Raw genomic sequence first — 115,015 nt, forward strand, 5'->3', positions numbered from 1 at the left:
TTGCCTTCGGCTTCCTTCAGATTCGCGGTCGCCCGCGACACCCTTGCCGTTCGGCTAACTCTTCCCCTTGTCGGGCGAGTAGAGGACTTTCACCTCCAAGTAGGTGCGCCCTGCCGGGCGCACCCAAAAAAAACGCCGGGCGAACCCGGCGTCTGAACGAGGAATCGTTCGGCTGATGCGGCTTGCGCGGATCAGGCCGCTTCGCGGACCGGGTGCAGGTCGGCGGTGACGTCGTCCGGGCTCGGATTCTTGAGCTCGGCGGTCAGGCGTTCCTGGTCCAGCTCGCCTTCCCACTTCGACACGACGATCGAGGCGACGCCGTTGCCGATGATGTTGGTGAGGGCGCGGCATTCGCTCATGAACTTGTCGATGCCGAGGATCAGGGTCATGCCGGCCACCGGGATCGTCGGCACGACGGCCAGGGTCGCGGCCAGCGTGATGAAGCCGGCGCCGGTGATGCCCGATGCGCCCTTCGAGGTCAGCATCGCGACGAACAGGATCGTGAGCTGCTGCGTCAGCGTCAGGTCGGTGTTCGTGGCCTGGGCGACGAACAGTGCGGCCATCGTCATGTAGATGTTGGTGCCGTCCAGGTTGAACGAGTAGCCGGTCGGCACGACGAGGCCCACGACGGATTTCGGGCAACCCATCTTTTCCAGCTTGCGCATCAGGGCCGGCAGGGCGCTTTCCGACGAGCTCGTGCCCAGCACGATCAGCAGTTCTTCCTTGATGTAGGCGAGGTAGCGGAAGATCGAGAAGCCGGTCAGGCGGCCGATGACGCCCAGGACGATCACGACGAACAGCGCGCAGGTCAGGTAGAACGAGCCGACGAGCGAAGCCAGCGGGATCAGCGCCTTGACACCGTATTTGCCGATGGTGAAGGCCATGGCGCCGAAGGCACCGATCGGGGCGGCCTTCATGATGATGTTGACGACGCCGAAGATGGCGTGCGACAGGTCGTCGATGAAGCGGGTCAGCGGGCGGCCGCGTTCACCCAGCATCGACAGCGCGAAGCCGAACAGGATGGCCACGAACAGGACCTGCAGGATTTCCCCCTTGGCGAACGCATCCACGAACGTGTGCGGAATGATGTTCATGAGGAAGTCGACGGTCGACAGCGACTTGGTCTTCTCGGTGTACTGGGCGATCGCGTGGGTGTCCAGCGTGGCCGCGTCGACGTTGAAGCCGGCGCCGGGCTTGATGACGTTGGCGACGATCAGGCCGATGGCCAGCGCGAAGGTCGAGACGACCTCGAAGTAGAGCAGGGCCTTGCCGCCGACGCGGCCGACCTTTTTCATGTCCTGCATGCCGGCGATACCGGCGACGACGGTGCAGAAGATCACCGGGGCGATGATCATCTTGATCAGTTTGACGAAGCCGTCTCCCAAAGGCTTCATCGCGGTTGCGATGCCCGGATCGTAGATGCCCAGCAGGACGCCCACGATAAGCGCAAACAATACCTGGACATAAAGTACTTTATAGAATGGTTTTTTCATGGCTAGGCTTCATACGTTATTGGAAACACGGTCATCATCACGCAAAATATCTGCACCGGCTATTGTGGAAAACCGCAACGCCGAGACAGATATCCGGTCTTGTGCTCCCGCCTGCGCGGGGGTGACGGATCGGTGGTCGCTCCGTGCGCCACGCAACGGTCGTCCCCGCAGAGGCGGGGATCCAATCTGCGGGCGCATCGGTAACACGAGCAGTACCTGGGCGCGCTGACTAACCCGGACGTGACCGCTTACTGGTTCCGGTACACGGTCCCACCTTCATGAGAGCTTGTTTACGATCCGCATCAAGTTCATAATTTGAGGATGAAGAGAAAGCAATACGCGAGCGATATCAGCCGAGAGAAATTTGAAGAGATCGAGCCGCTGCTGCATAGCGTGAGGCTGCGGACGAAGCCGACGACGGTGGATCTGTACGACGTATTCTGCGCAGTCCTGTATCTGCTGCGCACTGGTTGCCAGTGGAGATTTCTGCCGAGCGAATTTCCCAAGTGGCAAACGGTTTATGCCTATTTCTCCAAGTGGAGCCAGCCCGACCAGCACGGTGTGAGCGTGTTGTAGCAGGCATTAAAAAAAATCAGGTTGGCGCGGCCCGCGAGAAACTGGGGCGCAACGCCAAGCCAACGCCGTTGATCGTGGACGCAGAGCGTGAAGAACACGGACACGGCTGGCAACAAGGGCTATGACGCGGGCAAGAGGATATCGGGCATCAAGCGCCACATCGCTGTGGATACGCAGGGGCTGCCGCATGCCATCGCCGTGACGACGGACGGGGTGACGGACCGCAAAGGGGCGCTGCAAGTGAAGTGCAAAGCGTGCTGGCCGACAGCGGCTATGTGGGCGAACCCTTTGCCCAAGGCGTACGGGAGACCTTGGGCGAGGCGGTTACGGTGCGGATCGCCAAGCATAGCGAGTTGCACAAGTTCGCTGTGATACCCAAGCGCTGGGTGGTCGAACGCAGCTTTGCTTGGCTGGAGAAAAACCGCCGCTTGTGGAAAAACTGCGAACGCTGGCACAACACCAGCTTGCAGTTCGTCCATCTGGTCTTCCTGGCGATGCTGCTCAGAAGAGCATAAACACGTTCTCAGCACAATGCCCAGGATGGTCCGTTGCCGTTTCAGGACCCGCTTGAGCCGGCGAAACTGTTTGGCGTGGGCGTAGCCGCCCGCCTTGCGTCGCAGTTCCTTCCCTTCCTTGGCAAAGGTCTGCTTCAGCGCGATCCCCGCCGACTTGGCCGCCCGCACTACCTTGTCGCGGGCAATCTCCAGCAGGCGGCTGTCCACCGGGTGGGCGATCGCTTTCTCCTGTACCGTCGTATCGACGATCACCCGCTCGCATTCGGCCGGGCGCACAGCCTTCATTTCCACCGCCGCGTCGATGGTCGCCTTCAGCAATTCCTCGACACCCGCCTCCCCGATGGCCTTGCGGAACCGGCCGACCTGGGTGGCGTCGCAGGGTGGCTTCGGCGCGTAGAACTCCAGCCCGCTGAAGTATTGCCTCACCACGTTCTCCGACCAGCGCATCACCACTTCGTTATCGCTGAGATTGAACGCTGCTTCAGGTACAGCAGCGCCGCCATCAGCCGGATCGGCAACCGCGGCCTGCCCGCCGCGCTCACGCCGGCACCGCCAATGGATGCCGCAGGTCGATCATCTGGTCCAGTCGGGTTCGGAAAAAGTCATCGGTTGCCATCGGCTTGGGCTCGATTTCTCTCAGGTTTCGATAGGCAATATTTTAATTTCTCAAGGATTTCAGCGCATCACGAACCGGCCGTTCTCCTGCAACTGCAAGCCTTACGGCCATTTTGCAGGGCCGACTACGTGACGACGTCGTACATCCAGGATTCGGCGTTCTTCAAGCCGGACGCGCCGGCGGCGTTGCCGACGCAGTTGTGGAAGGTCGTGCTTGCCGGCGCATCATAGCTGAAGCCGCCCGCGTCCACGCAGCCTGGGCAGCTCACTTCGCCCACCATGTTTTCTCGCCGTGCGGGTTCCGATGATCAGGTCGAAGATCGGCAAGACGTCGTCAACGCCCCATCACCGGTTCCCTTCGTTCATACGACTGCGTGAAAAAACATATTGGCGAATGACCCACGTTGATATTCGCGTGAACATCGATCAAATGATCATCGGTGCGTGATATATCCAGGGCCATCGTGATATTGTCCTGGAGAGGCGAATTCGGATCATAAACCCAAAGCGTCAGGTACTGCCGCCGCAATTGATACGCATACACGCAGACTTGGTGTCCCAGTGAGGTGAAGTTCGGGATATATCCAATGACCAGCCCAATTGGACACGGGTGGCCGCTGTTAATCAAATTACGAATGTCGGGCCAGGAGACTCTCGCCATTCTCCAGCTACGGCCATCTCCAAGTGTCGGATCGTCCGTGTCGGGATAAACTGGATCGGCATATTTTACAAAGTCGGCCACGTCGCCGGCATTCAGGCTTTGCGCGAGGCGTCGAACGATATAGTCGAACAGAGGATCGCCTTCGCCAGTGGGATTGTTCGTCTGGGCAGGCGCCAGCTGCCTGGCTTCGAAATAGTCTCGCGAGGCAAACGACATCCCGCCACACAGACCCCACGAGGCATTACCGACGGCTATATCGGCAAACGGATCCGGCAACGTAATCGAAGTGATGTGGATGCTTGGCCAATGGTTCGGAAAGGCGAAACCATGCGTCGACGGCAAATACCCGGGAACGGCAACGCGCTCGTCGGAAATCAGGAAATAGTTGACCTCACAATTATTTCCCTTTCCACCCGTGAAGTAGAGGCCAACCGGGCCTTCGACCCCCTGCTCATAAAAATTGGTCCCTGCAAACGGGTTATCCCAATGCAGGTAGACGCTGTTTTGACTCCATGCCGCAGACCAGGTCGCGTTATCAAATCCGAGCACAAACAGATCCATGTGGTCGCCATCCCGTGCAAGGGCCGTCACATGTTGCGCGCCGCGATCAAACACGGTTTTCGGATCAATCTGAAACCACGGCCGCCAGCCCCCTGCATCCGCCTCCCACCAGCACGACCAGATCGCATTGTCGAACCCGACGACGAACAGGTCAACGTGATGGTCGTTGCGGGCGATCGCCGATACCTGTTGCGTCGTGTGGTCGAAGACCGTCTCCGGATGAAGCTGGAACCATGGCCTCCAGCTCTGCGCATCGGGTTCCCACCAGCTCGACCAGACCACATTATCAAACCCGATGACGAACAGGTCCACGTGATGGTCGTTGCGGGCGATTGCCGATACCTGTTGCGTCGTGTGGTCGAAGACCGTTTCCGGATGAATCTGGAACCATGGCCGCCAGCTCTGCGCATCGGGTTCCCACCAGCTCGACCAGATGGCGTTATCGAAGCCGACGACGAACAGGTCCACGTGATGATCGTTGCGGGCGATTGCCGTCACCTGTTGCGTCGTGTGGTCGAACACCGTCTTCGGATGGATCTGGAACCACGGCCTCCAACTTTGCTCGTCCGGCTCCCACCAGCTCGACCAGATGACGTTGTCGAACCCGACGACGAACAGGTCCACGTGATGGTCGTTGCGGGCGATCGCCGATACCTGTTGCGTCGTGTGGTCGAAGACCGTTTCCGGATGAATCTGGAACCATGGCCGCCAGCTCTGTGCATCGGGTTCCCACCAGCTCGACCAGATGGCGTTATCGAAGCCGACGACGAACAGGTCCACGTGATGATCGTTGCGGGCGATTGCCGTCACCTGTTGCGTCGTGTGGTCGAAGACCGTCTCCGGATGGATCTGGAACCACGGCCTCCAACCTTGCTCGTCCGGTTCCCACCAGCTCGACCAGACAGCATTGTCGAAGCCGATAACAAAGAGGTCGATATGATGGTTGTTTCGCGCAATCGCGGCGACCTTTTGTGTCGTGTGGTCGAACACCGTCTCGGGTCGAACCTGAAACCACGAACTCCATGCGCTATCCATGTTGTACCACACCCGCCCCTCCGTCCCGGTCGCCATGCCTGCACTCTCCGACTGCCATGAGACATTTACCCCAGGCGGAATAATGTCAGGCGGCGAAAATGTCCACTCGCCATGGCTTAATTCATCACGCTGCTTGACGAGCGTCAGGCCCGTTTGATTGGAAAACGTAATATGAGTCGACCGCGCAGCCATCTCACTTCCTTTCAATTTTATCGACGCCAGTCGGCTCGCAAAGCCGTCATTTTGCATCGCACATTGCGCGACCCTTTGGGCAACGTGAACGCCGAATGAGAAATGGGGCCTGCAAACATGACTCAGCCAATGACTTGGATATCCCGACATGCGCGCGGTTGCTCCTGGTCGTCACATCCTTGATCCATGTCAGCCACGCGGTTAAGGTGTCGAACGAAATGCATTGGCCCCTTGAGCAGGTTTGTCTATTCGCTCAGCGTCTCCTTCACGTCCCCAGGGTTGTTCACTTCCATTGGGGTAACGCCTGATCTTGGATTTTCATATTGACCTGAACCTGTCGACGTCGTTACTGTCATAACAAGATATCAATCAGGAAAAACTTCATGCAGCTATATAGCCATTTGAGTGCCATCGACGACCCGCGCAGGCGTGAAGGACGTCGTTTCGAGCTGGCCTATCTCCTTCTTTCCACTTTACTGGCCATCATTTCCGGTGCGAACTCGTATAGGTGCATGCCATCGCCGTGACGACGGCCGAGGTGACGGACCGTAAAGAGGCGTTGCAGGCAATGCGGCGTTGCGAAGGCGGTCTGGATGAAGTGCAAAGCGTGCTGGCCGACAGCGGCCTAGGTGGGCGAACCCTTTGCCCAAGGCGTACGGGAAACCTTGGGTGAGATGGTGACGGTGCGGATTGCCAAGCGTAGCGAGTTGCACAAGTTCGCTGTGATACCCAAGCGCTGGGTGGTCGAATGCAGCTTTGCTTGGCTGGAGAAAAAACGCCGCTTGTGGAAAAACTGCGAACGCTGGCTCAACACCAGCTTGTAGTTCGTCCATCTGGCCTTCCTGGCGATGCTGCTCAGAAGATCATAAACACGTTCTGACGAATCTGACCTTGCGCAGCGCCGCGATATCGTCGGTCGGATCTCCGTCCACGGCCACGACGTCCGCTACCATGCCGGCGCGGATCGCGCCCAGGTTCTTGCTGTCGAGGATGTCCGTCGCGACGATCGTGGCGGCGCGCAGCGCCTCGGTCAGGGTCATGCCCAGGCGCACCATCCACTCCAGGTTGCGCTCGTTCGTGCCTCGCTGGCGCCGTACTCGTGCACGATGGTGTCGACGTCGGCCGGGACGGACAGGGTGGCGGCCGGTCCGACACCCTGGATGCGGCCCTGCGCCACGAGCACGCTCCAGCCCGCGCGCGGGCGCCGTCGCCGGTCCAGACCCTGGCGGGCGTGAGCAGCACTGGCCGCTGTCCGGCGGCGCCGGCCGGCACGGCCAACAGGGTGAAGGCGGCGCAAGCGAGTGACCTGGCCCAGCGCTTCATCGGTCTTCCTTGTCGTTATCGTCGGGAAGACTTCATCATGGCGTCAGCCGTCGAGATCCTGGATCGCCTGTGCGATGCCGGTCTCGACATCGTGGAGAAAGGCCGCGCCCTTGGGCGACAGGGCGATGCCGGGCACGGCCAGTTCGACGAGGCAGGCGAGGGCCTGGCGGAACCATTCCATGTCCGTGCCCATCAGCGGCAGCGCATGGGCGTCGACGAGGTAGTGCACGGCGCGCGAGAGCAGCGCCGTGTCGCGCCCGGCGTTGCCGACGAGCAGCGCGAAGTCGGCCGCTTCGCGCTCGAAGCGGTCGGCCAGGGTTTCGAGGATGTCGCGCGACACGGCCGGCTGGCTGGACGCCAGCACGACATGGGCGAGCTCCACGCAGGCGTCGTGCAGGCCCGGAATCTCGAAGGGCTCGTCCATCGGCACGGCCGGATTACTGGGCAACCCAGCCGCCATCCATGTTCCACGCGACGCCGCGCACCTGGTTCGCGGCGGGGCTGCAGAAGAACACGGCCAGCGCGCCCAGCTCTTCCGGCGTGACGAATTCGCCCGACGGCTGCTTTTCCAGCAGCAGCTCTTTCTTGGCCTGCTCGTTGCTGATGCCTTCGCGCGCGGCGCGGTCGTCGACCTGCTTCTGCACGAGCGGAGTCAGCACCCAGCCGGGGCAGATGGCGTTGCACGTGATGCCGGTCTGGGCCGTTTCCAGCGCCGTCGACTTGGTGAGGCCGACGAGGCCGTGCTTGGCGGCGACGTACGCGGATTTCTGCGCCGACGCGACGAGACCGTGGGCCGACGCGAGGTTGATGATGCGGCCCCAGTTCTTCTGCTTCATGGCAGGCAGCGCGAGGCGCGTCGTGTGGAACGCGGAGCTGAGGTTGATGGCGATAATCGCATCCCATTTCTCGACGGGAAAATCTTCGATGTTCGCGACGTACTGGATGCCGGCATTGTTGACGAGGATGTCGACGCCGCCGAATTTGTCCGCGGCAAAGGTCATCATGGCGGCGATCTGGTCCGGCTTCGACATATCGGCATTGTGGTAAGCGGTCTGCACGCCGAATTCCTGGCCGATGTCGGTGTACAGCTTTTCGATCTGCTGCGCGTCGCCGAAGCCGTTGAAGACGATGTTGGCGCCTTGCTCGGCCAGCGCGCGGGCGATGCCGAGGCCGATGCCCGAGGTCGAGCCGGTGACGAGTGCAGTCTTGCCGCTTAACATGGTGGATTTCATTCGTTCCTCTTTCTCGTGGACAGTTTCTATGAGAGCCGGGTGAACCCGGGCCAGACTTGGTAGAATTGTAATCGCACCAACGGGTAAAATGTTGGCGCCCGCCCGGACCCTTGATGGAAACCGGCGGATGCATGGTGATCGTCGGAACTTTGAACATGAGCGAACCGAAGCTGAAATCCGTGCTGTGCAGTTCGCCCGCCGGCCTGCACCGCATGGCGTACAAGGAGTGGGGCGACCCCGCCAACACGAACGTGCTCGTCTGCGTGCACGGCGTCACGCGCGTGGGCGACGATTTCGACGCGCTGGCGCGGGCCCTGTCCGACCGCTACCGCGTCGTGTGCCCGGACGTCGTCGGGCGCGGCAGGTCCGGCCGGCTGCGCGATCCGGCGCTGTACGTGATCCCGCAATACGTGGCCGACATGGTGACCCTCGTCGCCCGCGTCACGGCCGGCGCCGAGGACGAAAGCGTGCACTGGTTCGGGACGTCGATGGGCGGCCTGATCGGCATCGGCCTCGCGTCGCTGCCGGGCAGCCCGATCCGCCGCCTGGTGCTGAACGACATCGGGCCCGTGCTGGACCCGGTCGCGATGGCGCGCATCGGCGACTACATCGGCCAGGACATCCGTTTCAAGACGTTCGAGGAAGGCGCCGCGTACGTGCGGCTGGTGTCCACGCCGTTCGGCCCGCACAGCGACGCCGAATGGGACAAGCTGGCGCGCGACGTGCTCGTGCGGCAGCCGGACGGCCGGTGGGCGCTCCACTACGACCTGGGCCTGGCCGCGCCGTTCAAGGCGCTCACGCCGCAGCAGGTGGCGCAGGACGAGGCCCGGCTGTGGGCCGCGTACGACGCGATCCGCTGCCCGACGCTGCTCGTGCGCGGCGAACACTCCGACCTGCTGTCGCGCGCGACGGCCGAGGAGATGACCGGGCGGGGGCCGAAGCCGAAGCTGGTGGAGATCGCGGGCGTGGGCCACGCGCCCACCTTTGTGCGGGCGGACCAGATCGCGATTGCACGGGAATTTTTGACCGGCTGATGCAAGCCGGAGGTGTTCGGCTCCACGGCCGGGCGAAGCGGCCGCAAGGCCTGGTTTTACGATAAATAAGCGACTTAGAGAAAAGCATGGAAATCAAACGACTGCACGTAGGCAAACGACTGTCCGAAGTCAGCATCCACAACGGTACGGTGTACCTGGCCGGCCAGATCGCCAGCGACACGAAGCAGGACATCCTGGGCCAGACGCGCGAAGTGCTGGGCCACATCGACCGCCTGCTGGCGGAAGCGGGCAGCGACAAGAGCCGCATCCTGTCGACCCAGATCTACATCACCGACATGGCGAACTTCCCGGCGATGAACACCGTGTGGGAAGCGTGGGTCGTGCCGGGCCAGACGCCGCCGCGCGCCACCGTCGAAGCGAAGCTGGCCGATCCGGCCTGCCTGGTCGAAGTCGTCGTCGTGGCCGCCCAGGCGTAAGCACGCGCGATGGTATCGATTGTCGCGCTCGGCGACGCCACCACCCAGCTGGTCCACGGTCTCGGCCCTGATGACTGCGCGCGTGTAAAAGCCGCGCTGGACTTCGCGGCCGAGGCCTATCGCGAACGCACGTCCGGCACCGGCCAGAGCGCGTTCGAGTTCTCGCTGGGGGTGGCCGGCACGCTCGCGCTGCTGTCCAGCGATGCGGAAACGCGCATCGCCGGCCTGCTGTTCGAGCTGGTCATCGTGGAGCCGGGCGTGGCCGAGGCGCTCGAGGAGCGCTTCGGCAAGGAAGTGGCGGACATGGTGCGCGGCGTGCACCAGCTGATCCGCCTGCGCGACCTGACGGCGGCCCAGGCCCCCGTCGGGCGCGGCAAGAATGCGGCCCAGGAAGCCATGGCGCAGGTCGAGACGCTGCGCAAGATGCTGCTGGCGATGGCCACCGACATGCGCGTCGTGCTGATCCGCCTCGCGTCGTGCGTGACCACCTTGCGCTACTTCGCGGAGCAGAAGCGCTTCGACGACGTCACGCGCAACTACGGCCGTGAAGTGCTGGACCTGTACGCGCCGCTCGCCAACCGCCTCGGCATCTTCCAGCTGAAATGGGAACTGGAAGACCTGTCGTTCCGGATGATGGAACCGGACACCTATAAACGCATCGCCAAGATGCTGGAAGAGAAGCGCATGCTGCGCGAGAGCTTCGTGGCGTCGTCGATCGAGCGCCTGCAGAAGGAGCTCGCGGCGGCCGGCATCAAGGCGGAAGTGTTCGGGCGGCCGAAGCACATCTACAGCATCTGGAAGAAGATGCGCGGCAAGGAGCTCGATTTCTCCGAGCTGTACGACGTGCGCGCGTTCCGCGTGATCGTCGACGACATCAAGACCTGCTACACGGTGCTGGGCGTCGTCCACAACATCTGGACGCCGATCCCGAAGGAATTCGACGACTACATCTCACGCCCGAAGGCGAACGGCTACCAGTCGCTGCACACGGTCGTGACGGCCGAGGACGGGCGGCCGCTGGAAGTGCAGATCCGCACGCAGGAGATGCACAACTTCGCCGAGTACGGCGTGGCCGCGCACTGGCGCTACAAGGAAGAAGGCGGCTCGAATTTCAAGAGCCAGGAATACGACGAGAAGATCGCGTGGCTGCGCCAGCTGCTGGCGTGGAAGACCGAGGTCGCGAGCGCCGTCACGGGCCAGGAAGAGCTGCAGCGCGAATGGGTCGAGAAGCTGAAGTCGACCACGCTGGACGACCGCATCTTCGTGCTGACGCCGCAGGCGCGCGTGCTCGAGCTGCCGGTCGGCGCGACGCCGATCGACTTCGCCTACCACCTGCACAGCGAGGTCGGACACCGCTGCCGCGGCGCCAAGGTCGACGGCGTGATGGTGCCGCTGAACACGCCGCTGAAGAACGGCCAGACGTGCGAGGTCATCACGGCCAAGGGCCCGGCCGGCAGCCAGGGGCCGTCGCGCGACTGGCTCAGTCCCGGCTACACGGTCAGCAGCCGCACGCGCTCGAAGATCCGCGCCTGGTTCCACGCGCTGGAACTGGCGGAGACGCTGGCGCACGGCCGCGCCCTCGTCGAGAAATCGCTGCAGCGCGAAGGCAAGACCGCGGTCAACCTGGACGCGCTGGCGCACAAGCTGGGGTTCGCGAAGGTCGACGACCTGTTCATCGCCGTCGGCAAGGAAAAATTCAGCCTGCGCCACGTCGAGGCGGCGCTGCACGACACGGGCGCGCCGGCGGCCCCGGTCGCGGACGAGGCGGTCGTCAACAAGAGCCGCGCCTCGAGCGTCGAGCAGGGCGCCAAGTCGGGCGTGCTGGTCGTCGGCACGGAAGGGCTGATGACGCAGCTGGCGCGCTGCTGCAAGCCGGCGCCGCCGGATCCGATCGTGGGCTTCGTCACGCGCGGCAAGGGCGTGTCGATCCACCGCGCCAGCTGCAAGAACTTCGCCGAGATGGCGTCCCGCAACCCCGAGCGCGTGCTCGAGACGGAATGGGGCACGACGGGGCTGGAGACGGTGTTCCCGGTCGATATCTTCATCCTCGCGAGCGACCGCCAGGGACTGCTGCGCGACATCTCGGAAGTGCTGGCCATCTCGAAGATCAACGTGATCGGCGTGAACACGCAGAGCAGCAAGGGACTCGCGAAGATGGTGTTCACGGCGGAGATCGGCTCGACGGGCCAGTTGCAGAAGGCGCTCGCCGCCATCGCCGAAGTGAAGGGCGTGCAGGAAGCGCGGCGCACGTGACGGCCGCGTCGCGCCGGCGCCGGGTGGGTTGACCGCGCCCCGAACACGGTATCATGTCATCATGCCAATCACCTCCCTCCTGTACGTCAAACCGCGCCTGTGGGGCCACCTGGCCGCGCGCTACGCCGCCAGCTGGTGGGCCATGCTGCACCTGGGCGCGGTGGCGCTCGTGATGGCGCTGTCGCCGTCCACGTACCACCGCGCCAACCGCCTCGCCACGTCGCGCTACATCCATGCGAGCACCTGGCAGGTGCTGCCCTGGTTCACCACCCTGACCGCGCTCGTGAGCCTCGTCATCATCCGCATCGTGCTCGTCACGGCGCAGAGCTACGGCCTGTCGCGCTATGCGCTGGAGATGGTCGTGCGGGTGCTCGTGCTCGAACTGCTGCCCCTGTCGGCCGCGATGTTCGCCGCGCTGCGGGCCGGCATGGCGTTCGACGCCGCCGCGATGGGCCTCGCGCGCAGCGGCGTCCCGGCCGGGCCGGCGACGGCCGAGACCCTGCACCGCCTGCGCCGCGACCTCGTGCCGCAGGTGATCGCCAACGCGTTTTCCGTGCTGAGCCTCGCGATGGTCTCCAGCAGCATCGTGCTCGTGCTGGCGTACCTGAACGTGTACGGCCTGTCGCCGTGGGGCCTGCCGGACTACACGCGCACCGTGGGCCGCGTGTTCGATCCGACGGTCACCCTCGGCTTCGTGTTCAAGACGGTGCTGTTCGGGCTCGCGGTGGCCGTGATCCCCAGTGCCGCCATCCTGGAACTGCTGCGCCGCCCGCGCGTGCTGCGCACGAACGTGCAGCCGGGCGCGCTGCGGCTGCTGTTCGTGCTGCTGCTGATCGAGGCCAGTTCGCTGGCCGTCAAATACATCTGAAAAATGACCGACAAAGACATCCCCTCCGACGAACCGAAGCACGTGGAAGCGAAGGCCCTGATCCTGCTCGTCCTGATCGGCGCGCTGGTCGTCTCCTTCTTCCTGTACGTGATGTATGCGCGCGGCATGTTCGAGAAGACGCAGCAGCTGGTGCTCGTGGCCGACGATTCCGAGGGCGTGATCCCGGGCATGGACATGACCTTCGCCGGCTTCCCGATCGGGCGCGTGCGCAAGGTCCGGCTGGGCCAGGACGGCAAGGTCGACATCATCGTCGACATCGCGCAGGACGACGCCAAGTGGCTGCGCACGACCAGCGTGTTCACGCTCGAGCGCAGCGTCGTCGGCGAGACGCGGCTGCGCGCGTTTACCGGCGTCCTGACGGACCCGCCGCTGCCCGACCACGCCCAGCGCCCCGTGCTGCGCGGCGATGCGGCGGCCGAGATCCCGCGCCTGCTGGCGACGGCGCGCACGCTGCTGGAAAACCTCGAGGCCATGACGCGTTCCGATTCCCACATCGGCAACGCGCTGGCCAACGTCGACACGCTGTCGGGCCGCCTGACGGGCCGCTACGGCGTGCTGGGCACGGCGCTGGGCGGCGACGCCGAGGCGGAAAAACTCCTGCAGACCCTGCACCGCGTGGACACGCTGCTGGCCAAGACGGACCAGCGCGTGTTCGGCAAGAACGGCGTGATGGACGACGCGCAGGGGGCGATCCGCGAACTGAACGGCCTCCTGGCCGATGCGCGCGGCACGCTGCAGAAGGCCGACGCCGTGCTGGCCGAGGCGCAGGCCGTCGGCAAGAACGCGCACGCCGCCACCGAGGACCTGGGCCGCCTGCGCGGCGAAGTCGACGCGAGCCTGCGCAAGGTGAACCGCCTCGTCGACGAAATCAACCGCAAATGGCCGTTCAAGCACGACACGGAGATCAAGCTGCCATGATTCGCACGCCCCTCATCCTCATCGCCGTGATCGCGGCCCTGGCGGGCTGCGCCAGCCACCCGCAGCCGCCCGCGTGGGAAGGCGACGCGAAGAGTTCCCTCGACGGCTACACGGACGATTTCCTGCGCGGCGACTCGGCCGCCGCCGACGCCGAGTTCGCGCGCGCGCGCCGCGCGAGCGCCAGCACGGGACGGTTCGACGTCGTCGCCCAGGCGGAACTGGTGCGCTGCGGCGTGCGGGCCGCGGCGCTCGATTACGATTGCGCGGGCTTCGCGGCGCTGGCCGCCGACGCCACGCCCGCCCAGCGCGCCTACGCGGCCTACCTGGACGGCCGCTGGCAGGGCCTGGACGCGGCCTTGCTGCCGGAGCAGCACCGCGGCGTCGTCGCGAGCGGCGCGCTGGCCGGCGTCGCCGATCCGTTGGCGCGGCTCGTCGCGGCCGGCGCATTGCTGAAGGCGGGGCGGATCACGCCGGCGGACATCGCCGCGGCCGTCGACACGGCGTCCGCACAGGGCTGGCGCCGCCCGCTGCTGGCGTGGCTGGGGGTGCAGGAACAGCGTGCCCGCGCGGCCGGCGATGCGGCCGCGGTGGCGCGCATCCGCCGCCGCATCGCGCTGGCTGGACAGGGCTGACTTATTTGACGCGAACTTATTTGACGCGAACTACACGCGCCGCGCTGTTGTTGCCTTCCACCTGGAGGTAATAGGCGCCGAGCGCGCCCCGTTCGATGCGCACGGGCGGATCGGCGCGGTCCGGCAGCACGGCCTCGTCGTCGTCCACTACGCGCCAGACCTGGCCGTTGGCGAGCGTGACCTGCGTGCCGTGGCGCCAGCCGTCCAGGCGGCCGCGCACGGTGCTGCGGATCGCCTGCGGCTCGTCGTCGACCTTCTTCTCGACCCGCTGGATGCCGAAGCGCTGCTCGGCCGGCGGCGCCGGGCGTGCGCCTGCGACCGGCATCGCCTCGTAGCAGGCGAGGCGGCTGGCGGCGTCGGGCAGGGCGCGGCAGCGCAGCACGATGGCGTCGTCGACGGCCCAGGCGGCGCCGGTGGCGAACAGCAGGAGCGGGAGCAGGGCGAGTGTCTTCATGCGCCCCATTATATCGACAGTGGAACGCGGCAGTTCCGCCGCCTATGCGCTGGTCCCCGGCGCCGCTTCCAGGTGCCGCCTGGGCGGCCGCAGCGCCGGCGGCAACTGGTTGTGGATGCGCACGGCCGCGCGCGCGGCCTGGCCCGTCGCCACGGCGATTTGGTGCAGGCCGACGACGACGTCGCCGATCGCGTACAGGCCCGGCACCGTCGTCTGCTGGTGCTCGTCGACGACGAGTTCGTCGCATTGCGCCGTGCGCGCGCCCAGCTTCGCGGCGAGGCCGGACCGGGCATTCTCGCCCAGCATCGGGTAGAACACGTCGGCGTCGTGCGCCCGCCCGTCTTGCGTGTGCAGCACGGGCTTCATCGACGCATCGAGGGTCACGGACTGCAGCGGCGACGCGACGCAGCGCACGCCGGCCGCGTCCAGACGGCGGCGGTCTTCCATGGTCAGCGGCGAGGGCGCGGCGCGCTCGAACAGCGTCACGTCCGCGCTGAACGTGCGCATGAACAGCGCGTGGCCGACGGGATTCACGTCGGCGGTGGCGACGGCGATGCGCTTGTCGATGACGTCGAAGCCGTCGCACACGGGGCACAGGCGCACGGACCCGAACGCGACGGCCTCGCGCCAGTTCTCGATGGGCAGGCCGGCGTCGGCGGCGCCCGTCGCCATCAGCACCGTGTGGGCGCGCAAGGTGACGATGCCGCCGTCGCCGTCGCTTTCGGGCGCGTAGTCGGCGACGAACAGGCCGTCCTCGATGCGCAGGTCGGTGATCTCCCCGGGCATCACGCAGCCGCCGTAGCGGGTGAGTTGCGTCGTGAGATTGCCGAGCAGGATGTGGCCCGGCACGCCCTCCGGGAAGCCGGGATAGTTGTGCGAGACGGGGATCAGGCGCAGGCGGCTGTTGCCCTTGTCGACGAGGGCGACGTCGCGCGTGAAGCGGCGCAGGTAAATGGCGGCGGTGAGGCCGCCCGGGCCGCCGCCGACGATCAGCGTGTCGTGGACGTGGCCTGCGGCGGCGTCGGTTGTCGGGATGGGCATGGCCCGATTATCCGCAGGACGGCGGCGGCTGGGCTATCGGCGTGTGGCTCGAGGTTGGGTCGGAACCGGCTTACACCGCGTCGGATCATTGGTGTGTCTCGGGCTGCAGCGTGACGTGGTCGATGCCGTGCTTGTCGAGCAGCATCGCCTTGACGGCGCGCAGCACGTCGGGCCACGCGTTCAGGTCGTCGATCTCGAGGTGGCCGATCAGCGCGGGCTCGCCGGGCGACATGTCCCACACGTGCAGGTCGTGCACGGAGCGCACGCCCGCGATGGCCCCGAGGTCGGCGCCGATCTGCAGGTAGTCGATGTGGTGCGGCACGCCTTCCATCAGGAAGTGGTAGGACTCGCGCAGGACGCTCGCCGTCGACTTGAGGATCAGCAGGGACACGAAGATCGACAGGATCGGGTCGATGCGCACCCAGCCCGTGAAGTGGATGACGGCGCCGGCCGCGATGGCGGCGATGGAGCCGAGCAGGTCGCCCAGCACGTTGACGAGGGCGGCGCGGGTATTGATGCTCTGTTCGTCGCGCGACAGCACCCACGCGACGGCGATGTTGATGCAGGCGCCGATGGCGGCGACGATCAGCACGGTCTTGCCGCCCACGTGCTCCGGGTGCGCGAGACGGGTGGCGGCCTCGTAGACGATCCAGCCGACGAGCAGCAGCATGGCCAGGCTGTTGACGAACGCGGCGAGCGCCTCCGCGCGCACGAAGCCGAACGAGTGGCGCGCGGACGGCGGCCGGCGCGCGATGACCTGGGCCAGCAGCGCGAGGCCGAGTGCAGCGGCGTCCGTCACCATATGGCCGGCGTCCGAGATCAGCGCGAGCGAATTCGACAGGAAGCCGCTGACGGCCTCGACCAGCGCATACAGCAAGGTCAGCCCGAGCGCGACGGCCAGCGCCTTCTGGCTGCGGCCTTCGATCGTGTGGACGTGGCGGGCGTCGCCGTCGAGGTGGGCGTGGAGGTGGGCGGAAGAGCCTGCTTGGTCGGACATGGAATGTTGGATAAGAATAAAACAGGCAAGAGTATACCCGTAGGGCGGGGTGATTGATGCCGGGGCGTCGATCCCGCGCCCACCTTGCGAATATTCGCCCGACTCCTTATAATGGCGGGCATACGGGCGGTTAGTTCAGCTGGTTAGAATACTTGGTCGACATCCAAGGGGTCGCAGATTCGAATTCTGCACCGCCCACCAGAACACAAAAGGATATGCCCGAGCGGCTGCAAGGCCGATCGGGCATATCCGTCAGTAAGAGCGAGAAAGGCATCAACGGTTATGACACCGCGAACTACAACCGGGTTGTGGGGGAATCGCTAGACGCGGTATGGTGTCCTTTTGTCTTTTGCAATAGCTCGACGACACTGAAAAAACGCGCCTGGTGCGCGTTTTTTTTCGTCCAAAGAAATATTTCAGACTCATCAATCGCAACGGGCGCATGGCGCCGATGGAGCTCACAATGTTGAATGTTCGACTCCCGGACGGCTCGAGCCGTCAATTCGAAGGTCCGGTGACGGTCGCCCAGGTGGCGTCCAGCATCGCCCCGAGCCTCGCCAAGGCCGCGCTGGCCGGCAAGGTCGACGGCAAGGTCGTCGACACGTCGTTCCTGATCGAGAACGATGCCGATCTCGCCATCGTCACGGACAAGGATCCGGAAGGCCTGGACGTCATCCGCCACTCGACCGCCCACCTGCTCGCGTATGCCGTCAAGGAATTGTTCCCGGAAGCCCAGGTCACCATCGGCCCCGTGATCGAGAACGGTTTCTACTACGACTTCTCGTACAAGCGCCCGTTCACCCCGGACGACCTGCAAGCCATCGAGAAGAAGATGGCCGAACTGGCCAAGAAGGACGAGCCGGTCGTCCGCTCGGTGTTGCCGCGCGACGAAGCCGTCGCCTACTTCAAGTCGATCGGCGAGGACTACAAGGCCGAGATCATCGCGTCGATCCCGGCGAACGAGGACGTGTCGCTGTACGCCGAGGGCAAGTTCACCGACCTGTGCCGCGGCCCGCACGTGCCGTCGACCGGCAAGCTGAAGGTCTTCAAGCTGATGAAGCTCGCCGGCGCGTACTGGCGCGGCGATTCGAAGAACGAAATGCTTCAGCGCATCTACGGCACCGCGTGGACGAAGAAAGAAGACCAGGAGCAATACCTGCACATGCTGGAAGAGGCCGAGAAGCGCGATCACCGCAAGCTGGGCAAGCAGCTGGACTTCTTCCACTTCCAGGACGAGGCGCCGGGCCTGATCTTCTGGCATCCGAAGGGCTGGACCATCTGGCAGCAGGTCGAGCAGTACATGCGCAAGACTTACCAGACGACCGGCTACAACGAAGTCAAGGCGCCGCAGATCATCGACGTCAGCCTGTGGCAGAAGACGGGGCACTGGGACAATTATCGTGAAAACATGTTCACGACCGAGTCGGAAAACCGCACCTATGCGCTCAAGCCGATGAACTGCCCGGGCCACGTGCAGATCTACAACGCGGGCCTGCGTTCGTACCGCGACCTGCCGCTGCGCTACGGCGAGTTCGGCCAGTGCCACCGCAACGAATCGTCGGGCGCGCTGCACGGCCTGATGCGCGTGCGCGGCTTCACCCAGGACGACGGCCACGTGTTCTGCACGGAAGAGCAGATCGCGCCCGAGGTCGTCGCCTTCCACGCCCAGGCGATGAAGGTGTACGAGGACTTCGGCTTCCAGAACATCGACGTCAAGATCGCGCTGAGGCCAAGCAACCGCATCGGTTCCGACGAGGTGTGGGACCAGGCCGAAGAAGCGCTGCGTTCCGCGCTGCGCGGCTGCGGCGTGACCTGGACGGAGCTGCCGGGCGAGGGCGCGTTCTACGGTCCGAAGATCGAATACCACCTGAAGGACAGCCTCGGCCGTCCGTGGCAGGTCGGCACGATGCAGGTCGACTTCTCGATGCCGGGCCGTCTCGGCGCCGAATATGTCGCGGAAGACAATTCGCGCAAGGTGCCCGTGATGCTGCACCGCGCGATCGTCGGCTCGATGGAGCGCTTCATCGGCATCCTGATCGAGAACTATGCGGGCGCGTTGCCACTGTGGCTGGCGCCGGTCCAGGTTGCCATCCTGAATATCTCGGATGCGCAGGCCGATTACGTCAAACAGGTCGAAGCGAAGCTGAAGGCGGCCGGCTTGCGCGTTCACGCTGATTTGCGGAACGAGAAGATTACCTATAAAATTCGGGAGCATTCCGTCCAAAAACTGCCGTACATTCTAGTTGTCGGCGATAAAGAGCGGGATGCCAACACCGTGGCCGTTCGCGCCCGCGGCAATGTCGACCTCGGCGTCATGTCGGTCGACGCGCTGCTGGAACGCCTCCAAGGCGAGGTAGCATCCAAGGCGAAGTAATCAAGCATGCGCCTTGAGACGGCCCGATCCATCTTACTTTCAAAGGAAACAACATAGCTACTGACAAGTCGTCACATCGCATCAATGGCGAAATCAACTATCCCGAAATGCGTCTGAACGGGATAGACAACGAGCCGCTGGGCATTGTGAGCCTGGCCGAGGCGTTTCGTCTGGCCGAAGAAGCGAACGTGGATCTGGTGGAAATCGCGCCGAACGCGGTTCCCCCGGTCTGCCGCCTGATGGACTATGGCAAGTTCAAGTATTCGGAGCAGAAGAAGGCGCACGAAGCGAAGCTGAAGCAGAAGATCATCCAGGTCAAGGAAATCAAATTCCGTCCGGGTACGGATGAGGGGGACTACAGCATCAAGCTGCGTAACCTGATCAAGTTCCTGGAAGAGGGCGACAAGACCAAGATCACGCTGCGCTTCCGCGGCCGCGAGATGGCCCACCAGGATATCGGCGCACGCATGCTGGAGCGTCTGCGCGGCGATCTCGAGCCGTATGGCCAGGTCGAGCAGTTCCCGAAACTGGAAGGCCGCCAGATGATCATGGTGGTCGCGCCCAAGAAGAAGAAATAATTCTTCGCCTGCTACACGCGGGTTCGATCTCGCAGTGACGGTCAAGCCGGGCCAGGCCCGGACCCCGGGTTTGCCCGTGGTCCGGGCCTGGCCTATTCCATTTTTTGAGTTATCGGCGACGCATGGTGGGCACGGGGTGCCCACCCTACGGCAAACTCAATCTAGGGTGGACTCCCCGAGTCCACCAAACGCCTGAAACTGTGCTAGAATCTGCGGTTCCCATGTTCGCAAGAACAGGGATGCAACACTGTAGTGGACCCGCCTCCGCTGCAGAGACAAGTGAAAGCAGGCATCCAAGAGCAGCGTTGCTGCCACCTGCAATCCTGTCACATATGAGGCTGCCTGTAAGAGGGCAGAAGACTATGCCGAAAATGAAAACCAAAAGCTCCGCGAAAAAGCGTTTTCGCGTGCGCCCGGGTGGTACCGTCAAATCGGGTATGGCGTTCAAGCGTCACATCCTGACCAAGAAAACCACCAAGAACAAGCGCCAGCTGCGTGGCACCCGTAACATCAATGCGTCCGACGTCCAAAGCGTCTACCGTATGATGCCGTCGGCCGTTTAATCTCACATCAAACTAAGGAGCTACTATGCCTCGAGTAAAACGTGGGGTTACTGCACGTGCCCGTCACAAGAAGGTTCTTGAGCTTGCCAAAGGCTACCGTGGCCGCCGCAGCAAGGTATTCCGTATTGCCAAGCAAGCCGTCATGCGCGCTGGCCAGTACGCATACCGCGACCGCCGCAACAAGAAGCGCGTTTTCCGCGCCCTGTGGATCACCCGTATCAACGCGGCTTCGCGTTCGCACGGCATGACCTACAGCGCATTCATGAACGGCCTGAAAAAAGCCGCGATTGAACTGGACCGTAAAGTCCTGGCCGACATGGCTGTCAACGACAAGCCGGCTTTTGCCGCTATCGTGAACACCGTCAAGGCAAAGCTGGCTGCTTAATCAGACAGCGAACGCAAGACCAGCATCGCGCCGCCGCAGGGTGGCCGATGCGCAAAGGACGGGGCAAAGGTTTCACGACCGATGCCCTGTTTTTGTTTCTGGCGCCTCCCGCCATCAATAGGAAAAAAATACGCATGGATTCCGCAAACGTCGCGCTGGAACAACTCGTCGTCTCGGCGCAAACCGATTTCGGTGCCGCACAGGACGCTGCCGCGCTGGAAAACGCAAAAGCGAAATACCTGGGCAAGACCGGCCAGGTGACCGAACTGATGAAGGGCCTCGGCAAGCTCGACCCCGAACAGCGCAAGGCGCAGGGCGCCCTGATCAATGCCGCCAAAGAAAAAATCGAACAGGCGTTGACGGCCCGTCGCGAGGATCTCGCCAACGCGCTGTTGCTGGCGCGCCTGAATCTTGAATCGATCGACGTGACCCTGCCGGGCCGCGGCCGTTCCAAAGGCGGTATCCACCCCGTCATGCGGACCTGGGAACGGGTCGAACAGATCTTCCGCTCGATCGGTTTCGACGTGGCCGACGGCCCCGAGATCGAAACGGACTGGACCAATTTCACCGCGCTGAACAGCCCGGAAAACCACCCGGCGCGCTCGATGCAGGACACGTTCTACATCGAAGGCAACGACACCACCGGCAAGCCGCTGCTGCTGCGCACCCACACGAGCCCGATGCAGGTGCGCTATGCCCGCAGCCACACGCCGCCGATCAAGGTCATCGCGCCGGGCCGCACGTATCGCGTCGACAGCGACGCCACGCACTCGCCGATGTTCCACCAGGTCGAAGGCCTGTGGATCGGCGAAGACATCAGCTTTGCCGACCTGAAGGGCGTGTACCTGAATTTCGTGAAGGCGTTCTTCGAGACGGACGACCTGCAGGTCCGCTTCCGCCCGTCGTATTTCCCGTTCACGGAACCGTCGGCCGAGATCGACATCGCGTTCGGCTCCGGTCCGCTGAAGGGGCGCTGGCTGGAAGTGTCGGGCGCCGGCCAGGTGCACCCGACGGTCGTCCGCAATTTCGGACTGGATCCGGAAAAATTCATCGGCTTCGCGTTCGGTTCGGGCCTGGAGCGCCTGACCATGCTGCGCTACGGGATCAACGATCTGCGCCTGTTCTACGAAGGCGACCTCCGTTTCCTGAAACAATTTAATTAAGCCGCAACCGTCCGAACAAGAAGGCAAACGAATATGCAATTCTCTGAAAACTGGCTCCGTTCCATGGTCGATCCGAAGATGAATTCGGACGAACTCGCGCACCTGCTCACGATGTCCGGCCTCGAAGTGGAAGAGGTCGAGCCGGTCGCGCCGCCGTTCTCGAACGTCGTCGTGGCGGAAGTGAAGGAAGTGGCCAAGCACCCGAACGCGGACCGCCTGAACGTGTGCCAGGTCGACGTCGGCACCGGCACCCTGCTGAACATCGTCTGCGGCGCGCCGAACGTGCGCGCGGGCATGAAGGCCATCTGCGCCAAGGCCGGCGCGGTGCTGCCGCCGGGCGCGGACGGCAAGCCGTTCGAGATCAAGGTCGGCAAGCTGCGCGGCGTCGAATCGCAGGGCATGATGTGCTCGGCGAAGGAACTGAAGATCTCGGAAGAGAGCAGCGGCCTGATGGAACTGCCGGAAGACGCGCCCGTCGGCCAGAACATCCGCGACTATCTCGGCTTGAACGACCTGAAATTCACGATCAAGCTGACGCCGAACAAGGCCGACTGCCTGTCCGTGCTGGGCGTCGCCCGCGAAGTGTCGGCGCTGACCGGCGTGCCGCTGTCGCTGCCCGTATTCCGTCCGGCGGCCGTGAACACGGACGAAGTGCTGCCCGTCAAAATCTCCGCGACGGACCTGTGCGGCCGCTTTACCGGCCGCGTCATCCGCGGCCTGAACGCGAAGGCCGCGACGCCGGAATGGATGAAGCGCCGCCTCGAGCGCAGCGGCCAACGTTCCGTGTCGGCCCTCGTCGACATCTCGAACTACGTGATGCTGGAAGTGGGCCGTCCGTCGCACGTGTTTGACCTGGACAAGATCCACGGCGGCATGGACGTGCGCTGGGGCCGCAAGGGCGAATCGCTGAAGCTCTTGAACGGCAACACGGTCGAGGTGGACGAGTGGGTCGGTGTCATCGCCGACGAGAAAGAACTCGAGTCGCTGGCCGGCATCATGGGCGGCGATGCGACGGCCGTCTCGCTCGACACGACGAACATCTACCTGGAAGCCGCGTTCTGGTGGCCGAACGCCATCCAGGGCCGCGCCCGCCGCTACAATTTCTCGACGGATGCCGCGCACCGCTTCGAGCGGGGCGTCGACTACGCGACGACGGTCGAGCACGTCGAGCGCCTCACGTCGCTGATCGTCGAGATCTGCGGCACCGCGGAAACGAAAGTCGGCCCGATCGACGACCAGGCCCCGAACCTGCCGCAACGTAAACCCGTCACCCTGCGCACGGCGCGCGCCGCGAAAGTCATCGGCGTGCCGGTGACCGACGAGATGGTGGCAGACATCTTCACGCGCCTGCACCTGCCGTTCGAACGCGAGGCCGGCCTGTTCCACGTGACGGCGCCGTCGTACCGCTTCGACATCGAGATCGAGGAAGACCTGATCGAGGAAGTGGCGCGCGTGTACGGCTTCGAGAACATCCCCACGTTGCCGCCCGTCGCGCCGTCCGCGATGCTGATCGAGCCGGAAGACACCCGTTCGCTGTTCGCCATCCGCCACCAGCTGGCCGACCTGGGCTACCAGGAAGTGGTGAACATGAGTTTCGTCGAGCAGCCGTGGGAAGCGGATTTCGCGAACAACGCCGATCCGATCCGCCTGCAGAACCCGATCGCCAGCCAGCTGAGCGTGATGCGCTCCACGCTGATCGGCAGCCTCGTCGCCAACGTGCGCTACAACCTGAACCGCAAGGCGGGCCGCGTGCGTGTGTTCGAAGTGGGCGCCGTGTTCCTGCGCAATCCGGAAGTCCAGGACGGTCCGCTGACCGTCGCCGGTTTCGACCAGCCCAAGCGCGTCGCCGCCATCGCCTACGGTCCGGCCGCGGACGAGCAGTGGGGCTTGCCGACCCGCGCCGTCGACTACTTCGACGTCAAGGGCGACCTGGAAGCGCTGTTCGCGCCCCGCGCCGTCCGGTTCAGCAAGACGGCGCACCCGGCGCTGCACCCGGGCCGCTCGGCATTGGTGCAAGTGGACGGCAAGGTCGTCGGCGTCATCGGCGAACTGCATCCGCGCTGGCTGCAGAAGTACGACCTGCCGCAGGCGCCCGTGCTGTTCGAGGTGGATGCGGACGCGCTGCGCGCGCGCGCGGTGCCCGCTTACACCGAGATTTCCAAGTTCCCGGGCGCCACGCGCGACCTCGCGCTGGTCGTCAAACAGGACGTGCCGGCCCAGGCGCTGATCGACGCTTTCCACGCGGAACTGGCGTCGAACCCGCTCGGCAAACTCGTGCAAGCCGTTGTTTTATTTGATGAATACCGCGGCAAAGGATTGGAACAAGATGAAAAAAGTCTTGCTTTCCGCTTTGGCTTGCAAGATACTCAATCGACGCTGCAGGACGACGCGGTCGAGGCCATCATGGCCGCGCTCGCATCCGCTGCACAACAAAAACACGGCGCAAAACTGCGCGGTTGATAACTAAAAGGCCACAAGGCCTCAAGGGGTATCGAGAAACCGTAGCGAGCGGCCGCAGTGGTGGTCGAGAAGCGCAGCCGTACTTGGGTACGGCGAGCATCGCAGACCGCCACTGCAACGCGCAGCAGGTTTATCGAGCCCCCACCACATCCAGAACTTGAAGGTGGCTTAAATTAACAATAATGACGTGGATTCCGCCGTGCTCCAGGAAGCGCTGGCCGCCGACTTGCATCGCGCGATGCAGGTGGCCCGGGTACGGAAGGAAGCGGAAAAGGAGTTGCCGACCCTGACCAAGGCGGAGCTGGCCGAACTGCTGTTCGAGCAGGTCGGCCTGAACAAGCGCGAAGCCAAGGACATGGTCGAGACGTTCTTCGACGAAATCCGCAATGCGCTCGAGCGCGGCGAGGCGGTCAAGCTGTCCGGCTTCGGCAACTTCCAGTTGCGCGACAAGCCCCAGCGCCCCGGCCGTAATCCGAAAACCGGGGAGGAAATCCCCATCACGGCGCGCCGCGTCGTGACGTTCCACGCCAGCCAGAAACTCAAGGGTATGGTCGAAGAGGCCAATCCGGGCAGCCCGCGCAGCCCCGGCAACCCTTCGCTGGCGCGGGCCGCTTGATAAAGCCGTAACGGCATGTGAGCAATGAACGACCGACCGAACAAGATGGAACCGACCGTGCTGCCGCCGATCCCGGCCAAGCGCTATTTCACGATTGGCGAAGTCAGCGAATTGTGCGGGGTCAAGCCGCATGTGCTCCGTTACTGGGAACAGGAATTTACCCAACTTAAACCGGTCAAACGCCGTGGAAACCGCCGCTATTACCAGCACCACGAAGTGCTGCTGATCCGGCGCATCCGCGAACTGCTGTACGAGCAGGGTTTCACCATCAGCGGTGCCCGCAACCGCCTGGATGGGCGGAGCCAGCACGACGCCGAAGCGTTGCCGGAACCTCCACCGCCGGCCGTGCCGACCATCGCCCCGGAGCTGCTGCGTGCCGAGCTGCACGCGATTCTCGCCCTGCTCAAGAACGGGTCGTCGGCAGCCTGACGGGCTCGCAAAACGCGTAGCCGTCAACGCAGCCAGCTCAGGCGTGCGCTCCTGTTGTTCTGCCCCCCGGAGGTGCTAAAATGTCACTTGCGGTTTGCTGACTCAAACGCATGACCTGACCGGAGGCGTGAGGTGTCAGCCTCGGCTCTTTCCTGTATCGGGAAAACTTAAGGGAAGACAATGATACGCGTTGCCATTTGTGACGATCACCAGATAGTTCGAGCAGGTTTCAAACAGATTTTCTCGTCGTCGGGCGAGTTCGAAGTCGTTGCCGAAGGCGCGACCGGACGTGAAGCCCTCGACATCGCACGCCGCGAGATCTGCGACGTGCTGCTGCTGGACATCGCCATGCCCGACCAGAGCGGCATCGATATCCTGCGCACGATCCGCCAGGGCCAGCCCAATCTGCCGGTCCTGATCCTGTCCGGCTATCCGGCCCAGCAGTATGCGCTGAATCTCTTCAAAATGGGTGCCAATGGCTACCTGAACAAGGAATGCGACGCGGACGAACTCAAGACGGCCGTCCGTACCGTGTACCAGGGCCGCCGCTACGTCAGCTCGCAGGTCGGCGAGTTGCTGGCCCAGAGTTTCGATCGCGATCCGAACACCGCGCTGCACACGGAATTGTCGGACCGCGAATTCCAGGTGTTCCTGCGCCTGGCGAAGGGGGCGACCGTGTCCGACATCGGCAATGCCCTGTCGCTGTCGATCAAAACGGTCTCGACTTACCGTACTCGCATCATGGAAAAGATGGGGCTGCAGTCGAACAGCGACCTGACGTATTACGCCATGAAAAACAACCTGCTCGACTGAGCGGGGCAGGTTCATCAGGCCGTCGCGCACCGTGCGCGGCTGCCCGATGAGCCTGCAACATATGTAGCAATTCTGTCATTTGCTATGTAGAATTGTTAATTGCGCGTCGTCACGCCGCCACATTTCCTCGTCCGCAAGCCGAATCGAACTCCATGGCAACTTTTCCCAGTCTATAATGACTCGGACAGGCCAAGCTGCGCGAAAGGAACGACCGAGGATGTATTTCACCACCGACCCCAAGTTCAGGCCGGTTCGCAGCCTTCCGTTGTACCAGACCCTGCTGTGTGTCGTGTGCGTCCTGATCCTGGTCCTCAACGGCGTGAGCCTGGTTCGCAACCTGGATGGGCTGAAGACTGCCAACGCGCGCCAGGCGCAGGCCGATCGGGTGACGGCCAAGCTGCAATACCTGAACCTGCTCGTGACCGATGCGGAAAGCGGTCTGCGCGGCTATTACCTGTCCGGCTCGGACACCTATCTCGGCCCGCTGCGCACGGCCGAGCGTGAGCTGAACGGGCAGTTCGACGCGCTCAAGACGCTGCTGGCCGACAATCCCTCGCAATTGAAGAACCTGGGCCAGCTGCAAAACCTCGTCATTCGCCGCATCAACCTGATGAACCAGGGCCTGGACGTGTATCGCCACGGCGGCCTCGCCGATATCGTCGCCATCTCGCAAGCCCAGGAAGACAAGACCCACATGGACGAGATCCGCCTGCAGGTCGTGATCATGACGGGCGAGCAGAACGAATTGCTGGCGGCGGGAAGCCGGGCGTTCTACGACCGCTACAAGCTGGCCGCGCTGCGCGGGCTCGGCATCAACATGGCGGCGCTCGTCGTGCTCGTGCTGTTCTATAACCTGATCCGGCGCGGCTTCCGCGCCCGCCTCGACGCCGAGCGCGCGCTGCAGCAGACCAATGACCACCTCGAATCGCTCGTGGCGGAGCGCACGGAACAGCTTTCCGTCCTGTCGCGTCACCTGATCCGCGTCTCGGAAGAAGAAAAGGCGAAACTGGCGCGCGAACTGCACGACGAGATGGGCGCGAACCTGACGGCCATCGGCATGCACCTGGCGACCGTCGGCGACCGCCTGAAGGCGACGCACCCCGAGCAGGCCGACACCCTGGCCCGTGCCCGGGTCGTGCTGATCGAAACCGTGGAACTGAAGCGCCGCATCGTCGAGGACTTGCGCCCGAGCCTGCTCGACAACCTGGGCCTGTCGGCGGCGCTGCAGAGCTATTGCTTCGATTTCGGCCGCACGACGGGCGTCGATTGCGAGGCCCTGATCGAAGGCGACGTCGACGGCGCCGGCCCCACGCAGGCGATCGCATTGTTCCGCATCGCGCAGGAATCGCTGAACAATGTCGCCAAGTATGCGCAGGCGCGCCACGTCGTCGTGCACCTCGCTCGCGAAGGCGAGGCGTTCACCCTGGAAGTCAGCGACGACGGCGTCGGCATTCCGCCGGACGCGATGCGCCGGCCGAAGTCGCATGGCTTGCTGGGGATGCGCGAACGTGCGCTGCTGCTGGGAGGGACGCTGCGGGTGGATCGCGGCGTGAACGGGATCGGAACCACTGTCCACGCCTGCGTTCCGGTGGTGGTGCCGGGGGCCGAGGCCGGTGGGCCCGCGTCGAGCGGTACCCTGGATATTGCGGCGCTGTCGGTGCGCGGGGCCGAGGCGTCCTCAGGCGATACCGGAGCGGAACAAGCCGACGTGGCGGTCCATCGATTACATCAACAATTGCGCGCTGCCCAGGCCGAATCGCCGGTGGCGGCGGGCCGGGATACCGCGACGCTCATGCGCGCGATACATCCGACAGCAAACGGTCGTACTCGCTTTTAGCGACCTTGTAGCACTCGCCCGCATAGTCTTCCAGGCCCTGGCGGTTCAGCACGGTGATATTGCCGCGGCGGTACTGGATCAGGCCTTCGTCCTGCAGCTTGCCGGCGGCGGCCGTGATGCTTTCGCGGCGCACGCCCAGCATGATCGAGATGAGTTCCTGGGTCACTTTCAGTTCATTGCTCGGCGAACGGTCCAGGCGGTCCAGCAGCCAGCGGCACAGCTTTTGCTCGATCGAGCTGTGGCGGCCGCCGACGGCGTTCTGGGCCATCTGGGCGAACAGCGCATTGGTGTAGCGCATCAGCAGCTGCGGCAGGGCGCCGCCCTTGTTGAAGGCGTCGCGCAGGTACTGGGTTTTCAGGCGGTAGCCGTAGCCGGCGCTCTGGACGACGGCGCTGCAGGTGGCGCGCTCGCCCATGAACAGCGACACGCCGACGGCGCCTTCATGGCCCACCACGGCGATTTCCGTCGTGGCGCCGTCTTCCATGACGTAGAGCAGGGAAACGATGGCGGTCGTCGGGAAGTAGACGTATTCCAGCTTGCTGCCGTATTCGAACAGTTCCTTGCCGAAGGGCAGTGGAACGAGTTCCAGGTGCTCGAACAGGGATTCCAGGTCTTGGCGCGGCAGGGCCGCGAGCAACTCGTTTTGTTGGGTGCCGCTGTAGCTGACGACCGGCCGGGCGGCCAGTTTGATTTCTTCACTGGTCGAGGGGATCTGATTCACCGATTGCGCTTTCTTCTGGGCGGCGCTACCGAGTTGGGCGTTATTCATATTGTCCTCGTTATCTCTGACATACATCACTGGGGCGTTTGCTTGGATGGGTTTCCTCATCGCGATGTGTGTACATTAATGCCATAGTCTCTTGCCGAACATAAGACTAGCTGTCGCCCCCATGTAGGCTCCATGCATGATGTTTTGTCAGTCCAGTCCTACTAGAGAGAAACTTTCGGTCGGGGCTATTTTTTGTCAATACGACAATGGCTTGGCGGCACTAAAACGTTTGAATGCCCAGCCGTATCGGCGCATTTCGCCACATCCATGCGCCCGACGAAGCCCCCGGGCTTGCCTTTCCTTAACGCCGACGCCCGAATGCTCCTACACCGCGCGCCTCCGGTGCGACGGGAATTGATTCACACAAGGTACGCTCAACCCGGTAAAATCGAGAGTTTTGCAAGCGCCCCAGGGCGAGACCATGTCCAACGAAACCGACGCAATCATCACCGACACCCAGAGTGCCGCCGACGCTCCCTCCGCGAGCAAGCCGGCCGCCACGATCGCGCGCGAAGTCGCGCGCCGCCGCACCTTCGGCATCATTTCCCACCCCGACGCCGGCAAGACGACGTTGACCGAAAAACTGCTGCTGTTCTCGGGCGCGATCCAGCTGGCCGGCACCGTCAAGGGCCGCAAGAGCGGCCGCCATGCGACGTCGGACTGGATGGACATCGAAAAGCAGCGCGGCATTTCGGTGGCGTCGTCAGTGATGCAGTTCGAGTTCCGCGACCACGTCATCAACCTGCTCGACACCCCGGGCCACCAGGACTTTTCGGAAGACACCTACCGCGTGCTGACGGCCGTCGACTCGGCGCTGATGGTGATCGACGCGGCCAAGGGCGTGGAAGAGCAGACCATCAAGCTGCTCGACGTCTGCCGCATGCGCGACACGCCGATCGTCACCTTCATGAACAAGCTCGACCGCGAAACCCGCGACCCGCTCGAGCTGCTCGACGAAGTGGAATCCGTGCTCAAGATCGAGTGCGCGCCGGTGACCTGGCCGATCGGCATGGGCAAGAACTTCCGCGGCGTGTACCACCTGCTGAACGACGAAGTCATGCTGTTCAAGGCCGGCGAAGAGAAGGCCGACGGCGCCTACGAGATCATCAAGGGCATAGCCAATCCCCGCCTGACCGAGATGTTCCCGCTCGAGATGGAACAGCTCAAGATGGAAGTGGAGCTGGTGCATGGCGCGTCGCATCCGTTCGACCTGGAACGCTTCCTGTCGGGCGTGCAGACGCCCGTGTTCTTCGGTTCCGCCATCAACAACTTCGGCGTGCGCGAGATCCTGTCGGCGCTGATCGACTGGGCCCCGGCCCCGCGCGCGCGCGACGCCACGGTGCGCGCCGTGCATCCGGACGAGCAGCCGTTCTCCGGCTTCGTCTTCAAGATCCAGGCCAATATGGACCCGGCGCACCGCGATCGCATCGCGTTCCTGCGCGTGTGCTCGGGCCGGTTCGAGAAGGGCATGAAGGTCAAGCACCTGCGCCTCGGCCGCGACGTGAAGCTGTCGTCCGTCGTGACGTTCATGGCGTCCAGCCGCGAGCAGGTCGAGGAGGCCTACGCGGGCGACATCATCGGCCTGCCGAACCACGGCAACATGCAGATCGGCGACAGCTTCTCGGAAGGCGAGATGCTGACGTTCACGGGCATCCCGTACTTCGCGCCGGAACTGTTCCGCACGGTGCGCATCCGCAATCCGCTCAAGACCAAGCAGTTGCACAAAGGCTTGCAGCAACTGGGCGAGGAGGGCGCCGTGCAGGTGTTCAAGCCGGTGATGGGCAGCGACCTGATTCTCGGCGCCGTGGGCGTGCTGCAGTTCGAGGTCGTGGCGAGCCGCCTGCTCAACGAATACGGCGTCGACGCCGTGTTCGAGAGCGCGAGCATCAGCAGCGCGCGCTGGGTGTCCAGCGACGACAAGAAGTCCCTGTCCGACTTCGAGACGCAGCTGGCGCACAACGTCGCCTACGATGCGGCCGGCAACATGGCGTATCTCGCGACGTCGGGCGTCAACCTGCGGCTCACGCAGGAGCGCTGGCCCAAGCTGCAGTTCCATGCGACGCGCGAGCACGCGGCCAAGCTCGATTAACGCCGCGGCATGCGTGGTGGGCACGTTTCATTTGAGGCCCCCGGCCTCAAATGCCCACCAGCCGCACGCGTTCACACCTGCGGCTTGACGACCAGCGCCTCCGCGATACTCCCCACGTAGCACACGACGAACACGATCTCCGCCAGGGTCACGCTGACCGGCGTCGGCGCGCTTGCCAGCTGCGCCTCGATCGCCGCCGGATCCGCCGCCACCTTCCCGCTCAGCAGCTGGTCCGCCATCGTATTCGCTTCGCCCAGCGCGAAATTGAAGTACAGGATCCCCGCCGCGACGGCCGGCGCCAGGAACAGCAGGGCGCGCATGCGCCGCCCCAGGTAGTACTGGCCCACGCCGGGAAACACCAGGGCCGACAGCAATGCACCCACGCTTTTACGTCTCATCCAATCTCCCTACACGGTTGCAGGCTTGACCCATCACAAGGGACAGCCTCTCGGACGGCGTACATTCACTTAATGCACGCCGGAAATATGGCTCAGCCAGGAGGAGACCATGACACCCGCATTCCCCCGCGATTCGCAGCACCGGAGCCTGCGCTAGCATGCTGGCCCGTCTGCGCATCGGCCCCAAGCTGTTGCTGGCGCCCGGCGTCGTGCTGGTGCTGTTCGTGCTCCTCTCCTGCGGTGCCTATTACGCGATGGTACGCCAGAACGACTCGCTCGACAGCATCGTGCAGCGCCGCACGGCGAATATGCGGGCCGCCGCCGAGCTGTCCGCGTCGGCCCGCAGCGCGCATGCCGAGGCGTACCAGGTGCTGACCTGGATCAGCGGCAGCTTTCCCCGGTTCCGCGTCGATCCGCTCGCGCTCGACCTGCAGGCCCAGCAGGCCGCCGTCGACCTCGGGCTCACCCAGCTGGCACGCCGGACGGCCGACAATCCCGACGAGCAGCGCGACGTCGAACAGGCGCGCGCCGCGTGGGCGCAATACGTGCCCGTCGTGGGGGATGTCATCGAAATGGCCCGTATCGACCCGTCGATCGGCGCCAACGCGATGGTCAAGGCGGAGCGCGCGTTCGCCGTCGTCGCCGGGCGCCTGACGGCACTGGCGCGGCGCGAGCAGGCGCTGTCCGAGCAGGCGTCCAGCGACGCGGCCGACGATTTCCGCCTGATCGCGATCCTGATGCCGGTGGCGATCGCGTTGGCGGTCGCCGCGTCGCTGGCCATCACGATGGCGGTGCGGCGCGCGCTGCTGGCCGATATCGGCGCGATCGGCGCGGCCGCCACCGGCCTGGCCAGCGGCGACCTGACGATCCGCGCGCGCGCCTACGGCGACGATGAGATCGCCCAGACGGCGCGGCTGCTCGACGCCGGCATCCGCGGCCTGAACGGGCAGTTGCGCACCGTGCTGGACTCGGCCCGTTCGATCGGCGCGGCGTCGCGCGAGATCGCGCTGGGCCGGGCCGGCATGCCGCCGCGCGCGCACGTGCGCGAGGCGCTGGAGCGCACGACGGCGTCGATGCAGGCGCTGGCGGCGGCCCTCGGCGACAGCGCCGCCGGCGCGCGCGCGGCCGACGCGCTGGCCGCACGCGCCGGGGCTGTCGCGGAAGAGGGCAGCGGGATGGTGCACCGCGTGGCGGCAACCCTGGAGCAGGTGCGGCGCGCGGCCGTGCGCATGGAACGCATCGGCGCTGCGCTGGAAGGCACGCTGGCGCGGGCCGGCAGCGTCGCGCCGGATGCGGAGGGCGGTGCGCGCGAAGCGCGCGCGCTGGCCCGGCGCGCCTACCGCGCCGCGCGCGAGGCGCGCACGCTCGCGCGCGAAACGGTGGCGGTCATCGACGGCAGCGGCGCGAGCGTCGTCCACGCCGGCGCCACCATGGCCGGCCTGGCGGGTGCGGTGGAAGACATGGCCCGGCTCGTCGACGGCATCGGCAGCGCGAGCGGCGCGCGCGCGCGCGACCTGGCCGGCGCCGCCCAGGCGATCGTGCGCATGGACGAGCTCACGCAGCAGGGCTCGCGCATGGTGGAAGAGGCGGCGCTGGCCGCGCGCTCGCTGCAGCAGCAGGCGCTGGGACTCGCGCGCACGGTGGCGGCGTTCCGCCTCGACGAAGCCGTGCAGGTCACGCCAAACGACGCGGCCCCGCCGGGGACGCATGCGCTGCGTCCCGGCAGGGCCGGCAGGCCTTATCTCCGGCTGGCCAGCAGCCGGGGCAAGGGTGGGTCGAGGAGCAACTAAGGACCCTCGGGAAACCGTAGAACGTAGGGTGGGCGGCCCTCCGCCCACGCGGAACGCCGGGCGGCACGCAAACGTCGCGTTTTACTCGTAGTCTTCGATCGGCGCGCAGCCGCAGAACAGGTTACGGTCGCCGTACGCATTGTCCGCGCGGCCGACCGGCGGCCAGTACTTCTTCTTGCGCAGCGACGGCACCGGGAAGGCGGCCACTTCGCGCGAATAGGTGTGCTGCCAGTCGTCCGCCGTGACGACTTCCGCCGTGTGCGGCGCGCCCTTGAGCGGGTTGTCCATGCGGTCGTACTCGCCGCGCTCCACCTTCACGATCTCGGCGTGGATGCAGATCATCGCCTCGATGAAGCGGTCCAGCTCCGCCTTCGATTCCGACTCGGTCGGCTCGATCATCAGGGTGCCCGGCACCGGGAAGCTCATCGTCGGGGCGTGGAAGCCGAAGTCCATCAGGCGCTTCGCCACGTCCTCGTTGCTGATGCCGGTGGCGTCCTGCAGCGGGCGCAGGTCGATGATGCACTCGTGCGCGACGAGACCGTCGTGGCCCGTGTACAGCACCGGGTAGTGCGGCGCCAGGCGGCGCGCGATGTAGTTCGCGTTCAAGATCGCGGTTTCCGTCGCGGCGGTGAGACCTTCCGCGCCCATCATCGCGATGTACATCCACGAGATCGGCAGGATCGACGCCGAGCCGTACGCGGCCGAGCTGACGGCGCCGATGCCGGCTTCGTTACGCTGGTAGCCGGTCGATGCCTGGTTCGGCAGGAACGGCACGAGGTGCGCCGCGACCGCGACCGGACCCACGCCCGGACCGCCGCCGCCGTGCGGGATGCAGAAGGTCTTGTGCAGGTTCAGGTGGCTGACGTCGCCGCCGAACAGGCCCGGACCCGCGACGCCGACCAGCGCGTTCATGTTGGCGCCGTCGACGTAGACCTGGCCGCCGTGCGCATGCACGATCTCGCACAGTTCCTTGATGCCTTCCTCGAACACGCCGTGCGTGGACGGGTAGGTGACCATCACGCACGCCAGGTTGGCGCTGTGTTCCTCGGCCTTCTTCTTCAGGTCCACGAGGTCGACGTTGCCGTTGGCGTCGCACGCGGTCACGACGACCTTCATGCCGACCATGTTGGCGGACGCCGGGTTCGTGCCGTGCGCGGACGACGGGATCAGGCAGATGTTGCGGTGGCCTTCGCCGCGCGATTCATGGTACTTCTTGATGATCAAGAGGCCCGCGTACTCGCCTTGCGAACCGGCGTTCGGCTGCAACGACACGCCCGCATAACCCGTCACGGCGCACAGCATGGCTTCCAGCTGGGCGATCATCTCCGTGTAGCCGACCGTCTGGTCGCTCGGCGCGAACGGGTGGATGTCCGAGAATTCCGGCCACGTGACCGGGATCATCTCGGACGTCGCGTTCAGCTTCATCGTGCACGAGCCCAGCGGGATCATCGTGCGGTCGAGCGCCAGGTCCTTGTCGGCCAGTGCGCGCAGGTAGCGCAGCATCTCGTGCTCGGCGTGGTAGCGGTTGAACGTCGGGTGCGTCAGGTAGGCGCTCGTGCGGGCCAGACCGGCCGGCCAGGCGTCCTGCGCGTCCTTGTCGAGCGTGTCGAAGTCGATGGCGTCCGCCGCGCCGCCGAAGATCTTCACGAGCAGCGCGATGTCGCCGCGGCCGATCGTCTCGTCCAGCGAGATGCCCACGTGGCGCGCGTCGATGCGGCGCAGGTTCACGCCGTTGTCGTTGGCCGCGCGGTGGATGTCGTCGGCATTGTCGGCGATGACGGTCAAGGTGTCGAAATACGTGTCGTTCGCGAGCTGGAAGCCCAGGCCCTGCAGCGCGGCGGCCAGGATGCCGGTGTAGCGGTGCACGCGGCGGGCGATCTGGGCGAGGCCTTGCGGGCCGTGGTAGACGGCGTACATCGAGGCCATCACGGCCAGCAGCACCTGCGCCGTGCAGATGTTCGACGTGGCCTTCTCGCGGCGGATGTGCTGTTCGCGCGTCTGCAGCGCGAGGCGGTAGGCCGGGTTGCCCTGGGCGTCGATGGTGACGCCCGCCAGGCGGCCCGCCATGCTGCGCTTGTACTCGTCGCGCGTGGCCAGGTAGCCCGCGTGCGGGCCGCCGAAGCCCAGCGGCACCCCGAAGCGCTGGCTGTTGCCGACGACGACGTCGGCACCCCATTCGCCCGGCGGGGTGAGCACGGTCAGCGCCAGCAGGTCGGCCGCGACGACGACCATGCTGCCTCCCGCATGCAGTTTTTCCACGGCCGCGCGGTAGTCGCGCACGTCGCCGTTCACGCCCGGGTATTGCAGCAGCACGCCGAAGCAGGTTTCCGCAAGATTTTCAATGTCGGCGGCGGCGACGGTGCGCACTTCGACGCCGATCGGCTTGGCGCGGGTCTGCACGACTTCCAGCGTCTGCGGCAGCACGTCGTCGGCGACGTAGAACACTTTCGACGACGATTTGCCGACGCGCTGGATCAGGGTCATCGCTTCGGCGGCGGCCGTGCCTTCGTCCAGCATCGACGCGTTGGCGATGCCCATGCCGGTGAGGTCCGTGATGACTTGCTGGAAGTTCAGGATGGCTTCCAGGCGGCCCTGCGAGATCTCCGGCTGGTACGGCGTGTATGCCGTGTACCAGGCCGGGTTTTCGAAGATGTTGCGCAGGATGACGGGCGGCGTGTGCGTGCCGTAATAGCCCTGGCCGATCAGCGACTTCATGACCTTGTTCTGCGCCGCGATGCCTTTCAGCTTCGCGAGCGCGGCCTGCTCGGGCAGCGGCTCGAAGAACTGGCCCAGGTCCAGCTCGTCCTTGCGGCGGATGTTGGCGGGAACGACGGCGTCGATCAGCTCGGCGCGCGACGCGTAGCCGAGGACGGATAGCATGGCCGCCTGTTCGGATGCGGACGGGCCGATGTGGCGCGGGATGAAGCCATCGCGTGCTTCGAGTTGGGTCAGGCTGGTGCGGGTCATGATGGGCACAGAAAAAGTGGGTAAGGCGTGAGCTGCGGGCTGCGGGCGGCAGGAAAACGACAGGCGCGCCGCGCGGGCGCGCCTGCGCACGACGATCAGCCCTCGGTCGTCTTGCCGTAGGCAGTCGCGTCGAGCAGGTTGTTGTAGGCGGACGGATCGGACGGCTGCAGCTTGAACAGCCAGGCCGCGTAGGCGTCCGCGTTGATCGAATCCGGCGCGTCGGCCGTCGCCTGGTTCACGGCGGTGATGGTGCCCGACACGGGCGCGTAGATGTCGCTGGCGGCCTTGACGGATTCCACGACGGCGGCGTCGTCGCCGGCCGTGAAGGTCTTGCCGACCTGCGGCAGTTCGACGAACACGATGTCGCCCAGGGCGTCCTGCGCATATTCGGTGATGCCCACGGTCAGGGTGCCGTCGGCCTCCTGGCGGACCCACTCGTGGGACTCGGTGTACTTCAGGTCGGCTGGGATGTTCATGTGCGTAACTCCGTAGTGATGGATGGTGCGGTAAGTATAGTGTTGTTCGATCAGGAAGCCAGGATCTTGCCGTTACGCACGAACGGCAGCTTGACGACGGATGCCGCCAGTTTCTTGTCGCGGATTTCCACGTGGACCGTGTCGCCGACGGCGACGTCCAGCGGCACGCGCGCCAGCGCGATCGCCTGCTGCATCGACGGGCTGAACGTGCCGCTCGTGATCTCGCCGGCATTGCCGGAAGACGCGACGACCTTCTGGTGGGCGCGCAGGATGCCGCCTTTTTCGCGCAGGATCAGGCCGACGAAATTCTGCGTCTGGCCGTGCTGCTGCAGGGCGGCCTTGCCGATGAAATCGCGTTCCGAGACGAGGTCGACGGTCCAGGCGAGGCCGGCGTCCAGCGGCGATACATTGTCGTCCATGTCCTGGCCGTACAGGTTCATGCCCGCTTCCAGGCGCAGCGTGTCGCGCGCGCCGAGGCCGGCCGGTTTCACGCCGGCGGCGGCGAGGGCGTTCCACAGCGCCTCGACCTGGCCGGCCGGCACGCCGATCTCGAAGCCGTCCTCGCCCGTGTAGCCGGTGCGCGCGACCATCAGTTCGCCGAACGGGGTGTCGTGCACGATCGCGGCGTTGAACGGCTTCAGGCCTTCCGACGTGGCTTGCGTCTGCGGCACGACCTGCCACACTTTCGCGCGGGCGTTCGGGCCCTGCACGGCGACGAGCGCGATGCCGTCGGCGGAGAGGTCGGCACGGCGCGGGGTGATCGACAGGCCGCTGCCCGTCGCGTCGTTCTGCTGGCGGATCCAGGCGATGTCCTTCTCGGCCGTGCCCGCATTGACGACGAGGCGGAACCAGTCTTCGGAGAAGTAGTAGACGATCAGGTCGTCGATGACGCCGCCCTGCGGATTGAGCATGCACGAGTACAGCGCCTTGCCCGGCGCCTGCAGCTTGTCGACGTTGTTGGCGAGCAGGCCACGGAGGAAACCGCGCGCGTTCGCGCCCTTGAGGTCGACGACGCACATGTGCGACACGTCGAACATGCCGGCGTCGGCGCGCACGGCATTGTGTTCTTCGATCTGGGAGCCGTAGTTCACCGGCATGTCCCAGCCGCCGAAGTCGACCATCTTGGCCCCGAGGGCACGGTGTACGGAATTGAGCGGGGTCGCTTTGAGCGTCATGGATGGTTCCTCGGCAGAAAATGGGGTCGTGCACGCGGGTGGCCGCATGCTCTCGCACCCCTCTGTCCTCGGTACCTGAGAGATAGCGGGCGCATGTCATTCGCGCTCCGCCTGCCCCTTCGGTGGGCCAAATGGCCGCTCTCCAGAGTTGGTCCGCCGCGCTTCTCGCGCGGCAGCCCTCGACCGGTCCGGTTGCCTGAGAGTTTTTGGGTAATGCCCCTTCGGCGGCAGCCTGCGCTGCGCTCTCCCGGTCAAGACTGCGAAGTCTATGTCAGTGGTGACGGGAAGTCAATCCGGGCACCGGTGCCGGCGGCGCGGCAGAGGGCGCACACTATTGCAGTGCGGCTACATGGGCCTGCGGACGGGTTTTGTTACACTTGCCTCACGACCCTTGCGACAGAAGAGATCCCACTATGAGCGAAGATCAAGCAAAACAGAAGGAAGGGTACTTCACCCTGTCCGGCGACGTGAACAGCGACATGGTGCATCGCGTCTTCGAGGCGGTGGCGGGCATGAACGACGACGGCATCGAAACGGCCCACATCCTCGTTCAGTCGAACGGCGGCTATGTGAGCGACGGCCTGTGCCTGTACAACTTCCTGGCCAACGCGCCCGTCAACTGCATCACGTACAACGGCGGCGCCGTCGCGTCGATCGCTGTGATCCTGTTTCTGGCGGGCAAGCAGCGCTATGCGAGTGAGACGGCTCGCTTCATGATCCACAAATCGCATGCGACCGCCTCGCCGGGTTCGCGTCCGGATGCGCTGAACATCATCGTCGAAGGCTTGCGCGCCGACGACGCGCGCACGGAGTCGATCCTGCGCAAGCACGTCGAGCTGACCCCGGAGCAGTGGGGCATCCACCAGTACGGCGACCTGCACCTGAACGCGCGCGACGCCAAGGCGGCGGGCCTCATCCACGACATCGTCGACTTCGCGCCGCCCAAGGGCGCCTACCTGCGCAATATCTGACGCACCGCATAAACAGACAGAGCCTGCGGCGGTCGTCCCGCCCCAGGCTCTTTCCGTACTTCCTGTGTCGCTACCGTTCGCGGCGATGCCCGGAAATCGGCGCCGCCCGGCGTGCGCCGCGATCAGCGCTTGTTGTCGTTCTTGTGGCTCTGACGGCCAGCCTCGGCGTGCTGCTCCGGGGTGCCGCCGCGCATGCCGCTCGAGCCGCCCGAACGCGAGCCGGAGCCGGAGCCCGACTGCTTGTTGCCGTCGTTCTTGTGGCTTTGCTGGCCGGCCTTGACGTGTTGCTCGTGGGTGCCGCCCTGGTTGCCCGAGCGCGAAGAGTTTTTGTTCGAAGCCATGATCATTCCTTTCAATAATGGAGATGTCTTGCTTACCGTAAATCACTACCAAGCAGTGATGTTCGGTAGCGATTTCGGTGTTGCAATGATGCGAGCCCGGCAATTGAACGGGTATCGGATCACCTCTTGAGCTGTTGTAGGACAAGACGCATTTCGAAAGCAATAATGTTCTACTCCTCGATGGGAATCGCATATTCTTATTCGCCGGCAACCGAATTTTGCGGCGCAACATAGCGTTTTACGCCGTCAGGATCGCCCTTCAATAGCATAAGCATTTTTCCTGCCGCCGACCCGGCGGCGCCGCGTCAATACGGGAAATGGCGGCGGGTCATCGATTTCCATTGCCACTTGGAAATTATGTGCCACAATAGAGTGATACCCGTTTTCCACGACCACCATGTCCTCCAGCCACGTCCAGTCGCCGGCAATGCCCAAGGCCGCGTCGCCGCAGCAGGCGACGCTGGATGCGCTCGCCGGCATCGCGGCCGGCTACGTCAAGGAACACTTGAGCGCGATGACGGCCCGCATGGCCGCGGCGCTGGGCGACGTGGGCCAGCAGCAGGGCGACCCGAAGGACGTCTACCGGCGCGTCAAATCCGCCCGGCAGCTCAAGGACAACGCCTACGCTTTCTTCCACCTGGCGTCCGGCGCGATCGAGCTGGCGCTGCGGCGCGAACTCGACCGCTTGCTTCCGCAAGCCGCGGCCAAGCGCCCGCCCGCGGCCGCGCTGAGCCTCGTCCCGCTCGAAGAAATGGACAACCGGCTCGCACTGGGTGCACTGGCCCGGCCGTTCGACATCGCCCATGCCGACGCCCTCGCCACCTTGTCCGTGCGCCTCGGCATGCTGTGCGGACGCGGCGTGCTGCGCGCCGACAGCAACCCGTTCCGCCCCGAAGTCTTCCTCGGCGCCCTCGAAGAGACGTGGCGCGAGTTCGAGCCGGAAGCCGAGTCCCACGGCCTCATCCTGACCTTGCTGCGCCCGGACATCGTGTTCGACTTCGCGCCCCTGTTCGACGCGCTCGCCGCCGCCTTGCGCAAGGGCGGCCAGCCGGGTTCCGTCGACGCCTACCGCATCCAGAAGACGGACGACGCGGCCGCCGCGAAAGCGGCCCGTGCGGGCCAGCGCGCGGCCCTCGCCGACCAATTGCGCAAGTTGTTCGGCGACGACGGCGGCGACGATGGCGTGCCCCTGATCCCGGATCTGCCCGGCCTGCCGTCCGGCAACGGCGGCTGGCGGCCCAGTGGGGCGGCCGGGTTTGCCGGGGCGCCGGCGGCGTCCGGTCCGGCCGCCACGGCGCCCGGCGCCCAGCCGGCACCGGGATTCGCCGCGCCGGCCGGCACGCACGCACAGCCGGGCGCCGCACTCGATCCCGCCCAGGCCGGCTGGGCCGCCGCCGTGCGCGGCGCGCTGGCGCAGGCCCAGGGCGCGGCGCCGCTGCTGGACTTGCTGACGCGCATCGAGCCGACCCTGATGCAGGCGTCGCAGGCATCACAGGCGGCGCCGGAAGACGCGCCCGGCGGGCAGGCGCAGAACGTGTTCTACCTGCCGCGTCTCAAGCAGAGCTTGCCGCAGGGCAGCCTGCCGCGCGGCGACGAGCGCACGCTGGACTTGCTGTCGCGCGTGTTCGAAACCGTGCTGCTGGACGACAGCATCCCGCCGCGCACGCGCGAACTGCTGCAGTTGCTGCAAGTGCCCGTGCTCAAGGCGGCGCTGCTCGACAAGAATTTCTTCTACGAGGAAGCGCACCCGGCGCGCCGTCTCGTCGACCTGATGTCGCGCGTCGGCTGGGAGCAGCGCCAGAACGCCAACGACCCGCTGTTCCAGGCCATGCAGCGCAGCGTCGCGCGCGCGGGCGAGGCCAAGCCGGATGCGTTCGCCAGCGCCGTCGCCGAGCTGGAAGCCAGCATCGCGGCCGACGAGTCCGCGCAGGAAGCGGCGCTGGCCGCCCCCGTCGCCAGCGCCATCAAGCAGGAACAGCACGAGGTGGCCGCACGCCAGGCGCGCGACGCCGTGGCGCTGCGCGTGCGCGCCGGCGACGTCGTCGACGTCGTCAGCGGCTTCCTGGAGCAGCGCTGGACGACGGTGCTGACCTTCGCCCACACGATCGAGGATGCGCGCCCGGGCGCCGTCGGCAACGCCACCCGGGTCATGGACGACCTGATCTGGAGCGTCAAGCCCAAGGCCACGCAGGAGCAGCGCAAGGCCTTGATCGCGCGGCTGCCGCGGCTGCTCGCGACGCTGAACAAATGGCTGGACGCGATCAAGTGGCAGGATGCGGAACGCCTGCAATTCTTCGCGCGCCTGGCGGAATACCACGCGGCGATCGTGCGTGCGCCCATCGAGCTGTCGCCCGAGCGCCAGCTGGAGCTGGCCACGCTGGCGGCCCAGCAGGACGCGCTGCGCCGCGTCGAGCTGGAAAATGCGGCGGCCGAACAGGCGGCGGCGCGGGCGGCCGAGGTGTCCGCCGTCGACGGGCTGGAGCGGGGCATGTGGCTGGAATTCCGCTCGGGCGAGAGCGTGCGCAAGGTCAAGCTGGCGTGGGTGAGCCCGCTGCGCACGCTGTTCATTTTCTCCGGCGCCGGCCGGCGCGAGGCGTTCTCGCTGGCGGCCGACAAGCTGGCCGTGGCCCTGAACGACGGCGGCGCGCGGGTGCTGGCCATCGACGGCGTCGTGGGGCAGGTGCTGTCGGACGCGATGGCGCAGGGGGCCGTCAACGATTCCACGATGGCCGCCGCGATGTAGGGTGGGCGGCCCTCCGCCCACCATGCGTCGACGTGACGCATGCATTTGGTGGGCACCGGGTGTTGGTATCAAGCGGGTTCGCGGGGTATAGTCGAGCCGTCGCAACCCACCCACATTCCCTCGCATCATGCTCTGGTGGTCCCATCTCTCGGCGCTGGGCGGACTCAACGTCACGGCGCTGCTCGCCGTCGGCGTGACGGCCTGGCTCGCGGGCGGCCGCTGCTGGCGGCTCGCGCTCGTCTGGTGCCTCGTGTTCGGCGGCGCCATGCTCGTGGCGGCCGCGAGCCAGATGGCGTTCATCGGCTGGGGCGTCGGCATCCGCACGCTGTCGTTCACCGGCTTTTCCGGCCACGCGGCCCGCGCAGCCGCCGTGTTTCCGGTCGCCCTGTTCCTGCTGGTCGAGCGCCAGCCGCGGGGTGTGCGCATGGCGGCCGTCGCGGCGGGCAGCCTGCTGGCGGTCGCGGTCGCCCTGGCCCGCATCCAGATCGGCGCCCATTCCCCCAGCGAAGCCGTGTCCGGCTGCCTGCTCGGGCTGGGCGCGGCCGCGCTGTTCCTCGCGCGCGCCCGGGCCGCGCGGGACTGTTCGCCGCGGCCGTTGCTGCTGGGCTTGCTTGCCGCGACGATCCTGCTGCCGCGCGCCGATCCCGTGTATGCCCACCAGTGGCTGACGGCCGCCGCGCTGACGCTGTCCGGGCGCGACCGCGTGTACTTGCGCAACGACTGGCAGCCCGCGCAGGGGCCGTACGTACCGCCTTGCGAGCCGTCCCGTGTGCGCTTTGCCGTCCTGTGCACCTGATGCCGCGCACGCGGGCCAAATCTTGGCCGAAAAGCAAGGCACAGATGGTATGATGCAGCCTTTATCGTCTTCCCCTGGTCCGTAAGCGAACGTGCGTCTATCCTCCATCAAATTGTCGGGATTTAAGTCTTTCGTCGATCCCACCAATTTCCAGGTGCCGGGGCAACTGGTCGGCGTGGTCGGCCCGAACGGATGCGGCAAATCGAACATCATCGATGCCGTACGGTGGGTGCTGGGCGAATCGAAAGCGTCCGAGCTGCGCGGCGAGTCGATGCAGGACGTGATCTTCAACGGCTCCACCAACCGCAAGCCGGCCGGCCGGGCGTCCGTCGAACTAGTGTTCGACAACAGCGCCGGCAAGGCGGCCGGGCAGTGGAGCCAGTACGCCGAGATCGCCGTCAAGCGCACGCTCACCCGCGACGGCACGTCGACCTATTTCATCAACGGCCAGCCGGTGCGCCGGCGCGACATCCAGGACATCTTCCTCGGCACGGGCCTGGGGCCGCGCGCCTACGCCATCATCGGCCAGGGCATGATCTCGCGCATCATCGAATCGCGTCCGGAAGAGCTGCGCGTGTTCCTCGAGGAAGCGGCGGGCGTCTCCAAGTACAAGGAACGCCGCCGCGAGACGGAAAACCGGCTGTCGGACACGCGCGAAAACCTGCTGCGCGTCGAGGACATCCTGCGCGAATTGAACGCCAACCTGGAAAAGCTGGAAGCGCAGGCTGCCGTCGCCAACCGCTTCCACCAGCTGCAGGCGGACCAGGAAGAAAAGCAGAAGCTGCTGTGGCTCCTGCGCCGCAACGAGGCCAAGGCCGAGCAGGCGCGCTGGTTCCTCGAGATGGAGCAGGCGCAGACCGCGCTCGAGTCGCAGAACGCGCAGATGCGCAGCCTGGAGCTCGACCTGGAGCGCATGCGCCAGGCCCACTACGAAACGGGCGACCGCCTGCACGCGGCCCAGGGCGCGCTGTACCAGACCAATTCCGAGATCGGCAGCCTGGAGGCGCAGATCAAGTTCGTCGTCGAGTCGCGCACGCGGCTGCAGAACCAGATCGGTACCTTGACCGCCCAGCGCGAGCAATGGCTGAACCAGGCGAACGAGACGCAGGAACAGATCGAGGAAGCGGAATTCCAGCTGGAGGAACTGGCCGCGCGCGTGGAAGGCGCGCAGATCGCGGCGGAGGCGCACAACGAACGCCTGCCGGACCTGGAAGCGGCGTGGCGCGAGGCGCAGAACAAGTCGACCGAATCGCGCGCGCGCATCATGCAGATCCAGCAGCGCATCGAGCTGTCGTCCGCGCACCAGCGCAACGCGTCGAACATCCTCGCGAATCTCGCCACGCGGCGCGAGCGCCTGCAGCAGGAGCGCGGCGGACTCGACTTGCCGGACGCCGGTCACCTGGACAACCTGCGCCTGCAGCTCGAGGAAAAGCAGCTGGCGCTGGAAGAACAGAACCTGATGCTGGAAGAGGCGGCGAGCCGCCAGGAAGCCGTCGAGCACGAGCGGCGCGACGCGCATGCCCAGGTCCAGCAGGAGGCCGCGTCGAACGCCAAGCTGGAAGCGCGCTTGAGCGCGCTGCGCCAGCTGCAGGAACGCGTGCAGACGCAGGGCAAGGTCCAGCCCTGGCTGCAGAAGCACGAACTCGATACGCTGCCGCGCCTGTGGCAGAAGCTCGACATCGAGGCGGGCTGGGAGACGGCGCTGGAATCCGTGCTGCGCGAGCGCACCGGCGCGCTGGAGGTGTCGAACCTCGATTGGGCGCGCGGCTTCTTCGGCGATGCGCCGCCGGCCCGGCTCGCGCTGTACTCGCCGGCGCCGGGCAGCGCCGGCGCGCCGGATCATCACGGCCTGAAACCGTTCGCGAGCCTGCTCAAACTGAACGACCCGGGCCTGCGCGGCCTGCTGGACGACTGGCTGTTCGGCGTCTACGCGGCCGACGATCCGGGCACGGCGCTCGCCCAGCGTTCGAAACTGCCGCAGGGCGGCTGCTTCGTCACGCCGCAGGGGCACATCGTCGCCAGCAGCAGCGTGCGCTTCTACGCGGCCGACGCGGAGCAGGACGGCGTGCTCGCGCGCCAGCACGAGATCGACAATACGGCCAAGCAGCTGCGTGCGCAGGCGCTGCTGCTGGACGAGGCCCGCACCCGCGCCACGCGCGCGGACGGCGCGGTCGCCGACCTGCAGCGCCGCCTGCAGGATGGCCGGCAAAAGGTCGCGACCTTGCAGCGTGAAGTGCATGCGCTGCAGATCGACGTCGTCAAGCAGGCCGAAGTCGAGGCCCGTTTCAGCCAGCGCAGCGGCCAGATCGCGGCGGACCTCGACGAGATCGCCGCGCAGGAAGCGGAGCAGCGCCAGGCCAAGGCGGAAGCGGAAGCGCAGTTCGAGGAGCTGGACATGGAACTGGCGGAGCTGCAGGGCGCGCACGAGGATGGCCAGGTCGAGTTCCAGGAACAGGAGCGCGTGCTGGCCGAGGCGCGCCAGCGCCTGCGCGACCTCGAGCGCGCGGCGCAGGAAGCCGTGTTCGCGGAAAAGACGCAGCGCACGCGCATCGAGGAATTGCGCCGCACGATCGCGACCGCCCACCAGCAGGCGGCCCAGGTCCTGGAGAGCATCGCGGCCGGCAAGCTGGAACTGGAAGCGCTGGAATCCGGCGCCGCGGCCGAGGGCCTGCAAGCCTTGCTGGCCCGCCGCACCGAGCAGGAAAAGGCCCTGGCCGACGCCCGCCACGAACTGGACCAGCTCACCCAGCAACTGCGCGCGGCCGAGGAAGCGCGCATGCAGGCGGAGCGGGGCCTGCAGCCGCAGCGCGAGCGCATCACCGAGATGCAGCTGAAGGAACAGGCCGCGCGCCTGAACCAGGAACAGTTCGCGGAAGCGCTGTCCGCCACGGGCGCCGACGAGGCCGTGCTGGCGGACAAGCTGGACCCGGACATGAAACCGTCCTACCTGCAGGGCGAGGTGACGCGCCTGACGAACGCCATCGCGGCGCTGGGCGCCGTCAACCTGGCCGCCGTCGAGGAACTGGCGCAGGCGACGGAGAGAAAACGCTTCCTCGACGCGCAGAACAACGATCTGCAGGAGGCGATCGCCACGCTGGAAGGCGCGATCGCCCGCATCGACCGCGAATCGCGCGACCTGCTGCAGGACACGTTCGACCGCGTCAACGCCAACTTCTCGGAACTGTTCCCGATCCTGTTCGGCGGCGGCACGGCGAAGCTCGTGATGACGGGCGAGGAAATCCTCGACGCCGGCGTGCAGGTGATGGCGCAGCCGCCCGGCAAGAAGAACGCGACGATCCATTTGCTGTCCGGCGGCGAGAAGGCGCTGACGGCGACGGCGCTCGTGTTCTCGATGTTCCGCCTGAACCCGGCGCCGTTCTGCCTCCTCGACGAGGTCGACGCGCCGCTGGACGACGCGAACACCGAGCGCTTCTGCCGCATGGTCAAGCGCATGTCGGACCATACCCAATTCCTCTTCATCTCGCACAACAAGATTGCGATGGAGATGGCCAACCAACTGATCGGTGTGACGATGCAGGAGCAGGGCGTGTCGCGCATCGTGGCGGTGGACATGGAGTCCGCCGCGAATTTCGCTACTGAGGCACAAGCAGCATGACAGACTTACAAATGAGCCTGATCGCGGCCGGCGGCGTTTTCGTCGTCGGCGTCATCAGTTACAACAAGTGGCAGGAGTACAAGGCGCGCAAGAGCGTCGAGCGCGCGTTCGCGCACGATCACGACGACGTCCTGATGAAAGGCGGCGCGGCGCCCGAGCGCCCGTTCGCGCCGGACGCGGCGCGCCAGGAGCCCGTGCTGGACGATGCCCCCGACCACGACGTGCTGATCGAACCGACCATCCAGGCCGAACCGCTGCAGCATGCCGCGCCGGGCCCGGCGCCCGCCGCCGCGCCGGTGCCGGCGGCTGCGGCCGCGCTGGACCCGGCCGCCGAGCTGCCGGCCGTCAAGCCGGACACCCCGCCCGCGCAACTGGCGGAAAACCTCGTCGACCCGCTGATCGACTGCCTGATCCCGCTGAATACGGAAGGCCCGCTGCGCGGCGACCGCATCCTGCCCGCGCTGCTGAAGCTGCGCCGCGTCGGCAACAAGCCCGTGCACTTCGTGGGCCTGGCCGTGAACGGCGACTGGGAGCCGATCGTGCGCGGCGGCGTGTACACGAAGCTGCAGGCCGGCGTCCAGCTGGCCACGCGCACCACCGCGCTCAATGAAATCGAGTATTCGGAGATGGTCACGCGCCTGCGCGCCGTCGCCGACGAGATTGGCGCCGAGCCGGAAGTGCCGGACATGATCGAGGTGATGAGCGAGGCGAAGACGCTGCACCGCTTCGTCGCCGGCCACGACGCCCAGCTGGGCGTGAACCTCGCGTCGAAGGGCGCGCCGTGGGCGATGGCGACCCTCATCGGCGCGCTGGAAAACGCGGGCTTCGACGTGCGCCCGGACGGCAAGTTCGTCATGTCGGACAAGGAAGAGGGAAGCGGCACGCTGTTCACGCTGTCGACCAACGTCACCCTGGGCGCGGACACGACCTCGCGCCTGACCCTGCTGCTGGACGTGCCGTGCGTGGCGCCCGCGCGCGACGGCTTCGGCAAGATGGTCGCCTGTGCCAAGGATCTCGTGCAGCGCCTGATTGCTACCATCGTCGACGACTTCGACCAGCCGCTGACGGATGCGGCGCTGGAAGAGATCGCGGGCCAGGTGCGCGAGTTCTACCAGGAGATGGACGCGGCCGACATCGCGGCGGGTTCCACGCGCGCGCTGCGCCTGTTCAGCTGAGGCGGCGATGAGCGATTCGGACAATGCGCTCGAACGGATGGCGTGGCTGGTCAAGGAGCTGAATCACCACATCTACAACTACCACGTGCTGGACGCGCCGACGATCCCGGACGCCGAGTACGACAGGTTGTTCCGCGAACTGCAGGACCTCGAAACGAAACACCCGCAGGCCGTGTCGGTGGATTCGCCGACGTCGCGCGTGGGCGCGGCGCCGATCCCCGAATTCAAGCAGGTCACGCACGCCGTGCCGATGCTGTCGCTGAACAACGGCTTCGCCGACGAAGACATCGACAACTTCGACCGCCGCGTGCGCGAAGGCCTGGGCCACGCGCACGTGGCCTACGCGGCCGAGCTGAAATTCGACGGCCTGGCCATCAGCCTGCGTTACGAAAACGGCGTGTTCGTGCAGGCCGCCACGCGCGGCGACGGTTACACGGGCGAGGACGTCACGGCCAACATCCGCACGGTGCGCGTGATTCCGCTGCGCCTGATTGGGGACGAGGTGCCGGACGTGCTGGAAGTGCGCGGCGAAGTCCTGATGTTCAAGGACGATTTCGACCGCCTGAACCAGCGCCAGCGCGACGCCGGCCAGAAGGAATTCGCGAATCCGCGCAACGCCGCCGCGGGCAGCCTGCGCCAGCTGGACGCGCGCATCACGGCGCAGCGCCGGCTGCGCTTCTTCGCCTACGGCATCGGCCTGCTCGAAGGCGCGCCGCTGCCCGCATCGCATTCGGCCGCGCTGGACTGGCTGGACAAGCTGGGACTGCCCGTGTCGAAGGAACGCGCGGTGGTGACCGGGTGCGAAGGCATGCTGGGTTATTTCCGCGACATCGGCGCGCGCCGCAAGTCGCTGCCGTACGAGATCGACGGCGTCGTCTACAAGGTCGACCGCCTCGCGGACCAGCGCGAGCTGGGCTTCGTGTCGCGCGCGCCGCGTTTCGCGCTCGCCCATAAATTCCCGGCCGAGGAAGCGCTGACGACGGTGTCCGCCATCGACGTGCAGGTGGGCCGCACGGGCGCGATCACGCCGGTGGCGCGCCTCGTGCCGGTGTCGGTCGGCGGCGTCACCGTCACCAACGCCACCCTGCACAACGAGGACGAGGTGCGCCGCAAGGACGTGCGCGTGGGCGACACGGTCGTCGTGCGCCGCGCCGGCGACGTGATTCCCGAAGTGCTGTCGGTCGTGCTGGAACGCCGCCCGACGCCGGCGCCGCCCGTGTACGAACTGCCGAAGACCTGCCCCGTGTGCGGCTCGCACGTCGTGCGCGAGGAAGGCGAGGCGGTCGCGCGCTGCTCCGGCGGGCTGACGTGCGCCGCGCAGCGCAAGGAAGCGATCCGCCACTTCGCGGGCCGGCGCATGATGGACATCGAGGGCCTCGGCGACCGCTACATCGACAGCCTCGTCGAGTGCGACCTGATCCACGGCGTGGCGGACCTGTACCGCCTCACGCTGGACGACCTGCTCACGATGAAGCGCCTGGCCGACGAGCGCGACGGCACGACGCCGGAAACGGTCAAGCAGGGCAAGGTCGCGACGAAGTGGGCCGACAACCTGCTGGTCGCCATCGCCGCGAGCAAGCATCCGCCGCTGGAACGCCTGCTGTTCGCGCTGGGCATCCGCCACGTGGGCGAGTCGACGGCGAAGACGCTGGCCGACTGGCTCGGCACCCTGGCGCTGGTGCGCCGTGCGCCGGCCGCGCTGCTGCGCGTGCTGCCCGACATCGGCGGCACGGTGGCCGAAGCCATCGCCGACTTCTTCGCGGAAGAGAAGAACCAGCAGGCGCTCGACGCGCTGCTGGCGGCCGGCGTCGCGCCGCAGGGCGAGCATGCGCCGCGCTTTCAACTGCGCGAGAAACTCGACGACGTGGGGCTGCTGGCCGCGCTGGGCATCCCGAAACTGACGGAGCCGCGCGCACGCCAGCTGTTGGCCGACGGCCGCACGCTGGACGATCTCGCGCACCTGAAGATCTTTACCGTGTTCGGCCTGCCGGACACCGTCGCGGCCGCGCTGGAACAATGGATGGCCGAACCGGGCCACCGCGCGCAAGTGTCCGCACTGGCCGCGCTGCGGCGCGAACTGCTCGACCTGCTGCCGCAGGACGCCGCCGACGCCGCGGGACCGCTGACCGGCAAGACGTTCGTGCTGACGGGGACGTTGCCGACGATGTCGCGCGACGCGGCGGGCGCCCTGATCGAACAGGCGGGCGGCAAGGTGTCCGGTTCCGTCTCGAAGAAGACGTCGTACGTCGTCGCCGGCGCGGAGGCGGGCAGCAAGCTCGAAAAGGCCGAGGCGCTCGGCGTCACGGTGCTGGACGAGGCCGGACTGCTCGCGCTATTGAGCGGCGCACAGAATTCAACGCAATCAACAACGGAGTCAGAATGACCGCAATCAAGAAAGCCGTATTCCCGGTCGCGGGCCTCGGCAGCCGCTTCCTGCCGGCCACCAAGGCGCAGCCGAAGGAAATGCTGCCCATCGTCGACAAGCCGCTGATCCAGTACGCGGTCGAGGAGGCGGTCGCCGCCGGCATCACGGAACTCGTGTTCATCACGGGCCGCAACAAGCGCGCGATCGAAGACCATTTCGACAAGGCCTACGAGCTGGAGTCGGAACTGGAAGCGGCCGGAAAGAACGAGTTGCTGAAGCTGGTGCAGCAGGTGATCCCGAAGAACGTCAACTGCATCTACATCCGCCAGCCGGCCGCGCTGGGCCTGGGCCATGCCGTGCTGTGCGCCCGTCCCGTGATCGGCAACGAGCCGTTCGCCGTGCTGCTGGCCGACGACTTCATGGACACCGCGGACGGCCACAAGCCCGTGCTGGCGCAGATGACCGACCTGTATTCGTACGAGAAGTGCAGCGTGCTGGCCGTGCAGGACGTGCCGCGCGCGAACACGCGCCAGTACGGCATCGTCAGCGCGCGCGCCTACCGTCCGGACCTTGAGCTCGTCTCCGGCATCATCGAGAAACCGAAGCCCGAGGACGCCCCGTCCACGTTGGCCGTCGTGGGCCGGTACGTGCTGTCGGGCGCCATTTTCGAGCACCTGGAAAACCTGGGCACGGGCGCGGGCGGCGAGATCCAGCTGACCGACGGCATCGCCGCGCTGATGTCGCGCGAACGCGTGCTGGCCTACCGCTACGCCGGCACCCGCTACGACTGCGGCTCGAAACTGGGCTACCTGAAGGCCACGGCGGCCATCGGCATGAAGCACCCGGAAACGGCGGAAGGCTATCGCGAATTCCTCGCGCAGCTGTGCGCCGACCTCCCAAAATGACGATCCGCGACATCCTCAAAATGGGCGACCCGCGCCTGCTGCGCGTGGCCGAACCCGTGCGCGACTTCGACACGCCCGCGCTGCACGCGCTCGTTGCCGACATGTTCGAGACGATGCGCGCCGTCAGCGGCGCCGGCCTGGCCGCCCCGCAGATCGGCGTCAACCTGCAGCTCGTGATCTTCGGCTTCGGCAACAACCAGCGCTACCCGGACGCGCCCGCCGTGCCGGAAACGGTGCTGATCAATCCCGTCCTGACGCCCTTGTCGGACGAGATGGAAGAGGGCTTCGAGGGCTGCCTGTCCGTGCCGGGCCTGCGCGGCAGCGTGCCGCGCTACACCCGCCTGCGTTACGAGGGCGTCGACCAGTACGGCCAACCGATCCGCCGCGACGTCGACGGTTTCCATGCGCGCGTCGTGCAGCACGAGGTCGATCATCTGCTGGGCATCCTGTACCCGATGCGCATCCGCGATTTTTCCCGCTTCGGCTTCACCGACGTGATGTTCCCGAATCTCGATCCGAAGGCCGACGATTGAAGCCCGCTCATCTCATCGCCGCGTGCGCGCTGGCCCTCGCGGGCGCGTGCGCGCACGCCGACGACCTGTTCACGAAGATCGACGCCGCGCCGAAGAGCGAGTTGTGGCTCGACAGCGGCTTCGCCACCTGGCACTTCGACCGCGACAAGAACCTCAACGGCGGCAACCGCGGCATCGGGTTCGAATACCGTTTCTCGGGCACGATGGCGGCGGCGGCCGGGCGCTTCGTCAACAGCGACCGCTTCTACTCCAACTATGCGGGCGTGCTGTGGCAGCCCTATGCGCTGGGCCCCGTGCGCCTGGGCGCGGCCATCGCGGCATTCGACGGCTATCCGAAGATGCGCGACCGCGGCTGGTTCCCGGCCGTGGTGCCCACGTTCACGGTCGAGTACGAGCGCGTGGGGGTCAATGTGGGGGTGATCCCGTCGTACAAGGATCGGTTGTACGGCGGGATTTCGGTACAGTTGAAAGTCAAATTGTTTTGATCGTCACGCGTTGAATGGTGGGCGGAGGGCCGCCCACCCTACGGTTCGATGTGTCATTTTTCGGCGCGATACGGCGACTTGCCGCCGTCCGCGATGAACGTGTCGATCCGCGCCTTCAGGACCGGCAACGGTACGGACCCCAGCTGCAGCACCGTGTCGTGGAAGGCGCGGATGTCGAATTTCTCGCCGAGCGCCGCCTCGGCCTTGCGGCGTGACTCGACGATCGCCATCTCCCCCAGGTAGTACGACAGCGCCTGTCCGGGCCAGGAGATGTAGCGGTCGACCTCCGTCTCGATCTCGTGGTCGGACAGCGCCGTGTTGTCGTGCAAATAGGCCTGCGCCTGTTCCCGTGTCCAGCCCATTGCGTGGATGCCCGTGTCGACGACGAGGCGGGCGGCGCGCCAGGCCTGGTAGCTCAGCATGCCGAACGTCTCGTACGGCGTCTCGTAGATCCCCATCTCGCTGCCCAGGCGTTCGCAGTACAGCGCCCAGCCTTCGCCGTACGCCGAGATGTAGGCGCGGCGGAACGGCGGCACGTCGTGCTGTTCCAGCGCGACCGGCATCTGGAACGCGTGGCCCGGCGCCGATTCGTGCAGGGTCAGCGCGGGAAGGCTGTACAGCGCGCGCGCCGGCAGGTCGTAGGTGTTGACGAGATAGATGCCCGGACCGCCGCGCGCCGACGTGTAATAGGGCGCCTGGTCCGCCGGCACGGGCTGGATGGCGAAGCGGCGGCGCGGCAGGTAGCCGAAGTACTGGTCGGCCTTGCCGTCGAACTTCTTGGCGATCCACGCGGCCCGCATCAACAGTTCGTCCGGCGTCTTCGCATAGAACTGCGGGTCGGTGCGCAGGAAGTGGAGGAAGGCGGGCAGGTCGCCCTTGAAGCCGGCCTTCACCATCGTTTGCTGCATCTCGGCGCGGATCTTGGCCATTTCGGCGAGGCCGACCTGGTGGATCTGCTGCGCCGTCATGTCGGTCGTCGTGTACTCGACGATCTTCGACTGGTAATACGCCTTCCCGTCCGGCAGGCTCTCCGCCGCCAGGGTCGTGCGCGCTTTCGGGACGTACTCGTCGCGGAAGAACCGCAGCGCCTGCGCGTACGCCGGCTGCACGGCGCGCTCGATCAGCGCGACGCCCTGCGCGCGCAGGCGCGCCTGCTCGTCCTCGGGAATCGTCGCCGGCATCGTCTTGAACGGCGTGTACCACACCGTGTCTTCGGCATGTTTCGCGCCGGCGATGTTCACCAGCGGCGCGTCGCGGCCCGCCAGCGTGACTTGCGGCGGCGTGAAGCCGCGCGCGAGGCCGGCCCGCATATTGTCCAGTTCTTCGCCGAAGTAGCGGGGCAGGTCGCCGAGTTGCGCCAGGTAGGCGCGGTATTCGTCCGCGTTCTTCAGGGGCTTGCGCGCGACGTACATGATGTCGGACCAGAACGCGCTGTCAGCGTTGACGGGCTGCTCGTAGTCGCGGAAGCGCTGCGCTTCGACCAGGGCGGCGATCTGCGCGCGGTACACGGCATAGTCGATGCGTTCCGGCGGCGACAGGTCGGCCGCGCGGATGCCGTCCAGCCGGCGCAGCACGCCTTCCCACATCGCACGGCGCGCGGCCTGCGTGCGCGCGTCGACCTTCGGCAGCGCGTCCTGCACGCCGCGCGGTTCGTCCTCGTCCCACGCGAGCCGCTGCTTGATGCGCCATTGCCACTCGGCCCGGTAGATGGCCTGGAACCGCTTGTCGGCCTGGTTCGCCGCCCTGGCGGCGGCGGGCGCGGAAGCGGCGCAGGCCGGGGGCGCGAACGGGATCGACAGGGCGAGGGCGAGGGCAAGGGCGGCGGCAAGCGTGGTCTGCTTCATGGGGGGCCTGTGGTCGAGGTGTCGGAGCGAGGCAGGGTGTGGCCTCGCCCACGATATTACCCGGCCGACCCGGCCGCCGCCAGTCTTGCTCAGCGCTTGACCTTGCCGTACGCCTCGCCCGCGCGCCAGGTCGGCAACGCGGGCGCGTTCGCGACCGCATAGCCCAGGTTCAAGGTGAACTGCGCCTGCTGCACCATGCCGGACAGGTCCCAGGCCGGATCGTACTGGTCGCTGACCTGGTGGTAGTCGCGGGTGAAGGCGCGCATCTTCGCGGCTTGCGCCGCCTGGTCGTGCTCGAACTCGAACTCGCCGTCGCCCGAGAACACGGCCGACCCCACGTTGAACGCGGGGACGCCGGCCTTCGCGAAGCTGAAGTGGTCGGCGCGGAAGTAGGCGCCGCCCAGGTCCGGCACGGGCGCCGCGAGATGCAGGCCCATCGCCCGCGCGACCTGTTGCGACGTCGCGTACAGCGAGCTGCGCTCGGCGCCGGCCACCCCGATGTCGCGCGTGCGGCCGACGAAGTTCATGCTGTCCAGGTTCAGGTCCGCGGCCGTTTTCGCCAGCGGCCACAGGGGATGGTTCACGTAGGCGAGGCTGCCCAGCAGGCCTTGCTCTTCCGCGCACGGCCACAGGAAGATCTGTGTGCGCCTGGCCGGATGCTTGACGGCCGCCTGCGCCATCGCGAGCAGGGCGGCGGTGCCGGAGCCGTTGTCGACGGCGCCGTTCCAGATGTGGTCAGGCTTGCCGTTGTCCGGGGCGATGCCCAGGTGGTCCCAGTGTGCGGAATAGATCACGGCCTCGTCGCGCAGCTTCGGGTCGGTGCCGGGCACGATGCCCGCCACATTGTATTCGGCGATGGTGCGCACGAGGCTCTGCACGTCGGCGGTGACGGCGGCATCGAGCGGCACCGGCCTGAAGCCGCGCACCTCGGCCGCGGCGCGCAGCTTGTCGAGATCGTGCCCGCTGGCCGCGAACAAGGTGCGCGCCATGTCTTCGCTGATCCAGCCCTGCAGCGCGTTGCCTTTGCCGGCCAGGTGGAACTGCTCGTGCGAGAAGGAGTTCATCGGCACGCTCCACGGATACGAGGCCGATGCCGTCGTGTGGATCAGCAGGATGCCGGCCGCGCCCTGGCGCACGGCTTCCTCGAACTTGTATATCCAGCGGCCGTACCACGTGAGCGACTTGCCGCCGAAGCGGTCTGGCTCCGCGCTCGTGGGCTGCGGATCGTTCACCATCGCAACGAGCACCTTGCCCTTCACGTCGGTCCCCAGGAAATCGTTCCAGCGTTCGTCCGGCGCGTCGATGCCGTAGCCGACGAAGACGAGCGGCGCCGCGACGTGCGTGACGGCCGCGCCGTTGGCGTTGGCGTACACGACGTCCTGGCCGAACGTCGCGGGCAGCGTCCTGCCGCCGGCCGTGAAGGCCAGGCGGCTTTCGGGCAGGGTCTTCTCGCCGACCAGTTCGACCTTCTGGCGGTAGCCGCCGCCGGCCAGCGGCCGCAGGCCGAGCACGGCGGCCTGCGTCTCGAGGTAGCGCACGGTGAGTTCGCCGCCGCGCTGGCCCGTGCCGCGGCCTTCGAGCAGGTCGTCGGCGAGGAAGGACAGGTGGGCGCGCAGCGGCGCCTCGGCCACGGGCGGCGCGGATTGGGCGAGGGCGGCCGCGCTCGCGGCGCCCAGCAGGAACGCGGCGGCACAGCGCGCGCGGCAGGTACGGAACAGGGAAACGGACATCGCGGCGGCTCATGAGTGGTTCAAGGCCGCGATGGTACTCCCTAACGCCGCGTGTTGTCCGTATTGACACAATTTTAAAGAAATTTAACCTTCCATCACGTTATAATCACCGGACGGACGTGCCAGCCGAGGCCACGCCGCATGGCACGACAACCCCGACACAACCCCTGCATGGATAAAGACGATTACAGAGCGCCGCCGGATGCCGGCACGACGTCCGCCAGGAAGGCCGACATCGCGCATCCCGGCCATGTCGAGGCGCTCATCCGGCCCTGGTCGCGCCTGGGCCGGCAGCTGGTGCCGCTGATCGGCGAGGGCGGCTTCGTCGCGCTGTTCGGCCGTTCGGCACGCCTGCTGTCGCCGCCGCGGACGTGGCTCAGCGTCGACGCCACGCGCAGGACGAGCGCCCAGTTGCTGGCCGCGCTCGAGCAGGAGCTGGCGGGGGCCGACCCGCACGAGGCCGCCGCGGCACACGAAGAATTGATGGGCATTTTCGTGCGGCAGCTGGGGACCCTCATCGGCCCGGCCTTGACGACACGGCTGCTGGCCGACACCGGGGCGGACGGCACGCCGCAGAAGAATCGAGAGGAGCACAAGCAATGAGCGGAAAAGTAACCCTGGAGAAATTGTGCACAGGCGTGCCAGGGCTCGACGTGCTTCTCGGCGGCGGCCTGACCGAGTTTTCGTTCACGCTCATCGCCGGCGCGCCCGGCAGCGGCAAGACGACGCTCGCCCACCAGATCATGTTCGCGCTCGCGAGCCCGCAGCGGCGCGCCCTGTTCTTCACCGTGCTGGGCGAGCCGCCGCTGAAAATGCTGCGCTACCAGCAGCAGTTCTCGTTCTTCGACATGGAGAAGGTGGGGACGTCGGTCCGCTACGTCAACCTGGCCGACGACCTGCGCGCGGGCGATTTCGGCGGCGTGCTGGAACGCATCATGCGCGAAGTCGAGGACTTCGGGCCCAGCCTCGTGTTCGTCGACTCGTTCCGCTCCGTCGTGCAGACGGCGCGCAGCGGCAACGAAGGCCTGTGGGACCTGCAGCACTTCATCCAGGAACTCGGTTCGCGCATGGCCACGTGGCAGGCCACCACGTTCCTGATCGGCGAATACACGCAGGCCGACGTCGAAGCCAACCCGATCATCACGGTCGCCGACGGCATGATCGCGCTGTCGCACGATCTCGACCAGGATTCGGTGGTGCGCAAGATCCGCATCATCAAGATGCGCGGGCAGGCTCACCTGGCCGGCGCGCACCTGCTGCGCATCACGGACGACGGCATCCGCGTCTACCCGCGCCTGCTGACGCCCCTGCCGGAAGCCTACCGGACCGTCGCCTGCGAGGTGCGCCGCGTCCCGTCCGGCGTGGCCGGCCTGGATACGCTGCTGCACGGCGGCCTGCCGCAGGGCCACACGATGCTCGTGTCGGGCCCCACCGGCGTCGGCAAGACCATCCTCGGCACGCGCTTCCTGCAGGCCGGCGCCGCCCAGGGCGAGAAGGGCGTCGCCCTGTTCTTCGAAAAGCACACGGCGCGCCTGCACAACACTGAACTCGTCAAGCTCGTGCAGAGCGGCCAGGTGACCGTGCTGGAATCGCTGTCGCTGTCGCTCACGGTCGAGGAATTGCTCGACCAGTTGACGGACGCGATCGAGCGCACGGGCGCGACGCGCGTCGTGATCGACTCGCTGTCCGAGATCGGCCTGTACCTGGCGCCGGAGTTCCGCTACGACTTGCGGCTGTCCGTGTTCCGCACCTTGCAGATGCTGGCGCGGCGCGGCGTGACGGCCCTCGTCACGGTCGGCTACGAGGACAACCAGCCGAACTGGCGCTTCTCCATCGACAACCTGTGCTTCCTGGCCGACGCCGTGCTGACGATGCGCTTCGCGGAGGTGGAAGGACACGTCTGCAAGTTCATGACCGTCATCAAGGTGCGGGGCGCGAGCCACAGCAACGAGCTGCGCGAATACCGCATCACCGATGCGGGCATCGAGGTCGCGCCGCACGTGACGACCCTCGACGACCTGATGTCCGGCTACCCCACGCGGCGCGAGCCGCACAAATAAAGGACGACGATGGGAACGTACCGCCAAGAGCCGCCCGCCTCCGAACAGCGTTCCCTCGAAGTATTCGTGCCCGACGGGACGGACGAATCGCCGTCCGGCGCCTTCCTCCTGCGCCGCGTCCATGCGCTGGAGGCCGAGCTGGCGGCGGCGCAGCTGCTGGCGCGGCGCCAGGCCGAGGAACGGCTGGCGCTGGAAGCGGCGCTGGCCCAGCTGCGCGAAGCGAACGAACATCTCGTCCTCGCCACCTTCAACGCGGAATACCAGCGCGAGGATGCCGAGGCGGCCAATCGCCGCCAGAACGAATTCCTCGCGATGCTGGCGCACGAGCTGCGCAATCCCCTGTCGCCGCTGGCGATGGCTGCGTCGCTGCTGGAACGCGACGCCGACGCGGCGCCGCAGCAGCTCAAGCTGGCGCGCGTGATCGGGCGCCAGGTCGACCACATGGCGCGCCTGCTCGACGACCTGCTCGACGCGGCCCGCATCAGCAGCGGCAAGATCAAGCTGGATGTCGAAGCGCTGGCCCTGGCCGACGTGTTGCGCCACGCCGTCGAGACCGTGCAGCCGCGCATCGCGGAGCGCGGCCAGTCGCTCGACGTCGAGCTGCCGCCCGCGGGCGTGGCCGTGGACGGGGACAAGGTGCGCCTCGCCCAGGTGTTCACGAATTTGCTCGGCAACGCCTCCAAGTACACGGGCGACGGCGGACGCCTGCGGCTGGCCGCGCAGGCCGGACCCGACGCCGTCGTGGTCACGATCGCCGACAACGGCACGGGCATCGCGCCCGACGTGCTGCCGTACATCTTCGACCTGTTCACGCAGGGCCCGCGCTCGCTGGCGCGCTCGGAGGGCGGCCTCGGCGTGGGCTTGAGCGTCGTGCGCAACCTCGTCGGCATGCACCGGGGGACGGTGGAAGCGCACAGCGACGGCCCCGGCCGCGGCAGCCGCTTCACGGTGCGCCTGCCGCGCGCGACCGGGCTGCCGGCCGGGCCCGTCCAGTCGCCGCAAGCGCAGATCGTGCCGCGACGCCGCATCCTGCTCGTGGAAGACAACGCGGACGCCTGCGCCACCCTGGCCGACATCCTGGCGGCGGAAGGCCATGACGTGGAGTGCGCGCGCGACGGCCGCGAAGGACTGGCGCTGGCGCTCGGCACGCGCTGGGACGTGATCGTGTGCGACATCGGCCTGCCGGAACTCGACGGCTTCGCGCTGATGCAGGCGCTGCGCGCGCAGCAGGAAGGCGCGCGGCCGTATGCCATCGCGCTGACGGGCTACGGCCAGCCGGACGACGCCGCGCGCGGGCTCGCGGCCGGCTTCGACCGCTATCTCGTCAAACCGGTGGGCGCGGCCGCGCTGCTGGCCGTCGTCGCCACCGCGCCGCCGGCCGCCGCCGGCGTCGTCAGCGCCTGAGCAGGCGCGCCAGGCGGTCGACCGCCTGTTCGATCCGCTCGTATTTCGTCGCGTAGGAAAAGCGCACATGCCGCTGCGGCGCGGCGACGCCGAAATCGTCGCCCGGCACGATCGCGACGTGGGCGTCGCGCAGCACGGCCATGGCGAACGTGCTGCTGTCGTGGGCGTCGCGGTGGGCGACCTGCGCGATGTCGGCGTACACGTAGAACGCGCCGTCCGGCAGCACGGGCACCGCGAAGCCGAGGTCGCGCAGCGCGGGCACGAGGAAGTCGCGGCGGCGCCGGAATTCGTGGCGGCGCTCTTCGAAGACGCCGATCGCGTCCTCGTGGAACGCGGCCAGCGCCGCGTGCTGGGCGATGGCGGGCGCGCAGATGAACAGGTTCTGCGCCAGCTTTTCGACGGCCGGCACGAGCGACTCCGGCAGCACGAGCCAGCCCAGGCGCCAGCCCGTCATGCTGAAATACTTGGAGAAGCTGTTGACGGTGATGACGTCGGCGCCGAAGGACAGGGCGCTCGTCGCGCGCTCGTCCTCGGTCGCGCCGTAGTACAGGCCCTGGTAGATCTCGTCGACGATGGCAAAGCCGCCGCGCGCGCGCACGGCCGCGACGAGACCCTCGGTCTGGTCCGGCGTCATCGAGGTGCCGGTCGGGTTGGACGGCGAGGCGACGATCACGCCGCGCGTGCGCGCCGTCCAGCGCTCGGCCACCTGGGCCGCCGTCAGCTGGTAGCGCTCGTCGGGACCGGACGGCACGAGGACGGCCCGGCCGCCGAACGCGCTGACGAAGTGGCGGTTGCACGGGTAGCTGGGGTCGGGCATCAGGACCTCGTCGCCCTCGGCCACGAGCGCCGCGCAGGCCAGCAGCAGGCCGGCCGACGCGCCGGCCGTCACGACGATGCGCTGCGGGGCGATGGCAAGGCCGTAGGCGCGGGCATAGTGGGCCGAGATGGCTTCGCGCAGCGCCGGGAGGCCCAGCGATTCCGTGTACTGCGTGGCGCCGCGCTGGATGGCGTCGACGGCGGCGCGGGCGACGATGTCGGGCGCGGTGAAGTCGGGCTCGCCGACGCTCATGCTGATGACGTCCAGGCCCGCGCGCGTCATGCTCGCCGCGGCCTTGACCATTTCCATCACGCGGAAGGGTTCGATGGCGTCGACACGGCGCGCCACCTGGATTGGATTCTCTGGCATCCCGCTATCTTAGAGCGTATTCCAGTAGGCGTAAACGGGTAGGGTGGGGTGATTGATGCCGGGGGCATCAATCACGTGCCTACCATGCGTTCGCGGACCGGCTTGCGTTTGGTGGGCACAGGGGTGCCCACCCTACTGGGATAGGGGCTTAGCCGAAGCGGGGCAAGCTTGCCCGGCGCGCGTTCACGCCGCGGCGGCGGTACGGGCCAGCAGCGCGGCACAGCCGGAGGCCGGCAGCGGACGGCTGACGTAATACCCCTGGATCTCGTCGCAGTCGTATTGTTCCAGTTCGCGCAACTGCGCCACGTTCTCCACGCCTTCCGCCACGACCTTGAGGCTCAGGCTGTGCGCGAGGCGGATCACGGCCTTGGTGATGGTCGCGTCGTCCGGATCGTCCGGCAAGTCGCGCACGAACGTGCGGTCGATCTTGAGCGCGTCCAGCGGGAAGCGCTTCAGGTAGGCCAGGCTCGAATAGCCCGTGCCGAAATCGTCCACCGACAGGCGCATGCCGAGGGCCTTGATGCGCGTGAGGATCTCGACGGCCGCTTCCGGGTTCGTCATCAGCATCGACTCGGTGAGTTCGAATTCCAGCAGCGCGGGGTCGACGCCGGCGGCGCCGACGATGCGTTCGACGGCGCCGGCCAGGTCGGCCTGCTGCAGCTGGCGCGCGGACAGGTTGATCGCCACCGGCGGCACCGCCATGCCCTGCGCCTGCCACGCCTGGATCTGGCGGCACGCCTCGCCGATCGCCCATTCGCCGACGGGCAGGATCAGGCCCGTGTCTTCCAGGATCGCAATGAATTCGAGCGGCGGCACGAGGCCGCGCTGCGGATGGTTCCAGCGCAGCAGCGCTTCGAAGCCGCTGATCTCGCCCGTGGCCAGGTCGAGCTTGGGCTGGTAGTGCAGCAGGAATTCGCCGCGCTCCAGCGCCTGGCGCAGCTGGGCCTCGGTCTGCAGGCGCTGGGTCGCGTTCTCGTGCATCTCGGCGAGGTAGAACTGGTAGTTGTTGCGGCCGCCGTTCTTGGCGCCGTACATGGCCGTGTCGGCGTTCTTGAGCAGGCTTTCCGCGTCGCGGCCGTTTTCGGGGTACGTGGCGATGCCCACGCTGGCCGACACGAACAGGGGCTGGCCCGCGAGGTAGAACGGCTGCGCCAGCACCTCGACGACGCGCGCGGCGATGGCGGCCACGTCGCCGTCGTTCGCCAGCGCGGGCAGCACGAACGCGAATTCGTCGCCGCCCAGCCGCGCCACCACGTCGGCGGCGCGGGCGCAGGCCGACAGGCGCTTGGCGGCCTGCACGAGCAGCTGGTCGCCGACGCCGTGGCCCAGCATGTCGTTGACGTTCTTGAAGCGGTCCAGGTCGATGAACATGACGGCCACGCGGCCGCGCTTGCCCTCCGTGTCGCGCGCGGCCTGGGCGATGGCTTCCTCGAGGCAGGCGGCGAAGCGGCGCCGGTTCGGCAAATTCGTCAGCGGGTCGTACTGGGCCAGCCAGGTCAGGCGGTTGCGCGCCTCGTGGCGTTCGACGGCCGTGGCCACGATGTTCGCGACGCCGTGCAGGAAGTTGGCGTCGTCGCTGCCGAAGCGGCGCGCGTCGTCGGCATATACGCCGAGCACGCCGAACGTGCGCTCGCCGCACACGATCGCGGTGTCGATGCCCGTCGCGAGATTGTGCGCGGCGGCCAGCGGCGCGAACCACGCGCGCCGCGCGGCCGGTTCGCCCGCGGCGAGCGGCGCGCCCGGCACGCCGCCCAGCTGCAGGCCGGCGGCCGGTCCCAGCCAGCCGGCGCCGGCCCGCACCACCATGCCGTTCGCCGTCGCCTCGAACAGCGCGGCGCAGGGCGCCCGCAAGGCGCGCGCGGCGGCGTCGGCCGCGTCCAGGAACAGCTCTTCGAGGCCGTTCGCGGCCAGCGCCTTGCGCCCGAGTTCCGCGATCAGGGTCTGGCGCTGGGCGTTCTCGACGATCGTGCGCTCGAATTCCTTGCGCTCCGTGATGTCGATGTCGATGCAGATGTAGCGCTCGATCTTGTTCGCCGCGTCGAACATCGGCACGATGGTGCGATACCAGTGGCGCCGGCCATGGCGGCCGGAGATGACGACCTCGCCGTTCCAGACGCGGTCCGACGGGCGCCACGGCAGGCGCGCGCCGGCTGGCCGGCCGACGTCGGCCAGGGCCTGGCCCACGACTTCGGGCCGGGTGAAGCCGCTGCTCGTCACGAACAGGTCGTTGACGCCGTTGATGATGCCGGCGGCGTCGGCTTCGCACACGATCGCGGCCTGGTCCATCGCGCTCTTGTGCTGCATGAGGGAGTTCATCAGCGATTCGATGCGCTGGCCGAACTGGTCGCGCAGGCTGGCGGCGCCGCGGTTGACGGCGCGGATCGCTTCCTGGATCTCCGTCGGCGCGTCGGCCAGCAGCGCCGCTTCGTCCGTCACGCGGCCCGCCGCCGCGTCGTGCTCGAACGAGCGCAGCCGCCCCAGGTTGTCGAGCCAGCTGCGCACGAGCGTGCGCATGAGCGCCAGGCTGGCGACGAACACGACGAGCGCCACGCCGGCCGAGTCCAGCACGAGGCTCCACAACTGGGCCGCCAGCTTGCCTTCGTCGAACTTCAGGCGCACGACGCCGTAGTCCTTGCCGCCCACGGTGGCGATGCGGTTGACGTCGTACAGCTTGTCGGCGATGAGGGCCGTCAGCCATGCGGGCGCGAGGGCGCGCGTCACGCGCGGCGCGTCGACGCGGATGGTGCCGCCGGCCATGTCGATGAACTCGGCGCGCTTGAACGGCGACTGGAACAGCATCTTGCCGAGCGTGCGCTTGACCGTGTCGTAGTCGCCGATGACGACGCTGTCCTCGATCGTCTGCGTGGCCACCTCGACGAGCGTGAGCGCGGTGTCCTGCGTCTCCTCGATGTGCTGCAGGAACTGGTAGCGGTAGAACAGGCCCAGGCCGGTGCCCATCGACAGCAGCAAGGTGAGGCCGAACACGGTGAACACGCGCCCGGCGAGCGAGCGCGGCAGCAGGCGCGCGCGGCGTGGCTGGCGCGGCGTCATCGGACGGTTGCCGGCGCGTTCGCGTAGAACGTGCGGTAGGCGGCGAAGTCGGCCTCGGTGGCGGGGATGAACGCGAGCGGCGCCGGCACGTGCACGAGCTGCGCCGCGTCGGCGAGGATGCGGCGGCCTTCCGGATCCTTGTCCATGCCGAAGAAAGCCTGGGCGACGGCGCGCACCTGCGCGGGCGGCACCCGCGGCGACGCCATCAGCGCCTGGTCGTTGAACGGCGTGGAACTCCACAGCACGCGGAACGACTTGCCTTCGCGGCCGTGGTAGCTCGCCACGAGCGCGGAACTGGCGCCCGCGGCCTTGACCGCGCCGGCGAACAGCTGGGTGAAGGCGGCATCCGTGTTGCCGGTGAAGACGACGTTGACGGGGATGTTCCGCTGGTACAACTGCGTGTACGCGATCTTGTAGCCGAGCGGCGCTTCCGGGCCGGGAAAGGCGACGGCGGCGCCGGCCAGGTCCTCGATGCGCCGGATGGGCGAGTCGGCCGGCACGACGATTTGCGACTGCACGGGCGCCGCCGCGCGGCGGCCGAACACGGTCCAGCCCATCCTCGCGCGCTCGGGACTGAACAAGTGGTTCGTGAACGCGAAGTCGACTTCGCGCATGAGCACATAGCTCGTCGTGTCGGCCGACGTGCGCCCCAGTTTGAGGTTCAGCCGCACGCCGCTTTTTTCCGACACGTAGCGGATGATCGGATTCCAGAAGCCGGCCGAGACCTGCAGGTTGTACAGGTTCACCGGCGAGAAGTTGTAGGCCGGGGCGTCGGCGCGGGCGGCGCCGGCGGCGAGCAGGCCGGCCAGGACGAAGACGACGACCGGGACGGGACGGACGATGGCGGGACGGAGCATGGGTCGTGAGACGGGATGCCGGCAAGTTGGTCGAAATGTATGATGACTATAACATATTACTGATTTGCAACAATACGGATAATTTTACCAATGCACCAACGCAACAGTCGCCATCGCGAGGCCAGGCATCCGTGGAGGCCGGGCCGGCGGCCGATCAGGCGGCCGTCCGGCCTGCGGCCCGGACACGCCGCAGCGCGCCGACCAGGCCCATGCCGAGGGCGAGCGTGGCCCACTGTTCCGGTTCCGGCACGGCCGAGATCAGGTCGAGGCGGACGGCGCGGCAGTCGCCCGTGACCCCGCCGTAGCACGCGGTGGCGGCGATCTGCCGGGCGTCGTTGATGCCGTTCGCGCTCGTGATCACCCAGCCGGACTTGGGATCGACCAGCGTGTTCAGGTCGACGAGGCTTGAACCCGTCCACAGGAAGCCGTGGTAGCCGTAGTGGCTCGGGTCGATGTTCACGGCGGACGTGCCGACGATCTGGTCGAGGTTGTTGATGTCGAAGGCGATGCTGTCGTCGACGGCCATCGGGTCGAGGACGCCGAGGTCGGTGACCGTGCCGTGGTCGTACAGGAAGGCGTGCGAGGCGTGGATCATCGTCGGGCTCGGGAGGCCGCCGACGGCCAGGCCGTAGTCGTTCAGGCCGTAGATCGCGCTGTCGCCCAGGTCCGACACGCCGATCGCGTGCGCGGCGCCGCCGCTGAACGTGACGGCGTGGTACGGATATTCGGGGACGGTGAACGGTCCTTCGAAGGACGAGCCGCCGATCTTGCCCTTGTCGTTGATGGCGTAGGCGTTGCTGCCAAGGCCGCCGGGCAGGGTGCCGAGCGCCGTCATGGTGCCGCCCGCGTAGCGGAAGGCTTGCCCGAACCCTTCCGTTGCCGGGTCGCCGTTGCGGGAATCGCCCACGATCACGCCGTGGTTGTTGATGTCGAAGGCTTCGCTGCGGTCGCCGCCCAGCGTGCCGAGATCGCTCATCTTGCCGCCGTCGTAGAGGAAGGCGTGGAACTGGCCCGCGCCGTTGACCGAGCCGCCGACGATCTGGCCGAGGTCGTTGATGCCGTTCGCGTTGCTGTCCATGCCGCCCAAGGTGCCGAGGTCGGTGTACGTGCCGCCGGCATTGAGGAAGCCGTGCGTGACGCCGCCGCTGCTGATGCTGCCGACGACGTCGCCCCAGCGGTTGATGTCGCTGGCGGCGCTGCCGGTGCCGCCCAGCAAGGTGATCGAGTACAACGGGTCCGCCAGGGCCGCCGCGCCGGGCAGGGCCATGGCCGCGGACAGGATCAGTCGGGAAATGTGCGATGACGGGCGCATGCTAGCCTCCTGGATGGATTGTCGGATTCCGAGCCCAGCTTAGGCGAGAGGAGGCGACCGGCCCTGAGGCGGATCAGCAGTATGCGAGATGGGTTGCGCGTGCGCCACGCCGGCGCGGGCTCGGCGCGCCGCGGGCGGCTAAGCGCGCGCCAGCCAGGCCGCGCGCGGGAGCACGTGCAGGGCGACCTCCATGCCGTCGCACGGTTCGAGGCCCACATAGCGCATGCCGAGGCGCTCCATCACCCGTTGCGAGGCCGTGTTGTCCGGATGCCGGATCGCGCACAGGCGCGGCGCGTCCAGCACGGCGAACGCATGGTCCGCCATCGTGACGGCCGCCTCGGTCGCGTAGCCCTTGCCCCAGTGTTCGCGGCGCAGGCGCCAGCCGATCTCGTGCGGGGCGGCGCGGTCGAGCCGCAGGTGCTGGATGCCGCCGGCGCCGACCACCTCGCCGCTGTCCCGGTCGAGCAGCGCCCACCAAGAGTAGCCCCATTCCGCCCAGCGGGTGCGCACCCGGGCGATCATGGCGCGCGTCTCGTCCGGCGTTTCCGGCCGGCCGAGCAGGTAGCGCATCACGTCCGGGTCGCGGTTCATGGCGTGCAGGCCGTCGAAGTGGGCGTCGGCGAACGGTTCGTAGCGCAGGCGGCTGCTGGTCAGGACGGTCATGGCGGCCAGGTCGTCAGTTGTGCGCGTGGTGCGTGGCCGAGAGCCGGCGCATCAGCGGCAGCACGGCCAGGGCGATGGCGGTGCAGACCAGCGCGCCGACGCCCAGCTTGTTGAACAGGCTCGTATAAATCGGCAAAGTCCGCACGGGATCGGTGATGTCGCTCGGCACGCTGGCCAGGTTGGCGACGACGCCGCCCAGGTATTGCGAGATGCCGGTGGCGACGTAGTACGCGCCCATCATGAAGCCGCTCATGCGCGCCGGCACGTAGCGCGCCACCATCGCCAGGCCCAGGCCCGAAACGAGCAGCTCGCCCAGCGAATACAGGCCGTAGCCGGCCACCATCACCCACGACGACGTCTTGCCGCCGACGGCGAACGTGCCGGCCACGCCGTATGCGAAGAAGCCGAGCGCGACGGCGAGGAAGCCCAGGGCGAACTTGCCGGCGATCGACATGTCGCGGCCGCTGCGGCCGGCGGCACCGTACGCCCAGGCCAGCACCGGCGACAGCACCATGATCCAGATGGCGTTCAGCGCCTGGAACTGGGCCGGGGCCCAGTCGAACAGGTGGACGCCGAACAGCGAGAATCCCAGGTCGACGTTGCGCAGGGCGAACAGCGCCAGCGACGTCGACATCTGCTGGTAGAAGATGAAGAAGAACACGGACTGCAGGGTCAGCACGAGGGCCGCCGTCAGGCCGGCGCGCTCGCTCGGCGCGCTCTTGCGGATCAGGTGGATGAAGATGCCCAGCACGACCAGGCCCGCCAGGTAGACGAAGATGCGCGCCAGCGTCTGGTACTCGAGGATCACGGCCGACACGCCGACCATCGCGACGCCACCGGCCAGCACGGCGACGAGCTTGCCGACGTCGAGCGGGTGTTCGTCCGGCTGCGAGCCCACGTGGGCGATCGTCGCGCGCATCAACATGACGTTGAACAGGCCGACGACGAGGCCGACGCTGCAGGCGCCGAACGCGATGTGCCAGCCGAGCTCGCCACCGTACGTGGCGTTGACGTAGTCCTTGATCCAGGGCGTGGCCAGCATCGAGATCGTCGAGCCGACGTTCACGGCCATGTAGTACAGCGTGAAGGCGCTGTCGATCTTCGAATCGTCGCCTTCGTAGATCTTGCGTACCAGGTTCGCCGCGTTCGGCTTGAACAGGCCGTTGCCGACGACGACCACGCCGAGGGCGCAGAACAGGAACCAGGTGTTTTCGGTGGGCACCGCCATCAGCGCGTAGCCGACCGTGAGGACGAGGGCGCCCAGGACCATCGAGCGCTTGGTGCCGAGGACCTTGTCACCGATCCAGCCGCCGATCGCGGGCGAGACGTAGATCAGTGCCGCCGCGGCGCTCCAGACGAGGTTGGCGCGGCTGTCGTCGAAGCCGAGGCGCTGGACCATGAAGTACACGATCAGCGCCTGCATGCCGTAGTAGCCGAAGCGCTCCCACATCTCGATCAGGGCGATGGTGAGGAACGAACGGGATTGGGTGGGGAGGGGTGGGATTTCGGTTTTCATGGCACTCCAGGGGTAGGCCGGTGGCCTCGTGAGCCCGGCAAAGCGTGGATGCTACGCCAGAGCAAGGGAGAGTGCAACCAGGGAAAACCCTGACCTGACAGGGCGTATGCAATTTTTTACCTGCGCACGATTCAATCGGATCTTGCTGAATATACAATCGGAAGATTCGGAACTCATCATCGGAAGCCATGAGAGTACGTACGCATCTTGCGCTGCTGGCCGCCGTCGTCTTCCTGCCCGTGATCCTCGGATCGGCGATCGCCATCCGCCTGCTGCTCGATGCGGAACGCGAGGCCGTGCTGCGCAGCATGCAGGAATTGGCACGGGCCACGGTATTGACGATGGACCGGGAGCTGACGGCCGCGCTGGCCAGCGGCCAGGCGCTGACGACGTCGCTGAGCCTGTTCCGCGGCGATTTCGCGACGTTCTACAGCCAGGCGAAGAGCGCCAATGCCGGCAGCGGCCGCGAAACCGTGCTGCTGCGCGCGGACGGCGAGCAGGTGTTCAACACCGCCCGCCCGTACGGCGCGCCGGCCGGACAGCCTTCGGCCGCCACGCGCCTGCGGGTGCGCACGGTGCTCGAGCGCGACGTGCCGGCGGTGTCCGGCCTGATCGTCGACGACCCGTTGCGCAGCGTCGTCGTGGCGGCCCAGATTCCCTTCACGCTGGCCGACGGCCGCCGCATGCTGCTCGGCGAGCGCATCGCGGCGCGCGCCCTGAACGCCAGGCTGCCGGCGGACGTGCCGGCTTCGTGGCTGATCTCGGTGTTCGACCGCGCCGGCAGCACCATCGCGCGCCGCGAAGGCACGGCGATGGCTGCCGCGCTGGCCCGGTCGCCGTTGTCCGGCTGGACGGCCGCCGTCGGCGTGCCCGTCGCGGAACTGGAGGCGACGGCCGCGCGCGCCGTCTCGCTCACGGCCGGCACGCTGTTGTGCGCGGTGGCGCTGGCGTGCCTGGGCGCGCTGCTGTTCGCGCGCCGCCTGCTGGCCGCCACGGAATACCTCGGTGCCGCGACGGAAGGCATGGTCGACGGCTGGCTGCCGCCCCCGGCCGACCTGCGCATCACGGAACTGAACGCGCTGCAGAAGGTGCTGCACGCCGTGTCGACCCGGCTGATCCGCCTGGAAGCCGCGCGCCGGCGCCACCTGTCCGAGGCGCAGGCGGCGCGCAGCCTGGCCGAGGCGCAGAACCGGGCCAAGGACGAATTCCTCGCCATGCTGGGCCACGAACTGCGCAATCCGCTGGGCGCGATCAGTTCCGCGATCGCCCTGGTCCAGCTGGGCGCCGGCGGCCCGGCCGCCGAGCGCGCGCACCAGATCATCGGGCGCCAGAGCCGCCACCTGGCCCACCTCGTCGACGAACTGCTGGATGCGAACCGCGTGCTGAGCGGCCGCGTGACGCTGGCGCCCGTGCCGCTCGACCTTGCCGCGGCGGTGCGCGACGTCGTCCAGACCCTGCGGACGCAGGGCACGACGGCCGAGCACGAGGTCGAGCTGGACCTGGAACCGGTGTGGGTGAACTGCGACCCGACGCGGCTGCAGCAGGTGATCGGCAACCTGGTCGAGAACGCCGCCAAGTACACGCAGGCCGGCGGGTGGATCCGCGTGACGGTGCGCGCGGATGCCGGCATGGGCGAGCTGGCGGTGGCCGACAACGGCAAGGGCATCGACGCCGACCTGCTGCCGCGCATCTGGGACGTGTTCGTGCAGGGCCAGGTGCTCAGCCGCGCCAAGGGCGGTCTCGGCATCGGCCTGGCTGTCGTCAAGTCGCTCGTCGAGCAGCAGCACGGCACCGTGGCCGTCGCCAGCGGCGGGCCGCAGCAGGGCAGCACGTTCACGGTCCGGCTGCCGCTTGCCGCGGCCGCGGCCGGGCCGGCGCGTGCTGCTCGTCGAGGACAACGACGACCTGCGCGACATGACGTGCGCGCTGCTGCAGTCGCGCGGCTGCACGGTGATGACGGCGGCCGACGGCCGCGCCGCGCTCGCCCTGGCCGAGCGCCAGCGCCCGGACGTGGCCTTCGTCGACATCGACCTGCCGGACATCTCCGGCTACGAGGTGGCGCGCCAACTGGCGCGGCTGGGCGGCATCCGGCTCGTGGCCGTGACGGGCTACGGCCAGCCCGAGGACGTGCGGCGCGCGCTGGCCGCCGGCTTCGATCTGCACCTGAAGAAGCCCGTCCGCCTGGACGAACTGGAGCGTGCGCTTGGCGCGGCCGGCCAGGTGCGCTGAACCCTTTCATTTTGATTGCGATCGAAACGATAAGGCGCGAGACGGGTGTTATCGCTATCTAATTTATAGCGGCGACGTGGCGTCCAGGCCTCGCAGACAGGCCGTATTGACGCCTTCGCCACGATTTCGTGGGGTGCACGGCACGTTTTCTTTAAATATTGTTAAACGTGGCGAACACGATTGAAATTCGATTGGCGCTGATCGGATCGTCAAGTAATCTGAAGTTGTAGGGCGCAGGAAACCAACCATCAACGACCATGGCCGACTCGACACCTGACGCATCGATCGGAGTCCGCGACGACGCCGCCGTGGAAACCCTGCTGCGCGAACGCGCGGCCCACCTGCCCGTGCGCGACGGGGCGCGCGAGGCCGCCGCGCTGGCGCAACTGGCGCAGGCGCTGGCCGACGCGTCCGACGACGTCATGCAACGGCTGGCCGACGCGGCGTGCGCGCTGTGCGGGGCCGATGCCGCAGTCGTGGCCGTGCGCGACGACGGTCCGCCGGGGGCGCCGGACGGCGCGGGCACGGTGCGCTGGTGCGTCGCGTCCGGCGCGCTCGCCGGGCGGCAGGGCGGCCGCTGGCCGCTGGACGCCTGCGCGTGCGGCGCCGCCATCGAGTCCGACGGCGCCGTGTTGTTCGCCCACCCGGCCAGCAAATTCCCCTCGCTGCGCGCGGCCGGCCCGGCGCCGGCCGAATTCCTCGGCGTGCCCTGGCATATCGGCGGCGGCCCCGCCGGCGCGCTGGGCATCGTGCTGGCCGAGGGCGACGGCGCGCAGTTCGACGCCGAGGACCTGCGCCTGCTGCGCGCCTGCGCGCCGTTCGCGGCGGCCGCCCACCGGGCCGGCGGCGGCAAGGGCGCGGACGGCGTCGAGATCGAGCGCAAGGTGGAGGAGCGCCTGCGGCCCGTCCTCGAAAGCAAGGAGCACCTGGAGCGCGAGGTCGAGGAGAGCCGCGCGGCCGAGCGCCTGCTGCGCGACCACAAGGCCCTCATCGACGCCACCCTCAGCATCAGCACCGTCGGCGTGCTGTACTTCGACATCGACGGCACCGTCCGCGACGTCAATCCCGCGTTCGAGCGCATGACGGGCTATACCCGCGCCGAGCTGCGCACGATGCCGAGCTGGCGCGACATGACGCCGCCCGAGTTCTGGGACGTGTCGGCGCGCGCCCTGCGCGACCTCATCGACCATGGCGTCACGCTGCCTTACACCAAGCAGATGATGCGCAAGGACGGCACCCGCTGGTGGGGCTTGTTCGCGCCCGCGCGCATCTCGGGCGCGGGCGCGAACGCGCGCTGCGTGCTGTTCGTGATCGACGTCACCGAGAACAAGGAGACGGAGGCGCGCCTGGCCGAGAGCGAGGAGCGGTTCCGCGCGATGGTCGAGGGCTTCGCGCAGACCGTGTGGGAGACGGATGCGCACGGCCGCATCGTCGCCGGGTCGCCCAGCTGGACGACCTATACGGGTCAGTCGGAAGCGGCGTCGCTGGGCGTGGGCTGGATCGAGGCCGTGCACCCGGACGACCGCGCGTACGTGCTGCGCGAATGGCGCGCGGCCGTCGGCACGCGGCGGATCCTGAACGCGGAATTCCGCGTACAGGCGGCGTCCGGCGGCTGGCGCTGGACCAATGCGCGCGCCGCCCCGCTGTTCAACGCCGACGGGAGCGTGCGCAAATGGGTCGGCATGCACATCGACGTCGACGAGCGCCGCCGCACCCAGGCCGCGCTGGCCGAGAGCGAACGGCGCTACCGCATGCTGTTCGAGGCGATGGACGAGGGCTTCCTGCTGGCCGCGGTGCGTTTCGACGTGGAAGGCAAGGCAGTCGGCCTCGATTACGTGGAGGCGAATCCGGCTGCCGTGCGCATGGCCAACATCGCCTATGTCGGGCCGGGCCAGCTGCGCATGCATCCCGAACACGAGCCGTGCTGGCTGGAGGCCTGCGCCCAGGTCGTGCGCACGGGCGTGTCGAGCCGCTCGCAATGTTTTTCGCAGCCGCCGGCCAGCTGGTACGATTTCTTCGTCTATCCGGTGGGCGGGCGCCAGGTGCCGCGCGTGGCCATCCTGTTCCACGACATCACCGTGCGCAAGCGCGCCGAGGACGCGCTGCGCGAGAGCGAGGGCCGGTTCCGCGCGCTGGCCGACGCCTCGCCCGCGCTCGTGTACCAGTTCGACGTGGGCGGCAACGTCATCTACCTGAACCAGCGCTGCGTCGCCGCCGAGCTGGCGGCGGGGGAGGGCGCGACCGGCTGGCAGAACATCGCCCGGCCGGACGACATGGACGCCTACCTGCGCGACGTGTACGAGGGCATCCGCACGCGCGGCGCGTTCACCCAGCGCATCCGCACGCTGGTCGGGGACGGCAGCTGGCACTGGTTCGAATCGCACGCGTCGCCCTGGCATTCGGGCGACGGCGAGCACCGCGGCTACGTCGGCATCTCGCTCGACATCACGGGCGCCGTGCAGGCCGAGGAGGCCCTCAAGGCAGCCGACCGCCGCAAGGACGAATTCCTCGCGACGCTGGCCCACGAATTGCGCAATCCCCTGGCCCCGATCAGCAACGCCGTGCAGCTGATGCGCCGTCCGGACGGCCGGCGCCAGTCCGACCGCGTCGTCGAGATGGTGGGGCGCCAGGTGAAGCAGATGGCGCGTCTCGTGGACGATTTGATGGAAGTGTCGCGCATCACGCGCGGCAAGATCGACCTGAAGCTGGAGCGCGTGCCGTTCGCCGAGATCGTCCGCAGCGCCGTCGAAACGAGCCAGCCCATGATCGAGCGGGCCGGCCACCAGCTGGCCGTCGCGCTGCCGGAGCAGACCTTGTGCCTCGAAGCCGACCGGGTGCGCCTGACCCAGGTCTTTTCGAATCTGCTCAACAACGCGGCCAAGTACACGGACACGGGCGGCCGCATCTGGTTCGACGTGCGGCGCGAGGACGACCAGGCGGTGGCCACCGTGCGCGACACGGGCATCGGCATTCCGGCCGACGCGCTGCCGTGCGTGTTCGACATGTTCGCCCAGGCCCACCGCGCCGCCGGACGGGGGCAGGGCGGGCTCGGCATCGGCCTGACGATGGTGCGCAGCCTCGTCGAGATGCACCACGGCACCGTGGAGGCGCGCAGCGCCGGGCCGGGCCAGGGCAGCGAATTCATCGTGCGGCTGCCGCTCGCGCCGGAGCACGACGGGGAACAGGACGTGCCGCAACTGGGGCAGGCGCGGCCGGCCGCGCCGTTCCACGGCCAGCGCATCCTCGTCGTGGACGACAACCGCGACGCCGCCGATACGCTCGGCCTGCTGCTGGAAGCGGACGGGGCCGAGGTGCGCGTCGTGTACGACGGCCGCGCCGCGCTGGCGATGGCGGAATCGTTCCTGCCGACCAGCGTGCTGCTCGATCTCGGCATGCCCGGCATGGATGGCTACGAGGTCGCCCGCCGCCTGCGCCAGGACGACCGGTTCGCCGGCGTGCGCATCGCCGCGCTGACGGGCTGGGGGCAGGACGCCGACCGGCGCCAGACGCGCAACCGCGGGTTTTCCCATCATCTGACGAAGCCCGTCAGTATCGAGGAATTGCACCGCATTCTTGCTTGAAGGCCGTTGTAGGAGTTTGCTGAAACAATAAGTTACAAAATTGTGACATATGCGCCCTGCATTTTGCTCTCGTCTGTGCGCCAGCTAACGTCAATACTGCCGTTGCCTGGTTAGACTGAAATCAACGTCAACCGATGTTGGGAGGCAGCGATGGCGTGGATTTCACGATTCGTCAGATACCTGGGCGTCTTCAGCGACCCCCAGTTACACCCGGAAACGATTTCGGACCTCCCTCCGTTCGCGTTGCGCCAGACGCTGGAAGCGCTGCTGCGGGCCGGTTGGATGAAGACGTTCGAATACGATGCCGAGGATGCGTGGGTCGACTATGCGCGGGTGGATTTGCTGCGCGGGCGATCGAAGCTGAGGCTGGAGTGGGACCAGGACAGCGGCGGCAGCGTCGAAGGGCCGCGGGCGGTGCTGGACGAGCTGCGCGTGCTTGATCCGTGGACCCACGTGCGGCATGCGCATTGATGGTTAAAACCGCTCGTCGGCGCCCAGGTAACGCCACTGTCCCGGCGGCAACTCGCCCAGCTTCACGCGGCCGATCCGCACGCGCTTGAGGCCCACGACCTTGAGTCCGACCATGTCGCACATGCGCCGGATCTGGCGCTTGCGGCCTTCCTTGAGCGTGAAGCTGAGCTGGTCGTCGTTCTGCCAGCGCACTTTCGCGGGCAGCAGGGGCTTGCCGTCCATCCACAGGCCGTGGTTCAGCTTCTTGAGGTCGGCGTCCGGCAGGCGGCCCGGCTTCGTGTACTGCACGCGCACGAGGTATTCCTTCTCGATGGACGTGGCCTCGCCGATCAATTGCTTGGCAATGCGGCCGTCCTGCGTCAGCACGAGCAGGCCGACGGAATCGATGTCCAGCCGTCCGGCCGGCACGAGCGATTTCAGCTGGGTCGGGTGGAATTGTTCGGGCGACGGGTCGTCCGTCCAGCGGTTTTCCGGTTTCACGAGCACGACGGCCGGCTTGTAGCCATCCTCGGCCTGGCCGCTGACGTAGCCGACCGGCTTGTTCAGCAGCACCGTCACGCGCTTCGCCTGCTGGGCGGCGGCCTGGCGCTCGACCGTGATCTTTTGGTGCGGCAAGACTTTGCTGCCGAGCTCGGACACCACCTGGCCGTCGACCCTCACCCAGCCTTTCGCGATCCATTCGTCGGCCTCGCGGCGGGAGGAGAGGCCCAGTTCGGACATGCGTTTGGACAGGCGTACGGGTTCGGTCATGGTCACTTCAAAAAAACAATCGGATCGAATCTCAAATCTCAAATCTCAAATCTTGACGGCATCCAGCAGCTCGGTCTCCAGCTGCACCTGCACGCGCTGGTTGTTCAGCGCTTGCCCGTCGATGAGGAACACGTCCTCGACGCGCTCGCCCAGGGTCATGATCTTGGCGGTGTGCAGGTTGATGCGGTAGCGCGCGAGCACGTTCGCGATCGCGTACAGCAGGCCGTTGCGGTCGTTCGCGCCGATCGACAGCACCCAGAACTGACCGCGCTCGTCCGGGCGCATGTCCACCGTCGGCGTGACGGGGAAGTTGCGCGACATGCGCGACAGCCGCCCCCGCAGCGGCGGCGACAACGGTTCCTGGCGCACGAGCACCTCGCACAGCTCGTGCTCGATCAGGTTGATGATGTCGCGGTAGCTGTTGGCGAAATGTTCGTCCGTGATGAGGAAGGTGTCGAGCGCGTAGCCGTCCTTCGTCGTGTGGATCTTGGCGTCGAGGATGGAAAAATTCTTGCGGTCGAAATAGCTGCAGATGCGCGCGAACAGGTCCGGCTGGTCCTTCACGTACACCGTCACCTGCAGGCCTTCGCCGATGGGCGCGAGGCGCGACTTGACCACCGGTTTGTCGAGGCCCAGCTTGTCGACCAGGCAGCGGGTCTGCCACGCGATGTCGGACGCGTCGTGGCGCAGGAAGTAGGCCATGTCGAGCTGCTTCCACAGCGCTTCGTGCGCGTCCGCCGGCAGGCCGAACAGGCGCAGGGTGGCCAGCGCTTCCTGCTGGCGCGCGCGCAGTTCGCGGTCGGCGGACGGCGGCTCGCCGCCGAGCACGCGCAAGGTCATCTTGTACAGGTCTTCCAGCAGCTTGGCCTTCCACGCGTTCCACACCTTCGGGCTCGTGCCGCGGATGTCGGCGACGGTCAGCAGGTACAGCGCCGTCAGGTGGCGCTCGTCGCGCACGAGGCGGGCAAAGGCCTGGATCACGTCCGGATCCGACAGGTCCTGCTTCTGGGCGACCACCGACATCGTCAGGTGGTGCTCGACGAGGAACACGACCAGTTCGGTGTCTTCCTCGGACAGCGCATGGTCGCGGCAGAATTCGCGCGCGTCGGTCTTGCCCAGCTCCGAATGGTCGCCGCCGCGGCCCTTGGCGATGTCGTGGAACAGGGCCGCCACGTACAACAGCCAGCGGTCGCGGAAATTGGCGATCAGCTGGCTGCAGAACGGGTATTCGTGCGCGTGCTCCGTCATCGTGAAGCGCCGCATGTTGCGCACGACCATCATGATGTGCTGGTCGACCGTGTAGACGTGGAACAGGTCGTGCTGCATCTGGCCGATGATGCGGCGGAAGTTCGGCAGGTAGCGGCCGAGGATCCCCATGTCGTTCATGCGGCGCAGCGCGTGCACGAGGCCCGCGGGCGCCTGCAGCACGCGCAGGAACAGGGCGCGGTGCCGCGGGTCGGCGCGGAAGGCGTCGTCGATGAGGGTGCGCGCATGCCACAGGGCGCGCATCGTGCGCGCCGTCATGCCCTTGATGTCGGGGCGCTCCGTCATCAGCACGAAGATTTCCAGCACGGCCGACGGGCTCGATTCGAACGTGTCGTCCGCGGCGATGTCGATGAAGCCGCCCACTTCGTTGAAGCGCGGATTGATCGGCACCGGCTGCTGCGGCGTGGGGAACAGGTGCGCCTCGATGTTCTGCAGCAGGATCGTGTTCAGCTGGGTGACGGTCTTCGCGGCCCAGTAGTAGCGCTGCATCAGGAATTCGCTGGCGCGGCGCGCCTCCAGGCCTTCGCCCGTCGACGTGAGGCCGAAGGTTTCCGCGATCGCGGTCTGGACGTCGAACACGAGGCGGTCTTCGCGCCGGTTCGTCTGCAGGTGCAGGCGCACGCGGATGTCCTTGAACGCGTATTCCTTTTCCATCAACTGGCGCGCTTCCTCGCGCGTGATGAGGCCGCGGATCGCGAGCTGGGTCCAGGAATTGCCCAGGCCCGCCGCTTTCGCGACCCACAGGATCACCTGCAGGTCGCGCAGGGCGCCCGGGCTTTCCTTGACGTTCGGCTCCAGCGAGAACGGCGTGTATTCGTACTTGGCGTGGCGCAGCCGCATCTCGGCCGTCTTGGCCTGGAAGAAGGCCTGCGGGTCCATCGCCTCGTCGTAGCGGCGCTGCAGCTCGTTGAAGACGGTCTCGCTGCCCGTCACGAGGCGCGCTTCCAGCAGGCTCGTCTGTACCGTGATGTCGGCGGCGGACTCCGTCATGCATTCGTCCACCGTGCGGATGCTGTGGCCGATCTCCAGGCCCAGGTCCCACAGCAGTTGCACGAAATTCTCCAGCTTCGCCTGCACGATGGCGTCGGGCGCACTGCCCAGCAGGATCAGGAGGTCGACGTCGGAGAAGGGGAACAGTTCGCCGCGGCCGTAGCCGCCGACGCCCACGAGGGCGGCGTCGTGCGGCAGCCCGGCCGCGTGCCAGGCGTCCGTCAGCACCCCGTCGACGCTGTGGCGAAGGCCGCGCAACAGTTTTTCCGGCTTGCCGTTCTCGCGGAACTCGGCGATGACGAGCTGGCGCTCGGCCTTGAGGCGCTGCTTGAGTTGCAGCGGCTGCATCGGTTGCGGCGGCTGCGCGGCTTGGGAGGCGGCGATGGGGGCGGTGGACATGGGCGGCGAGCGTGGGCGGCGAACGTGGGTCAGGCGGCGACGGCGTCTTGCGGGCGGACGATGGCCGGCGGCGGCGGGGTGCCGGCCGACGTCGTCAGCACTTCATAGCCCGTCTCCGTCACGAGGATCATGTGTTCCCACTGGGCCGACAGGCTGCGGTCCTTCGTCTTGATGGTCCAGCCGTCCGGCATCTCGCGGATCTCGCGGCGGCCCGCGTTGATCATCGGCTCGATCGTGAAGATCATGCCCGTTTGCAACTCCTCGCCCGTGCCGGGACGGCCGTAGTGCAGCACCTGCGGCTCTTCGTGGAACACCTTGCCGATGCCGTGGCCGCAGAATTCGCGCACGACGGAATAGCCGGCCTTTTCCGCATGTTGCTGGATGGCATGACCGATGTCGCCCAGGTGCGCGCCCGGTTTCACCTTGGAAATGCCCAACCACATGCATTCATAGGTGATGTCCGTCAGGCGCCGTGCCAGCTTCGACGGTTCGCCGATGAAGAACATGCGGCTATTGTCGCCGTGATAACCATCCTTCGTGATGACGGTGACGTCGATGTTCACGACGTCGCCGTTCTTGAGGACCTTGTCGCCCGGAATGCCATGGCAGATCACGTCGTTGACGGAGGTGCAGACGGCTTTCGGGAACGGCGGGTAGCCCGGCGGCGCATAGTTCAGGGGGGCGGGGACGGTGCCTTGCACATTCACCATGTATTCGTGGCACAAGCGGTCCAGTTCGCCGGTGGTCACGCCCGCCTTGACGAAGGGCGTGATGTAGTCGAGCACCTCGGCGCCGAGGCGGCCGGCGATGCGCATGCCCTCGATGTCTTCCGGGGTCTTGATGGAAATTGCCATGTTTATCCGTTCTGCGATAAGTTCTGTGCCGGTCATTATATGTGATTCATAACGTCGCCGGGCCGCAGCCATCCGGCTGCCCCCTGCGGCGGCCTCCGGGAGCGTCATGCGTGCGCAAGCTTGAAATTCGTGTCAAATCCCGCTAGAATCTCGGGTTGCTCGTGTTCGTATCGAGCAACTTGTGAATGTAAATCGCGAATGCGGCCGAAAAGGGTGCCCATGAAAGGGTGGACTGGCCGTCATTCAAGACCCAACCCTGGAGAATACAATGTCTGTCACTATGCGCGAAATGCTGGAAGCCGGTGTTCACTTCGGCCACCAGACCCGTTTCTGGAACCCGAAAATGGCCCCGTTCATCTTCGGTCATCGCAACAAGATCCACATCATCAACCTGGAAAAGACCATGGCGATGTATCAGGATGCGATGAAGACCATCAAGCAGATCGCCGCCAACCGCGGCACGATCCTGCTGGTGGGCACGAAGCGCCAGGCCCGCGACATCATCGCCGCCGAAGCGCAGCGCGCCGGCGTGCCGTACGTCGACCAGCGCTGGCTGGGCGGCATGCTGACCAACTTCAAGACCATCAAGACCTCGATCAAGCGCCTGAAGGACATGGAAGCGGCCATCGAATCGGGTGAAGTCGAGAAGATGAGCAAGAAAGAAGCGCTGATGTTCTCGCGCGAACTGGAAAAGCTGCAGAAATCGATCGGCGGCATCAAGGACCTGCAGGGCGTGCCGGACGCGATCTTCGTCGTGGACGTCGGCTACCACAAGGGCGCCGTCACCGAAGCCGGCAAGCTGGGCATCCCGGTCATCGGCGTGGTCGACACCAACCACTCGCCGGAAGGCGTGACCCACGTCATCCCGGGCAACGACGACTCGTCGAAGGCCATCACCCTGTACGCACGCGGCGTCGCCGATGCGATCCTGGAAGGCCGTGCGAACGCCACCAACGAAATCGTCGAGATGGTCAAGTCGGCCGACGACTTCGTCGAAGTTTCCGAGCAAGCTTAATTCCCGGCGGGCGCTTGCCCGCTGAGCAGTAAAGGGGCGCCGAGCCTAAGATCGAGCGCCCCTTTTTGCAAGCAATTCCTGGATAGATAAACAAATTAGGAGAAATGACATGGCAGCGATTACTGCAGCGATGGTTGGCGAACTGCGCGCCAAGACCGACGCCCCGATGATGGAATGCAAGAAGGCACTGAACGAAGCCGACGGCGACATGGCACGTGCCGAAGAGATCCTGCGCGTCAAGCTGGGCGGCAAGGCCTCGAAAGCGGCATCGCGCATCACCGCTGAAGGCGTTGTGGCCGCTTACGTCGCCGGCAACGTCGGCGCGCTGGTCGAAGTCAATAGCGAAACCGACTTCGTCGCCAAGAACGACGACTTCCTGGCCATGTGCAACCTGGCCGCCAAGCTGGTCGCCGAGAACAACCCGGCCGACGTCGCCGCCCTGGCCGCCCTGCCGGTCGACGGCAAGACGTTCGACGACGTGCGTACGGCACTGATCGGTAAAATCGGCGAGAATATGACTGTTCGCCGCTTCCAGCGCTTCGAAACCACGGGCAAGCTGGCGTCGTACCTGCACGGCACCCGCATCGGCGTGATCGTCGACTACGACGGTGCCGACGAGCAAGTCGGTAAGGACGTCGCCATGCACATCGCCGCGATGAAGCCGGTCGCCCTGTCGGCAGAGCAAGTGCCGGCCGACCTGATCGAGAAAGAGCGTTCGGTTGCCCAGCTGAAAGCCAAGGAAGACGCCGACAAGGCCGTCGCCGAAGGCAAGCAGCCGCAATCGGCCGAGATCGTCGCCAAGCGTATCGACGGCGCCGTTCAGAAATACCTGAAGGAAGTGTCGCTGTTCAACCAGGCATTCGTGAAGAACGACAAGCAAAGCGTCGAGCAGATGCTGAAGGCCGCCAACACGACCGTGAAGGGATTCACGATGTACGTGGTCGGCGAAGGCATCGAGAAGAAAGTCGACGACTTCGCAGCAGAAGTGGCAGCCCAGATGGCTGCTGCCAAGCAGTAATAAAGAGAACGGGCCGCAAGGCCCGTTTTTACAACCGGTTGTAAGACCGTAGGGTGGGCACCCTGTGCCCACCAATGCATGCGTCACGTGAACGCATGGTGGGCACGGGGTGCCCACCCTACGTCCATCGGGGTGATTCCTCGATGGACGAACAGAAACAAACACATCTATTCTTAGGAGCCCCATTCATGACAAAACCAGCCTACCAACGAGTCCTCCTCAAACTGTCTGGCGAAGCGCTGATGGGCGACGATCCGTTCGGCATCAACCGCGCCACCATCGAACGCATGGTCGCCGACGTCGCGGAGGTGTCGAAGCTGGGTGTGGAACTGGCGGTGGTGATTGGCGGCGGTAACATCTTCCGCGGCGTGGCGCCGGGCGCGCAGGGCATGGACCGCGCGACGGCCGACTACATGGGGATGCTGGCCACCGTGATGAATGCGCTTGCGCTGGCCGACGCCATGCGCCAGCAGGGCATCACGGCGCGCGTGATGTCGGCCATCGGCATCGAGCAGGTGGTCGAGCCGTACGTGCGCCCGAAGGCGCTGCAATACCTGGAAGAGGGCAAGGTCGTCGTGTTCGCCGCAGGCACGGGCAACCCCTTCTTCACCACCGACACCGCCGCCGCGCTGCGCGGTTCGGAAATCTCGGCCGAAATTGTGTTGAAGGCAACCAAGGTCGATGGCGTATATACTGCCGATCCCAAGAAGGATCCGCACGCGACCCGCTACGAGTCGATCTCGTTCGACGAAGCGATCGCCAAGCACCTGCAGGTGATGGACGCCACCGCGTTCGCCCTGTGCCGCGACCAGAAGCTGCCGATCAAAGTGTTCTCGATCGTCAAGCCGGGGGCGCTCAAGCGCGTGATCATGGGCGAGGACGAGGGTACACTCGTACACGTTTAATCAATTTTAGAAATACAGGAGAGCAGCATGTCCGTCGCTGACGTTAAAAAAAGTGCCCAGGATAAGATGGCCAAGTCCATCGAAACCCTGAGAAGCAACCTGGCCAAGGTTCGCACCGGCCGCGCCCACACCGGCATCCTGGACCACGTGATGGTCGATTACTATGGTTCGCCGACCGCGCTGCCGATGGTCGCCAACCTGACCCTCATCGACGCCCGCACGATCGGCGTCCAGCCGTACGAAAAGAAAATGCTGAGCGTCGTCGAAAAGGCGATCCGCGAGTCCGACCTGGGCCTGAACCCGTCGACCTTCGGCGACATGGTGCGCGTGCCGACCCCGGCCCTGACGGAAGAACGCCGCAAGGAAATGGTCAAGCTGTGCAAATCGGAAGCGGAAGACGCGAAGATCGCCGTCCGCAACGTGCGCCGCGACGCCAACGAGCAGTTGAAGAAGCTGGTCAAGGACAAGGCGATCTCGGAAGACGACGAGCGCCGCGCCCAGGACGACGTCCAGAAGATGACCGACAAGGCCGTCGTCGACATCGACAAGCTGGTTGCCGAAAAAGAAAAAGAAGTCATGACGGTGTGATCCATGTTGCGGCGCCTGTGCGCCGCGGGTATCGTTGTGGACATCGGACCGGCAGGCAAGGCCTGACCGGTCCGTTCCACCTTTTGTTGCTATCCTCCTGCAGTCCGTTTGACCGCCATTTGGCCCGATTTATGATTTTCAAAAGTTCGACCACCGCAGTTCCGGAAGCGCCCAAGGTGCCGCGTCATATCGCCATCATCATGGATGGCAATGGCCGCTGGGCGACCAAGCGCCTGCTGCCCCGCGTGGCCGGCCACGTCAAGGGTGTGGACGCCGTGCGCAAGATCGTCGAAGCGTGCGTGGAACGCGGCGTCGAATACCTGACGCTGTTCGCGTTTTCGTCGGAAAACTGGCGCCGTCCCGCCGACGAGGTGTCCTACCTGATGGGCTTGTTCGTCACGGCGCTCGAGCGCGAAGTGGCGAAGATGCATGCCAATAACATCCGCCTGAAAGTGGTGGGCGACCTGTCGCGCTTCTCCCCCAAGCTGCAGGACATGATCGCCAACGCCGAGCGCCGCACCGCGAACAACTCGCGCCTGACCGTCACCGTGTGCGCCAACTACGGCGGCCGCTGGGACATCATGCAGGCGACCGGCAAGATGGTCGCCGCCAACCCGGGCGTGACGGAATACACCGAGGAGATGCTGGCACCGCACCTGGCGATGGCCTACGCGCCCGAGCCCGACCTGTTCATCCGCACGGGCGGCGAGGAGCGCATCTCCAACTTCCTCCTGTGGCAGCTCGCGTATTCGGAGCTGTACTTCACCGACGCCTTCTGGCCGGACTTTTCGCCCGAGTCGCTCGACACGGCGATCGCGTCCTACCAGAGCCGGGAACGCCGCTTCGGCCGCACCGGCGAGCAGGTCGCCAACAAGGCCAAGACAAACTGATGCTTAGAACCCGCGTCATTACCGCCGTCGTGCTGCTGGCAGTGTTGCTGCCAGTCCTTTACTTCAACAATTACACGGCGTTCGCGGTGGTGGCGACGGTGTTCTTCGGCGCCGCCATCTGGGAGTGCTTCCGGCTGTTCAACCCGGAGACGCACAATGCCCACGTGATCGCCATCGTGTGGGCGGCCGTGTTCGCGATGGCCGTGTTCACGGGACATACGAATCTGTCGTTCTGGGCCGCGCTCAGCGTCGCGCTGTGGATCGCCCGGTTCGCGCCGTCGCTGAAGATGGGCCTGCCGCCGCTGCACACGCCCGCGAATACGCTGCTGTCCCTGGTGTACGCGTTCGCCGTGGTCGGCTGCTTCGCCGCCATCGTCGACCTGTATTCCCATTCGCCGCTGTTCCTGCTGTCCGTGCTCGCGATCGTGTGGGTGGCCGATATCGGCGCCTATTTCTCCGGCAAGGCCTTCGGCAAGCGCAAGCTGGCGCCCTCGATCTCGCCCGGCAAGTCGTGGGAAGGCGCGATCGGCGGCGGCATCGCCGTGCTCGTGCTGGGCGGCCTGTCGGTCCAGTTCGGCGGCGACGCCTTTGCGAACACCTTCGCCGCGCGCGTCCAGCATCACTACGGCTGGCCCGCGCTCGTCGTGGTGCTCGTGCTGATGGTTGCCGCCAGCATCGTCGGCGACCTGTTCGAATCCCAACTCAAGCGGCGCGCGGGCATGAAGGACAGCAGCAACCTGCTGCCCGGCCATGGCGGCGTGCTCGACCGCATCGACGCGCTGGTCCCGGTGCTGCCGCTGGCCGCCCTGATCGGCGCGCGGCTGTAAGACCAGGCTGCTTCAACGCGGGCGGGCGCCGTCGCGGCGCGCGCCGTGCCAGAATCACTCAGCATCTGCCCGTGTTGGAGCGACCTTGACAATGGAACGCAACATGCAACACATCACTATTCTGGGCGCCACCGGTTCGATCGGCGTCTCGACCCTCGACGTGCTCGCGCGTCATCCCGACAAATACCGTGTCTACGCACTGTCCGCGCATGAACGCGTGGACGCGCTGGCCGCGCAATGCCGCGTGTTCCGGCCGCGGCGCGCCGTCGTCGGCTCGCCCGACGCCGCGGCGCGCCTGCGCGAGCTGCTGGCCGGCCTGCCCATCGACGTCGACCACGGCGAGGCGGCGCTGTGCGAGATCGCATCCAGCCCGGACACGGACACGGTGATGGCCGCCATCGTCGGCGCCGCCGGCCTCCCGCCCACGCTCGCGGCCGCGCGCGCGGGCAAGAAGGTCCTGCTGGCGAACAAGGAAGCGCTCGTCATGTCCGGCCAGCTGTTCATGGACGCCGTCAAGGAACACAAGGCCACGCTGCTCCCCATCGATTCCGAGCACAACGCCATCTTCCAGTCGCTGCCGGGCACGTACGGACGTTCGCCCGACGCGGCCGGCGTGGCCAGGATCCTGCTGACGGCGTCGGGCGGTCCGTTCCTGCAGCGCGCCGTCGACACGCTGGAACACGTGACGCCGGAAGAAGCCTGCAAGCATCCGAACTGGGCGATGGGCCGCAAGATCTCCGTCGACTCCGCCACGATGATGAACAAGGGCCTCGAAGTGATCGAGGCGCACTGGCTGTTCGGCGCGCCGGCCGACCGCATCGAGGTCGTCATCCACCCGCAGAGCGTGATCCACTCGATGGTGTCGTACGTGGACGGTTCCGTGCTCGCCCAGCTGGGCAACCCGGACATGCGCACGCCCATCGCCCACGCGCTCGCCTACCCGGAACGCATCGATTCCGGCGTGGCCCAGCTCGACCTGACGCAATGGGCCGCGCTGGCGTTCCACAAGCCCGACTTCGATCGCTTCCCCTGCCTGGCGCTCGCCTTCGACGCCTTGCGCGCGGGCGGCACGGCGCCCGCCTTGCTGAACGCGGCGAACGAAGTCGCGGTCCAAGCATTCCTGGAGCGCCGCATCGGCTTTCGCGCCATCGACCGCGTCGTGCGCCGCGTGATGGACGAGAACCCGCACGGCGCGGCTTCCAGCATCGAGGCCGTGATGGCCCAGGACGCGCGCGCCCGCGCCGCGGCCGAGCGCATCGTGCATGCGCTGTCAGCATGAGGTGATGGCACCTACACGCGGGTACTGACGGGAGAAAACCATGAACCTGATCCACACCCTGCTGGCCTTCGTCCTGGCGCTGGGCCCCCTGATCATCTTCCACGAGCTGGGTCACTACGTCGTCGCGCGCCTGTGCGGCGTGAAGGTGCTGCGCTTCTCGATCGGCATGGGACGTGTCGTGTGGTCGCGCCGCTTCGGCCCGGACCAGACGGAATGGGCCATCTCGGCGCTGCCCATCGGCGGCTACGTCAAGATGCTCGACGAGCGCGATCCGTCCACCGCGCCCGCCAGCGAGGCCGACCTGCCGCGCGAATTCACGCGCCAGAACGTGTGGAAGCGCATCGCCATCGTGGCGGCGGGCCCGGTCGCCAACTTCATCCTCGCCATCGTCGTGATGGCCGCGCTGTTCATGCACGGGAAGCAGGAGCCGGGCACGCGCCTGCGCGCGATGCCGCAGACGGCCGCCGTGTACCAGGCCGGCGTGCGCGGCGGCGACGTCGTCACGGCCGTCAACGGCCGGCCCGTGCAGTCGTGGACGGAGCTGCGCTGGGAACTCGTGCGCGCCGCCATCGACAAGCATGCGGCCGAACTGACCCTGCGCGGTCCCGAGTCCGGCGCCGCCCCGTATCGCGCCGTGCTGCCGGCCGACCGCATGGCCGCGCTGGACGTGGACGGCGACGTGCTGGGCGCGCTCGGCATGCAGATGTGGCGCCCGCGGCCGACGGTCGACAAGGTGCTGCCGGACGGCCCGGCCGCGCGCGCGGGCCTGCAGGCGGGCGACCTGGTGACGTCCATCGACGGCAAGCCCATACTGGACGGCATCGCCTTCATCGAGGCCGTGCGCGGCGCGGTCGGCAAGACGCTGCAGGTGGGCGTCCTGCGGGGCGACCGCCAGCTCGTCGTGCCGCTCACGCCCGAGCGCGACCCGCAGTCGGGCAAGGGCCTCGTGAAGCTGTTGATCGCGCAGGCGCCCGGGATGGTGACGGTGAAGGAGGGCCCGCTGGGCGCGTTCGCCAAGGGCGTAGAGCGCACGTGGGAGACGAGCGCGATGACCGTCAAGATGATCGCCAAGATGGTCGTGGGCGAGGTCTCGCTGAAGAACGTGACGGGCCCGATCACCATCGCGGACGTGGCCGGACAGACCGCGCGCTCGGGGCTCGAGCCCTTCCTCGAGTTCATCGCGTTCATCTCCATCAGCCTGGGTGTAATGAATCTGTTACCAATTCCCGTTCTGGACGGTGGCCATTTGCTGTATTATTCGCTGGAAGTTTTGACCGGGCGCCCCTTGCCCGCGCGGATCGGCGAGATCGCGCAGCGTGCCGGGGTGGGCCTGCTGTTCATGCTGATGGCGCTTGCCGTCTTCAACGACCTGGTGCGGCTGCTCTGAACACACGGCACTCCGATACATACGCCGCGCCCGCGGCGGGCATCGGAGTGTCCGGCTCGAGCAGGACAAGCGCCGGCGAAGAACACGTAACGTTGTCCAATGACTGACCCATTGATCTAACCGATGAATTTAAAACCCGAACGTTTTGCCCAGCCGCGTTTTGCCTTGCCCTCCCGTCGCAGCATGATCGGCGCCGCCGTGCTGGCCCTGTGTGCCGGCCACGCGTGGGCTGTCGCTCCCTTCGTCGTGAAGGACATCCGGGTCGAAGGCATCCAGCGGACCGAGGCAGGCACGGTGTTCAGCTACCTGCCGGTGCGCGTGGGCGAGACCTTCGACGACGAAAAAGGCACGGCGGCGATCAAGGCGCTGTACGCCACCGGCTTCTTCAAGGACATCCGCCTGGAAGAGGAAAACGGCGTGCTCGTGGTGCTGGTCGAGGAACGTCCCGCCATCGCCTCCGTCGACTTCACCGGCACCAAGGAATTCGAAAAGGACATGCTCGTCAAGGCGCTGAAGGAAATCGGCGTCGGCGAGACCAAGATCTTCGACAAGGCGTCGGTCGACCGCGCCGAGCAGGAACTCAAGCGCCAGTACCTGTCGCACGGCCTGTACGGCGTCAAGATCACGACCACCGTCACCCCGATCGAGCGTAACCGCGTGAACATCATGTTCAACGTGGACGAGGGCGACGTCGCCAAGATCAAGCAGATCAACATCGTCGGCAACAAGGCGTTCTCCGACAAGGAACTGCGCGCGCTGCTGCAGCTGAACACGTCCGGCTGGTTCACGTGGTATTCGAAGGCCGACCAGTACTCGAAGCAGAAGCTGACGGGCGACCTGGAGACCATCAAGTCGTGGTACCTGAATCACGGCTACCTGGAAGTGAACGTCGAGTCCACGCAGGTCTCGATCACCCCGGACAAGAAGGACATCTACCTCACCATCAACATCACGGAAGGCGAGAAGTACACCGTCTCCGGCATCAAGATGGACGGCGAGATGTTCGGCCGCGAGCAGGAACTGAAGAACCTGATCCTGCTGAAGCCGGGCCAGACGTACTCCGGCGACCTGCAGGAAGCGTCGAACAAGCGCATCGCCGACCGCCTGGCGAGCTTCGGCTACGCGTTCGCGAACGTCACCGCCAACCCGGAGATCAACCGCGAGAAGCGCGAAGTCGCCTTCACGTTCTTCGTCGATCCGGGCAAGCGCGCCTACGTGCGCCACATGACCATCTCGGGCAACACGATCACCCGCGACGAAGTGATCCGCCGCGAATTCCGCCAGTTCGAGAGCTCGTGGTACGACCCGAACCGGGTGAAGCTGTCGCGCGACCGCGTCGACCGCCTCGGCTACTTCAAGGACGTGACGGTCGAGACGCCGGAAGCGCAGGGCACCAACGACGCCGTGGACGTGAACATCGCCGTCGTCGAAAAGCCGACCGGTAACTTCATGATCGGCGGCGCGTTCTCGCAGGCGGAAAAATTCACCTTCACCGCGTCCGTCACGCAGGCCAACTTCGCCGGCAGCGGCAACACCGTCGGCGTGGAACTGAACACGAGCCGCTACAACCGCACGATCTCGTTCGCCCAGACCAATCCGTACTTCACGGACGACGGCATCTCGCGCGCCTTCCAGCTGTACCTGCGCACGTCGCGCCCGCCCGCGCTGAACATCGGTTCGTACACCGTGCGCCAGCAGGGCGGCAACCTGACGTTCGGCGTGCCGTTCTCGGAAATCGACACCGTCTTCTTCGGCGCCGGCCTGGAAAAGACCCGCCTCGAGACCGACGAGAGCTCGCCGACGTTGTACCAGCAGTTCGTCATGCAGAACTCGAAGGATCCGACTGCGAAGGCCACGGGCGTGGGCACGGCGACGACGAACGCCATCCCGTTCACCGTGGCGTGGGGCCGCGATTCGCGCGATTCCGCCATCACCCCGACCCGCGGCCGCTACCAGCGCGCCAACCTGGAAGTCGACGTCGTCGGCGACGCCAAGTACTACCGCGTGGTGTACGACCACGAGTGGTATCGTCCGATCACGCGCTGGATGACGCTGGCGCTGAAGGGCGAGTTGGACTACGGCGCGGGCCTCGGCGGCAACGCCTACCCGGTCTTCAAGAACTTCTACGGCGGCGGCATCGGCTCGGTGCGCGGCTACGAAAGCTCGTCGCTGGGCATCGTCGACCCGCGCACGTACGACGCGCTGGGCGGCGCCAAGCGCGTGATCGGCAACGCCGAGCTGCAGTTCCCGTTCCCGGGCAGCGGCCAGGATCGTTCGCTGCGCTGGTTCACCTTCGCCGACACGGGCCAGGTCTACCAGGAGCACGAACCGATCCGCACGTCGCAGCTGCGCTACTCGGCGGGTATCGGCCTGTCGTGGATTTCCCCGGTGGGCCCGCTCAAGTTGAGTTATGCTAAGCCCTTGAACGCGAAGCCGGGCGATCGCCTGGAGCGCTTCCAGTTCCAGATGGGTACCGGTTTCTGATCCGGCCCATCGCCGAGACAAGGATTGCGAAGAATATGTTGAAAAAATCGTTAGCCATGTTGCCGCGCAGCCTGGTGCTGGCGCTGCTGTGCGCCGGCGCGATGGCGCACGCTCAGGCGCAGACCGGTACGCCGAGCCGCATCGGTTTCGTCTACACGGAACGCCTGATGACCGAGTCCAAGCTCGCCAAGGCGGCGGACGCGAAGCTGCAGGCCGAATTCTCCAAGCGCCAGAAGCAGGTCGACGACATGGTGCAGCGCTACAAGCAGACCCGCGAGAAGTTCGACGAGGAAGCGCCGAAGCTGTCGGACCTCGACCGCACCAAGCGCACGCGCGAACTGCTCGACATGGAAAAGGACGTGCAGCGCATGCAGCGCGAGTACAACGAGGACCTGTTCCAGCGCAAGAACGAAGAGCGCGCCGCCATCGCCCAGAAAGCCTATAAACTGATCGAACAGGTGGCCGAGCAGGATCATCTCGACGTCGTGCTGCAGGAGGCCATCTGGACCAGTCCGCGCATCGACATCACCGATCGCATCCTCAAACTGCTCGACAAATAAGCAGGCAAGCAAGCCAAGGCGGCTCTGGATGCCGGCCGGCTCGGTGAGCGGCCGGCAGTTTTCACTTCTTTTACGGAACGACCACGATGGGCACTCGACTGGGTGATTTGGTCGAACGCTTCGGTGGGCAGTTGGTGGGTGACCCGAACCTCGAGGTTCAGGGCATCGCGCCGCTCGACAGCGCCGGCGATTCGCACATCAGTTTTCTCAGCAACAGCAAATTGCGCGCGCTGGCCGCACAGAGCCGGGCGGCGGCGCTGATCGTCTCGCCGCTGGACGACGCCACCGTCGCCACGACCTATGCCGGCGCACGCATCGTCACCACCAACCCTTACGCCTATTTCGCCCGCGCCGCCCAGTATTTCGTGGCGCAGGACGAATTCGTCCCGCCGGCCGGCATCCACCCGAGCGCCGTCGTGCACGACACGGCGCGCATCGACCCGACGGCCCACGTCGGCCCGAACGTGACGGTGGAAGCGGGCGCCGTGATCCGCGCGCGCGTCCGCATCGACGCCGGCTGCTTCGTCGGCCGCGACGCCGAGATCGGCGAAGAGACGCACCTGTTCGCGAACGTGACCTTCCACGAGCGCTGCAGGATCGGCAAGCGCGGCATCCTGCATTCGGGGGCCGTGATCGGCACCGACGGTTTCGGCTTCGCGCGCGAGAACGGCGTGTACATCAAGATCCCGCAGACGGGCCGCGTGCTGATGGGCGACGACGTCGACGTCGGCGCCAACACGACCATCGACCGCGGCGCCCTGGACGACACGGTCATCGAGGACGGCGTGAAGCTGGACAACCAGATCCAGATCGGCCACAACTGCCGCATCGGCGCGAACACGGCAATGGCCGGCTGCGTGGGGGTAGCCGGCAGCGCCAGGATCGGCAAGAATTGCACGTTCGGCGGCGCGGCCATGGTGCTGGGGCACCTGGAAATCGCGGACAACGTCCATATCTCCTCCGGCAGCATGGTGTCGCGTTCCGTGCTGGAGCCGGGGCAGTACACGGGTTTTTATCCGCTGGCCAAGAACGCCGAATGGGAAAAGAGCGCCGCCATCGTGCGCAACCTGTCCGCGCTGCGCGAGAAGATGCGCAGCCTGGAAAAACAGATCAAACAACTGACGGAAGCACCAGAACAAAAATGACGAACGAAGCTACGACGAAGACCCTGGGGATCAACGAGATCAAGGAATACCTGCCGCACCGCTATCCGATGCTGCTGGTCGACCGCGTGGTCGACTACGAGATCGGCAAGACGATCACCGCCATCAAGAACGTGACCGCCAACGAGGAATTCTTCAACGGTCACTTCCCGCACAAGCCGGTCATGCCGGGCGTCCTGATGATCGAGGCGCTGGCGCAGACGGCCGCGATCCTGTCGTTCATGACCATGAACGTCAAGCCGGACGAGAACTCGGTCGTGTACTTCGTCGGCATCGACAATGCGCGCTTCAAGCGCCCCGTCGAGCCGGGCGACCAGCTCAAGATGGACATCGAGATCCTGCGCACCTCGCGCGGCATCTGGAAGTACAAGGCGGTCGCCAGCGTCGACGGCAAGGTCGCCGTCGAGGCGGAACTGATGTGCACCATCAGGGCGAACGAAAAGGCAGGGCAGTGATGAGCAAGGTCCACCCGAGCGCGATCGTCGATCCGAAGGCGGAGCTGGACAGCGCCGTCGAGATCGGCCCGTACTCCATCATCGGGCCGGACGTGCGCATCGGCGCCGGCACGGTCGTCGGGCCGCACGTGGTCATCGAGGGCCACACGACGATCGGCCGCGACAACCGCATCTTCCAGTTCGCGTCGCTGGGCGCCGCCCCGCAGGACAAGAAGTGGGCCGGCGAACCGACGCGCCTGGAAATCGGCGACCGCAACACGATCCGCGAATTCTGCACGTTCAACCTCGGCACCGCGCAGGACGCGGGCGTCACGCGCCTGGGCGACGACAACTGGATGTCGGCGTACACGCACCTGGCGCACGACTGCCAGGTCGGCAGCAACACGGTCTTCTCGAACAACGCGCAGCTCGCGGGCCACGTGCACGTGGGCGATTGGGCGATCCTGTCCGGCTACTGCGGCGTGCACCAGTTCTGCAAGATCGGCGCCCACGCGTTCATCGGCATGTACACGAGCCTCACGCAGGACGTGCCGCCGTTCGTCCTCGTCTCCGGCAACCCGGCCGAGGCGCACGGCGTGAACATCGAAGGCCTCAAGCGCCGCGGCTTCTCGCGCGAAGCGATCAACGGCATCCGCGCCGCCTACAAGCACCTCTACCGCGCCGGCCTCACGCTGGAAGAAGCGAAGACCAGGCTGGCGGAAGAAGAAGACGCCGGCGGCGAGGCCGCGCCGCACATCCGCGCGATGCGCGCATTCCTCGACAACGCGAGCCGTGGCATCGTCCGCTGACGTACGCGTGGGCGGAACGTCGCTGGCCCTCGTGGCCGGCGAAGTGTCCGGCGACCTGCTGGCCGCGCGCCTGATGGCGGGCCTGAAGCCGCACCTGCCGGACGTCTCGTTTTCCGGCATCGGCGGCCCGCGCATGCTGGAGCAGGGGCTCGTGTCCGACGTCCCGATGGACACGCTCACCGTGCGCGGCCTGTTGCCGGTGCTGCTGCGCTACCGCGAACTGAAGGGCATCCAGAACCGCCTGCGCGACCGCCTGCTGGCCGAACGTCCCGCCGCCTTCATCGGCGCCGACTACCCCGGCTTCAACCTCGGACTGGAAGAGCAACTGCGCGCGGCCGGCATCCCGACCGTGCACTTCGTCGGGCCGCAGATCTGGGCGTGGCGCGGTGGCCGCATCAAGAAGATCCAGCGCGCCGTATCGCACATGCTCGTGATCTTCCCGTTCGAGGAAGCGATCTACCGGCAGGCCGGCGTGCCCGTCACCTACATCGGCCATCCGCTGGCGGAGACGATCCCGCTGGTGCCCGACGTGGCCGCCGCGCGGCGCCGGCTCGGCCTGCCCGAGGATGCGCGCGTGGTGACCGTCATGCCGGGCAGCCGGATGTCGGAGATCAAGTACCTGACCGAGCCGTACGTCCGCGCCGTGCAACTGCTGGCGGCGCGCGATCCGTCGGTCCGGTTCATCGCGCCGATGGCGGGCGCGCGCCAGAAGGCGTATTTTATGGAGCTGGTGGCGAAAGCCGGCCTGCAGGACGTTCCGCTGCAGCTCGTCGACGGCGAGTCGCACGCGTGCATCGCGGCGGCCGACGCCGTGCTGGCGGCGTCCGGCACGGCCACCCTGGAGGTGGCGCTGTTCAAGAAGCCGATGGTGATCGCGTACAAGGTGCTGCAAGCCGAATGGCTGCTGATCCGGAACATGGGATACCTGCCGTGGATCGGCCTGCCGAACATCCTGGCGCGCGAGTTCGTCGTGCCGGAATTCCTGCAGCACGCGGCCACGCCGCAGGCGCTGGCGGACGCCGTCTGGTTCCAGTTGACGGACGAGAACAACCGGGCGAAGCTGACCGAGCGCTTCACCGGGATGCACCACAGCCTGCTGCGCGATTCCGCGCGCGAAAGCGCCCGCGCCGTGCTGCAGGTGATAGGCAAGGCATGAGAAACATGAGAAAAAAGGCGGTCGATTTCTACCCCGGCCTGCCGCGCAAGGACCGGCCGTTCACCCTGGACGACGTCGTCTGCGGCGTGGACGAGGCCGGGCGCGGCCCGCTGGCCGGACCCGTGTTCGCGGCGGCCGTGATCCTCGATCCGAAGCGTCCGATCGAAGGCTTGCGCGACTCGAAAAAGCTGACGGAGGCGCGGCGCGACGAACTGGCGCCGCTGATCAAGGAACACGCGCTGGCATGGGCCATCGCGGAATGCTCGCATGCCGAGATCGACACGCTGAACATCCTGCAGGCGACGATGCTGGCGATGCGCCGCGCCGTCGAACAGCTCGGGACCGTGCCGACCATCGCCCTCATCGACGGCAACCGTTGCCCGCCGCTGGCAGCGCACATCCGCGCGCATGCGGTGGTGGAGGGCGACGACAAGGTCCACGCCATCTCGGCCGCGTCCATCCTCGCGAAGACGGCGCGCGACGCGGCGCTCGTCGCCCTGCACGCGACCTATCCGCAGTATGCCTTCGACCAGCACAAGGGCTATTCGACGGCGCTGCACCTGGCGCGCCTGCGCGAACATGGTCCCAGCCCGGTGCACCGGCGCAGCTTCGCCCCTGTCCGTGCGCTCATCGAACCCGACTTGTTCGGAGAGCTGCCGGCATGAAGAGCATCACCTCGCGCGACAACCCGTTTTACAAGGAACTGAAACACCTCGCGGGCAGCAGCCAGGCGCTGCGCAAGGCGGGGCGTGCGCTGCTGGACGGCGTCCACCTGTGCCAGACGTATCTCGACCTTGTCGGGCAGCCCGTGCACTGCATCGTCTCCGAGGGCGCGCTGACGAATCCCGAAGTGGCGGCCATCGTCGCGCGCGTGCACGCGAGCACCACGTCGTTGCCGGACGCGCTGTTCGGCGCGCTGTCCCAGGTCGAACACGGCATCCATTTGCTGTTCCTCGTCGAGACGCCGCGTCCCGTGCCACCGCAAGCGCTGTCCGTATCGGCCGTGCTGCTGGACGGCGTGCAGGACCCGGGCAACGCCGGCTCGATCCTGCGCAGCGCCGGCGCGGCCGGCATCAAGCAGGTGTATTGCAGCCCCGGCACCGCATCGATCTGGTCGCCGAAAGTGCTGCGCGCCGCGATGGGCGCCCATTTCGTGCTGGAGATCTTCGAGCACGTCGACCTGGCGGCGCTGGTCCGCGCCGCGCGCGTGCCCGTGCTCGCCACGAGCGGCTATGCGAGCGAGCGGATCTACGACGTGGATCTCGCCCGCCCCGTCGCCTGGCTGCTGGGCCACGAAGGGCAGGGCGTGTCGGCCGCCTTGCTCGACCTGGCCACGCACCGCGTCGCCATCCCCCACGCGGGCGCCGTGGAATCGCTGAACGTGGCCGCCTGCGCGGCGGTGTGCTTCTTCGAACAGCTCAGGCAGCAACAGCGGCATACCAAGGCATAGACGCCATCCGCCCGTTCGGTTACGCTTCGTGCAGGTAACGACGGAGTCACAATGGTGGATACAAGGCAAGCGCAGTTGCAGTCTTTGCACTTTCTGGTCGCGGAAGCGGACCCGGTGCAGCGCCGCGCGCTGATCGAGGCGCTCGGCCAGGTGGGCGCCACGCGCGTCACGGACGTGCCGGACGGCCCGATGGCCTTGCGCACCTTGCAGGCCAGCTTCACGCCCAGGGTGGACGTCGCCGTCATCGACCTCGACCTGGGCGGCATGGATGGCCTGGAACTGCTGCGCGCGATCGCCGCGCTCAAGTCGACCGTGCGCCTGATCGTCGTCGGCGCCCAGCCCGCGAGCGTGCTGTTTTCCGTCGAGAGCCTCGCGCAGGCGCATGGCGTGGACCTGCTGGGGACGATCGCCAAGCCCGTCACGAGCACCAAGCTCAAGGCCCTGCTGGACAATTACCAGGCGCCGGCACGGCCGCCGGCGCCCGCGCCCGGGCCGAGTTTTTCGTTCGCCGAGGTGGGCGTCGGCCTGCAGAAGCGCCAGTTCGAACCGTTCTTCCAGCCGAAGATCGAGCTCGCGACGGGGCAGGTCAAGAGCCTGGAGACGTTCGCCCGCTGGCGCCATCCCGAGCACGGCGTGCTGGGCCCCTGCGCCTTCATCGGGGCGCTGGAGCAGAACAACCGCGTCGACTTCCTCGACTGGACGATGCTGGAGATGTCGGTGGAACGCTGCCGCCGTTACCACGACCAGGGCATCCCGATCTCGATCTCGCTGAACCTGGCGCCGGAAACGCTGGCGCACCCGCACTTCATCCGCCAGGTGGCGTCGACGATGCAGCGCCACGGCGTGCTGCCCGACTACCTGACGTTCGAGATGACGGAATCGGCGATCCTCAGCTTCGACGCCGACTTCATCGAACGCCTCGTGCGCCTGCGCATGATGGGCTTCGGCCTCGCGATCGACGACTACGGCACGGGACGCTCGAACCTGCAGATCCTCGCGCGCATTCCGTTCTCCGAACTCAAGATCGACCGGTCGTTCGTGGACGGCGCGTCGAAGAAGCGGCCGCTGGGGACCGTGCTGAAATCGTGCCTGGGGCTGGCGCACAGCCTGGACCGCATGTCCGTCGCCGTCGGCGTGGAGACGCGGCAGGATTGGGATTTCCTGCAGGGGCTCGGGTGCACGTATGCGCAGGGGTATCACATCGCCAATCCGATGGCGGCGGACGAATTCCCGGGGTGGCTCGAAGACTGGCGGCACTTCTTCTGAATGTACCGCCATCCGTATCCCGGCCGCGCGGGGCGCGTGCTCGAGCGCCTGCTGAACGCGCGCGGCCTCGCGCGGCTGCGCCACGCGGTGTTGTCGCACCTGCCGTTCCCGGTGCTGCGCAGCGACGTCGCCGACGTCGTCTACGTGACGTGGATGGTGGACGCCCGCGTCGCCGGCGCGCTGCTGCCGGCCGGCCTGCGCGTATGGGAGCGCGGGGGCAGGACGCCGTTCACGGTGCTGACGTACCGGCACGGCCATTTCGGCCCGGCACTGGCGGGGCCGCTGCGGCGCCTGTTTCCGTCGCCGCTGCAGAGCAACTGGCGGCTGTACCTGGACGGCCCCCTGCCGCCCGGCGCGCCGCCGCACACCGTCTGGTTCCTGGAAAACGTGATGGACAGCGGCGCCTACGTCGCGGCCACGCGCCTGTTCAGCGACATCATGCGGACCCACCGGCCCGCCCGGTTCACGCACGGCCGCGCGGGCGCGGGCATCGCGACGCGCATCGAACCCGGCGCGGGCAGTGCGCCCGCTTTCGCGTGCACGGTGGCGCCGGCCGCGCGGCCCGTCCTGCCGCCGGCCTTCGCCGCCGCGTTCGGGTCGTGGGACGACGCGGTGGCAATGCTGGCCTGCCAGGACGCCGCGTTGGGGTGGTCGGCGCGGTTCGGGAAGCCGGTGCTGTCCCACATCGACTTGCCGATCCCGCTCGACGCCGTGCGGCCGCTGGCGCCGGCGGAGCCCGTCGCGTGCGCGCTGGCGCATACGCTGGCGCATACGCTGGCGGCGGCCGGGGAGCCGCTGTGCTTCCTGGTGCCCGGCGTGCCGTTCCGGGTCCTGTCCGAAACCGTGTTGGAGTAGATGCCTCCGTCGGGTCGACGCAGTCCCCGAACGCGTCCCGGCCGGCGAATCAGTACTCGCGCCGCTCCGGCTTGATGTCCTGGAGGATCGTCGTCGCGATCTCCTCGATCGACTTGGTCGTCGACGACAGCCAGCGGATGCCTTCGCGCCGCATCATGGCTTCCGCCTCGTTGACTTCGTAGCGGCAATTTTCCAGCGACGCGTACTTGCTCCCCGCGCGGCGCTCGTTGCGGATCTCGGACAGGCGTTCCGGCGAGATCGTGAGGCCGAAGATCTTGTGCTTGAACGGCGGCAGCGCGGAGGGCAGCTTGTTGCGTTCGAAATCGTCCGGGATCAGCGGGTAGTTGGCCGCCTTGATCCCGTATTGCATCGCCAGGTACAGGCTCGTCGGCGTCTTGCCCGAGCGCGACACGCCCACGAGGATCACGTCCGCGTCGGCCAGGTTCTTGTGCGATTGGCCGTCGTCGTGCGCCAGCGAGAAGTTGATGGCCTCGATGCGGTTCTTGTATTCCTCGGTGTCGACGACGTTGTGGATGCGGCCGATGGTGTGCGTCGACTTCATCCGCAATTCCTGCTCGAGCGGGGCGACGAACGTCTGGAACAGGTCCATGTGCATGCCCTGCGCGGCGCGGATGACGGCCGACAGGTCGTGCTTGACGAGGGTGGAGAACACGATCGGGCGCTGGTTGTCGGAGATCGCCACGTCGTTGATGCGGCGGGCGGCTTCGTAGGCTTTTTCGATCGTATCGATGAACGGCAGGCGGATTTGCCGGAAGCGCGTCTCGAACTGGCTCAGCACCGCGTGGCCGAAGGTTTCCGCCGTGATGCCGGTGCCGTCCGACACGAAGAAAACGGTGCGCGCGGCGTCGGGATTGGCTGAGGTGCTCGGGAGGGACATGATGGTTTTTTTGGACAGATAATGACAAAGTTGCAGCCCCGGGGCTGTGAAACCCAGTCGCACGGGGTAAAATGCTCGGCAACGGGTAGTTCAGATTGTGCTGTACGACGCCAAGAATAACAAGAAATCCCCCGGAAACCGACCCGCCTGCCGCGCGAAGCCGGCCAGGAGCGCACGTGTGTTCGCACGGCTGCGCCCGGCCCGCCGCCGCTGCCTCGCCAGGCGCGTCTCCCCTCCGGCCGTCGGCCAATCCGCCGTGCAGATTTCCATCATCAAAAAGGTGTTTTACCATGACTAACCTGTCGAATGCAGTACTGAAGGCGCCCGATCCAGCGGCGGCCGACGCAAGCGTCTACGTGGCGTCGTTCGAAAACCTGCGCATGACCGACGTCGAGTCGGTCGGCGGCAAGAACGCGTCGCTGGGCGAGATGATCAGCCAGCTGGCCGAGGCCGGCGTGCGCGTGCCGGGCGGCTTCGCCACCACGGCGCAAGCCTTCCGCGACTTCCTGAACCACTCGATCGACGGCGGCGCCTCCCTCGGCGACCGTATCGCCACGCGCCTGGAAGGCTTGGACATCGACGACGTGCGGTCGCTGGCGGCGGCCGGCGCGGAAATCCGCCAGTGGATCGTCGACACCCCGTTCCAGCCGCGCCTGGAGCAGGAAATCCGCAGCTTCTACGACCGCCTCGTCGCCGATTCGGACACCGAAGTGTCGTTCGCCGTCCGCTCGTCCGCCACGGCGGAAGACTTGCCGGACGCCTCGTTCGCGGGCCAGCAGGAAACGTTCCTGAACGTCGTCGGCATCGACAACGTGCTGGAAGCGATGAAGCACGTGTTCGCGTCGCTGTACAACGACCGCGCCATCTCGTACCGCGTCCACAAGGGCTTCACGCACGCGGAAGTCGCGCTGTCGGCCGGCGTGCAGCGCATGGTCCGCTCCGACACGGGCGCGGCCGGCGTCATGTTCACCATCGACACGGAATCGGGCTTCAAGGACGTCGTGTTCGTCACGTCGAGCTACGGCCTGGGCGAAACTGTCGTGCAGGGCGCCGTCAACCCGGACGAGTTCTATGTGCACAAGCCGATGCTGGAGCAGGGCAAGAAGCCCGTCATCCGCAAGAACATCGGCTCCAAGCTGATCAAGATGGAATTCACGGCCGAGGCGAAGGCCGGTCGCTCGGTGCAGACCGTCGACGTGCCGATCGAGCAGCGCAACCGCTATTCGCTGAGCGACGAGGAAGTCGTCGAGCTGGCGAAATATGCCGTCATCATCGAGAAGCACTACGGCCGCCCGATGGACATCGAGTGGGGCAAGGACGGCCGCGACGGCAAGCTGTACATCTTGCAGGCTCGGCCCGAAACCGTGAAGTCGCAGCAGAAGGCGACGGATTCCCAGCAGCGCTTCAAGCTGAAGGGCACCGGCACCGTGCTGACGTCGGGCCGCGCGATCGGCCAGAAGATCGGCGCCGGTCCGGTCCGCGTCATCACCGACCCGTCCGAAATGGAACGCGTCCAGCCGGGCGATGTGCTGGTCGCCGACATGACGGACCCGAACTGGGAACCGGTCATGAAGCGCGCGTCCGCCATCGTGACGAATCGCGGCGGCCGCACCTGCCACGCGGCGATCATCGCCCGTGAACTGGGCGTGCCGGCCGTCGTCGGCTGCGGCGACGCCACCGAGGCGCTGAAGGACGGCACGTTCGTGACCGTGTCCTGCGCCGAAGGCGACGAGGGCCGGATCTACGACGGCCTGCTGGAAACGGAAGTGACGGAATCCGTGCGCGGCGAACTGCCGAAGATCCCGACCAAGATCATGATGAACGTCGGTAACCCGCAGCTCGCGTTCGACTTCCAGGCGATCCCGAACGGCGGCGTGGGCCTGGCCCGCCTGGAGTTCATCATCAACAACAACATCGGCGTGCACCCGAAGGCGATCCTCGAGTACCCGAACATCGACAACGACCTGAAAAAGGCCGTGGAATCGGTGGCCCGCGGCCACGCGTCGCCGCGCGCGTTCTACGTGGACAAGCTGGCCGAAGGCGTGGCGACCATCGCCGCCGCATTCTGGCCGAAGCCCGTCATCGTGCGCCTGTCCGACTTCAAGTCGAACGAGTACAAGAAGCTGATCGGCGGTTCGCGCTACGAGCCGGACGAGGAAAACCCGATGCTGGGCTTCCGCGGCGCCGCGCGCTACCTAGCGGAGGACTTCGCCGAGTCGTTCGAGATGGAATGCATGGCCATGAAGCGCGTGCGCGACGAGATGGGCCTGACGAACGTCGAGATCATGATCCCGTTCGTGCGCACCCTGGGCCAGGCCGAGAAGGTCATCGACCTCCTGGCGAAGTACGGCCTGAAGCGCGGCGAGAACGGCCTGCGCGTGATCATGATGTGCGAGGTGCCGTCCAATGCCATCCTGGCCGAGCAGTTCCTGCAGTACTTCGACGGCTTCTCGATCGGTTCCAACGACCTCACGCAGCTGACGCTGGGCCTGGACCGCGACTCCGGCATGGAGCTGCTGGCCAAGGACTTCGACGAGCGCGACCCGGCCGTGAAAGCCATGCTGTCCATGGCGATCAAGGCCTGCCGCGCGCAGGGCAAGTACATCGGCATCTGCGGCCAGGGGCCGTCCGACAATCCGGACTTCGCCGTGTGGCTGATGGAGCAGGGCATCGAATCGATGTCGCTGAATCCGGATTCCGTGATCGATACGTGGCAGAAGCTGGCGTCGATGCAGTAACTGGCCGACTAGCCGTAGGGTGGGCACCCTGTGCCCACCAAACTCCGGCGTGACGCGAACGCATGGTGGGCACGGAGTGCCCACCCTACGCTGATGCGTGGACTGTGGCGCCACGCAGCTGCCGGAACGCCCGCTCGAAGTCGTCCAGATGGCGCATGAACGGGGGCGGCGCGAGGGGACGCAGGCGTGCCAGCAACGCCTCGCCCTCGGCCACGCGCGCCGTCTCCAGGCACGCGCGCAGCAGGCTGAAGCCGGCTTGCGGACCGTGCTTGCCCGGTTCGTAGACGGGACCGACCAGCGTGACGACCAGGCCCGCGTGGCCGTGCCGGGCCAGGTCGGCGGCCATCGTCATCAGCGCGCTGCCGTTCACCTCCGCCGCGGCCAGCACGGCCGTGTACTGCTCCCGCGCCGCGGGCAGGTCGCCCGTCTCGAGGTGGTGCCGGGCCAGCAGGAGCCGGGCGCGCCAGCTGTCCGGCAGGGCGCAGGCCGCCTGCAGCGCCTGCAAGAAGCCGGCCTCGCCCGAGCGCTCGCGGCAGACGGCAAGCCAGGCATTCAAGGCAAATTCGAAGTTCGGATCCAGCCGGACGGCGCGTTCCAGCAGGTCGGACGCCGCGGCAGCATCGCGCCGGTCGTGCATCACCTTGGCGAGGTTGGTCAGCAGCGCGGGCGTCTCGCCGACGGCCCGGATGCCGGCGCGCAGCACGGCCTCGGCCTCGTCCAGCCTTCCGCTTTCCAGCAGGACGATGCCATGGGCGACGTGGGCGCGTTCCGGCAAACCGTCGATCTCGACGAGACGCGCCGCCGCCGTCATCAGCTCGCGCGCGAAGCCGTCGGACAGCGCAGACATGATCGTGCCGTACAGCGCGTCCGGCGTGTCCCAGTGCTGCTTGAGTTGCGGATGCAGGACCTTGTCGCGCCACTCCGCCCTCGGCATCATCACCTGCCGGCCGTGTTCGTCGTACGTCGCGATGGCGTCATGCGTCGCGAGGGCCGGGGCGGCCGGTCGGCGGGGGCGGAAAACGGCGAGCAGGCGTCGGAACATGGCGGTCTCCAGGTGGGCAATACAGCGCATTATCGAATTCATTTCCACTTGGAAATTGATCTTCCCCGGTGGCCAGATCGGGGTCCGATCTGGGTCAATACGCGGGCGCCGCAGCATAGCAGCAATAGTTGGCGTATGAACAGCATTATTGACAACGTGTAAAGCAAGTGACCGCCAAGGCCGGCCGTTTATTGCGCACGGAGCAACAAATATTTGACTTGCCTCGAAAAAACGTTACACTTTGGCAAACTTTAGCTTGGGTGGTAATGAATGAAGAAACATTTGACCTTGGTGGTGATCGTTGCCGCCACGATGTGGTCCGGCCTCAGCCGGGCCGAGGAGCCCAGCCTGTGCAAGTCGATGTGCGACGCCGACAAGCACGAGTGCCGCGCGCACGTGCGTTCGCTGGCCGACGAGCACGGTGCGCCCTTCTTGGAAATGAACGAGAAGAATCCGCTGGCGCAGGCCTCGCAGATGGAGGTGCCGACGCCGTCGACGCGCGCGCTCGAGAATGCGGGCACGCAATCGCGCCGGATAAGCCATGCCAGCCAATGCGACGACACCTACCTGCGCTGCACACGCGCCTGCGCGGCGCCGGCGGCGTCCAGCGTGGTCAAGCGGGCGTCCGGCCGTTGACGCCGCGCCCGGACGCAGTAGACTGGCGACACGGCGATCCCACGAGGAGGACACCATGGCTGACTGGATGGGCTGGCTGGTAACGGCCGGCGTGCTCGTGATCCTGGAGCTGTTCACCGGGACGTTTTATCTCTTGATGATCGCCATCGGCCTCGCGATCGGCGGCATCGTCGCGCTGGCCGGCGCGTCGACTCCCGCGCAGGCGATCGCCGCGGCCGTCGTGGGCGTGGTCGCGACGGGCCTGCTGCACCGCTCGCGCTTCGGCCATCCGGCGAAGGCGGACGCGCAGCGCGACCGCAACGTCAATCTCGACATCGGCCAGCGCGTGACCGTGCCGGCCTGGGAGCACGGCCGCGCGCGCGTGATGTACCGCGGCGCGCTGTGGGACGTCGAACTGACGCCGGGCGTCGCGCCGCATGCGGGCGAGTTCCGCATCGTCGAAGTGCACGGCAGCCGCCTCGTTGTGGCGAATCCATGAAGACGGCGCACATCCTCGTCCTGCTGGTGGCGGTGACGCTCGTGGCCGGCGTCGTCGACGCCCACGACATGGCGCTGCACGTCCAGTCCAATGGCTGGGCGGTGCTGTCCACGCTGATGTTCAGCTTCCTGAGCTTCTGCTGGTATCGCCTCGACAGCGAGGCGCGCCAGTACCGGCGCACGCGCTGGCTCAGCATCGGCGTCGTCATGCTGGCGATCGTCGCCGTCCCGTACTACCTCGTGCGCAGCCGCCCGGCCGGCCAGAAGGGCCGCGCCCTGTTGCGGCTCGCCGGCTTTTGCGTGCTGCTGGCCGTCGCCGGCACGGCCGGCGGCCTCGTCTACGACTGGCTGGCACCGGCCGCCGCCTGATCCCGTCCATCCATCGAAAGGAAGACCATGGCATTCTCGTTCGGAACCTTCGCGCTGGTGATCTTCATCATCGCCCTGGTATTCGTTTTCAAGACCATCAACGTCGTGCCGCAGCAGCATGCCTGGGTCGTCGAGCGGCTCGGCAAATACCACGCCACCCTGGCGCCGGGCCTGAACATCGTCGTGCCGTTCATCGACCGCATCGCGTACAAGCACATTCTCAAGGAGATCCCGCTCGACGTGCCGCCGCAGGTCTGCATCACCAAGGACAACACGCAGCTGCAGGTGGACGGCATCCTGTATTTCCAGGTGACGGACGCGATGCGGGCGTCGTACGGCTCGTCCAACTACATCGCCGCCATCACCCAGCTGGCGCAGACGACGCTGCGCTCCGTGGTCGGCCGCATGGAGCTGGACAAGACCTTCGAGGAGCGCGACCACATCAACACGACGGTCGTCAACGCGATCGACGAATCGGCGGCCAACTGGGGCGTCAAGGTGCTGCGCTACGAGATCAAGGACCTCACGCCGCCGGCCGAGATCCTGCACGCGATGCAGCGCCAGATCACGGCCGAGCGCGAGAAGCGTGCGCTGATCGCCGCGTCCGAAGGCCGGCGCCAGGAAGCCATCAACATCGCGACCGGCGAGCGCGAGGCCGCCATCGCGCGCTCGGAAGGCGAGAAGCAGGCCGCCATCAACCGCGCCCAGGGCGAGGCGGCCGCGATCGTCGCGCTGGCCGACGCCAGCGCCAGCGCCTTGCGCCAGGTGGGCGACGCGATCCGCGCGCCGGGCGGCCTCGATGCCGTCAACCTGCGCGTGGCCGAGCACTACGTCGACGCATTCGGCAAGCTGGCCAAGACGAACAATTCGATCATCGTCCCGGCCGACATGGGGGACATGAGCGGCTTGATCGCGTCGGCGCTGGCGATCGTGAAGTCGCAGAAAACGTGAATGTGATGGTGATCAACGGCAACCCCAACGGGTTCCCTAAGCTGACCGGGAACGTCGAAGCGCGCTGACCGGGGCGGGGGCTCCCCCGCCGGCGGCGCATGGGAGCCGCGATGAGTCACCAGCGTGTCGTGTTGTGGATCATGGTCCTGATGGCCGGCACGGGCCTGCTGGACGCCACCGGGGCCGACGCCGCCGCGCAGCTGCACCTCGTGGTGGGCGTCGTCGTCAGCTATCTGTGCTTTCTCTGGTATCGCGGCGACAGCGACGCGCGCGGCTTTCGCAGGCCGTTCTGGCTCAGCGTGGCCGTCGCGGCGTGCGCGGTGGCGACGATCCCTTACTACCTCGTGCGCAGCCGGCGCGACGGCGAGCGCGGGACGGCGTTGATGGCGTACGCCGCCTACCTCGCCGCGGCGGCATTCGCCGTGTGGGTGGGCATGGCCGTCCGCATCGGCCTGGCCTGAACGCCCGGCATGCATACGCACCGTTTAATTCTCTGTTAAGCCTGCATCCGGTCTAGCCGCGTATAACAGCGGCAGAACAACCACGAACAGGGTCCTGAGATGAACAACTGGGTGCGCAACAACAAGGGTTTTCTGGCGTTTCTCGTCCTGTTCGGCGTGTTCCGCACGGCGGTGGCGGACTGGAATCCGATCCCCTCGGCGTCGATGCACCCGAATCTTCTCGAAGGCGACGTCGTGTTCGTGAACCGCCTCGCATTCGATCTCAAGGTCCCGCTCACGAACGTCGTGCTGGCGCACCTGGGCGAACCGCGGCGCGGCGACATCGTCACGTTCCGCTCGCCGCGCGACAACACGCTGCTGATCAAGCGCGTGGCGGCGCTGCCGGGCGACGTCGTCGAGATGCGCAACGAGCGTCTCTTCATCAACGGCCACGGCGCCGACTACCGCGTCGTCGAACAATCGCTCGATTCCGTCGGCGGCGCCGCCACGCGCGCGCTGCAGCTGGCCGAATCGTGGGACGGCAAGACCGCCGAGCCGCGCCACCACATCCAGATCATGCCGGACGTGCTGGCGCCGCGCACCTTCGGCCCCGTCACGGTGCCGCCGGGCGAATACCTGATGTTGGGCGACAACCGCGACAACAGCGCCGATTCGCGCGTGATCGGCCTCGTGCCGCGCAAGCTGCTCGTGGGCCGCGCCGAGCGCGTGCTCGTCTCCGCCGACTACCAGGGCAACTGGATGCCGCGCACGGAGCGCTTCGGCATGTCGCTGTACCGCCAGGACTGATCTTTCCTTCGCGTGCGCGCAGGCGGCACTGGCCGCGCCTGCGTGCCCTCGGTGTTCGCGGGCGCCGCCGCCGGAAAGCGCGGCGGCGCCGGACGACGCCTGTTTTTCCCGCTACAATTTCGTCCTTCGGACGCTCGCATGGTGCAGTGCCGATGTTCCATCCAAGGCATGCATATGCAAAGACTCCTGACCGTCATCCTGGCCTGCCTCGGCATGGTGGGCGCCCTGGCGATCGACACCTACCTGCCGGCCATTCCCGCCATCGGCCGCGCGTTCGACGTGGGGCCGGTCGCCGTGCAGCAGACGCTGTCGGTGTTCCTGTTCACGTTCGCGTTCATGATGCTGTTCTACGGGACGCTGTCCGATTCGTTCGGCCGCCGGCCCGTGATCATGGCCGCGCTGACGGTGTACACGCTGGCGTCCGCGGGTGCCGCGCTGGCGCCCACGTTCGGCGTGCTGCTGCTGTGCCGCGCGCTGCAGGGCATGGCGGCGGGCGCCGGCTCCGTCGTCGGCCAGGCGATCGTGCAGGACCGCTTCACGGGCGCCGACGCCCAGCGCATCATGTCGCACATCATGATGGTGTTCGGCCTCGCGCCCGCCATCGCGCCCGTGCTGGGCGGCTGGTTGTACGTGACGTTCGGCTGGCGCGCGCCGTTCGTCTTCCTCGCGCTGTTCGGCGCCGCGATGCTGCTGGCGACCTGGAAGCTGCTGCCGGAAAGCCTGCCGGTTGACAAGCGCCACGCGTTCCACGGCGTGGCCATCGCGCGCAACTATCTCAAGGTGCTGGGGCATCCGCAGTTCCTGCTGCTGTCGCTGTCCGTGGGCCTGTCGTTCGGCGGCCTGTCGCTGTACATCGGCTCGGCCGCGAACTTCGTGATGGAGATCCTGCACCTGCCGGAGACGGCGTTCGGCTGGATGTTCATCCCCCTGATCAGCGGCATGGTGATCGGCTCCGCGTGGGGCGGCAAACGCGCCGCGCGCATTCCCGCCGCCCGCATGCGCGCGACCGGCTTCGCCATCATGTTGCTCGCCTGCGTGCTGAACGTGGGCTATACGGCGTACGCCGGCGCCGCCGTCGCCGTGCCCTGGGCCGTGCTGCCGCTGATGGTCTACACGTTCGGCCTGGCCCTGGCGATGCCCGCGATCCAGGTGAGCGCGCTCGCCCTGTTCCCGGACAACCGCGGCCTGGCGTCGTCGATGCTGTCGTTCATCCAGATGATGTCGTTCGCGCTCGTCTCCGGCCTCGTGGCGCCGCTGCTGTTCGGCAGCGCGTTCAAGCTCGCGTGCGGCGTGGCGGTCGGCCTCGCGGCCAGCTTTTGCGCGTGCCGGCTGGGCAATGCGATGGCGCGGGGCGGGGTGGCGGCGGCCTGACGCGCAACCGGCCGTCCGAACCTTGCCAAACTGTAATTCGCCAGATGACGTCCATGAACATAATAATGCTCTTTATTCAACTTTATGAAATGAGCAAATGATGCGTCAAACGATTCCGGCGGGCCTGGTTGCGGCGTTCCTGCTGAGCGCCTGCGGTGGAGGAGGGAGTGGGGGCAACGCCCCGGTGCAGGCGGCCACGACGGTGACTTACCGATTCACGCCGCCGAAAGCGGGCGCGCATCTCGTCTATGCCGACCGGCTGGCCGACACCCTGAACAACACGTTGAACCGGGCGGCCGACGACGATGTCACGGCCGTCAATGCCGACGGCACATTCACCGTTCACGAAGAGGATCCATCGCACGACCGCCTCGTGTCCGGCGCGGTCGACCAGACCCTGTATCCGACCGACTTCCAGTATGACGCGGCCGGCCACGTAGCCGCGCAGACGATCGACCGCGGCGCGACCGTTTCGCACTGCACGTACCAGGGCAGTGCGGGGGCGCCGGCAACGCTGGCCGTCGGCGCGGGCTGGAACACACAATACACCGAGACCTGCGACGGCGGCAACGGTGTGACGTACACGCAAAGCGGCACGTTGGCCGGCGTCGAGACGATCACGATCGCCGCGGGCACCTTCAGCGCCTACAAATTCGTCTCGACGACGACCTGGACCTTCAACGGCATCACGCGCACGGAAAGCGCCACGCGTTGGCGCGACGCGTCCGGCGGCGACACGCGCACCCTCAAGATGGTGCGGTCGATCGCCTACAGCGGCGGCACGCCGGCCGCAGGGGCGCCGCTGACGGCGTCGCGGGAATTGCAGAGTTATCGGTAAAGTTTTCTGTCCAACGGCGCGGTTGGACGCGGGCGAAGCAGGTCAGCGGCGATGCTGCTTCATCGCCTTCTCGACTTCGCGCTTGGCGTCGCGGTCCTTCTCGGTGTCGCGCTTGTCGTGCTGCTTCTTGCCCTTGACGAGACCGACTTCGCATTTCACGCGGCCGCCCTTGAAGTGCAGGTTGAGGGGGACCAGGGTGTAGCCGGAACGCTCGACCTTGCCGACGAGCTTGTCGATCTCGGCCTTGTGCAGCAGCAGCTTGCGGGTGCGCAGCGCTTCCGGATGGCTCCAGGCGGAGGCGGTCGTGAGCGCGCTGATGTGGGCGCCGAACAGGAACAGCTCGCCATTGCGCACGACAACGTACGCTTCCTTGATCTGCACGCGGCCGTCGCGGATCGCCTTCACTTCCCACCCTTCCAGCGCGAGACCGGCCTCGTAGCGGTCCTCGATGAAGTAGTCGAAAAAGGCTTTTTTATTGTCAATAATACTCATGAAATCGCTAATTTCCGCGCGTCGGTTAAACTATCGTCGGGCGCGCATTCGGACACGATGGGCGCAACGTAACCAACATCATAACAAACGGTTGACCAATGGCAGTAGTGCACAAATCAGTTTTCCTCGGGTACAGCGCCGAACAGATGTTCGATCTGGTCGCAAAAGTCGAGGACTATCCGAAATTTCTTCCCTGGTGCAGCGGCGTGAAAGTGCTCGAGCGCGGCGACGACAAGCTGGTGGCCTGCCTGCAGATCAACTTCCATGGCGTCAAGCAGAGCTTCACCACGTCCAACCACAACCAGCGTCCGAGCCAGATGAAGATGCACCTCGTCGACGGCCCCTTCAAGATGCTGGAAGCGACGTGGAGCTTCAAGGCGCTGCGCGCCGATGCCTGCAAGATCGAGTTCGACATGCAGTACGAGTTCTCGAGCGTCATCCTCGAGCAGCTCGTCGGCCCCGTGTTCGGCATGATCGCCAACACGATGGTCGATTCGTTCTGCAAGCGCGCCGAGGTCATTTATGGCTGAGCAGGCGGAATTGCAAGTGTTCGTGTCGTATGCCTTGCCGCAGCAGGAATTCGTCCGGCCGCTGCGCGTCGCGCCCGGCACGACGGTGGGCCAGGCCATCGAACGGAGCGGCGTGCTGACCGCCTTCCCGGACATCAATCTGGTGACGCAGCCCGTGGGCATCTACGCCAAGAAAAAGACGCTGGACACCGTCCTGCGCGAGGGCGACCGCGTCGAGATCTATCGCCCGCTCGTGGCCGACCCGAAGGATTCGCGGCGCAAGCGCGCGGCCAAGAAGCAGGCTGCGGCCTGAGCCGGGCAGGGTGCCCGCCCTACCGGGATGGGCAGTTCGCCAGTACGCGCCGGGCTTGTTCCTGCCGGCGCGCCTTCTCTTCCTCCGTCACGACGATGCGCTCGCCCTTGTCGTCGAGGTCCGTCAGGCGCCGGCCCGTATTCAGGTACGCCTCGGTGCGGCGCGCCGCCGCGCATTGCTCGGCCATGTCCGCCTTGTGCCGGGCTTCCTCGGCCGCCTTGCGCTCGTCCGCCTCGCGCTGGGCGAGGCGCTTGCGGAACTCGGCGTCGCGGTCGGCCAGCGTCGGCGGTCTCGCCTTGTCGTCCGTCGGCGCGGGTGCGGGGACGTCCGGCGCGTACGGCGACGCCGGCTTCGGCGCCTTCAGAATGCGCGCGGCGGGCGTGCCGGGCGGCGGTGGGCGGTCCGAGAACACGCGCGTGCCTTTCTCGTCGATCCAGGAGTATTGGGCGTGGGCGAGGGGCGCGGCCAACAGGGCGAGGGCGCAGCTCAGGGGCAGCCAGCGTGGGGTCATCGTGTTTCCTCCGTAACTATCGGATTTCGCCATGATTCGGCGCGGCTGTCAACGGCATCGCGGCCGTGTGACGATGTGTGAACTTCCGGGCTGCTCATGTCTATATCATTGCCGGCATCGCCACTTTCCGGAGTCTGTCATGCGAATCAAACTCGCGCTGTGCGCCGTTGCCGTCCTGTCCGCTTGTGGCGGAGGAGGCGGGACGCCCGCTGGCGGCGGCCCGGCCGCTTCCGCACCGTCCGGCACGACGCCAGCGCCGCCCGTCAGCCAGAGCCTGGTCGTCTTTCCCGGCACCCAGCCGGCCGGCGGCGCCGGCGCGACCGGCGTGAAGTTTTCCCATCTCGGCGGGATCGCCGCGGACCGGGCTGGCAATGTGTACGTCACCGACGCTTGCGCCATCCGCAAGGTGACACCGGCGGGCGCCGTCACGACGCTGGTCGGTGGCGGTGCCTGCGACCCGGCCCTTCCTGGCGGCACCGTCAACGACGGGGGGCAGGCTGCCACCTTCCTGAATTTCGGGACCATCACGGTCGATGCGAGCGGGAACGTGTACGTGGCCGACATCAACATGGTCCGCAAGGCGACGCCCGCCGGCACGCTGGTGCCGCTGGCGGGCAGGGTACTGTCCACCCCGGCCACGGGTCCGTCCGTCGACGGCGCCGGTGACGCGGCCAGCTTCGAATATATCCATGACATCGCGGCGGGTCCGGACGGCAACGTGCTGGTCGCCGACGAGACGTATTACCCGCGCGAAGGCACGGGGCCGTCTGCCGTGCCCGCCTGCAAGGTGGTGGACGGCTACGAGTCGCTGCGCACGGTGACGCCACAGGGCGTCGTGACGACCCTGCCGGGCACCAGCGCCAACTGCGACGAGAGCCGGCGCGGCCCGCTGACGGGTGCGCGCATGATCCGCTACGACGCGAGCGACAACCTGTATCTGGTCCATCCGGCCGGTATCGTCCGGCACGGAGCCGCCGGCGACGCCACCATCGTGCCCGCGGCGGCCTACCGGAACGGCGGCCCGATCGCCATCGCACCCGACGACGCCGGCAACCTGTACTACCTGACGACGATCGATGCGGGCGTCTACTACACGATCGTCAAGGTCGCGCCGGACGGCACGCAGACGGACGTGCTCTCGACGCGCCGCGACGCCCCGGCCGACATCCGCACCACCGACCTCGTCTACGGCATCCGCAACTTGGCCTGGGTCGGCAACCACGACTTCGTGTTCAATGCCGACGACGTGCTCATGCGCGTCACGCTCAAGTAGGATCGACAAGCTGTATTCATTCGGGTTTCGGGACGAACGCCAAGGTTTTCTGTATAATTCGCTTTTGCGCCTATAGGAAATAAACTATGCGTCTCCTCCAGAAAGCACTCACGTTCGATGACGTGCTGCTCGTCCCGGCCTATTCCAACGTCCTCCCGGCCAACACGTCCCTGCGCACCAAGCTGACCCGGAATATCTCGCTGAACATTCCGCTGCTGTCCGCCGCCATGGACACCGTGACCGAAGCCCGCCTCGCGATCGCGATGGCGCAAGAGGGCGGAATCGGCATCATCCACAAGAATCTCCGCCCGGCGGACCAGGCGCGCGAAGTGGCGCGCGTGAAGCGTTTCGAAGCCGGCGTGCTGCGTGACCCGATCACGATTCCGCCGACGATGAAGATCCGCGAAGTCCTGGCGCTGGCCCAGCAGCACGGCATCAGCGGATTCCCGGTGGTGGAGGGCAAGCAGGTGGTCGGCATCATCACGAACCGTGACCTGCGTTTCGAAGAGGACCTGGACGCCGAGGCGCGCGCCAAGATGACCCCGCGCGACAAGCTCGTGTACGTCAAGGAAGACGCCGGCACGGACGAAGCCAAGCGCCTGATGAACAAGTACCGCCTGGAGCGCGTGCTGGTCGTCAACAACGATTTCGAACTGCGCGGCCTCATCACCGTCAAGGACATCCTGAAGTCGCACGAGCACCCCAACGCGTCGAAGGATGCGCAGGGCAAGCTGATCGTCGGCGCCGCGGTCGGCGTGGGCGACAAGGACAAGGAACGCGTGGACCTGCTGGTGAAGGCCGGCGTCGACGTGCTGGTGGTCGACACGGCGCACGGCCACTCGCAGGGCATCCTCGACCGCGTGAAATGGATCAAGACGACGTATCCGCACGTCGACGTCATCGGCGGCAACATCGCGACGGCCGCCGCCGCGCGCGCGCTGGTGGAAGCGGGCGCGGACGCCGTCAAGGTCGGCATCGGCCCGGGCTCCATCTGCACGACGCGTATCGTGGCCGGCGTGGGCGTGCCGCAGATCACCGCGATCTCGAACGTGTCCGAAGCCCTGGCCGGCACGGGCGTGCCGTGCATCGCCGACGGCGGCATCCGCTACTCGGGCGACATCTCGAAGGCGCTGGCCGCCGGCGCGCACACCGTCATGATGGGTTCCATGTTCGCCGGCACCGAAGAAGCGCCGGGCGAAGTGATCCTGTACCAGGGCCGCAGCTACAAGGGCTACCGCGGCATGGGTTCGCTGGGCGCGATGGCCGAAGGCTCGGCCGACCGCTACTTCCAGGAGGCGTCGGCCAAGGCCGACAAGTTTGTCCCGGAAGGCATCGAAGGCCGCGTCGCCTACAAGGGCAGCGTGCTGGCGATCATCTACCAACTGGTCGGCGGCGTGCGCCAGTCGATGGGCTACTGCGGTTGCGCGACGATCGAAGAACTGCGCGAGAAGGCGGAGTTCGTCGAAATCACGTCGGCCGGCATGCGTGAATCGCACGTGCACGACGTGCAGATCACGAAAGAAGCGCCGAACTACCGTACGGAATAACCTCGGCAAAATTGCCGTAGGGTGGGCACCCCGTGCCCACCATTTGCGACGCCACATGGTCTTGGTGGGCACGGGGTGCCCACCCTACACATTCGTATAATCCATCCATGCATTCCAAAATCCTCATCCTCGACTTCGGTTCCCAGGTTACCCAACTGATCGCCCGCCGCGTGCGCGACGCCGGCGTGTTCTCCGAGGTCTATCCCTACGACATCGGCGACGACTTCGTGCGCAACTACGGCGCGTCCGGCGTGATCCTGTCCGGCAGCCACAACTCCACGCTGGAAGGCGATGCCCCGCGCGCCCCGCAAGCCGTGTTCGAGCTGGGCGTGCCCGTGCTGGGCATCTGCTACGGCATGCAGACCATGGCCGCGCAACTGGGCGGCAAGGTCGAAAACGGCAAAGTGCGCGAATTCGGCTACGCCGAGGTGCGCGCCCGCGGCCACACGAAACTGCTGAACGGCATCAACGACTTCGTCACGGACGAAGGCCACGGCATGCTCAAGGTGTGGATGAGTCACGGCGACAAGGTCCTGGAAATGCCGGCCGGCTTCAAGCTGATGGGCAGCACCGACTCGTGCCCGGTCGCCGCGATGGCCGATGAAGAGCGCCGTTTCTACGCGCTGCAATTCCACCCGGAAGTGACGCACACGACGCAGGGCGAAGCCATCATCGGCCGCTTCGTGCACGAGATCTGCGGCTGCAAGAGCGACTGGAACATGCCGGACTACATCGGTGAAGCCGTCGAGAAGATCCGCGCGCAAGTCGGCAGCGATGAAGTGATCCTGGGCCTGTCCGGCGGCGTCGACTCGAGCGTGGCCGCCGCCCTGATCCACCGCGCCATCGGCGACCAGTTGACCTGCGTCTTCGTCGACCACGGCCTGCTGCGCAAGGACGAGGGCAAGATGGTCATGGACATGTTCTCGAAAAACCTCGGCGTGAAGGTGCTGCGCATCGACGCGTCCGACCAGTTCATGGGCCACCTGGCCGGCGTGACGGACCCGGAGCAGAAGCGCAAGATCATCGGCCGCGAATTCGTCGAAGTGTTCCAGGAACAGGCCAAGAACCTGACCAGCGCGCGCTGGCTGGCGCAGGGCACGATCTACCCGGACGTGATCGAATCGGCCGGCAAGGGCAAGAAGGGCCAGACGATCAAGAGCCACCACAATGTGGGCGGCCTGCCGGAAACGCTGAACCTCAAGTTGCTGGAACCGCTGCGCGAACTGTTCAAGGACGAAGTGCGCAAGCTGGGCGTCGCCCTGGGCCTGCCGCACGACATGGTGTACCGCCACCCGTTCCCGGGGCCGGGCCTGGGCGTGCGCATCCTCGGCGAAGTGAAGCGCGAATACGCCGACCTGCTGCGCGAAGCGGATGCGATCTTCATCGAAGAGCTGCGCAAGACCCCGTTCGAATCCCCGCGCGTGCCGGGCATAGACGCGGGCAAGGCGCCGGTGAACTGGTACGAAGCCACCTCGCAGGCGTTTGCCGTGTTCCTGCCGGTGAAATCGGTGGGCGTGATGGGCGACGGCCGCACCTACGAATACGTCGTGGCGCTGCGCGCCGTGCAGACGCTGGACTTCATGACGGCGCAGTGGGCGCATCTGCCGCACGAGTTGCTGGGTAAAGTGTCGAACCGGATCATCAACGAAGTGCGCGGGCTTAATCGCGTCGTGTATGACATTTCGGGGAAACCGCCGGCGACGATCGAGTGGGAATGAGTTTCCTTTTGGAAGCTTAGTTTTGCAGTCTTGAAAGCCCGCCTCGTCCTGGCGGGTTTTTTTACAGAGTAACGCTGCTGAACATTACGTCGTTGAGGTCAATCAACCTTAGTAATTTGGTGGGCTAACCGTCCCAACTGAGCACACAATTCTTGCCTGAGACTGATGTGCACATATTAAAGTAGCGACGCAGTCAGGCAGCGGCCTGCAAAGCTGTGTAGATGGGTTCGACTCGCGTCCTCGCCTCAAGCATAGCTTCGGATTGGCGCATCAGCGCTGATCTAGGTCATCCAGACATTGACTGCTTGTTGGCGAACACGCTGTCGGGCCCATGGCCGAGACGCGACCGCCGTCCATCAGTGACTCATCGGACACGTTTTTGATCCATAACACCCCTAGAGTTCAGGCTGTCCCATGATGGACTGGACCGAGGAAAGGGGGGTACAGGGGGAGATGGGACGGCGCTGTAGCAATTTTGTAGCACTGAGCCTTTTCGGGCGCCGCTGTGGTCTGGGGTGTCGCTGTCGAGCCCGATTTAGACGTCCAGATGTAGCACTGCCGGAAGCAGCGTCCATCGCGGGGGGCGAAGTGAAGGTCCTCGCGTGCGGCCGCGCGCGAGGACTACGTGGCCTGAAACACCGTCCGACGTAGCGGCCGCGATTCAGCGACTGGGTTCAGTTCCCGGCCGTGCGCCACACCAGGCGTACGCCGTCACTGCCGTCGGGGACGGGGCCGGGGCTGTCGGCCGTGATCGTTCCCGTGGCCGGATCGATGCGCAGGTAGCGGTGCGTGACGAGCGACAGAAGCACCAGTTCGCCGGTCGGCGTCTCGATCCACTGGAAGCTCTGGGCCGCACCGGGCCGACCGGCGCGCAGGTCCACCTTGCCCGCGTCATCCACGCTCAGCCAGCGCGAGCCCACGCCGAGCGCGGCCCGGCCCAGTCCCATGTCGCGCACCTTGAACGACGTCGGCACGCCGCGGCCAAGACCGGCACTGTCGCCATGCAGGCCGTCGTCGCGCCCGAACGCGATAAACCGCACCGCGCGCCCATACGGGATGGGGCGCAGCAGGCCGCGAGGGTGGGGCTGGGCCACATCGACCGCGTCCACGTCGACCCAGCCGCCTTCGCGCTGCGTCGTGTTGTAGCCGAACAGGCCGTAGCGGATGCCCTGGAAAGTGATGGTCTGGTATACCATCGTGAACGGTTCCCCGACCGGCACGAAATGGCTGCCGTCGGTCGAGTAGGAAAAGCGCGCCTGCTCGGTGAAGAAATTGCAGTCGGCGCGCAGCCACACGCGCTGGGCGGCACCACCGTGGTGGCCGAGCGGCAGGTCGAGCGGAACCCGCACCGTGGTGCCGCGGCCCTGGTCCACCAGCGCCAGCTGGAGGCCGTCCGCCGTGCGTTCCACGCCCAGCGCCGCGTACGGCAGGTTCTGCAGCCCGAGGCCCGCGACATCGCCCACCTGCAGACCGGCGACGTCGAGGCTGACGGTCGGCGTCGATTGCGGGCCGATGGCGCGCTGCGTCAGGGTATTGCGCGCGTCCCAGAATGACGTTGCCGGCAGCGTGTGCAGGCGCAGGAAGCCGGGGCGCTCGGCCAGCGACCACTTGCCATCGACAGGCACGTGGTTCCACTCCCAGATCGGCTTGAGCGTGGCGCCGGAGAAATCGTCGCTGCGCTCGAATGGCACGCGCACAGGCTGCGGCGCGGCCGTCTTCGGCTTGGTCCAGGTGCGCGGCGTGCGGGTCAGGTTGCCCGGCAGGCCGAACCACGGCCAGCCGTCCTTCCACGTGACCGGCGACAGGGCCAACAGGCGGCCGACGGAGTTGGCGTCCATCATCGAGAAGCCCCACCACTCACCGGCCTGGGTCAGCACGACGCCGCCCTGGTGCAACGTGGCCCGGTGCTTGGCGGTCGGGCGCGCCGGGTAGATGTTGAAGTGCTGGCGGTCGCCGCCGAATGTGTTTGCCGGCAGGGCGCCGAAATCCTCGTCCTGGCTGATGGTCTGGTTGACTTCGTAGGGGCCGTCGACGTGGTCGGCGCGCGCGGCCGGCATGCGGAACCCACCCATGTAGTTGGCGGAGATGATGTAGTACTTGCCGTTGATCTTGTAGAAGTGCGCGCCTTCGCCCATGCCGGCGTCCTTGGCGAACAGGACCTTCTCC

98 protein-coding genes, 1 tRNA gene, 4 pseudogenes and 2 riboswitches (1 of these 105 cut by a window edge) are annotated in these 115,015 nt (G+C 66.7%); of the genes and pseudogenes, 70 read left to right on the forward strand and 33 right to left on the reverse strand.

Going from position 1 to position 115,015, the window contains the following annotated elements:
• Positions 1-191: 191 nt before the first annotated feature.
• A complete protein-coding gene (locus tag ISF28_RS24500) occupies positions 192-1,493 on the reverse strand; it encodes a dicarboxylate/amino acid:cation symporter (protein WP_198119799.1) in 1,302 nt (433 codons plus the stop codon).
• A 321-nt stretch (positions 1,494-1,814) separates the two neighbouring features.
• Between ISF28_RS24500 and ISF28_RS24505 the strand changes: the two are divergent.
• Positions 1,815-2,584 (forward strand): annotated as a pseudogene (locus ISF28_RS24505) (IS5 family transposase).
• Positions 2,585-2,590: 6 nt separating this feature from the next.
• Here the strand turns inward: ISF28_RS24505 and ISF28_RS24510 are convergent.
• The 3 genes and pseudogenes from ISF28_RS24510 to ISF28_RS24520 form a co-directional block, all read right to left on the reverse strand.
• Positions 2,591-3,200 (reverse strand): annotated as a pseudogene (locus ISF28_RS24510) (transposase); the annotation flags it as partial.
• 124 nt (positions 3,201-3,324) lie between these two features.
• Positions 3,325-3,480 (reverse strand): hypothetical protein, encoded by a 156-nt coding sequence (locus tag ISF28_RS24515; protein WP_198119800.1) that lies wholly within the window; start codon positions 3,478-3,480, stop codon positions 3,325-3,327.
• A gap of 53 nt (positions 3,481-3,533) precedes the next feature.
• Positions 3,534-5,705 (reverse strand): DUF8189 domain-containing protein, encoded by a 2,172-nt coding sequence (locus ISF28_RS24520; RefSeq protein WP_198119801.1) that lies wholly within the window; start codon positions 5,703-5,705, stop codon positions 3,534-3,536.
• A gap of 326 nt (positions 5,706-6,031) precedes the next feature.
• Between ISF28_RS24520 and ISF28_RS31290 the strand changes: the two genes are divergently transcribed.
• Together ISF28_RS31290 and ISF28_RS24530 are read left to right on the forward strand one after the other, a co-directional pair.
• The gene (locus tag ISF28_RS31290) at positions 6,032-6,175 is read left to right on the forward strand and encodes a transposase family protein (RefSeq protein WP_198119802.1); all 144 of its coding nucleotides are present in this window, start codon (positions 6,032-6,034) and stop codon (positions 6,173-6,175) included.
• Positions 6,160-6,472: pseudogene (locus ISF28_RS24530) on the forward strand (transposase); the annotation flags it as partial. The gene ISF28_RS31290 and the pseudogene ISF28_RS24530, both read left to right, overlap by 16 nt.
• A gap of 39 nt (positions 6,473-6,511) precedes the next feature.
• Here the strand turns inward: ISF28_RS24530 and ISF28_RS24535 are convergent.
• From ISF28_RS24535 to ISF28_RS24550, 4 genes are all read right to left on the reverse strand, one after another.
• Positions 6,512-6,688, reverse strand: coding sequence for an amidohydrolase family protein (locus ISF28_RS24535; protein WP_229519359.1), 177 nt, complete (start codon positions 6,686-6,688; stop codon positions 6,512-6,514).
• Positions 6,685-6,831 carry a hypothetical protein gene (locus ISF28_RS24540; protein ID WP_198119804.1) on the reverse strand — a complete coding sequence of 49 codons (147 nt, stop codon included), beginning with the start codon at positions 6,829-6,831 and terminating at the stop codon, positions 6,685-6,687. The genes ISF28_RS24535 and ISF28_RS24540 overlap by 4 nt, the downstream gene beginning before the upstream one ends.
• Before the next feature lie 183 nt (positions 6,832-7,014).
• Complete coding sequence (locus ISF28_RS24545) at positions 7,015-7,419, reverse strand: hypothetical protein (RefSeq protein ID WP_198119805.1); 405 nt, start codon at positions 7,417-7,419, stop codon at positions 7,015-7,017.
• Entirely contained in the window at positions 7,409-8,203 is a 795-nt protein-coding gene (locus ISF28_RS24550; RefSeq protein ID WP_198119806.1) for a 3-hydroxybutyrate dehydrogenase, read from the reverse strand. Before ISF28_RS24550 ends, ISF28_RS24545 begins: the two co-directional genes overlap by 11 nt.
• Before the next feature lie 155 nt (positions 8,204-8,358).
• On the opposite strand from ISF28_RS24550, the gene ISF28_RS24555 reads away from it, so the two are divergent.
• The 6 genes from ISF28_RS24555 to ISF28_RS24580 all read left to right on the forward strand — a co-directional run bounded on the left by ISF28_RS24555 (position 8,359) and on the right by ISF28_RS24580 (position 14,366).
• The gene (locus ISF28_RS24555) at positions 8,359-9,237 is read left to right on the forward strand and encodes an alpha/beta fold hydrolase (RefSeq protein ID WP_198119807.1); all 879 of its coding nucleotides are present in this window, start codon (positions 8,359-8,361) and stop codon (positions 9,235-9,237) included.
• Between the two features lie 86 nt (positions 9,238-9,323).
• The gene (locus tag ISF28_RS24560) at positions 9,324-9,674 is read left to right on the forward strand and encodes a RidA family protein (protein WP_198119808.1); all 351 of its coding nucleotides are present in this window, start codon (positions 9,324-9,326) and stop codon (positions 9,672-9,674) included.
• 9 nt (positions 9,675-9,683) lie between these two features.
• Positions 9,684-11,927 carry a RelA/SpoT family protein gene (locus ISF28_RS24565; protein ID WP_198119809.1) on the forward strand — a complete coding sequence of 748 codons (2,244 nt, stop codon included), beginning with the start codon at positions 9,684-9,686 and terminating at the stop codon, positions 11,925-11,927.
• A 61-nt stretch (positions 11,928-11,988) separates the two neighbouring features.
• The gene (locus ISF28_RS24570) at positions 11,989-12,795 is read left to right on the forward strand and encodes an ABC transporter permease (RefSeq protein ID WP_229519360.1); all 807 of its coding nucleotides are present in this window, start codon (positions 11,989-11,991) and stop codon (positions 12,793-12,795) included.
• A 3-nt stretch (positions 12,796-12,798) separates the two neighbouring features.
• A complete protein-coding gene (locus ISF28_RS24575; protein ID WP_198119810.1) occupies positions 12,799-13,734 on the forward strand; it encodes an MlaD family protein in 936 nt (311 codons plus the stop codon).
• Complete coding sequence (locus ISF28_RS24580) at positions 13,731-14,366, forward strand: hypothetical protein (RefSeq protein ID WP_229519361.1); 636 nt, start codon at positions 13,731-13,733, stop codon at positions 14,364-14,366. The genes ISF28_RS24575 and ISF28_RS24580 overlap by 4 nt, the downstream gene beginning before the upstream one ends.
• A 16-nt stretch (positions 14,367-14,382) precedes the next feature.
• On the opposite strand, the gene ISF28_RS24585 is transcribed toward ISF28_RS24580, so the two are convergent.
• The 3 genes from ISF28_RS24585 to ISF28_RS24595 form a co-directional block, all read right to left on the reverse strand.
• On the reverse strand, positions 14,383-14,820 hold the full coding sequence (locus tag ISF28_RS24585; protein WP_198119812.1) for a hypothetical protein: 438 nt from the start codon (positions 14,818-14,820) through the stop codon (positions 14,383-14,385).
• Between the two features lie 42 nt (positions 14,821-14,862).
• On the reverse strand, positions 14,863-15,861 hold the full coding sequence (locus ISF28_RS24590) for an NAD(P)/FAD-dependent oxidoreductase (protein WP_198119813.1): 999 nt from the start codon (positions 15,859-15,861) through the stop codon (positions 14,863-14,865).
• Between the two features lie 85 nt (positions 15,862-15,946).
• On the reverse strand, positions 15,947-16,858 hold the full coding sequence (locus tag ISF28_RS24595; protein WP_198119814.1) for a cation diffusion facilitator family transporter: 912 nt from the start codon (positions 16,856-16,858) through the stop codon (positions 15,947-15,949).
• Positions 16,859-16,982: 124 nt separating this feature from the next.
• On the opposite strand from ISF28_RS24595, the gene ISF28_RS24600 reads away from it, so the two are divergent.
• The 11 genes from ISF28_RS24600 (at position 16,983) to ISF28_RS24650 (ending at position 28,076) form a co-directional block, all read left to right on the forward strand.
• Positions 16,983-17,059 (forward strand) — tRNA-Val (locus tag ISF28_RS24600).
• A gap of 262 nt (positions 17,060-17,321) precedes the next feature.
• Positions 17,322-19,232, forward strand: coding sequence for a threonine--tRNA ligase (thrS, locus tag ISF28_RS24605; RefSeq protein ID WP_198119815.1), 1,911 nt, complete (start codon positions 17,322-17,324; stop codon positions 19,230-19,232).
• Positions 19,233-19,258: 26 nt separating this feature from the next.
• The gene (infC, locus tag ISF28_RS24610) at positions 19,259-19,810 is read left to right on the forward strand and encodes a translation initiation factor IF-3 (RefSeq protein ID WP_259447864.1); all 552 of its coding nucleotides are present in this window, start codon (positions 19,259-19,261) and stop codon (positions 19,808-19,810) included.
• Between the two features lie 362 nt (positions 19,811-20,172).
• Positions 20,173-20,373 carry a 50S ribosomal protein L35 gene (gene rpmI / locus ISF28_RS24615; RefSeq protein ID WP_036228503.1) on the forward strand — a complete coding sequence of 67 codons (201 nt, stop codon included), beginning with the start codon at positions 20,173-20,175 and terminating at the stop codon, positions 20,371-20,373.
• A 25-nt stretch (positions 20,374-20,398) separates the two neighbouring features.
• On the forward strand, positions 20,399-20,758 hold the full coding sequence (gene rplT / locus ISF28_RS24620) for a 50S ribosomal protein L20 (RefSeq protein ID WP_036228505.1): 360 nt from the start codon (positions 20,399-20,401) through the stop codon (positions 20,756-20,758).
• A 134-nt stretch (positions 20,759-20,892) separates the two neighbouring features.
• Complete coding sequence (gene pheS / locus ISF28_RS24625; protein WP_198119817.1) at positions 20,893-21,921, forward strand: phenylalanine--tRNA ligase subunit alpha; 1,029 nt, start codon at positions 20,893-20,895, stop codon at positions 21,919-21,921.
• A 33-nt stretch (positions 21,922-21,954) separates the two neighbouring features.
• Positions 21,955-24,381 (forward strand): phenylalanine--tRNA ligase subunit beta, encoded by a 2,427-nt coding sequence (gene pheT, locus ISF28_RS24630; RefSeq protein WP_198119818.1) that lies wholly within the window; start codon positions 21,955-21,957, stop codon positions 24,379-24,381.
• Between the two features lie 238 nt (positions 24,382-24,619).
• Positions 24,620-24,997: an integration host factor subunit alpha gene (locus tag ISF28_RS24635; protein ID WP_198119908.1), complete on the forward strand. Its 378-nt coding sequence runs from the start codon at positions 24,620-24,622 to the stop codon at positions 24,995-24,997.
• Positions 24,998-25,021: 24 nt separating this feature from the next.
• Positions 25,022-25,426 carry a MerR family transcriptional regulator gene (locus ISF28_RS24640; RefSeq protein WP_198119819.1) on the forward strand — a complete coding sequence of 135 codons (405 nt, stop codon included), beginning with the start codon at positions 25,022-25,024 and terminating at the stop codon, positions 25,424-25,426.
• 180 nt (positions 25,427-25,606) lie between these two features.
• Entirely contained in the window at positions 25,607-26,239 is a 633-nt protein-coding gene (locus tag ISF28_RS24645; RefSeq protein WP_036228513.1) for a response regulator, read from the forward strand.
• Between the two features lie 217 nt (positions 26,240-26,456).
• Positions 26,457-28,076 (forward strand): CHASE3 domain-containing protein, encoded by a 1,620-nt coding sequence (locus tag ISF28_RS24650; protein WP_198119820.1) that lies wholly within the window; start codon positions 26,457-26,459, stop codon positions 28,074-28,076.
• Here ISF28_RS24650 and ISF28_RS24655 read toward each other — a convergent pair.
• Positions 28,030-28,845 (reverse strand): Crp/Fnr family transcriptional regulator, encoded by an 816-nt coding sequence (locus tag ISF28_RS24655; RefSeq protein WP_198119821.1) that lies wholly within the window; start codon positions 28,843-28,845, stop codon positions 28,030-28,032. The two genes, ISF28_RS24650 and ISF28_RS24655, sit on opposite strands and share 47 nt — an antisense overlap.
• Positions 28,846-29,266: 421 nt before the next feature.
• Here ISF28_RS24655 and ISF28_RS24660 point away from each other — a divergent pair, with 421 nt between their 5' ends.
• Positions 29,267-30,934, forward strand: coding sequence for a peptide chain release factor 3 (locus ISF28_RS24660; protein ID WP_198119822.1), 1,668 nt, complete (start codon positions 29,267-29,269; stop codon positions 30,932-30,934).
• A 71-nt stretch (positions 30,935-31,005) separates the two neighbouring features.
• Here the strand turns inward: ISF28_RS24660 and ISF28_RS24665 are convergent, their stop codons facing one another.
• Positions 31,006-31,332: a hypothetical protein gene (locus tag ISF28_RS24665; RefSeq protein ID WP_198119823.1), complete on the reverse strand. Its 327-nt coding sequence runs from the start codon at positions 31,330-31,332 to the stop codon at positions 31,006-31,008.
• 158 nt (positions 31,333-31,490) lie between these two features.
• Here ISF28_RS24665 and ISF28_RS24670 point away from each other — a divergent pair, with 158 nt between their 5' ends.
• The gene (locus ISF28_RS24670; protein ID WP_198119824.1) at positions 31,491-33,122 is read left to right on the forward strand and encodes an MCP four helix bundle domain-containing protein; all 1,632 of its coding nucleotides are present in this window, start codon (positions 31,491-31,493) and stop codon (positions 33,120-33,122) included.
• A gap of 81 nt (positions 33,123-33,203) precedes the next feature.
• On the opposite strand, the gene gcvP is transcribed toward ISF28_RS24670, so the two are convergent.
• From gcvP to gcvT, 3 genes are all read right to left on the reverse strand, one after another.
• Positions 33,204-36,089: an aminomethyl-transferring glycine dehydrogenase gene (gene gcvP, locus ISF28_RS24675; protein WP_198119825.1), complete on the reverse strand. Its 2,886-nt coding sequence runs from the start codon at positions 36,087-36,089 to the stop codon at positions 33,204-33,206.
• Between the two features lie 95 nt (positions 36,090-36,184).
• Positions 36,185-36,565 (reverse strand): glycine cleavage system protein GcvH, encoded by a 381-nt coding sequence (gcvH, locus tag ISF28_RS24680; protein ID WP_198119826.1) that lies wholly within the window; start codon positions 36,563-36,565, stop codon positions 36,185-36,187.
• A gap of 50 nt (positions 36,566-36,615) precedes the next feature.
• Entirely contained in the window at positions 36,616-37,740 is a 1,125-nt protein-coding gene (gene gcvT, locus ISF28_RS24685; RefSeq protein WP_198119827.1) for a glycine cleavage system aminomethyltransferase GcvT, read from the reverse strand.
• A gap of 52 nt (positions 37,741-37,792) precedes the next feature.
• Positions 37,793-37,896: riboswitch (glycine riboswitch) on the reverse strand.
• Between the two features lie 18 nt (positions 37,897-37,914).
• A riboswitch (glycine riboswitch) is annotated at positions 37,915-38,000 on the reverse strand.
• Between the two features lie 153 nt (positions 38,001-38,153).
• Here gcvT and ISF28_RS24690 point away from each other — a divergent pair.
• On the forward strand, positions 38,154-38,711 hold the full coding sequence (locus tag ISF28_RS24690) for an ATP-dependent Clp protease proteolytic subunit (protein WP_198119828.1): 558 nt from the start codon (positions 38,154-38,156) through the stop codon (positions 38,709-38,711).
• Positions 38,712-38,833: 122 nt separating this feature from the next.
• Here the strand turns inward: ISF28_RS24690 and ISF28_RS24695 are convergent, their stop codons facing one another.
• Positions 38,834-39,052, reverse strand: a complete 219-nt coding sequence (locus tag ISF28_RS24695; RefSeq protein WP_198119829.1) for a hypothetical protein — start codon at positions 39,050-39,052, stop codon at positions 38,834-38,836.
• A 397-nt stretch (positions 39,053-39,449) separates the two neighbouring features.
• On the opposite strand from ISF28_RS24695, the gene ISF28_RS24700 reads away from it, so the two are divergent.
• From ISF28_RS24700 to ISF28_RS24735, 8 genes are all read left to right on the forward strand, one after another.
• Positions 39,450-41,795: a DUF1631 family protein gene (locus tag ISF28_RS24700; RefSeq protein ID WP_198119830.1), complete on the forward strand. Its 2,346-nt coding sequence runs from the start codon at positions 39,450-39,452 to the stop codon at positions 41,793-41,795.
• Between the two features lie 127 nt (positions 41,796-41,922).
• Positions 41,923-42,591 carry a phosphatase PAP2 family protein gene (locus ISF28_RS24705; protein ID WP_198119831.1) on the forward strand — a complete coding sequence of 223 codons (669 nt, stop codon included), beginning with the start codon at positions 41,923-41,925 and terminating at the stop codon, positions 42,589-42,591.
• Positions 42,592-42,682: 91 nt separating this feature from the next.
• Positions 42,683-46,207: a chromosome segregation protein SMC gene (smc, locus tag ISF28_RS24710; protein ID WP_198119832.1), complete on the forward strand. Its 3,525-nt coding sequence runs from the start codon at positions 42,683-42,685 to the stop codon at positions 46,205-46,207.
• Positions 46,204-47,382, forward strand: a complete 1,179-nt coding sequence (locus ISF28_RS24715) for a cell division protein ZipA C-terminal FtsZ-binding domain-containing protein (RefSeq protein ID WP_198119833.1) — start codon at positions 46,204-46,206, stop codon at positions 47,380-47,382. The genes smc and ISF28_RS24715 overlap by 4 nt, the downstream gene beginning before the upstream one ends.
• A gap of 7 nt (positions 47,383-47,389) precedes the next feature.
• Entirely contained in the window at positions 47,390-49,765 is a 2,376-nt protein-coding gene (ligA, locus tag ISF28_RS24720) for an NAD-dependent DNA ligase LigA (RefSeq protein WP_198119834.1), read from the forward strand.
• The gene (gene galU / locus ISF28_RS24725) at positions 49,762-50,652 is read left to right on the forward strand and encodes a UTP--glucose-1-phosphate uridylyltransferase GalU (RefSeq protein ID WP_198119835.1); all 891 of its coding nucleotides are present in this window, start codon (positions 49,762-49,764) and stop codon (positions 50,650-50,652) included. The genes ligA and galU overlap by 4 nt, the downstream gene beginning before the upstream one ends.
• Positions 50,649-51,185: a peptide deformylase gene (def, locus tag ISF28_RS24730; RefSeq protein WP_198119836.1), complete on the forward strand. Its 537-nt coding sequence runs from the start codon at positions 50,649-50,651 to the stop codon at positions 51,183-51,185. The genes galU and def overlap by 4 nt, the downstream gene beginning before the upstream one ends.
• Positions 51,182-51,670, forward strand: coding sequence for a hypothetical protein (locus tag ISF28_RS24735; RefSeq protein ID WP_229519362.1), 489 nt, complete (start codon positions 51,182-51,184; stop codon positions 51,668-51,670). Before def ends, ISF28_RS24735 begins: the two co-directional genes overlap by 4 nt.
• Before the next feature lie 53 nt (positions 51,671-51,723).
• Here the strand turns inward: ISF28_RS24735 and ISF28_RS24740 are convergent, their stop codons facing one another.
• Positions 51,724-53,514, reverse strand: coding sequence for a DUF885 domain-containing protein (locus tag ISF28_RS24740; protein WP_198119837.1), 1,791 nt, complete (start codon positions 53,512-53,514; stop codon positions 51,724-51,726).
• Between the two features lie 89 nt (positions 53,515-53,603).
• A complete protein-coding gene (locus ISF28_RS24745) occupies positions 53,604-55,244 on the reverse strand; it encodes a M28 family peptidase (RefSeq protein WP_198119838.1) in 1,641 nt (546 codons plus the stop codon).
• Positions 55,245-55,415: 171 nt separating this feature from the next.
• Between ISF28_RS24745 and ISF28_RS24750 the strand changes: the two genes are divergently transcribed.
• From ISF28_RS24750 to ISF28_RS24760, 3 genes are read left to right on the forward strand one after another with little or no spacing between them, the layout of a single operon-like run.
• Complete coding sequence (locus ISF28_RS24750) at positions 55,416-55,847, forward strand: hypothetical protein (RefSeq protein WP_198119839.1); 432 nt, start codon at positions 55,416-55,418, stop codon at positions 55,845-55,847.
• Entirely contained in the window at positions 55,844-57,304 is a 1,461-nt protein-coding gene (locus ISF28_RS24755) for an ATPase domain-containing protein (protein WP_198119840.1), read from the forward strand. Before ISF28_RS24750 ends, ISF28_RS24755 begins: the two co-directional genes overlap by 4 nt.
• A 9-nt stretch (positions 57,305-57,313) precedes the next feature.
• The gene (locus ISF28_RS24760; protein WP_198119841.1) at positions 57,314-58,708 is read left to right on the forward strand and encodes a hybrid sensor histidine kinase/response regulator; all 1,395 of its coding nucleotides are present in this window, start codon (positions 57,314-57,316) and stop codon (positions 58,706-58,708) included.
• Here the strand turns inward: ISF28_RS24760 and ISF28_RS24765 are convergent.
• From ISF28_RS24765 to ISF28_RS24790, 6 genes are all read right to left on the reverse strand, one after another.
• A complete protein-coding gene (locus ISF28_RS24765; RefSeq protein ID WP_198119842.1) occupies positions 58,698-59,894 on the reverse strand; it encodes a pyridoxal phosphate-dependent aminotransferase in 1,197 nt (398 codons plus the stop codon). The genes ISF28_RS24760 and ISF28_RS24765 overlap by 11 nt on opposite strands.
• A 183-nt stretch (positions 59,895-60,077) precedes the next feature.
• On the reverse strand, positions 60,078-62,945 hold the full coding sequence (locus ISF28_RS24770) for an EAL domain-containing protein (RefSeq protein ID WP_198119843.1): 2,868 nt from the start codon (positions 62,943-62,945) through the stop codon (positions 60,078-60,080).
• Entirely contained in the window at positions 62,942-63,802 is an 861-nt protein-coding gene (locus tag ISF28_RS24775) for a phosphate/phosphite/phosphonate ABC transporter substrate-binding protein (RefSeq protein ID WP_198119844.1), read from the reverse strand. Before ISF28_RS24775 ends, ISF28_RS24770 begins: the two co-directional genes overlap by 4 nt.
• Positions 63,803-63,956: 154 nt before the next feature.
• Positions 63,957-65,114 carry a hypothetical protein gene (locus ISF28_RS24780; protein WP_198119845.1) on the reverse strand — a complete coding sequence of 386 codons (1,158 nt, stop codon included), beginning with the start codon at positions 65,112-65,114 and terminating at the stop codon, positions 63,957-63,959.
• Positions 65,115-65,252: 138 nt separating this feature from the next.
• Positions 65,253-65,777, reverse strand: coding sequence for a GNAT family N-acetyltransferase (locus ISF28_RS24785; protein ID WP_198119846.1), 525 nt, complete (start codon positions 65,775-65,777; stop codon positions 65,253-65,255).
• 13 nt (positions 65,778-65,790) lie between these two features.
• Positions 65,791-67,293 (reverse strand): peptide MFS transporter, encoded by a 1,503-nt coding sequence (locus tag ISF28_RS24790; RefSeq protein ID WP_198119847.1) that lies wholly within the window; start codon positions 67,291-67,293, stop codon positions 65,791-65,793.
• A gap of 1,022 nt (positions 67,294-68,315) precedes the next feature.
• On the opposite strand from ISF28_RS24790, the pseudogene ISF28_RS31295 reads away from it, so the two are divergent.
• The 4 genes and pseudogenes from ISF28_RS31295 to ISF28_RS24805 form a co-directional block, all read left to right on the forward strand.
• Positions 68,316-69,137 (forward strand): annotated as a pseudogene (locus ISF28_RS31295) (sensor histidine kinase); the annotation flags it as partial.
• Positions 69,138-69,207: 70 nt separating this feature from the next.
• Entirely contained in the window at positions 69,208-69,522 is a 315-nt protein-coding gene (locus ISF28_RS31300; protein ID WP_370663496.1) for a response regulator, read from the forward strand.
• Between the two features lie 257 nt (positions 69,523-69,779).
• Positions 69,780-73,103 (forward strand): PAS domain S-box protein, encoded by a 3,324-nt coding sequence (locus ISF28_RS24800; RefSeq protein WP_198119849.1) that lies wholly within the window; start codon positions 69,780-69,782, stop codon positions 73,101-73,103.
• A 150-nt stretch (positions 73,104-73,253) separates the two neighbouring features.
• Positions 73,254-73,574, forward strand: coding sequence for a hypothetical protein (locus tag ISF28_RS24805; RefSeq protein WP_198119850.1), 321 nt, complete (start codon positions 73,254-73,256; stop codon positions 73,572-73,574).
• 3 nt (positions 73,575-73,577) lie between these two features.
• On the opposite strand, the gene ISF28_RS24810 is transcribed toward ISF28_RS24805, so the two are convergent.
• From ISF28_RS24810 to map, 3 genes are read right to left on the reverse strand one after another with little or no spacing between them, the layout of a single operon-like run.
• A complete protein-coding gene (locus tag ISF28_RS24810) occupies positions 73,578-74,324 on the reverse strand; it encodes a pseudouridine synthase (RefSeq protein ID WP_198119851.1) in 747 nt (248 codons plus the stop codon).
• Between the two features lie 45 nt (positions 74,325-74,369).
• On the reverse strand, positions 74,370-76,979 hold the full coding sequence (locus ISF28_RS24815) for a [protein-PII] uridylyltransferase (protein WP_370663495.1): 2,610 nt from the start codon (positions 76,977-76,979) through the stop codon (positions 74,370-74,372).
• Between the two features lie 29 nt (positions 76,980-77,008).
• Positions 77,009-77,833, reverse strand: a complete 825-nt coding sequence (map, locus tag ISF28_RS24820; RefSeq protein WP_198119852.1) for a type I methionyl aminopeptidase — start codon at positions 77,831-77,833, stop codon at positions 77,009-77,011.
• Positions 77,834-78,101: 268 nt separating this feature from the next.
• Here map and rpsB point away from each other — a divergent pair, with 268 nt between their 5' ends.
• The 18 genes from rpsB to ISF28_RS24910 all read left to right on the forward strand — a co-directional run bounded on the left by rpsB (position 78,102) and on the right by ISF28_RS24910 (position 95,919).
• Complete coding sequence (gene rpsB, locus ISF28_RS24825; protein WP_198119853.1) at positions 78,102-78,848, forward strand: 30S ribosomal protein S2; 747 nt, start codon at positions 78,102-78,104, stop codon at positions 78,846-78,848.
• A gap of 109 nt (positions 78,849-78,957) precedes the next feature.
• Positions 78,958-79,866: a translation elongation factor Ts gene (tsf, locus tag ISF28_RS24830; protein WP_198119854.1), complete on the forward strand. Its 909-nt coding sequence runs from the start codon at positions 78,958-78,960 to the stop codon at positions 79,864-79,866.
• A 188-nt stretch (positions 79,867-80,054) separates the two neighbouring features.
• Positions 80,055-80,771 carry a UMP kinase gene (gene pyrH / locus ISF28_RS24835; protein WP_198119855.1) on the forward strand — a complete coding sequence of 239 codons (717 nt, stop codon included), beginning with the start codon at positions 80,055-80,057 and terminating at the stop codon, positions 80,769-80,771.
• A gap of 27 nt (positions 80,772-80,798) precedes the next feature.
• On the forward strand, positions 80,799-81,359 hold the full coding sequence (gene frr / locus ISF28_RS24840) for a ribosome recycling factor (RefSeq protein ID WP_198119856.1): 561 nt from the start codon (positions 80,799-80,801) through the stop codon (positions 81,357-81,359).
• A gap of 131 nt (positions 81,360-81,490) precedes the next feature.
• Positions 81,491-82,249, forward strand: coding sequence for a polyprenyl diphosphate synthase (gene uppS, locus ISF28_RS24845; RefSeq protein ID WP_198119857.1), 759 nt, complete (start codon positions 81,491-81,493; stop codon positions 82,247-82,249).
• Entirely contained in the window at positions 82,249-83,076 is an 828-nt protein-coding gene (locus ISF28_RS24850; RefSeq protein WP_198119858.1) for a phosphatidate cytidylyltransferase, read from the forward strand. The genes uppS and ISF28_RS24850 overlap by 1 nt, the downstream gene beginning before the upstream one ends.
• A 103-nt stretch (positions 83,077-83,179) precedes the next feature.
• On the forward strand, positions 83,180-84,355 hold the full coding sequence (gene ispC / locus ISF28_RS24855; RefSeq protein ID WP_198119859.1) for a 1-deoxy-D-xylulose-5-phosphate reductoisomerase: 1,176 nt from the start codon (positions 83,180-83,182) through the stop codon (positions 84,353-84,355).
• Between the two features lie 40 nt (positions 84,356-84,395).
• On the forward strand, positions 84,396-85,742 hold the full coding sequence (rseP, locus tag ISF28_RS24860; protein ID WP_198119860.1) for an RIP metalloprotease RseP: 1,347 nt from the start codon (positions 84,396-84,398) through the stop codon (positions 85,740-85,742).
• A gap of 123 nt (positions 85,743-85,865) precedes the next feature.
• Positions 85,866-88,226 carry an outer membrane protein assembly factor BamA gene (gene bamA / locus ISF28_RS24865; RefSeq protein WP_198119861.1) on the forward strand — a complete coding sequence of 787 codons (2,361 nt, stop codon included), beginning with the start codon at positions 85,866-85,868 and terminating at the stop codon, positions 88,224-88,226.
• A 38-nt stretch (positions 88,227-88,264) separates the two neighbouring features.
• Positions 88,265-88,786, forward strand: coding sequence for an OmpH/Skp family outer membrane protein (locus ISF28_RS24870; RefSeq protein WP_229519363.1), 522 nt, complete (start codon positions 88,265-88,267; stop codon positions 88,784-88,786).
• A gap of 86 nt (positions 88,787-88,872) precedes the next feature.
• Entirely contained in the window at positions 88,873-89,931 is a 1,059-nt protein-coding gene (lpxD, locus tag ISF28_RS24875; RefSeq protein WP_198119862.1) for a UDP-3-O-(3-hydroxymyristoyl)glucosamine N-acyltransferase, read from the forward strand.
• Positions 89,928-90,404: a 3-hydroxyacyl-ACP dehydratase FabZ gene (gene fabZ / locus ISF28_RS24880; RefSeq protein WP_198119863.1), complete on the forward strand. Its 477-nt coding sequence runs from the start codon at positions 89,928-89,930 to the stop codon at positions 90,402-90,404. The genes lpxD and fabZ overlap by 4 nt, the downstream gene beginning before the upstream one ends.
• Complete coding sequence (gene lpxA, locus ISF28_RS24885; RefSeq protein ID WP_198119864.1) at positions 90,404-91,192, forward strand: acyl-ACP--UDP-N-acetylglucosamine O-acyltransferase; 789 nt, start codon at positions 90,404-90,406, stop codon at positions 91,190-91,192. Before fabZ ends, lpxA begins: the two co-directional genes overlap by 1 nt.
• Positions 91,176-92,348 carry a lipid-A-disaccharide synthase gene (gene lpxB / locus ISF28_RS24890; RefSeq protein WP_198119865.1) on the forward strand — a complete coding sequence of 391 codons (1,173 nt, stop codon included), beginning with the start codon at positions 91,176-91,178 and terminating at the stop codon, positions 92,346-92,348. Before lpxA ends, lpxB begins: the two co-directional genes overlap by 17 nt.
• A 5-nt stretch (positions 92,349-92,353) precedes the next feature.
• The gene (rnhB, locus tag ISF28_RS24895) at positions 92,354-93,013 is read left to right on the forward strand and encodes a ribonuclease HII (protein ID WP_198119866.1); all 660 of its coding nucleotides are present in this window, start codon (positions 92,354-92,356) and stop codon (positions 93,011-93,013) included.
• Positions 93,010-93,798 carry a TrmH family RNA methyltransferase gene (locus ISF28_RS24900; RefSeq protein ID WP_198119867.1) on the forward strand — a complete coding sequence of 263 codons (789 nt, stop codon included), beginning with the start codon at positions 93,010-93,012 and terminating at the stop codon, positions 93,796-93,798. The genes rnhB and ISF28_RS24900 overlap by 4 nt, the downstream gene beginning before the upstream one ends.
• A 75-nt stretch (positions 93,799-93,873) precedes the next feature.
• A complete protein-coding gene (locus ISF28_RS24905) occupies positions 93,874-95,064 on the forward strand; it encodes an EAL domain-containing response regulator (RefSeq protein ID WP_229519364.1) in 1,191 nt (396 codons plus the stop codon).
• A complete protein-coding gene (locus tag ISF28_RS24910; protein ID WP_198119869.1) occupies positions 95,065-95,919 on the forward strand; it encodes a DUF2071 domain-containing protein in 855 nt (284 codons plus the stop codon).
• Positions 95,920-95,968: 49 nt separating this feature from the next.
• Here ISF28_RS24910 and ppsR read toward each other — a convergent pair whose 3' ends face one another.
• Positions 95,969-96,817 (reverse strand): posphoenolpyruvate synthetase regulatory kinase/phosphorylase PpsR, encoded by an 849-nt coding sequence (gene ppsR / locus ISF28_RS24915; RefSeq protein ID WP_198119870.1) that lies wholly within the window; start codon positions 96,815-96,817, stop codon positions 95,969-95,971.
• 380 nt (positions 96,818-97,197) lie between these two features.
• On the opposite strand from ppsR, the gene ppsA reads away from it, so the two are divergent.
• Positions 97,198-99,555: a phosphoenolpyruvate synthase gene (gene ppsA / locus ISF28_RS24920; RefSeq protein ID WP_229519370.1), complete on the forward strand. Its 2,358-nt coding sequence runs from the start codon at positions 97,198-97,200 to the stop codon at positions 99,553-99,555.
• A gap of 85 nt (positions 99,556-99,640) precedes the next feature.
• Here the strand turns inward: ppsA and ISF28_RS24925 are convergent, their stop codons facing one another.
• Entirely contained in the window at positions 99,641-100,597 is a 957-nt protein-coding gene (locus ISF28_RS24925) for a tetratricopeptide repeat protein (protein ID WP_198119872.1), read from the reverse strand.
• A gap of 270 nt (positions 100,598-100,867) precedes the next feature.
• Between ISF28_RS24925 and ISF28_RS24930 the strand changes: the two genes are divergently transcribed.
• The 8 genes from ISF28_RS24930 (at position 100,868) to ISF28_RS24965 (ending at position 106,486) form a co-directional block, all read left to right on the forward strand.
• Positions 100,868-101,233, forward strand: a complete 366-nt coding sequence (locus ISF28_RS24930) for a hypothetical protein (protein ID WP_198119873.1) — start codon at positions 100,868-100,870, stop codon at positions 101,231-101,233.
• Between the two features lie 55 nt (positions 101,234-101,288).
• Entirely contained in the window at positions 101,289-101,711 is a 423-nt protein-coding gene (locus tag ISF28_RS24935; protein WP_198119874.1) for an NfeD family protein, read from the forward strand.
• Positions 101,708-102,079, forward strand: coding sequence for a hypothetical protein (locus tag ISF28_RS24940; RefSeq protein WP_198119875.1), 372 nt, complete (start codon positions 101,708-101,710; stop codon positions 102,077-102,079). Before ISF28_RS24935 ends, ISF28_RS24940 begins: the two co-directional genes overlap by 4 nt.
• 27 nt (positions 102,080-102,106) lie before the next feature.
• Complete coding sequence (locus tag ISF28_RS24945) at positions 102,107-103,030, forward strand: SPFH domain-containing protein (protein ID WP_198119876.1); 924 nt, start codon at positions 102,107-102,109, stop codon at positions 103,028-103,030.
• A gap of 110 nt (positions 103,031-103,140) precedes the next feature.
• On the forward strand, positions 103,141-103,491 hold the full coding sequence (locus ISF28_RS24950) for a hypothetical protein (RefSeq protein WP_198119877.1): 351 nt from the start codon (positions 103,141-103,143) through the stop codon (positions 103,489-103,491).
• A gap of 99 nt (positions 103,492-103,590) precedes the next feature.
• Entirely contained in the window at positions 103,591-104,277 is a 687-nt protein-coding gene (lepB, locus tag ISF28_RS24955) for a signal peptidase I (RefSeq protein WP_198119878.1), read from the forward strand.
• Positions 104,278-104,451: 174 nt separating this feature from the next.
• A complete protein-coding gene (locus ISF28_RS24960) occupies positions 104,452-105,648 on the forward strand; it encodes a multidrug effflux MFS transporter (RefSeq protein ID WP_198119879.1) in 1,197 nt (398 codons plus the stop codon).
• A gap of 97 nt (positions 105,649-105,745) precedes the next feature.
• Complete coding sequence (locus tag ISF28_RS24965; RefSeq protein ID WP_198119880.1) at positions 105,746-106,486, forward strand: hypothetical protein; 741 nt, start codon at positions 105,746-105,748, stop codon at positions 106,484-106,486.
• A gap of 42 nt (positions 106,487-106,528) precedes the next feature.
• On the opposite strand, the gene smpB is transcribed toward ISF28_RS24965, so the two are convergent.
• Positions 106,529-106,978, reverse strand: coding sequence for an SsrA-binding protein SmpB (gene smpB / locus ISF28_RS24970; RefSeq protein WP_198119881.1), 450 nt, complete (start codon positions 106,976-106,978; stop codon positions 106,529-106,531).
• A 98-nt stretch (positions 106,979-107,076) separates the two neighbouring features.
• Here smpB and ISF28_RS24975 point away from each other — a divergent pair, with 98 nt between their 5' ends.
• On the forward strand, positions 107,077-107,508 hold the full coding sequence (locus ISF28_RS24975; protein ID WP_198119882.1) for a type II toxin-antitoxin system RatA family toxin: 432 nt from the start codon (positions 107,077-107,079) through the stop codon (positions 107,506-107,508).
• Positions 107,501-107,800 (forward strand): RnfH family protein, encoded by a 300-nt coding sequence (locus ISF28_RS24980; RefSeq protein ID WP_198119883.1) that lies wholly within the window; start codon positions 107,501-107,503, stop codon positions 107,798-107,800. The genes ISF28_RS24975 and ISF28_RS24980 overlap by 8 nt, the downstream gene beginning before the upstream one ends.
• Positions 107,801-107,819: 19 nt before the next feature.
• On the opposite strand, the gene ISF28_RS24985 is transcribed toward ISF28_RS24980, so the two are convergent.
• Entirely contained in the window at positions 107,820-108,311 is a 492-nt protein-coding gene (locus ISF28_RS24985) for a DUF4124 domain-containing protein (RefSeq protein WP_198119884.1), read from the reverse strand.
• A gap of 139 nt (positions 108,312-108,450) precedes the next feature.
• On the opposite strand from ISF28_RS24985, the gene ISF28_RS24990 reads away from it, so the two are divergent.
• From ISF28_RS24990 to guaA, 3 genes are all read left to right on the forward strand, one after another.
• Positions 108,451-109,584, forward strand: coding sequence for an NHL repeat-containing protein (locus tag ISF28_RS24990; protein ID WP_198119885.1), 1,134 nt, complete (start codon positions 108,451-108,453; stop codon positions 109,582-109,584).
• Positions 109,585-109,670: 86 nt separating this feature from the next.
• Complete coding sequence (gene guaB, locus ISF28_RS24995) at positions 109,671-111,131, forward strand: IMP dehydrogenase (protein ID WP_198119886.1); 1,461 nt, start codon at positions 109,671-109,673, stop codon at positions 111,129-111,131.
• A 107-nt stretch (positions 111,132-111,238) separates the two neighbouring features.
• Positions 111,239-112,849, forward strand: a complete 1,611-nt coding sequence (guaA, locus tag ISF28_RS25000; RefSeq protein ID WP_198119887.1) for a glutamine-hydrolyzing GMP synthase — start codon at positions 111,239-111,241, stop codon at positions 112,847-112,849.
• Between the two features lie 674 nt (positions 112,850-113,523).
• Here guaA and ISF28_RS25005 read toward each other — a convergent pair.
• Positions 113,524-115,015, reverse strand: partial view of a glycoside hydrolase family 43 protein gene (locus tag ISF28_RS25005; RefSeq protein WP_198119888.1) — the 3' portion only. 593 nt of this gene lie beyond the right edge of the window; the window shows 1,492 of its 2,085 coding nt (coding positions 594-2,085); its start codon lies off the right edge, out of view; the stop codon is at positions 113,524-113,526.

Origin of the sequence: Massilia rhizosphaerae (assembly GCF_016093545.1) — a bacterium.
GTDB classification, from domain to species: domain Bacteria; phylum Pseudomonadota; class Gammaproteobacteria; order Burkholderiales; family Burkholderiaceae_D; genus Telluria; species Telluria rhizosphaerae.

Coding starts and splice junctions, on each gene's coding strand:
- ISF28_RS24660 (WP_198119822.1), top strand. CDS start 29,267: ATGTCCAACGAAACCGACGCAATCATCACCGACACCCAGAGTGCCGCC.
- ISF28_RS24785 (WP_198119846.1), bottom strand. CDS start 65,777: ATGACCGTCCTGACCAGCAGCCGCCTGCGCTACGAACCGTTCGCCGAC.
- ISF28_RS24775 (WP_198119844.1), bottom strand. CDS start 63,802: ATGCTCCGTCCCGCCATCGTCCGTCCCGTCCCGGTCGTCGTCTTCGTC.
- ISF28_RS24800 (WP_198119849.1), top strand. CDS start 69,780: ATGGCCGACTCGACACCTGACGCATCGATCGGAGTCCGCGACGACGCC.
- rplT (WP_036228505.1), top strand. CDS start 20,399: ATGCCTCGAGTAAAACGTGGGGTTACTGCACGTGCCCGTCACAAGAAG.
- frr (WP_198119856.1), top strand. CDS start 80,799: ATGTCCGTCGCTGACGTTAAAAAAAGTGCCCAGGATAAGATGGCCAAG.
- ISF28_RS24925 (WP_198119872.1), bottom strand. CDS start 100,597: ATGTTCCGACGCCTGCTCGCCGTTTTCCGCCCCCGCCGACCGGCCGCC.
- ISF28_RS24640 (WP_198119819.1), top strand. CDS start 25,022: ATGAACGACCGACCGAACAAGATGGAACCGACCGTGCTGCCGCCGATC.
- galU (WP_198119835.1), top strand. CDS start 49,762: ATGACCGCAATCAAGAAAGCCGTATTCCCGGTCGCGGGCCTCGGCAGC.
- tsf (WP_198119854.1), top strand. CDS start 78,958: ATGGCAGCGATTACTGCAGCGATGGTTGGCGAACTGCGCGCCAAGACC.
- ISF28_RS24590 (WP_198119813.1), bottom strand. CDS start 15,861: ATGCCCATCCCGACAACCGACGCCGCCGCAGGCCACGTCCACGACACG.
- ligA (WP_198119834.1), top strand. CDS start 47,390: ATGAGCGATTCGGACAATGCGCTCGAACGGATGGCGTGGCTGGTCAAG.
- gcvT (WP_198119827.1), bottom strand. CDS start 37,740: ATGACGCTCAAAGCGACCCCGCTCAATTCCGTACACCGTGCCCTCGGG.
- ISF28_RS24585 (WP_198119812.1), bottom strand. CDS start 14,820: ATGAAGACACTCGCCCTGCTCCCGCTCCTGCTGTTCGCCACCGGCGCC.
- ISF28_RS24655 (WP_198119821.1), bottom strand. CDS start 28,845: ATGAATAACGCCCAACTCGGTAGCGCCGCCCAGAAGAAAGCGCAATCG.
- rpsB (WP_198119853.1), top strand. CDS start 78,102: ATGTCTGTCACTATGCGCGAAATGCTGGAAGCCGGTGTTCACTTCGGC.
- ISF28_RS24700 (WP_198119830.1), top strand. CDS start 39,450: ATGTCCTCCAGCCACGTCCAGTCGCCGGCAATGCCCAAGGCCGCGTCG.
- ISF28_RS24815 (WP_370663495.1), bottom strand. CDS start 76,979: ATGTCCACCGCCCCCATCGCCGCCTCCCAAGCCGCGCAGCCGCCGCAA.
- ISF28_RS24550 (WP_198119806.1), bottom strand. CDS start 8,203: ATGAAATCCACCATGTTAAGCGGCAAGACTGCACTCGTCACCGGCTCG.
- ISF28_RS24900 (WP_198119867.1), top strand. CDS start 93,010: ATGAAGAGCATCACCTCGCGCGACAACCCGTTTTACAAGGAACTGAAA.
- uppS (WP_198119857.1), top strand. CDS start 81,491: ATGATTTTCAAAAGTTCGACCACCGCAGTTCCGGAAGCGCCCAAGGTG.
- rseP (WP_198119860.1), top strand. CDS start 84,396: ATGAACCTGATCCACACCCTGCTGGCCTTCGTCCTGGCGCTGGGCCCC.
- ISF28_RS31290 (WP_198119802.1), top strand. CDS start 6,032: ATGCAGCTATATAGCCATTTGAGTGCCATCGACGACCCGCGCAGGCGT.
- pheS (WP_198119817.1), top strand. CDS start 20,893: ATGGATTCCGCAAACGTCGCGCTGGAACAACTCGTCGTCTCGGCGCAA.
- ISF28_RS24665 (WP_198119823.1), bottom strand. CDS start 31,332: ATGAGACGTAAAAGCGTGGGTGCATTGCTGTCGGCCCTGGTGTTTCCC.
- ISF28_RS24805 (WP_198119850.1), top strand. CDS start 73,254: ATGGCGTGGATTTCACGATTCGTCAGATACCTGGGCGTCTTCAGCGAC.
- ISF28_RS24755 (WP_198119840.1), top strand. CDS start 55,844: ATGAGCGGAAAAGTAACCCTGGAGAAATTGTGCACAGGCGTGCCAGGG.
- ISF28_RS24515 (WP_198119800.1), bottom strand. CDS start 3,480: ATGGTGGGCGAAGTGAGCTGCCCAGGCTGCGTGGACGCGGGCGGCTTC.
- ISF28_RS24790 (WP_198119847.1), bottom strand. CDS start 67,293: ATGAAAACCGAAATCCCACCCCTCCCCACCCAATCCCGTTCGTTCCTC.
- ISF28_RS24705 (WP_198119831.1), top strand. CDS start 41,923: ATGCTCTGGTGGTCCCATCTCTCGGCGCTGGGCGGACTCAACGTCACG.
- ISF28_RS24645 (WP_036228513.1), top strand. CDS start 25,607: ATGATACGCGTTGCCATTTGTGACGATCACCAGATAGTTCGAGCAGGT.
- ppsR (WP_198119870.1), bottom strand. CDS start 96,817: ATGTCCCTCCCGAGCACCTCAGCCAATCCCGACGCCGCGCGCACCGTT.
- ISF28_RS24990 (WP_198119885.1), top strand. CDS start 108,451: ATGCGAATCAAACTCGCGCTGTGCGCCGTTGCCGTCCTGTCCGCTTGT.
- ISF28_RS24760 (WP_198119841.1), top strand. CDS start 57,314: ATGGGAACGTACCGCCAAGAGCCGCCCGCCTCCGAACAGCGTTCCCTC.
- ISF28_RS24690 (WP_198119828.1), top strand. CDS start 38,154: ATGAGCGAAGATCAAGCAAAACAGAAGGAAGGGTACTTCACCCTGTCC.
- lpxA (WP_198119864.1), top strand. CDS start 90,404: ATGAGCAAGGTCCACCCGAGCGCGATCGTCGATCCGAAGGCGGAGCTG.
- ISF28_RS24910 (WP_198119869.1), top strand. CDS start 95,065: ATGTACCGCCATCCGTATCCCGGCCGCGCGGGGCGCGTGCTCGAGCGC.
- ISF28_RS24555 (WP_198119807.1), top strand. CDS start 8,359: ATGAGCGAACCGAAGCTGAAATCCGTGCTGTGCAGTTCGCCCGCCGGC.
- ISF28_RS24945 (WP_198119876.1), top strand. CDS start 102,107: ATGGCATTCTCGTTCGGAACCTTCGCGCTGGTGATCTTCATCATCGCC.
- ISF28_RS24500 (WP_198119799.1), bottom strand. CDS start 1,493: ATGAAAAAACCATTCTATAAAGTACTTTATGTCCAGGTATTGTTTGCG.
- lpxD (WP_198119862.1), top strand. CDS start 88,873: ATGGGCACTCGACTGGGTGATTTGGTCGAACGCTTCGGTGGGCAGTTG.
- ISF28_RS24980 (WP_198119883.1), top strand. CDS start 107,501: ATGGCTGAGCAGGCGGAATTGCAAGTGTTCGTGTCGTATGCCTTGCCG.
- ISF28_RS24965 (WP_198119880.1), top strand. CDS start 105,746: ATGATGCGTCAAACGATTCCGGCGGGCCTGGTTGCGGCGTTCCTGCTG.
- ppsA (WP_229519370.1), top strand. CDS start 97,198: ATGACCGACGTCGAGTCGGTCGGCGGCAAGAACGCGTCGCTGGGCGAG.
- ISF28_RS24570 (WP_229519360.1), top strand. CDS start 11,989: ATGCCAATCACCTCCCTCCTGTACGTCAAACCGCGCCTGTGGGGCCAC.
- ISF28_RS24975 (WP_198119882.1), top strand. CDS start 107,077: ATGGCAGTAGTGCACAAATCAGTTTTCCTCGGGTACAGCGCCGAACAG.
- pyrH (WP_198119855.1), top strand. CDS start 80,055: ATGACAAAACCAGCCTACCAACGAGTCCTCCTCAAACTGTCTGGCGAA.
- ISF28_RS24750 (WP_198119839.1), top strand. CDS start 55,416: ATGGATAAAGACGATTACAGAGCGCCGCCGGATGCCGGCACGACGTCC.
- ISF28_RS24565 (WP_198119809.1), top strand. CDS start 9,684: ATGGTATCGATTGTCGCGCTCGGCGACGCCACCACCCAGCTGGTCCAC.
- map (WP_198119852.1), bottom strand. CDS start 77,833: ATGGCAATTTCCATCAAGACCCCGGAAGACATCGAGGGCATGCGCATC.
- guaB (WP_198119886.1), top strand. CDS start 109,671: ATGCGTCTCCTCCAGAAAGCACTCACGTTCGATGACGTGCTGCTCGTC.
- gcvH (WP_198119826.1), bottom strand. CDS start 36,565: ATGAACATCCCAGCCGACCTGAAGTACACCGAGTCCCACGAGTGGGTC.
- ISF28_RS24950 (WP_198119877.1), top strand. CDS start 103,141: ATGAGTCACCAGCGTGTCGTGTTGTGGATCATGGTCCTGATGGCCGGC.
- ISF28_RS24575 (WP_198119810.1), top strand. CDS start 12,799: ATGACCGACAAAGACATCCCCTCCGACGAACCGAAGCACGTGGAAGCG.
- ISF28_RS24635 (WP_198119908.1), top strand. CDS start 24,620: ATGCAGGTGGCCCGGGTACGGAAGGAAGCGGAAAAGGAGTTGCCGACC.
- ISF28_RS24930 (WP_198119873.1), top strand. CDS start 100,868: ATGAAGAAACATTTGACCTTGGTGGTGATCGTTGCCGCCACGATGTGG.
- pheT (WP_198119818.1), top strand. CDS start 21,955: ATGCAATTCTCTGAAAACTGGCTCCGTTCCATGGTCGATCCGAAGATG.
- ISF28_RS24985 (WP_198119884.1), bottom strand. CDS start 108,311: ATGACCCCACGCTGGCTGCCCCTGAGCTGCGCCCTCGCCCTGTTGGCC.
- ISF28_RS24535 (WP_229519359.1), bottom strand. CDS start 6,688: ATGACCCTGACCGAGGCGCTGCGCGCCGCCACGATCGTCGCGACGGAC.
- def (WP_198119836.1), top strand. CDS start 50,649: ATGACGATCCGCGACATCCTCAAAATGGGCGACCCGCGCCTGCTGCGC.
- ISF28_RS24740 (WP_198119837.1), bottom strand. CDS start 53,514: ATGAAGCAGACCACGCTTGCCGCCGCCCTTGCCCTCGCCCTCGCCCTG.
- ISF28_RS24670 (WP_198119824.1), top strand. CDS start 31,491: ATGCTGGCCCGTCTGCGCATCGGCCCCAAGCTGTTGCTGGCGCCCGGC.
- bamA (WP_198119861.1), top strand. CDS start 85,866: ATGAATTTAAAACCCGAACGTTTTGCCCAGCCGCGTTTTGCCTTGCCC.
- ISF28_RS24765 (WP_198119842.1), bottom strand. CDS start 59,894: ATGCCAGAGAATCCAATCCAGGTGGCGCGCCGTGTCGACGCCATCGAA.
- ISF28_RS24935 (WP_198119874.1), top strand. CDS start 101,289: ATGGCTGACTGGATGGGCTGGCTGGTAACGGCCGGCGTGCTCGTGATC.
- ISF28_RS24695 (WP_198119829.1), bottom strand. CDS start 39,052: ATGGCTTCGAACAAAAACTCTTCGCGCTCGGGCAACCAGGGCGGCACC.
- ISF28_RS31300 (WP_370663496.1), top strand. CDS start 69,208: ATGACGTGCGCGCTGCTGCAGTCGCGCGGCTGCACGGTGATGACGGCG.
- ISF28_RS24770 (WP_198119843.1), bottom strand. CDS start 62,945: ATGACGCCGCGCCAGCCACGCCGCGCGCGCCTGCTGCCGCGCTCGCTC.
- rpmI (WP_036228503.1), top strand. CDS start 20,173: ATGCCGAAAATGAAAACCAAAAGCTCCGCGAAAAAGCGTTTTCGCGTG.
- guaA (WP_198119887.1), top strand. CDS start 111,239: ATGCATTCCAAAATCCTCATCCTCGACTTCGGTTCCCAGGTTACCCAA.
- ISF28_RS24960 (WP_198119879.1), top strand. CDS start 104,452: ATGCAAAGACTCCTGACCGTCATCCTGGCCTGCCTCGGCATGGTGGGC.
- ISF28_RS24940 (WP_198119875.1), top strand. CDS start 101,708: ATGAAGACGGCGCACATCCTCGTCCTGCTGGTGGCGGTGACGCTCGTG.
- lepB (WP_198119878.1), top strand. CDS start 103,591: ATGAACAACTGGGTGCGCAACAACAAGGGTTTTCTGGCGTTTCTCGTC.
- ISF28_RS24560 (WP_198119808.1), top strand. CDS start 9,324: ATGGAAATCAAACGACTGCACGTAGGCAAACGACTGTCCGAAGTCAGC.
- ISF28_RS24595 (WP_198119814.1), bottom strand. CDS start 16,858: ATGTCCGACCAAGCAGGCTCTTCCGCCCACCTCCACGCCCACCTCGAC.
- fabZ (WP_198119863.1), top strand. CDS start 89,928: ATGACGAACGAAGCTACGACGAAGACCCTGGGGATCAACGAGATCAAG.
- smpB (WP_198119881.1), bottom strand. CDS start 106,978: ATGAGTATTATTGACAATAAAAAAGCCTTTTTCGACTACTTCATCGAG.
- ISF28_RS24520 (WP_198119801.1), bottom strand. CDS start 5,705: ATGCAAAATGACGGCTTTGCGAGCCGACTGGCGTCGATAAAATTGAAA.
- ISF28_RS24650 (WP_198119820.1), top strand. CDS start 26,457: ATGTATTTCACCACCGACCCCAAGTTCAGGCCGGTTCGCAGCCTTCCG.
- ISF28_RS24745 (WP_198119838.1), bottom strand. CDS start 55,244: ATGTCCGTTTCCCTGTTCCGTACCTGCCGCGCGCGCTGTGCCGCCGCG.
- ISF28_RS24810 (WP_198119851.1), bottom strand. CDS start 74,324: ATGACCGAACCCGTACGCCTGTCCAAACGCATGTCCGAACTGGGCCTC.
- thrS (WP_198119815.1), top strand. CDS start 17,322: ATGTTGAATGTTCGACTCCCGGACGGCTCGAGCCGTCAATTCGAAGGT.
- rnhB (WP_198119866.1), top strand. CDS start 92,354: ATGAGAAAAAAGGCGGTCGATTTCTACCCCGGCCTGCCGCGCAAGGAC.
- gcvP (WP_198119825.1), bottom strand. CDS start 36,089: ATGACCCGCACCAGCCTGACCCAACTCGAAGCACGCGATGGCTTCATC.
- ISF28_RS24715 (WP_198119833.1), top strand. CDS start 46,204: ATGACAGACTTACAAATGAGCCTGATCGCGGCCGGCGGCGTTTTCGTC.
- ispC (WP_198119859.1), top strand. CDS start 83,180: ATGCAACACATCACTATTCTGGGCGCCACCGGTTCGATCGGCGTCTCG.
- ISF28_RS24580 (WP_229519361.1), top strand. CDS start 13,731: ATGATTCGCACGCCCCTCATCCTCATCGCCGTGATCGCGGCCCTGGCG.
- ISF28_RS24850 (WP_198119858.1), top strand. CDS start 82,249: ATGCTTAGAACCCGCGTCATTACCGCCGTCGTGCTGCTGGCAGTGTTG.
- ISF28_RS24780 (WP_198119845.1), bottom strand. CDS start 65,114: ATGCGCCCGTCATCGCACATTTCCCGACTGATCCTGTCCGCGGCCATG.